Origin of the sequence: Corticimicrobacter populi, assembly GCF_003123725.1 — a bacterium.
Classification (GTDB): Bacteria; Pseudomonadota; Gammaproteobacteria; order Burkholderiales; family Burkholderiaceae_B; genus Corticimicrobacter; species Corticimicrobacter populi.
Genome location: NZ_QETA01000004.1, coordinates 114,827 through 228,373 on the forward strand (window position 1 = coordinate 114,827; position 113,547 = coordinate 228,373).

Annotated in this window: 99 protein-coding genes and 1 tRNA gene (2 of these 100 only partly in view); 51 read left to right on the forward strand and 49 right to left on the reverse strand. The window is 62.5% G+C overall.

From position 1 onward, the window contains the following. The 7 genes in view from DD235_RS10590 to DD235_RS10620 are tightly spaced (at most 25 nt apart) and all read left to right on the forward strand, a layout consistent with a single transcriptional unit that may run on beyond the window. Window positions 1-90, forward strand: partial view of an ABC transporter substrate-binding protein gene (locus tag DD235_RS10590; RefSeq protein WP_338028415.1) — the 3' end only. The gene continues 1,209 nt to the left of window position 1, outside the view; the window shows 90 of its 1,299 coding nt (coding positions 1,210-1,299); its start codon lies beyond the left edge, outside the window; it ends in the stop codon at window positions 88-90. 16 nt (window positions 91-106) lie between these two features. After that, window positions 107-1,012: a branched-chain amino acid ABC transporter permease gene (locus DD235_RS10595; protein WP_109062054.1), complete on the forward strand. Its 906-nt coding sequence runs from the start codon at window positions 107-109 to the stop codon at window positions 1,010-1,012. Beyond that, a complete protein-coding gene (locus DD235_RS10600) occupies window positions 1,012-1,956 on the forward strand; it encodes a branched-chain amino acid ABC transporter permease (RefSeq protein ID WP_109062055.1) in 945 nt (314 codons plus the stop codon). The genes DD235_RS10595 and DD235_RS10600 overlap by 1 nt, the downstream gene beginning before the upstream one ends. A gap of 13 nt (window positions 1,957-1,969) precedes the next feature. Beyond that, window positions 1,970-2,713: an ABC transporter ATP-binding protein gene (locus DD235_RS10605; protein WP_109062056.1), complete on the forward strand. Its 744-nt coding sequence runs from the start codon at window positions 1,970-1,972 to the stop codon at window positions 2,711-2,713. Next, window positions 2,713-3,375: an ABC transporter ATP-binding protein gene (locus DD235_RS10610; RefSeq protein WP_109062057.1), complete on the forward strand. Its 663-nt coding sequence runs from the start codon at window positions 2,713-2,715 to the stop codon at window positions 3,373-3,375. Before DD235_RS10605 ends, DD235_RS10610 begins: the two co-directional genes overlap by 1 nt. Window positions 3,376-3,400: 25 nt before the next feature. Next, window positions 3,401-4,837, forward strand: coding sequence for an aldehyde dehydrogenase family protein (locus DD235_RS10615; RefSeq protein ID WP_109062058.1), 1,437 nt, complete (start codon window positions 3,401-3,403; stop codon window positions 4,835-4,837). A gap of 4 nt (window positions 4,838-4,841) precedes the next feature. Continuing rightward, a complete protein-coding gene (locus DD235_RS10620; protein ID WP_109062059.1) occupies window positions 4,842-5,597 on the forward strand; it encodes an SDR family oxidoreductase in 756 nt (251 codons plus the stop codon). Between the two features lie 47 nt (window positions 5,598-5,644). Here DD235_RS10620 and DD235_RS10625 read toward each other — a convergent pair whose 3' ends face one another. Together DD235_RS10625 and DD235_RS10630 are read right to left on the reverse strand one after the other, a co-directional pair. Continuing rightward, window positions 5,645-6,769 carry a zinc-dependent alcohol dehydrogenase family protein gene (locus DD235_RS10625; protein WP_109062060.1) on the reverse strand — a complete coding sequence of 375 codons (1,125 nt, stop codon included), beginning with the start codon at window positions 6,767-6,769 and terminating at the stop codon, window positions 5,645-5,647. A 91-nt stretch (window positions 6,770-6,860) separates the two neighbouring features. Then, complete coding sequence (locus DD235_RS10630; protein ID WP_109062061.1) at window positions 6,861-8,297, reverse strand: aminotransferase-like domain-containing protein; 1,437 nt, start codon at window positions 8,295-8,297, stop codon at window positions 6,861-6,863. Between the two features lie 132 nt (window positions 8,298-8,429). On the opposite strand from DD235_RS10630, the gene pdxS reads away from it, so the two are divergent. Together pdxS and pdxT are read left to right on the forward strand one after the other, a co-directional pair. Continuing rightward, window positions 8,430-9,347 carry a pyridoxal 5'-phosphate synthase lyase subunit PdxS gene (pdxS, locus tag DD235_RS10635; protein ID WP_204524231.1) on the forward strand — a complete coding sequence of 306 codons (918 nt, stop codon included), beginning with the start codon at window positions 8,430-8,432 and terminating at the stop codon, window positions 9,345-9,347. A gap of 2 nt (window positions 9,348-9,349) precedes the next feature. After that, window positions 9,350-9,988 (forward strand): pyridoxal 5'-phosphate synthase glutaminase subunit PdxT, encoded by a 639-nt coding sequence (pdxT, locus tag DD235_RS10640; protein ID WP_204524232.1) that lies wholly within the window; start codon window positions 9,350-9,352, stop codon window positions 9,986-9,988. 48 nt (window positions 9,989-10,036) lie between these two features. On the opposite strand, the gene DD235_RS10645 is transcribed toward pdxT, so the two are convergent. After that, window positions 10,037-11,251 carry a D-amino acid dehydrogenase gene (locus tag DD235_RS10645; RefSeq protein WP_109062063.1) on the reverse strand — a complete coding sequence of 405 codons (1,215 nt, stop codon included), beginning with the start codon at window positions 11,249-11,251 and terminating at the stop codon, window positions 10,037-10,039. A 213-nt stretch (window positions 11,252-11,464) separates the two neighbouring features. Here DD235_RS10645 and DD235_RS10650 point away from each other — a divergent pair, with 213 nt between their 5' ends. After that, a complete protein-coding gene (locus tag DD235_RS10650) occupies window positions 11,465-12,352 on the forward strand; it encodes an amino acid ABC transporter substrate-binding protein (protein WP_109062064.1) in 888 nt (295 codons plus the stop codon). Between the two features lie 63 nt (window positions 12,353-12,415). Here DD235_RS10650 and DD235_RS10655 read toward each other — a convergent pair whose 3' ends face one another. After that, window positions 12,416-12,904, reverse strand: a complete 489-nt coding sequence (locus tag DD235_RS10655) for an Lrp/AsnC family transcriptional regulator (RefSeq protein ID WP_109062065.1) — start codon at window positions 12,902-12,904, stop codon at window positions 12,416-12,418. A 134-nt stretch (window positions 12,905-13,038) separates the two neighbouring features. Here DD235_RS10655 and DD235_RS10660 point away from each other — a divergent pair, with 134 nt between their 5' ends. From DD235_RS10660 to DD235_RS10685, 6 genes are all read left to right on the forward strand, one after another. Then, the gene (locus DD235_RS10660; protein WP_109062066.1) at window positions 13,039-14,019 is read left to right on the forward strand and encodes a DMT family transporter; all 981 of its coding nucleotides are present in this window, start codon (window positions 13,039-13,041) and stop codon (window positions 14,017-14,019) included. A 119-nt stretch (window positions 14,020-14,138) separates the two neighbouring features. After that, on the forward strand, window positions 14,139-14,492 hold the full coding sequence (locus DD235_RS10665) for a VOC family protein (RefSeq protein ID WP_109062067.1): 354 nt from the start codon (window positions 14,139-14,141) through the stop codon (window positions 14,490-14,492). 80 nt (window positions 14,493-14,572) lie between these two features. Beyond that, on the forward strand, window positions 14,573-15,325 hold the full coding sequence (locus DD235_RS10670) for a hypothetical protein (protein ID WP_109062068.1): 753 nt from the start codon (window positions 14,573-14,575) through the stop codon (window positions 15,323-15,325). A 264-nt stretch (window positions 15,326-15,589) separates the two neighbouring features. Beyond that, window positions 15,590-16,918, forward strand: a complete 1,329-nt coding sequence (locus tag DD235_RS10675) for a dicarboxylate/amino acid:cation symporter (protein ID WP_109062069.1) — start codon at window positions 15,590-15,592, stop codon at window positions 16,916-16,918. 78 nt (window positions 16,919-16,996) lie between these two features. Further along, entirely contained in the window at window positions 16,997-18,805 is a 1,809-nt protein-coding gene (locus DD235_RS10680; RefSeq protein WP_109062070.1) for a sensor histidine kinase, read from the forward strand. Next, a complete protein-coding gene (locus DD235_RS10685; RefSeq protein WP_109062071.1) occupies window positions 18,790-20,121 on the forward strand; it encodes a sigma-54-dependent transcriptional regulator in 1,332 nt (443 codons plus the stop codon). The genes DD235_RS10680 and DD235_RS10685 overlap by 16 nt, the downstream gene beginning before the upstream one ends. A 6-nt stretch (window positions 20,122-20,127) precedes the next feature. Here DD235_RS10685 and DD235_RS10690 read toward each other — a convergent pair whose 3' ends face one another. Then, window positions 20,128-21,423, reverse strand: coding sequence for a D-amino acid dehydrogenase (locus tag DD235_RS10690; RefSeq protein WP_109062072.1), 1,296 nt, complete (start codon window positions 21,421-21,423; stop codon window positions 20,128-20,130). A gap of 164 nt (window positions 21,424-21,587) precedes the next feature. On the opposite strand from DD235_RS10690, the gene DD235_RS10695 reads away from it, so the two are divergent. Continuing rightward, on the forward strand, window positions 21,588-22,844 hold the full coding sequence (locus DD235_RS10695) for a diguanylate phosphodiesterase (protein ID WP_239990114.1): 1,257 nt from the start codon (window positions 21,588-21,590) through the stop codon (window positions 22,842-22,844). A 59-nt stretch (window positions 22,845-22,903) separates the two neighbouring features. Here the strand turns inward: DD235_RS10695 and aptA are convergent, their stop codons facing one another. Then, window positions 22,904-24,283, reverse strand: a complete 1,380-nt coding sequence (aptA, locus tag DD235_RS10700; RefSeq protein ID WP_109062073.1) for an omega-aminotransferase AptA — start codon at window positions 24,281-24,283, stop codon at window positions 22,904-22,906. Window positions 24,284-24,391: 108 nt separating this feature from the next. Here aptA and DD235_RS10705 point away from each other — a divergent pair, with 108 nt between their 5' ends. From DD235_RS10705 to DD235_RS10730, 6 genes are all read left to right on the forward strand, one after another. Next, window positions 24,392-25,294 (forward strand): LysR family transcriptional regulator, encoded by a 903-nt coding sequence (locus DD235_RS10705; RefSeq protein ID WP_109062074.1) that lies wholly within the window; start codon window positions 24,392-24,394, stop codon window positions 25,292-25,294. A gap of 238 nt (window positions 25,295-25,532) precedes the next feature. Continuing rightward, complete coding sequence (gene fdnG / locus DD235_RS10710; RefSeq protein WP_109062075.1) at window positions 25,533-28,589, forward strand: formate dehydrogenase-N subunit alpha; 3,057 nt, start codon at window positions 25,533-25,535, stop codon at window positions 28,587-28,589. 14 nt (window positions 28,590-28,603) lie between these two features. Further along, window positions 28,604-29,509, forward strand: a complete 906-nt coding sequence (fdxH, locus tag DD235_RS10715; protein WP_109062076.1) for a formate dehydrogenase subunit beta — start codon at window positions 28,604-28,606, stop codon at window positions 29,507-29,509. After that, on the forward strand, window positions 29,506-30,177 hold the full coding sequence (locus DD235_RS10720; RefSeq protein WP_109062077.1) for a formate dehydrogenase subunit gamma: 672 nt from the start codon (window positions 29,506-29,508) through the stop codon (window positions 30,175-30,177). The genes fdxH and DD235_RS10720 overlap by 4 nt, the downstream gene beginning before the upstream one ends. Continuing rightward, window positions 30,174-31,109, forward strand: a complete 936-nt coding sequence (gene fdhE, locus DD235_RS10725; protein ID WP_109062078.1) for a formate dehydrogenase accessory protein FdhE — start codon at window positions 30,174-30,176, stop codon at window positions 31,107-31,109. Before DD235_RS10720 ends, fdhE begins: the two co-directional genes overlap by 4 nt. Window positions 31,110-31,119: 10 nt before the next feature. Next, window positions 31,120-31,737, forward strand: coding sequence for a YitT family protein (locus tag DD235_RS10730; RefSeq protein WP_109062079.1), 618 nt, complete (start codon window positions 31,120-31,122; stop codon window positions 31,735-31,737). A gap of 4 nt (window positions 31,738-31,741) precedes the next feature. Here DD235_RS10730 and DD235_RS10735 read toward each other — a convergent pair whose 3' ends face one another. The 11 genes from DD235_RS10735 to DD235_RS10785 all read right to left on the reverse strand — a co-directional run bounded on the left by DD235_RS10735 (window position 31,742) and on the right by DD235_RS10785 (window position 45,557). After that, window positions 31,742-32,569 carry an HpcH/HpaI aldolase family protein gene (locus tag DD235_RS10735; RefSeq protein WP_109062080.1) on the reverse strand — a complete coding sequence of 276 codons (828 nt, stop codon included), beginning with the start codon at window positions 32,567-32,569 and terminating at the stop codon, window positions 31,742-31,744. Between the two features lie 23 nt (window positions 32,570-32,592). Next, on the reverse strand, window positions 32,593-33,426 hold the full coding sequence (locus tag DD235_RS10740) for a carbon-nitrogen hydrolase family protein (RefSeq protein ID WP_109062081.1): 834 nt from the start codon (window positions 33,424-33,426) through the stop codon (window positions 32,593-32,595). Between the two features lie 4 nt (window positions 33,427-33,430). After that, window positions 33,431-34,432 (reverse strand): TRAP transporter substrate-binding protein, encoded by a 1,002-nt coding sequence (locus DD235_RS10745; protein WP_109062082.1) that lies wholly within the window; start codon window positions 34,430-34,432, stop codon window positions 33,431-33,433. Between the two features lie 44 nt (window positions 34,433-34,476). Then, the gene (locus DD235_RS10750; protein ID WP_109062083.1) at window positions 34,477-35,757 is read right to left on the reverse strand and encodes a TRAP transporter large permease subunit; all 1,281 of its coding nucleotides are present in this window, start codon (window positions 35,755-35,757) and stop codon (window positions 34,477-34,479) included. 18 nt (window positions 35,758-35,775) lie between these two features. Next, window positions 35,776-36,321 (reverse strand): TRAP transporter small permease, encoded by a 546-nt coding sequence (locus DD235_RS10755; protein ID WP_109062084.1) that lies wholly within the window; start codon window positions 36,319-36,321, stop codon window positions 35,776-35,778. A 446-nt stretch (window positions 36,322-36,767) separates the two neighbouring features. Continuing rightward, entirely contained in the window at window positions 36,768-37,895 is a 1,128-nt protein-coding gene (locus DD235_RS10760; RefSeq protein ID WP_109062085.1) for an ABC transporter permease, read from the reverse strand. A gap of 1 nt (window position 37,896) precedes the next feature. Then, the gene (rbbA, locus tag DD235_RS10765; RefSeq protein WP_109062086.1) at window positions 37,897-40,722 is read right to left on the reverse strand and encodes a ribosome-associated ATPase/putative transporter RbbA; all 2,826 of its coding nucleotides are present in this window, start codon (window positions 40,720-40,722) and stop codon (window positions 37,897-37,899) included. A 3-nt stretch (window positions 40,723-40,725) separates the two neighbouring features. After that, on the reverse strand, window positions 40,726-41,805 hold the full coding sequence (locus tag DD235_RS10770) for an HlyD family secretion protein (protein ID WP_109062087.1): 1,080 nt from the start codon (window positions 41,803-41,805) through the stop codon (window positions 40,726-40,728). Between the two features lie 9 nt (window positions 41,806-41,814). Next, entirely contained in the window at window positions 41,815-43,311 is a 1,497-nt protein-coding gene (locus DD235_RS10775; RefSeq protein ID WP_109062088.1) for an efflux transporter outer membrane subunit, read from the reverse strand. Window positions 43,312-43,477: 166 nt separating this feature from the next. Further along, window positions 43,478-44,437 (reverse strand): citrulline utilization hydrolase CtlX, encoded by a 960-nt coding sequence (gene ctlX / locus DD235_RS10780; protein ID WP_204524234.1) that lies wholly within the window; start codon window positions 44,435-44,437, stop codon window positions 43,478-43,480. Between the two features lie 58 nt (window positions 44,438-44,495). Beyond that, window positions 44,496-45,557, reverse strand: coding sequence for an ornithine cyclodeaminase (locus DD235_RS10785; protein WP_109062089.1), 1,062 nt, complete (start codon window positions 45,555-45,557; stop codon window positions 44,496-44,498). Window positions 45,558-45,721: 164 nt separating this feature from the next. Here DD235_RS10785 and DD235_RS10790 point away from each other — a divergent pair, with 164 nt between their 5' ends. From DD235_RS10790 to DD235_RS10800, 3 genes are all read left to right on the forward strand, one after another. After that, window positions 45,722-46,144: an Lrp/AsnC family transcriptional regulator gene (locus DD235_RS10790; RefSeq protein WP_109062090.1), complete on the forward strand. Its 423-nt coding sequence runs from the start codon at window positions 45,722-45,724 to the stop codon at window positions 46,142-46,144. A gap of 179 nt (window positions 46,145-46,323) precedes the next feature. Then, entirely contained in the window at window positions 46,324-47,292 is a 969-nt protein-coding gene (gene rocF / locus DD235_RS10795) for an arginase (protein WP_109062091.1), read from the forward strand. Between the two features lie 90 nt (window positions 47,293-47,382). Beyond that, window positions 47,383-48,948, forward strand: coding sequence for an amino acid permease (locus DD235_RS10800; RefSeq protein ID WP_109062283.1), 1,566 nt, complete (start codon window positions 47,383-47,385; stop codon window positions 48,946-48,948). Here DD235_RS10800 and DD235_RS10805 read toward each other — a convergent pair. Beyond that, window positions 48,908-49,393 (reverse strand): Lrp/AsnC ligand binding domain-containing protein, encoded by a 486-nt coding sequence (locus DD235_RS10805; protein ID WP_109062092.1) that lies wholly within the window; start codon window positions 49,391-49,393, stop codon window positions 48,908-48,910. The genes DD235_RS10800 and DD235_RS10805 overlap by 41 nt on opposite strands. Before the next feature lie 114 nt (window positions 49,394-49,507). Between DD235_RS10805 and putA the strand changes: the two genes are divergently transcribed. Next, a complete protein-coding gene (gene putA, locus DD235_RS10810) occupies window positions 49,508-53,278 on the forward strand; it encodes a trifunctional transcriptional regulator/proline dehydrogenase/L-glutamate gamma-semialdehyde dehydrogenase (RefSeq protein ID WP_204524235.1) in 3,771 nt (1,256 codons plus the stop codon). A 49-nt stretch (window positions 53,279-53,327) separates the two neighbouring features. On the opposite strand, the gene DD235_RS10815 is transcribed toward putA, so the two are convergent. The 5 genes from DD235_RS10815 to DD235_RS10835 form a co-directional block, all read right to left on the reverse strand. Continuing rightward, a complete protein-coding gene (locus DD235_RS10815) occupies window positions 53,328-54,761 on the reverse strand; it encodes a GGDEF domain-containing protein (RefSeq protein WP_109062094.1) in 1,434 nt (477 codons plus the stop codon). Window positions 54,762-54,847: 86 nt separating this feature from the next. Further along, window positions 54,848-57,385, reverse strand: a complete 2,538-nt coding sequence (locus DD235_RS10820; protein WP_109062095.1) for a TonB-dependent siderophore receptor — start codon at window positions 57,383-57,385, stop codon at window positions 54,848-54,850. Window positions 57,386-57,477: 92 nt separating this feature from the next. Then, complete coding sequence (locus tag DD235_RS10825) at window positions 57,478-58,467, reverse strand: FecR domain-containing protein (protein ID WP_109062096.1); 990 nt, start codon at window positions 58,465-58,467, stop codon at window positions 57,478-57,480. Further along, on the reverse strand, window positions 58,464-59,006 hold the full coding sequence (locus DD235_RS10830; RefSeq protein ID WP_109062097.1) for a sigma-70 family RNA polymerase sigma factor: 543 nt from the start codon (window positions 59,004-59,006) through the stop codon (window positions 58,464-58,466). The genes DD235_RS10825 and DD235_RS10830 overlap by 4 nt, the downstream gene beginning before the upstream one ends. Window positions 59,007-59,131: 125 nt before the next feature. Beyond that, complete coding sequence (locus DD235_RS10835; RefSeq protein ID WP_109062098.1) at window positions 59,132-59,791, reverse strand: 7-cyano-7-deazaguanine/7-aminomethyl-7-deazaguanine transporter; 660 nt, start codon at window positions 59,789-59,791, stop codon at window positions 59,132-59,134. A gap of 161 nt (window positions 59,792-59,952) precedes the next feature. Between DD235_RS10835 and DD235_RS10840 the strand changes: the two genes are divergently transcribed. Together DD235_RS10840 and DD235_RS10845 are read left to right on the forward strand one after the other, a co-directional pair. Beyond that, entirely contained in the window at window positions 59,953-60,732 is a 780-nt protein-coding gene (locus DD235_RS10840; RefSeq protein WP_193519598.1) for an AraC family transcriptional regulator, read from the forward strand. 116 nt (window positions 60,733-60,848) lie between these two features. Further along, window positions 60,849-61,499: a LysE family translocator gene (locus DD235_RS10845; protein ID WP_109062099.1), complete on the forward strand. Its 651-nt coding sequence runs from the start codon at window positions 60,849-60,851 to the stop codon at window positions 61,497-61,499. Here DD235_RS10845 and DD235_RS10850 read toward each other — a convergent pair. Continuing rightward, window positions 61,444-62,517 carry a LysR family transcriptional regulator gene (locus DD235_RS10850; RefSeq protein WP_109062100.1) on the reverse strand — a complete coding sequence of 358 codons (1,074 nt, stop codon included), beginning with the start codon at window positions 62,515-62,517 and terminating at the stop codon, window positions 61,444-61,446. The two genes, DD235_RS10845 and DD235_RS10850, sit on opposite strands and share 56 nt — an antisense overlap. Window positions 62,518-62,713: 196 nt before the next feature. Between DD235_RS10850 and DD235_RS10855 the strand changes: the two genes are divergently transcribed. Continuing rightward, window positions 62,714-64,225 (forward strand): CoA-acylating methylmalonate-semialdehyde dehydrogenase, encoded by a 1,512-nt coding sequence (locus tag DD235_RS10855; protein WP_193519590.1) that lies wholly within the window; start codon window positions 62,714-62,716, stop codon window positions 64,223-64,225. A gap of 15 nt (window positions 64,226-64,240) precedes the next feature. Here the strand turns inward: DD235_RS10855 and DD235_RS10860 are convergent, their stop codons facing one another. Both DD235_RS10860 and DD235_RS10865 read right to left on the reverse strand, forming a co-directional pair. Continuing rightward, on the reverse strand, window positions 64,241-64,501 hold the full coding sequence (locus tag DD235_RS10860; protein ID WP_109062102.1) for a DUF2789 domain-containing protein: 261 nt from the start codon (window positions 64,499-64,501) through the stop codon (window positions 64,241-64,243). Continuing rightward, on the reverse strand, window positions 64,440-65,690 hold the full coding sequence (locus DD235_RS10865) for a magnesium transporter CorA family protein (RefSeq protein WP_109062103.1): 1,251 nt from the start codon (window positions 65,688-65,690) through the stop codon (window positions 64,440-64,442). Before DD235_RS10865 ends, DD235_RS10860 begins: the two co-directional genes overlap by 62 nt. Before the next feature lie 153 nt (window positions 65,691-65,843). On the opposite strand from DD235_RS10865, the gene DD235_RS10870 reads away from it, so the two are divergent. From DD235_RS10870 to DD235_RS10880, 3 genes are all read left to right on the forward strand, one after another. Beyond that, window positions 65,844-66,164, forward strand: coding sequence for a hypothetical protein (locus tag DD235_RS10870; protein WP_146193495.1), 321 nt, complete (start codon window positions 65,844-65,846; stop codon window positions 66,162-66,164). Next, window positions 66,164-66,499: a hypothetical protein gene (locus tag DD235_RS10875; protein ID WP_109062105.1), complete on the forward strand. Its 336-nt coding sequence runs from the start codon at window positions 66,164-66,166 to the stop codon at window positions 66,497-66,499. Before DD235_RS10870 ends, DD235_RS10875 begins: the two co-directional genes overlap by 1 nt. A 64-nt stretch (window positions 66,500-66,563) precedes the next feature. Beyond that, window positions 66,564-67,511, forward strand: a complete 948-nt coding sequence (locus DD235_RS10880; RefSeq protein ID WP_109062106.1) for a 2-hydroxyacid dehydrogenase — start codon at window positions 66,564-66,566, stop codon at window positions 67,509-67,511. A gap of 76 nt (window positions 67,512-67,587) precedes the next feature. On the opposite strand, the gene DD235_RS10885 is transcribed toward DD235_RS10880, so the two are convergent. The 11 genes from DD235_RS10885 to DD235_RS10935 all read right to left on the reverse strand — a co-directional run bounded on the left by DD235_RS10885 (window position 67,588) and on the right by DD235_RS10935 (window position 81,233). Then, window positions 67,588-68,763 carry a porin gene (locus DD235_RS10885; RefSeq protein WP_109062107.1) on the reverse strand — a complete coding sequence of 392 codons (1,176 nt, stop codon included), beginning with the start codon at window positions 68,761-68,763 and terminating at the stop codon, window positions 67,588-67,590. Window positions 68,764-68,839: 76 nt separating this feature from the next. Further along, on the reverse strand, window positions 68,840-69,673 hold the full coding sequence (gene efeO / locus DD235_RS10890) for an iron uptake system protein EfeO (RefSeq protein WP_109062108.1): 834 nt from the start codon (window positions 69,671-69,673) through the stop codon (window positions 68,840-68,842). A 98-nt stretch (window positions 69,674-69,771) separates the two neighbouring features. Continuing rightward, the gene (efeB, locus tag DD235_RS10895) at window positions 69,772-71,076 is read right to left on the reverse strand and encodes an iron uptake transporter deferrochelatase/peroxidase subunit (protein ID WP_109062109.1); all 1,305 of its coding nucleotides are present in this window, start codon (window positions 71,074-71,076) and stop codon (window positions 69,772-69,774) included. Window positions 71,077-71,104: 28 nt separating this feature from the next. Continuing rightward, entirely contained in the window at window positions 71,105-72,256 is a 1,152-nt protein-coding gene (locus tag DD235_RS10900) for a cupredoxin domain-containing protein (protein ID WP_109062110.1), read from the reverse strand. A 36-nt stretch (window positions 72,257-72,292) separates the two neighbouring features. Then, complete coding sequence (gene efeU / locus DD235_RS10905; RefSeq protein ID WP_109062111.1) at window positions 72,293-73,186, reverse strand: iron uptake transporter permease EfeU; 894 nt, start codon at window positions 73,184-73,186, stop codon at window positions 72,293-72,295. A gap of 106 nt (window positions 73,187-73,292) precedes the next feature. Next, on the reverse strand, window positions 73,293-73,943 hold the full coding sequence (locus DD235_RS10910; protein ID WP_109062112.1) for a response regulator transcription factor: 651 nt from the start codon (window positions 73,941-73,943) through the stop codon (window positions 73,293-73,295). Next, complete coding sequence (locus DD235_RS10915; protein WP_109062113.1) at window positions 73,936-74,973, reverse strand: sensor histidine kinase; 1,038 nt, start codon at window positions 74,971-74,973, stop codon at window positions 73,936-73,938. The genes DD235_RS10910 and DD235_RS10915 overlap by 8 nt, the downstream gene beginning before the upstream one ends. Window positions 74,974-75,008: 35 nt before the next feature. Next, the gene (locus DD235_RS10920; RefSeq protein WP_109062114.1) at window positions 75,009-75,737 is read right to left on the reverse strand and encodes an MgtC/SapB family protein; all 729 of its coding nucleotides are present in this window, start codon (window positions 75,735-75,737) and stop codon (window positions 75,009-75,011) included. Window positions 75,738-75,749: 12 nt separating this feature from the next. Next, window positions 75,750-77,141 carry a magnesium transporter gene (gene mgtE / locus DD235_RS10925; protein ID WP_109062115.1) on the reverse strand — a complete coding sequence of 464 codons (1,392 nt, stop codon included), beginning with the start codon at window positions 77,139-77,141 and terminating at the stop codon, window positions 75,750-75,752. A 334-nt stretch (window positions 77,142-77,475) separates the two neighbouring features. After that, a complete protein-coding gene (locus DD235_RS10930) occupies window positions 77,476-78,834 on the reverse strand; it encodes an MBL fold metallo-hydrolase RNA specificity domain-containing protein (RefSeq protein ID WP_109062116.1) in 1,359 nt (452 codons plus the stop codon). Next, window positions 78,828-81,233, reverse strand: a complete 2,406-nt coding sequence (locus DD235_RS10935) for a phosphoketolase family protein (protein ID WP_109062117.1) — start codon at window positions 81,231-81,233, stop codon at window positions 78,828-78,830. The genes DD235_RS10930 and DD235_RS10935 overlap by 7 nt, the downstream gene beginning before the upstream one ends. A 179-nt stretch (window positions 81,234-81,412) precedes the next feature. Here DD235_RS10935 and DD235_RS10940 point away from each other — a divergent pair, with 179 nt between their 5' ends. Beyond that, a complete protein-coding gene (locus tag DD235_RS10940; protein ID WP_109062118.1) occupies window positions 81,413-81,847 on the forward strand; it encodes a cytochrome b562 in 435 nt (144 codons plus the stop codon). Between the two features lie 70 nt (window positions 81,848-81,917). Continuing rightward, the gene (locus DD235_RS10945) at window positions 81,918-82,580 is read left to right on the forward strand and encodes a hypothetical protein (protein ID WP_162300470.1); all 663 of its coding nucleotides are present in this window, start codon (window positions 81,918-81,920) and stop codon (window positions 82,578-82,580) included. A 9-nt stretch (window positions 82,581-82,589) separates the two neighbouring features. On the opposite strand, the gene DD235_RS10950 is transcribed toward DD235_RS10945, so the two are convergent. The 5 genes from DD235_RS10950 to DD235_RS10970 all read right to left on the reverse strand — a co-directional run bounded on the left by DD235_RS10950 (window position 82,590) and on the right by DD235_RS10970 (window position 86,796). Further along, the gene (locus DD235_RS10950) at window positions 82,590-83,576 is read right to left on the reverse strand and encodes an ABC transporter ATP-binding protein (RefSeq protein ID WP_109062120.1); all 987 of its coding nucleotides are present in this window, start codon (window positions 83,574-83,576) and stop codon (window positions 82,590-82,592) included. Beyond that, entirely contained in the window at window positions 83,573-84,433 is an 861-nt protein-coding gene (locus DD235_RS10955; RefSeq protein WP_109062121.1) for an ABC transporter permease, read from the reverse strand. The genes DD235_RS10950 and DD235_RS10955 overlap by 4 nt, the downstream gene beginning before the upstream one ends. Continuing rightward, window positions 84,420-85,220 carry an ABC transporter permease gene (locus tag DD235_RS10960; RefSeq protein WP_239990116.1) on the reverse strand — a complete coding sequence of 267 codons (801 nt, stop codon included), beginning with the start codon at window positions 85,218-85,220 and terminating at the stop codon, window positions 84,420-84,422. The genes DD235_RS10955 and DD235_RS10960 overlap by 14 nt, the downstream gene beginning before the upstream one ends. Before the next feature lie 41 nt (window positions 85,221-85,261). Continuing rightward, the gene (locus DD235_RS10965) at window positions 85,262-86,314 is read right to left on the reverse strand and encodes an ABC transporter substrate-binding protein (protein WP_109062123.1); all 1,053 of its coding nucleotides are present in this window, start codon (window positions 86,312-86,314) and stop codon (window positions 85,262-85,264) included. A 134-nt stretch (window positions 86,315-86,448) separates the two neighbouring features. Beyond that, the gene (locus DD235_RS10970; RefSeq protein WP_109062124.1) at window positions 86,449-86,796 is read right to left on the reverse strand and encodes a hypothetical protein; all 348 of its coding nucleotides are present in this window, start codon (window positions 86,794-86,796) and stop codon (window positions 86,449-86,451) included. Between the two features lie 273 nt (window positions 86,797-87,069). Between DD235_RS10970 and DD235_RS10975 the strand changes: the two genes are divergently transcribed. The 3 genes from DD235_RS10975 to DD235_RS10985 all read left to right on the forward strand — a co-directional run bounded on the left by DD235_RS10975 (window position 87,070) and on the right by DD235_RS10985 (window position 87,878). After that, on the forward strand, window positions 87,070-87,318 hold the full coding sequence (locus DD235_RS10975) for a hypothetical protein (protein WP_109062285.1): 249 nt from the start codon (window positions 87,070-87,072) through the stop codon (window positions 87,316-87,318). After that, a complete protein-coding gene (gene infA, locus DD235_RS10980; RefSeq protein WP_109062125.1) occupies window positions 87,315-87,575 on the forward strand; it encodes a translation initiation factor IF-1 in 261 nt (86 codons plus the stop codon). Before DD235_RS10975 ends, infA begins: the two co-directional genes overlap by 4 nt. A 93-nt stretch (window positions 87,576-87,668) precedes the next feature. After that, on the forward strand, window positions 87,669-87,878 hold the full coding sequence (locus tag DD235_RS10985; RefSeq protein WP_109062126.1) for a cold-shock protein: 210 nt from the start codon (window positions 87,669-87,671) through the stop codon (window positions 87,876-87,878). Window positions 87,879-87,969: 91 nt separating this feature from the next. Here the strand turns inward: DD235_RS10985 and pgaD are convergent, their stop codons facing one another. The 4 genes from pgaD to pgaA are packed head-to-tail and all read right to left on the reverse strand — an operon-like array spanning window position 87,970 to window position 94,274. Continuing rightward, on the reverse strand, window positions 87,970-88,428 hold the full coding sequence (gene pgaD, locus DD235_RS10990; RefSeq protein WP_109062127.1) for a poly-beta-1,6-N-acetyl-D-glucosamine biosynthesis protein PgaD: 459 nt from the start codon (window positions 88,426-88,428) through the stop codon (window positions 87,970-87,972). Continuing rightward, window positions 88,425-89,762, reverse strand: coding sequence for a poly-beta-1,6-N-acetyl-D-glucosamine synthase (pgaC, locus tag DD235_RS10995; RefSeq protein WP_109062286.1), 1,338 nt, complete (start codon window positions 89,760-89,762; stop codon window positions 88,425-88,427). The genes pgaD and pgaC overlap by 4 nt, the downstream gene beginning before the upstream one ends. Next, complete coding sequence (gene pgaB, locus DD235_RS11000; protein WP_109062128.1) at window positions 89,759-91,783, reverse strand: poly-beta-1,6-N-acetyl-D-glucosamine N-deacetylase PgaB; 2,025 nt, start codon at window positions 91,781-91,783, stop codon at window positions 89,759-89,761. The genes pgaC and pgaB overlap by 4 nt, the downstream gene beginning before the upstream one ends. A gap of 28 nt (window positions 91,784-91,811) precedes the next feature. After that, the gene (gene pgaA, locus DD235_RS11005) at window positions 91,812-94,274 is read right to left on the reverse strand and encodes a poly-beta-1,6 N-acetyl-D-glucosamine export porin PgaA (RefSeq protein WP_109062129.1); all 2,463 of its coding nucleotides are present in this window, start codon (window positions 94,272-94,274) and stop codon (window positions 91,812-91,814) included. Between the two features lie 413 nt (window positions 94,275-94,687). Between pgaA and DD235_RS11010 the strand changes: the two genes are divergently transcribed. The 3 genes from DD235_RS11010 to DD235_RS11020 are packed head-to-tail and all read left to right on the forward strand — an operon-like array spanning window position 94,688 to window position 97,816. Continuing rightward, complete coding sequence (locus DD235_RS11010; RefSeq protein ID WP_146193499.1) at window positions 94,688-95,872, forward strand: efflux RND transporter periplasmic adaptor subunit; 1,185 nt, start codon at window positions 94,688-94,690, stop codon at window positions 95,870-95,872. Beyond that, window positions 95,872-97,107 carry an ABC transporter permease gene (locus DD235_RS11015; protein WP_239990117.1) on the forward strand — a complete coding sequence of 412 codons (1,236 nt, stop codon included), beginning with the start codon at window positions 95,872-95,874 and terminating at the stop codon, window positions 97,105-97,107. The genes DD235_RS11010 and DD235_RS11015 overlap by 1 nt, the downstream gene beginning before the upstream one ends. Next, window positions 97,100-97,816, forward strand: coding sequence for an ABC transporter ATP-binding protein (locus tag DD235_RS11020; RefSeq protein ID WP_109062131.1), 717 nt, complete (start codon window positions 97,100-97,102; stop codon window positions 97,814-97,816). The genes DD235_RS11015 and DD235_RS11020 overlap by 8 nt, the downstream gene beginning before the upstream one ends. Window positions 97,817-97,868: 52 nt before the next feature. On the opposite strand, the gene DD235_RS11025 is transcribed toward DD235_RS11020, so the two are convergent. Beyond that, a tRNA-Cys gene (locus tag DD235_RS11025) sits at window positions 97,869-97,942 on the reverse strand. Window positions 97,943-98,206: 264 nt separating this feature from the next. Between DD235_RS11025 and DD235_RS11030 the strand changes: the two genes are divergently transcribed. From DD235_RS11030 to DD235_RS11040, 3 genes are all read left to right on the forward strand, one after another. Continuing rightward, entirely contained in the window at window positions 98,207-100,522 is a 2,316-nt protein-coding gene (locus tag DD235_RS11030; protein WP_109062132.1) for an FdhF/YdeP family oxidoreductase, read from the forward strand. A gap of 178 nt (window positions 100,523-100,700) precedes the next feature. Then, window positions 100,701-101,849, forward strand: coding sequence for an L-threonine dehydrogenase (yiaY, locus tag DD235_RS11035; RefSeq protein ID WP_109062133.1), 1,149 nt, complete (start codon window positions 100,701-100,703; stop codon window positions 101,847-101,849). Between the two features lie 140 nt (window positions 101,850-101,989). Then, a complete protein-coding gene (locus DD235_RS11040; protein ID WP_109062288.1) occupies window positions 101,990-103,537 on the forward strand; it encodes a phospholipase D-like domain-containing protein in 1,548 nt (515 codons plus the stop codon). Here the strand turns inward: DD235_RS11040 and DD235_RS11045 are convergent. After that, on the reverse strand, window positions 103,527-106,571 hold the full coding sequence (locus DD235_RS11045) for an efflux RND transporter permease subunit (protein WP_109062134.1): 3,045 nt from the start codon (window positions 106,569-106,571) through the stop codon (window positions 103,527-103,529). The genes DD235_RS11040 and DD235_RS11045 overlap by 11 nt on opposite strands. After that, a complete protein-coding gene (locus DD235_RS11050) occupies window positions 106,568-107,677 on the reverse strand; it encodes an efflux RND transporter periplasmic adaptor subunit (RefSeq protein ID WP_109062135.1) in 1,110 nt (369 codons plus the stop codon). Before DD235_RS11050 ends, DD235_RS11045 begins: the two co-directional genes overlap by 4 nt. A 166-nt stretch (window positions 107,678-107,843) precedes the next feature. Between DD235_RS11050 and rarD the strand changes: the two genes are divergently transcribed. The 7 genes from rarD to DD235_RS11085 form a co-directional block, all read left to right on the forward strand. After that, the gene (gene rarD, locus DD235_RS11055) at window positions 107,844-108,743 is read left to right on the forward strand and encodes an EamA family transporter RarD (RefSeq protein ID WP_109062136.1); all 900 of its coding nucleotides are present in this window, start codon (window positions 107,844-107,846) and stop codon (window positions 108,741-108,743) included. Window positions 108,744-108,753: 10 nt separating this feature from the next. Further along, entirely contained in the window at window positions 108,754-109,512 is a 759-nt protein-coding gene (locus DD235_RS11060; protein ID WP_109062137.1) for a 4'-phosphopantetheinyl transferase family protein, read from the forward strand. 10 nt (window positions 109,513-109,522) lie between these two features. Next, entirely contained in the window at window positions 109,523-109,966 is a 444-nt protein-coding gene (locus tag DD235_RS11065) for a DUF6386 family protein (RefSeq protein ID WP_109062138.1), read from the forward strand. Between the two features lie 457 nt (window positions 109,967-110,423). Beyond that, window positions 110,424-111,227 (forward strand): IclR family transcriptional regulator, encoded by an 804-nt coding sequence (locus tag DD235_RS11070; protein WP_109062139.1) that lies wholly within the window; start codon window positions 110,424-110,426, stop codon window positions 111,225-111,227. A 52-nt stretch (window positions 111,228-111,279) separates the two neighbouring features. Next, window positions 111,280-112,218, forward strand: coding sequence for a dihydrodipicolinate synthase family protein (locus DD235_RS11075; RefSeq protein WP_109062140.1), 939 nt, complete (start codon window positions 111,280-111,282; stop codon window positions 112,216-112,218). Window positions 112,219-112,308: 90 nt separating this feature from the next. Next, entirely contained in the window at window positions 112,309-113,133 is an 825-nt protein-coding gene (locus tag DD235_RS11080; protein ID WP_109062141.1) for an ABC transporter ATP-binding protein, read from the forward strand. Next, window positions 113,130-113,547, forward strand: partial view of an ABC transporter permease gene (locus DD235_RS11085; protein WP_109062142.1) — the 5' portion only. It continues 413 nt past the right edge of the window; 418 of the gene's 831 nt are visible here — the first part of the coding sequence; it begins with the start codon at window positions 113,130-113,132; its stop codon lies off the right edge, out of view. The genes DD235_RS11080 and DD235_RS11085 overlap by 4 nt, the downstream gene beginning before the upstream one ends.

Consider the following 113,547-nt stretch of genomic DNA (forward strand, 5'->3'; position numbering starts at 1 on the left):
ACGCCGGTGGGCGAAGTGTCTGCCGAATGGATCAAGACACTGACGCCGGACATTCTGGAAAGCGAACGACTGACTTTCATCAGCCAATGACATCAAGAGGGCGACGATGAATCTGGACCTGTTGTTGCTGGCAGCTGCGGATGGTTTTTCATACGCAGGCCTGCTGTTTCTCGTGGCCCTCGGCTTGACGCTGATCTTCGGCGTGCAGGGCATCCTGAATGTGGCGCATGGCAGTCTGTATGCGTTCGGCGGGTATACCGCCGTGTCCCTGACCCTGTGGCTGATGGCGCATACCCAGGCTTCCACCCCGTTGCTGTTTGCCGCCCTGATCGTGGCGGCCATCGTGGCGGGTACGGTGCTGGGCGGGGTGCTGGAACTGTTGTTGCGTCAGGTGCAGGGCAAGGATCCCGTCCTGCAATTGCTGGTGACGTTCGGGGCTTTCCTGATTTTTGAGGATGTCCAGAAAATGCTGTGGGGCGTATCGCCGATGTCCGCTGGTGAACTGGTCGGAAGGCTGGGTACCGTGGATCTGTTCGGCGTGACCTACATGGCGTACCAGTTGCTGCTGGTGCCAGGCATCGCGCTGGTCCTCTTCCTGGGTGTGCACTATGTGCTGCGCTTTACCCGGCTGGGCAAGCAGGTCGTGGCGGTGGCACATAACCGGGAGGTGGCCACGGCGCTGGGGATCGACGCCCGCAAGGTCGGCCTGCTGACGTTCGTCGGGGCCGCGATACTGGGTGCCTTCGGCGGTGCGCTGGCGGCACCGACCACGACGCTGGTGCCGGGCATCGGGGCCGACATGATCGTGCTCTCGTTTGCCGTGGTGGCGACTGCGGGCCTGGGGCAGATCACCGGAGCCTTCATCGCGGCGCTGATGATCGGGCTGGCCCGTTCGGTGGCGGTCTACATGGCTCCCGAGTTCGATGTGGCCGTGCCCTACCTGATCATGGTGGCCGTGCTGCTGATCCGTCCGAATGGCTTGTTCGTGGTCGCCCAGGCAAGGAGAATCTGATGTTTGTCCGCAATTTGACGATTGCCGGCGCGCTTGCGTGCCTGGCACTGGGACTGTTTTTCCCCTGGAGCAAGACGCCGATCATCGTGGCCCTGTCGTTCGGGGTGGCTGCCCTGGGCGTGGGCGTCATGGTGCGGGCCGGCCAGGTCTCGTTCGGCCACGCCCTCTATGCCATGATCGGCGGTTATGCCGTGGCCATGCTGGCGCGCTCCTTTCCGGGGCTCGATGGCGTCGTGCTGGTGCTGGGCGGCGTGCTCGCCAGCACGCTGGTGGGGGCAGTGGTGGGGCTCTTCGTGGTGCGTTATCGCGGCATCTTCTTCGGCATGCTGAATCTGGCAATCAGCATGGTGCTGTTTTCGGTTGCCGGCAAGATGTACCAGTTCACGGGGGGGACCGACGGCTTGCGCGTGGCGCGGCCTACCATGCTGGGGATCAGCATGGATCGCACGGTGTTCGAGACGGTGTTGCTGGTTGGCATGATCGTGGCTGCCGTCGTACTGGGATGGCTGGTGCAGCGATATTTCCGCTCGGCTGCCGGCGAGGCGCTGGCAGGCATCAAGAGCAACGAAACCCGGCTGGAGTATCTCGGCCTGTCGGCCCGCCGCATTCTCTGGAATGGCTACCTGATATCGGCAGCGCTGGTCGGGTTTTCCGGGGCTATGTTCGGCCTGATCCAGGGGCTGGTGACGCCTGACATGGGGTATTGGATCCGCTCCGGGGAGTTCGTGTTCATCACGATCCTGGGCGGTACCGGGCATGCCATCGGGGCATTCCTGGGCGCAGCGGTGTTCGAGGTGGTCAAGCTGTTTGCCGGTGCCTATATCCCCCATGCCTGGCACATGCTGCTGGGCGGCACGCTGATCCTGGTGATCGTGGTCCTGCCGGGCGGGATCGTGGGGCTGTTGCCCAAACCACGGACACAGGCCCGCCGGGTGGCGGACTGAAAGAGAGGAAATCATGGAACCGATTGTCCAGACCCGGGACTTGTGCCTGTCTTTCGGGGCAGTTGTGGTGGCTGACCACATCGATTTTGAATTGCACACCGGCGAACGACTGGCCGTGATCGGCCAGAATGGTGCCGGCAAGACCACGTTCATCAATATTTGTACCGGGTTCCTGCGTCCGGCCAGTGGCAAGGTGTTTTTCGATGGCACCGATGTCACCGGCATGACGCCCCGGCGCATCGTGCGGCTGGGCCTGGGACGTTCGTTCCAGTTGCCGCAACTGTTCCTGGAGCATACGGTACGGCAGTGCCTGGAGATCGCGGCCGCCGGTCGCAGCGGCAAGCTGTCTTTTTTCACGCCGTTGGCCGATGCCGTGTCGGCGCACGAAATCGAGCACACGCTGGAGCTGGTCGGGCTGCGGGACCGTGCCCATGAGCCGGCTTCTTCCTTGCCTGAAGGACAGCGCAAGCTGCTGGATGTGGCGATGGCCCTGATGCTCGATCCCAAGCTGCTGATCATGGACGAGCCGACCAGCGGTGTGGCGAGCGAAGACAAGCATGGGCTGATGGAGACGTTGATGCGGGCGCTCGACGAGCGCAAGGTGACCAGCTGGTTTGTCGAGCACGATGTCGATATCGTCACGCGCTACGCCACCCGGGTGGCGGCCTGGATCGCCGGCAAGGTGGCAGCGGATGGCACGCCGGCCGAGGTGCTGGCCAATCCGCAGGTCAAGCGCGAAGTGCTGGGGGAATTCTGATGCTGACACTCGATAACGTGAGCGTGAGGCTGGCCGGTGCCAGCGTGTTGCGTGGCGTGACCGGCACCTTGCTGGCGGGCACGGCCGTGGCCGTGGTCGGCCATAACGGGGCCGGCAAGACGACGTTGCTGCGGACCATCATGGGCCTGGCCAGGGCGCATGAGGGGCGGATATTGCTTGGCAATGACGATCTGATGCGCTGGCCTGCCCATCGCCGGGCCGGCCTGGGGATCGGTTATGCGCCGGAGGAGCGTGTGATCTTCCCGACCATGACGGTGTTGGAGAACCTGCGACTGCCTTGCGAGGTGGATCGATTGCCGGATACCGACATCCAGGCGCGCCTGGAGATGGTGCTGGATGTCGTGCCGCAGCTCGGGGACATGCTGCCGCGCTCCGGGGCGGCACTCTCCGGTGGGCAGGGCAAGATGGTGGCGTTGGGTCGGGCGCTGATGATCGGTACCCGCATGGTGCTTCTGGATGAGCCGTTCCAGGGGCTGGCACCTGTGCTGGCTTTGCAGTATGCCGAGGCTCTGGGGCGATTGCGCCAGATATGCCCCGAGCTGTGCATCGTGATTACCGAGTCCAACGCCAGCCTGCTGCAGGATATTCCGGATCAGACGCTGGTGCTGGCCCGGGGGGCGCTGGTCGAGGGTGCGCATTGAACAACATAACGAGAGGAGCAAAGTGATGTATCAGATGTTCATTGATGGACAGTGGTGCGATGCAGCCGGAGGCGGCACCATTGATGTCCTGGCACCGGCCGATGGCCGTGTATATGCGCAGGTGCCACGCGGGCGGGCGCAGGATGTGGACCGGGCCGTGCGTGCTGCACAGTCTGCCCTGGACGGGGAGTGGGGGCGCTTGAGCGCAACCGAGCGCGGCCGTGTGCTGCATCGGATCGGGCAGAAGATTCTGGCGCATGCCGACGAACTGACGGAGATCGAGGCGCGTGATACCGGCAAGCCACTGGCCACGGCCCGCAATGATATCCAGGTGCTGGCCCGCTATTTCGAGTTCTACGGTGCGGCAGCGGACAAGGTGCATGGTGAGGTGATTCCGTTCTTCAACGGCTATACCGTCAACCTGCTGCGCGAGCGGCTGGGCGTGACGGCGCACATCATCCCCTGGAACTATCCTGCGCAGATGCTGGGCCGTTCGGTGGCCCCGGCCCTGGCGATGGGCAATGCGACCGTGCTCAAACCGGCCGAAGATACGCCGCTGTCGGCATTGCGGGTGGCCCAACTGGCGACAGAGGCCGGCTTGCCGGCCGGGGCGCTCAATATCGTGACCGGCCTGGGCGAAGAGGCCGGTGCCGCGCTGGCATCGCATCCGGGCATCGATTTCGTCAGCTTTACGGGATCGAACGAGGTCGGTTCGCTGATCCAGCAGGCCTGCTCGCAGACGCCGGTCAAGTGCGTGCTGGAACTGGGGGGCAAGTCCCCGCAGATTGTGTTCGATGACGTGGACATCGAGCGTGCCGCACCGATCATCGTCAAGGCCATTGTCCAGAATGCAGGGCAGACCTGCACGGCAGGCAGTCGCCTGCTGGTGCAGAAAGGGATCTACGAGCGGTTCGTGTCGCGGGTGGTCGCGCTGTTTGCCCAGGTGCGGGTGGGGACGCCGGAAATGGACTTCGACTGCGGCCCGGTCATGAATGCAGCACAGCAGGCCAGGGTGCAGCGTTATGTGGACGAGGCCCGCCAGGCGGGCGTGCCGGTGCTGGCCGAGGGACAACTGGCCGATGATCTGCCAAGGAACGGCTTCTACGTAAAGCCAACCATGTTCGGCCCGGTGGACCCGGCCAGCCGGCTGGCGTGCGAAGAGGTGTTCGGCCCGGTCCTGGCGGTCATTCCCTTCGAGGATGAGGCCGAAGCGATCCGGATTGCCAATGGCACGGAATATGGCCTGCTGGCCGCCATCTGGACCGAGAACGGGGGGCGTCAGCAGCGGGTGGCCAAGGCGGTGCGCGCCGGGCAGGTTTTCATCAATTCATACGGTGCCGGAGGCGGAGTGGAACTGCCTTTTGGCGGAACCAAGCGCAGCGGCCATGGCCGGGAGAAGGGGTTCCTGGCACTGGAAGAGGTCAGCACGACCAAGACTGTGGTGCATTTTCATGGGGAGTAGTCGGATGGACAAGAGATTGCAGGACAAGGTCGCCATCGTGACCGGCGCTGCGTCGGGTTTCGGCGCAGCCATTGCACGGACGTACGTGGCCCAGGGGGCCAGGGTTGCGATTGCCGATATCAACGAGGAAGGTGCCCGCGCACTGGCGCAGGAACTCGGCGCGCAGGCATTGCCCGTGGCCTGCGACGTGACGCGTCGCAGCGACATCGAAAACCTGGTGCAGCAGACGGTGCAGACCTTCGGGACGCTGGATATCGTGGTCAACAATGCCGGCACGACGCATCGCAATCAGCCCCTGCTGGATGTGGACGAAGCAACCTTTGATCGCGTGTATGCCGTCAATGTGAAATCGATCTACTACATGACGTTTGCCGTGTTGCCGATCCTGCGGGGCAAGGGTGATGGCGTGATCCTCAACATCGGCTCGGTGGCCGGCATCCGGCCGCGCCCGGGCCTGACCTGGTACAACTCGTCCAAGGGTGCGGTCAATATGCTGTCCAAGTCGATGGCAGTCGAATTGGGCCCCGACGGCATTCGCGTCAATGCCATTTGCCCGGTACTGGGGGTGACCGGTTTGCTGGAGGCCTTCATGGGCATGCCCGATACGCCGGACAACCGCAAGAAATTCCTGTCGACGATTCCGCTGGGGCGGTTTGCCGAGCCGGCGGATGTGGCCAATGCGGCCTTGTACCTGGCTTCTGACGAGGCACGGTTCATTACCGGCGTCGAGTTTCCGGTCGATGGTGGGCGTATCGTCTGACGGAAGTGGCCACGCCATTCAGGGGAATGGCGTGGCCAGGTACAGGTCTACAGGATGATGATGTCGCGCATGGCCACGCCATCGGCCATGCGGTCGAAACCTTCGTTGATCCGATCCAGGCCCAGGCGCTCGCCCATCAGGCGGTCAACCGGCAGTTTGCCCTGTTCGTACAGGCGGATGTAGCGCGGGATATCGCGTGCCGGAATGGCTGATCCGATGTAGCTGCCCTGCAGGGTACGTTCTTCGGCCACCAGGCGTACGGGCGACAGTTGCAGTCGCTTGGCAGGATGCGGCAGGCCCGCCGTGACGGTCATGCCGCCGCGCCGGGTGATGTCCCAGGCCAGTTCAAGCGCCGGGATCGCGCCGGCCATCTCCAGCGCATAGTCCACACCGCCGGCCGTCAGTGCCCGGATCTGTTCCGGCAGCGAGGGATCACCGGCATTGAAGGTGGCGGTGGCTCCCAGCGTGCGTGCCAGTGCGAGCTTGTCGTCGTTGAGGTCGATGGCGATGATTTCACTGGCACCACTGGCGACGGCGGCCAGCAGTGCAGAGAAACCGACGCCGCCCAGGCCCAGTACGGCAACACGGCTGCCGGCCTGTACCCTGGCGGTGTTGATGGCGGCACCCACGCCCGTCAGGACGGCACAACCGAACAGCGCCAGTTCGGCAAAATCGAGGTCCGTCTCGACCTTGACGCAGGAGCGGCGCGACACCACCGCATATTCGGCAAAGCAGGATACCCCGACATGATGGTTGACCGGCTGCTCACCGAGGTGGAGCCGGCGGTTGCCGCCCAGCAGCGTGCCTGCCGTATTGCTGGCGGCACCTGGTTCGCAGAGTGCGGGTCGGCCTTCCATGCAGGGCAGGCAGCAGCCGCAGCTGGGCATGAATGTCAGCACGACCCGGTCGCCGGCCTGCAGGTCAGTCACGCCAGCGCCGCACTCGACGACCTCGCCGGCCGACTCGTGGCCGAGCACCATGGGCAGGGGGCGCGGGCGGTCGCCGGAGATGACCGACAGGTCGGAATGGCAGAGTCCGGCAGCCCGGATGCGTACCAGCACCTCTCCCGGCCCTGGCGGGTCGAGTGACACTTCGGATATGCGCAAGGGCTGGCTCTGGTGATAGGGGCGCGGCAGGCCTTCTTCGGCGAGCAGGGCAGCGCGGATTTTCATGACAGGTCTCCGGTTTTTTTGTGAAAACCAGTATAAGGAGACGGGTCGGAGTTGGGTATTCGCTGTATCGAAAGAGGGTTTTTGATACTGCTTAAGCCTGCCTTCGCGCGCAGGCTTCCATGCTCTGCTCGAGTGCGACATAGATGGCCGGGTCCAGGCTTTGCGCCGCATTGACCCGCATGAAGCCGGCCGCGCTTTGCGACAGACTGAATGCGTTGCCCGGTGCCAGCACCATGCGGTGGCGCTCCAGCGCATGGTGGGCCAGTGTGGCGGCATCCAGGCCGTGCGGCAGGGTACACCACAGGAACATGCCGCTGTCGGGGCGGTGCCAGGGATGGATGCCGAGTGCCTGCAGCCGTTCCAGCGCGATGCCCATGGCATCGGCCAGCCGCGCGCGCAGCCCGTTCATGTGGCGCAGGTAACTGCCGCTGCCCAGCAGGGTATGCAGCAGTTCGGCCGAAAAATGTCCGGACTCGAAGGCCGTGGCCAGCTTGAGATCGACCAGTTGGCGTATCCAGTCCGGGCGGGTGGCGATGTGACCTACGCGCACCGAGGCCGACAGGGTCTTGGAAAAACTGCCGACGTAGATCACCCGTTGCAGGCCATCGAGCGCCGCCAGGCGCGGGGCGGGGCGGTGCTCGAAGTCGGCAAAGACATCGTCTTCGATGATGGTCAGGTCGTATTGTGCTGCCAGCAGCAGTACCTTGTGCGCGATGTCCGGCCTCAGGCTGGCACCGGTCGGGTTGTGCAGGGCTGCATTGGTGATGTAGAGGCGTGGCCGGTGGCGCAGCAGGCAGTTCTGCAGGGCGGGCAGGTCGGGGCCGTGTGGCGTGTAGGGCACGCTGACGACATCGGCGCGGTGTGCGCGCAGCATGGCCTGGAAGCTGAAGTAGCAGGGATCATCCACCAGGACGGTATCGCCCGGTTGCAGCAGGAAGCGGCACAGCAGGTCCACGGCCTGCGTGCCGGATTCCGTCAGCATGATCTGCGCGGGGGCGGCGGGAATACCGCGCTCGCCGAGCCGGTGGGACAGCAGTTGTCGCAGTTCGGGCAGTCCCTGTGGTGTGCCGTAGCCGGTCAGCGGGGCCAGCGGGCGGCGTGACAGTGTGCGCAGGGCGCGGCGGATATCCTGCTCGGGCATCCATGCCGCCGGCAGCCAGCCGCAGCCGGGCTTGAGGCTGGCCTCGTCGGCCAGCAGCGACTGGCGCGTGACCCAGACCGGATCGCTGTCCGGCGGCAGCCCTGGTTGGGTCTCTGCGAGGCTGAACGGGGTGAGCTGGTGGCCGACATAGAATCCCGAGCCCGGCCGCGATTCGATCAGTCCTTCCGCTGTCAGGCGGCCATAGGCCTCGACGACGGTGGAACGCGAGACACCCAGTGATTCTGCCTGGCTGCGGATGGACGGCAGGCGCTTGCCAGCACATAGACTGCGGTTTTCGATGCGTTGTCGGATGTCGCGCATGACGGCCTCGACCCGCGTGGTGGCGGGGCCGGTGGTGGTGTCGGCAGGCAAGGGAGCAGTCAGCATGATGACTCGATTGTATTGAAGAAAGACCAGTACGGTTTGTTTGAATCGTACTGTTTTTGTGGCTGTCTCGCGGCGGCACCGGTTTCTACAATCTGCGCATCTTTTTTCATTCCTGATATGCGAGGTATCGATATGCATGCTGTTGCCAGCGCGGAAGTGATTCGCCTGAAGACCGGATTGGCCGAAATGCTCAAGGGGGGCGTCATCATGGACGTCTGCACCGTCGAACAGGCCCATATTGCCGAAGCGGCAGGGGCCTGCGCCGTGATGGCGCTGGAGCGCGTGCCCGCACAGATCCGGGCCGAGGGTGGGGTGGCACGGATGGCCAACCCGACACTGATCCGGGGCATCATGGCGGAAGTATCGATCCCCGTGATGGCCAAGGCACGCATCGGGCATTTTGCCGAGGCCCAGGTGCTGGCGCACCTGGAGGTGGATTTCATCGACGAGAGCGAGGTGCTGACCCCCGCCGATGAGGTGCACCATATCGACAAGCATGCCTTTGACGTGCCGTTCGTGTGTGGTGCCCGCAATCTGGGCGAGGCGCTGCGGCGCATCAACGAAGGTGCGGCCATGATCCGCACCAAGGGCGAGGCCGGCACTGGCGATGTGGTGCATGCCGTCAAGCACATGCGTCAGATCATGGCGGATATCCGTGCACTGGCGGCCCTGCGCGAGGATGAGCTGTACGTGGCGGCGCGAGACTTGCGCGTGCCATTCGGCCTGGTGCAGGAAGTGGCGGCCAGCGGCGCGCTGCCGGTCCCGAATTTTTCGGCCGGCGGAATCGCCACGCCGGCCGATGCAGCCCTGTTGCGCCAGTTGGGCGCACAGGCTGTTTTTGTCGGCTCGGGCATCTTCATGGACAGCGGTCGCGCCTATGCTGCGCCGGAAGAGGCTGAGCGGCGTGCCCGCGCCATCGTGCAGGCCTGCACGTATTTCGATGATCCTGCCGTCGTGGCCGAGTGCAGTGCGCTGTGTCAGGGGGCCATGCATGGTCTGGCCGTGGGCGCGATTGCCCGCGAAGATCTGTTGCAGTCGCGCGGGGATTAGGCATGTTTACCCCGTGCAGGCCGTCTGTCGATATCGGCAAGTCCGATATGCGTATCGGGGTCCTGGCATTGCAGGGAGCCAGCGAAGCGCATCAGCGCATGTTGCTGGGGATGGGGGTCGCCGCCCCGGCCGTACGCCGGGCGGAAGATCTCGAGGGACTGGATGGGCTGGTTCTGCCGGGGGGCGAGTCCAGTACGCTGCTGCATTTCCTGGCGCAGGATGACTTCCTGCCGGCCGTGGCTGGCTTTGTGGCACGACGGCCCTGCCTGGGCACTTGTGCCGGATTGATCCTGCTGGCGCGCCAAGTCCTGCCGGCGCAGGCCAGCCTGGGGCTGCTGGATGTGACGGTGCGGCGCAATGCCTATGGCCGGCAACGCGAGTCGCATATCTGCCACGACAACGGTTCGTCCTGGGGCGATGCGGCGCTGGAGATGGTGTTTATCCGGGCCCCCCGGATCGAGCGCTGCGGCCCGGCTGTCGAGATCCTGGCGCGGCGCGGGCAAGAGCCGGTGCTGGTGCGCCAGGGGCACCTGTTGGGCTGCGCCTTTCATCCGGAACTGGGTCGGGATACTCGGGTTCACCAGTTGCTGGTCGATGCGTGCCGGGATGGGGCCGTCCAGGGCCTGGACGAGGCTTCCTGAGGGTGAGCAGAGCCCTGGCGGCAGCCGCTGCCGTGACGTTTTGCTGGCTTACTCCAGGGACTGGACAATCCTGAGCGCCGAACCAAAGGCCAGGGTGAAGCCGAGGGCTCCGTGTCCGCTGTTGATCCAGAGGTTGGGATGGCCTGCTGCCCGTTCGGTGATGGGCAGACCGGTCGGTGTGGCTGGCCGCATGCCGGTCCAGGGCTGCAGGTCATCGCCATCGGCGAAGGCCAGACCGGGGAAGACGGCACGCGTAGAATGGCGCAGGCTGTCGATCCGGGAGGGATCGAGACGGGTATCGTTGCCGACCAGCTCCACCATGCCGGCCACGCGCACCCGATCGCCCAGGCGGGCAAAGACCACCTTGCGCTTGCTGTCGGTCACGCTGACCAAAGGTGCGGTGCTGCCGGCGGCAACCGGTACGGTAATGCTGTAGCCCTTGAGCGGATAGATCGGCAGGCGGATGCCCAGCGGCGCAACCAGTGCCGGTGTCTGCCAGCCGAGTGCGCTGACGAACAGATCGGCCTCGATGTCGCCCTGGCTGGTGCGAACGGCCTTGATGCGACCCCCTTCGGCCAGTAGCGCGCGCACCTGTGTGGCAGGCAGCCACTGGGCACCGCCTGCCTGCAGATGCGTGACCAGTCCCTGGCAGACCGACAGGCAATCCGCGACGCACTCGCTGGCGGTGTATACGGCACCCGCAAACTGATGCCGATAACCGGCCAGTGCCGACTCATGAGCGATGGCGGCATCTGCATCAAGGAGCGACTGGGCGGGTGCGCCCAGACTGGCCTGCAGGTCGATCTGCCGCTGTGCGGATTGCATGGCAGTGGTATCGGGCAACAGGACCAGTTTGCCTGCCTGGGCAAAGTCGCAGGCGATGCCTGTGTTGGCCAGCATGCTGTCGTAGCCAGCCCGGCTGCTGGCCGCCAGTGTCAGCAATTCGGCGGTGGTGCGGTGCGATCGCTGTGCATTGCAGGCGGCCAGGAATGACAGCCCCCATTGCCACTGGTGCGGATCCAGCTTGAGGCGGAACTTGAGCGGAGAGTCCGTCGCGCAGAACAGCTTGGGCAGTTGCCCGTAGATGGCCGGGTCGGCCAGGGGCTGGACATAGGCATAGCTCAGTTGTGCACCGTTGCCGGCGCTGGCCCCCATGCCTGCTTGGGTCTGGGCATCGATCAGGGTGATGCGCCAGCCTTTGCGCTGCAGTTCATAGGCGGTGGCCAGGCCGACGATGCCGGCACCCAGTATGCATGCATGCATGATCCGCGTTTCCAGAGGAGTTCAGAAGTTTTTATTGTGCGCGACATATGGGCTCGACGCCAGCGGTGCAAGCGATGATGTTGCGTTGCATCAGGGATAACACTGGATCGCGGGTTTTTCCTGATTCTTCGTAAGGGAATTTTCAATACGATAAAAAACGTACGGGGAGTGAACCACTCCCTTTCCTGTTGTGCCAGACAATGGAGGTGTTGCATGAAGAAGATTCTGATGAGTGCCATCGTGGCGGGGTCCGCCTTGGCCAGCCTGTCGGCAGCGCATGCGGATACGCTGGGCAAGATTGCGGATTCCGGGCAGATCACGCTGGCGTATCGCGAGTCTTCGGTGCCGTTCAGCTACCTGGTTGGCCCCAGCGAACCGGTCGGCTTTTCAGTCGAGATCGCCAAGGCGGTGGCCGAAGAGGTCAAGAAGCAGCTCGGCAAGCCTGACCTGAAGGTCAATTGGCAACCCGTCACCTCGCAGAACCGGATTCCGCTGCTGGCCAATGGCACCATTGACCTGGAGTGCGGCTCCACGACCAATAACAGCACCCGTGCCCAGGACGTGGCTTTTGCCACCAACCATTTCTATACCGGTACGCGCCTGCTGACCAAAAAATCGTCAGGCATCCAGAACTACGAAGACCTCAAGGGGAAAAACATCGCGACAACGACCGGCACCACCAATTTCCAGGTGTTGCGGCGCTATGATCGCGAACATAATCTGGGCATGAACATCCTGCCGGGCAAGGATCATGCCGATTCGTTCCTGCTGGTGGAAACCGGGCGGGCACTGGCATTCGGCATGGATGACATCCTGCTGTTCGGGCTGATTGCCAATTCCAAGGATCCGTCCGCCTACGAGGTGGTGGGCGAGGCACTGCAGGTCGAGCCGTATGCCTGCATGCTGCGCAAGGATGATCCCAAGTTCAAGGAACTGGTCGATGGCGTGATCAATGGCATGATGGATTCGGGTCAGTTCGCCACACTCTACGATACCTGGTTCATGCAGCCGATTCCGCCGAGCAACGTGCCGCTGGGCTTGCCCATGAGCGAGGAGCTCAAGAAAAACATCACCGAGCACAGCGACAAGCCGGCCACCTGATCCAGCCTGTATCGACTTGTGTTCCTGGGGGGAGGCTGCGTGCCTCCCTCTGTGTTTTCGGGGTCAGGCGCGCAGATGCCGCGTCGGCAGGGCTGTGGTGTACTTGACCTGATCCAGAGCAAAACTGGAGCGGATGCTGGAGACAACGGGAATCTGCGTGAGGCATTCCAGCATCAGCGCCTGGTACTTGATCAGGTCTTCCACCACGACCCGCAGCAGGAAGTCGGCTTCACCCGTCATCAGGTAGCACTCCATCACTTCAGGGCGCTGGCTGACTGCCTGCGTGAAAGTCTCGAGCGAGCCTTTGTCCTGCTGGTGCAGCGTCACATGCACGAACACATTGACGGCCAGGCCCAGCTTGAGTGGATCGACCAGCGCGACCGAGCCCCGGATGATGCCCCGCTCACGCATTTCCGCGACCCGTCGCCAGCAGGGCGAGGCCGACAGGCCGACCTGTTCTGCAAGATCCGCGTTGCTGATTTCGGCGTTTTTTTGCAGCGCATCCAAGATGCGCAGACTGGCTTCATCCAGCAAAACGGGTGGGTTGGGCATAAAATTCCTTTTTTGGTTTGATTGTAGGTATGAATATCCTGTTTTCTGATTTTATGTGAAAAATCAGGAGAGATATTTCTCGCCCTCATCTCTATACTTTTCGCTTTGGATTCAGGTGGTTGGGAGCGGCGGAAATGGGGACGGCGACAGCAGCGGCAGGACTGGCTCGCACGGGGGGCAGTGCGCAGGCGGGCGTGGCGGGTGTCAGTTCGCTGGCCTGGCTGTCGGCCATGGTGTTGCTCTGGGGGCTGAGCTGGCCCGCTACCAAGCTGGCGCTGGGGACGGTACCGCCGCTCTGGCTGGCTGCGTTGCGTTTCGGCAGCGCCGGTCTGTGCCTGTTCGTATTCGTGGCACTGCGTGGGCAGTTGCGCTGGCCGCCTCGTGGCGACTGGCCCATCGTGCTCAGTGTGGGGGGGCTGCAGATGATGACATTCACCGGGCTGGGCATGGTGGCAATGCAGTACACGGATACCAGCCGTGCAGTCTTGCTGGCCTATACCACGCCGCTGTGGGGCGTTCTGGGGGCCTGGCTGTTGCTGCGTCAGGTGCCGAGCCGACTGCAGTTGCTGGCGCTGGTGGTCGGGATGTCGGGCATTGCACTGATCTGCTCGCCGCTTGAGATGGACTGGCAGGCACCCGGCGTGCTGATGGGCAGTGCGTTCCTGATCATCGGGGCGATGGCCTGGTCACTGGTTATCCTGCATGTGCGCCGTCATCGCTGGGTGGCATCGCCGCTGGCGCTGGCACCCTGGCAGATGCTGCTGGCGACCGTGCCGCTGGCGGTGCTGGCGGCGCTGATCGATGGCGTACCGCAGCCACAGTCCGTGACCATGGATACGAACCTGCTGGCGCTGCTGTTTTTCATCGGCCCGGTGGCGACGTCGGCGTGTTTCGTGATCTCGTCCGAGCATGGCCGGCGCATCAGCACGTTTGCCATGTCCAACTTTACGCTGGGTGTGCCCATGATCGGTGTGCTCGGTTCCACGCTGTGGCTGGGCAGCCGACTGTCCAACCTGTTCATGATCGGCCTTGCGCTGATCATGGCCGGCGTGATGCTGGCGGCACTGGCTTCGGGGCGGGCGCAGCGACGCGCGGCGGCGGCCGTGGCTGCCTGAACTGGGGGGGGCATCGCTCACCGGTACCGCCTGTTTCGTCATGGATTTCCACATGTGTGGTGTGGGGCCCGCCTACAATCAGCACATGCTTTTTGTGATCATAGAAAGGAGCCGTGCCGATGACCACCATTCAGTCCATTCCCCAGATCGACAACATCGAATTCAACGTCACTGACATCGCCCGCAGCAAGGCGTTTTACGGTGCGGCATTCGGCTGGTCTTTCGTGGACTACGGGCCGACCTATACCGAGTTCAGTGATGGTCGCCTCAAGGGGGGCTTCACCACCGGGGAAGCGGTGCGTCCGGGTGGACCGCTGGTGATCCTGTATACCGATGATCTGGCGCAGACTCAGCAGCGTGTCGAAGCCGCCGGAGCACGGATCAGCCGGGCTGTATTCGAGTTTCCGGGTGGGCGGCGTTTCCACTTTATCGATCCGGATGGTTACGAGCTGGCTGTCTGGTCGGATGGTTGATACGCACAGGCTAGTCGCTCGGCGGGCGGGGCAGGGCAGGCGCTAGAATTCCCCCTTTTCTGTTTCAAGGGTAAGTCGTCATGCCGTTCCTTGCCGCCGGTCTGCATCTGGCCGTGGTCATTTTCTTTGCGGTACATGCAGTGCGCCGTGGGCACTCGCTGTACTGGATCGTATTGATGTTGTCGTTTCCGCTGGTCGGCTGCCTTGTATATTTTCTGGCTGTTTATTTGCCGGACTCCCGGTTGCCACGACATGCTGGCAAGTTGGCCGGGGCTGTCGTAAAGGGATTGGACCCGACCCGCGAGCTGCGTGCGGCGCAGGCTGACTACGACTATGCGCCGACCGCACAAAGCCAGATGCGATTGGCGCAGTCTCTGCTGGCGTGCAACCAGCCCCAGGCTGCTCTTGGTCACTTTGAGGCCTGCTTGCAGGGCGTATTTTCTGATGACATGGAAATTCGCTGGGGGGCCGCACAGGCAGCCAGGGCGGCAGGAGAGGCCGCAACCTGCATCGGACATCTGCAGGTCATCAGTGATGCGGCTCCACGTTTCCGGCCGGCTGAGGTCCGTCTGCTGCTGGCACTGGCTTATGCCGATCTGGGAGATGCTGCCCGGGCACGCGCTGCCTTTGAAGAGTCGATCGCCCGCGATGGCAGCTTTGAGAGTCGGGCCGAATATGCAATATGGGCTATGGAAAATGGCGATCTTGAAACGGCACGGCGTCTACGTATGGAGTTGGAGCAATCCATGCAGCGTTGGTCGCGTGAGCAACGTCGTATGCGGCGTGAACTGCTGGGACGGTTGACTGCCGTGTTTGACGGAATATCGAGTTGAAACGCGTGGGATTTTATTTCTCTCAAAAATTCGGATTTCCGAACGTTTTTTTGTGATTTCGTTCGGAAATCCGAACAAAATGGCGGGTATGACACTTCATATCTGCCGGCCTTCTGCATAAATCTCTTCCGTATCATCGGTTTGGTGTTCTGTCTTTCTGCCTGGCATGAATTTTGCTTGCTGTCCCTCGGGCCTGTCGATTCGCAAGCGTATCGATCTGGCGTGGAGAGACAACACTCGATGTAGAAAAGGAAGGGCGAGACAATGGCGCAATCCAAATTCAAGATCAATCGGCAGACAGGCTGGATCCTGTTCGCCATGGTGCTGGGCATCGTGGTGGGCTATGTCTGTAACAAGCTGGCTGGCAGCCATGAAGAGGCCGTGGCGATCTCCGGCTATTTCGCCATGCTGACTGACATCTTCCTGCGCATGATCAAGATGATCATTGCGCCGCTGATTTTCGCAACCCTGGTCAGCGGCATGTCCGGCATGGGCGATGGCGGTGCCGTGGGTCGGATCGGCGGCAAGGCCGTGGGCTGGTTCCTGATGGCGTCCTTTGTGTCGCTGCTGGTGGGACTGCTGTTGGCGAATGTGCTGCAGCCGGGTGCCAACGTAGGGGTGCCTTTGCCGGAGGTGGGCTCTTCGGCAGGCGTGAATGCCACTTCGCTGAACCTGCGCGAATTCATTACCCATGTGTTCCCGAAGAACTTCTTCGAAGCCATGTCCAAGAATGAGGTGCTGCAGATTCTGGTGTTTGCCGTGTTCTTCGGGCTGGCGCTGGGCAAGATGCGCAACAGTCATGCGCGGACTCTGGCCGACTCGATCGACGGCACGGTGCCGGTCATGCTGATCGTGACCAACTACGTAATGTTCTTCGCGCCGTTCGGTGTGTTTGGCGCAGTCGCCAATGTCATCACGACCGAAGGCCTGGGCATCCTGATGGTGTATGGCAAGTTCATCGGCAGTTTCGTGCTGGCGCTGGTGGTCCTGTGGATGCTGCTGGTAGGTGCCGGTTTCATGGTGCTGGGCAAGGATGTGTTCCGGCTGATCCGCGAAATCCGCCAGCCCATGCTGCTGGGCTTTTCGACAGCCTCCAGCGAGGCAGCCTATCCGCGTGTCATGGAGGCGCTTGAGAAGTTTGGTGTGCGCAAGCGCGTGGTCGGTTTCGTGCTGCCGCTGGGCTATTCGTTCAATCTCGATGGCTCGATGATTTACACGACGTTCGTGGCCTTGTTCATCTCGCAGGCCTATGGCATTCCGTTGAGCATGGAGCAGCAGTTCCTGATGCTGCTGGTGCTGATGGTGTCGAGCAAGGGGATTGCCGGTGTGCCGCGTGCCTCCCTGGTAGTGGTGGCGGCCGTGCTGCCGATGTTCGGCTTGCCCGAGGCCGGGCTGCTGCTGATCATGGGGGTCGATCACTTTCTCGACATGGGGCGTACCGCGACCAACGTGCTGGGCAACGCGATTGCCACGGCCGTGGTCGCCAAGTGGGAGGGTGCCCTGGATGCCGACGGTGGCGAGGATATGCAGGAAATCGAGGAAGTCGATGCTGCCCTGGCCTCGACCCAGCCGTCGCCAGGTGCTGCGGCCTGAACGGTATGGTGATGTGCAGGGCGGCCCTGTTGCGCGCTCTGCTATCATGCGGCATCCGTTTTTCTGGTCTGCCGCTGCATGTCCGTGATCCGCTTCTTCCGCCAGAATGGCTGGCTGCTGGTCGGCATGGCCCTGTTGGTGGCCTGCACGGCGCTGGCCGTCTGGCAGGTCGCCAGCCAGCGTGGCCTGGATGCGTTGCGCCAGGCCGGGCAGCACCGCCTTGAACTCTACGCTGCCAGCCTTGACCGGGCCATCGGGCAATACGCCTACCTGCCCGCTACACTTGAGCTTGAGCGCGATGTGCTCGACCTTGTGGCGCAAGAGCAGCCGCTGGGGGCCGGTGTCAGCCGTCGCCTTGAACGACTCAACCTGCGGGCCGGTACGCGCTCAATCTATCTGCTTGACCGGCATGGTCGTGTCGTGGCTACCAGCAACTGGAACCGTCCCGATAGCTATATGGGCGAGGATCTGTCCTACCGACCCTATTTTCTGGCGGCACGCCAGCGCAAGCCCGGTCGTTTTTTCGGCATTGGTTCGACCCGAGGAGAAAGCGGCTATTACCTGTCGTCGCCCATCATGTCGGACGGAGAACTGGCGGGTGTGGCCGTGGTCAAGGTCGGGCTGGATCGGCTCGAGCAGTCGTGGGCGACTGTTGAGGTGCCGGTCATGGTGACTGATCGCAATGGCGTGGTCATTCTTTCCTCCGTGCCAGGCTGGAAGTTTGGTACGCGATTGCCTCTGGATGCAGCCCAGTACAACGCGCTGCGGGACAGCCAGCAGTATGGAGCCGAAACCTTGCGGCCATTGCGGATGCCGGTGCAGAGCGCCCTTGATGACGCTGCTGCCTTGCTGCAGGTGTCCATGCCGCAGGAGGGGGCGGGCGACATCCGTTCTGCCGATGGCGTATTTCTTGCCCAGGATGCGGCCTTCGGCGATACCGGCTGGACGCTGACCGTGCTTTCACCAGCTGCACCGGTACTGTTCCTGGCACGTGTCCAGGCAGCACTGGCGGCACTGGCCGTTGCGTGTCTGTGCATTTTGCTGGTGATCTGGCGCATGCGGCGTCGGCAGTTGCAGGATCGCCTGGAGGCGCGCGAAGCATTGCAGCGGGCGCATGATGAACTGGAGCGCAAGGTCGAGGAGCGTACCCGCACGCTCAAGGAGGCTCAGGATGAATTGGTCCATGCCGGCAAGCTGGCCATGATCGGCCAATTGTCTACCGGACTGGCCCACGAACTGAACCAGCCCTTGACGGCGCTGCGAACCCTGGCCGGCAATACGGTCAAGTTCATGGCGCGCGGCGAGCTGGGCACGGCGCAGGATAATCTGGAGCGGATCGGTACACTGGTCGATGGCATGGGGGCACTCACCGGGCAACTCAAGCAGTTTGCCCGCAAGTCGTCGGGCACGCCCGGCGAGGCGTCTGTCGGGCGTGCCATTGAGCATGCATTGCTGCTGCTGGATCAGCGCCTGCGCCAGGCCGGAGCCCAGGTGCGCGTGACACTCGAGGATGATGCCCTCGCGGTGCGTTGTGATCCCAATCGGCTGGAACAGGTTCTGATCAATCTGGTGGCCAATGCTCTGGATGCTGCAGCCGCAGCGCCTGCGCCCATGGTTGCGCTGAATGCGTGTCGCCGTGGCAGGCAGTGCATCATTGCCGTGCGCGACAACGGTCTGGGATTGCCCGAGCCGGTGCGGGAGCGTCTGTTCGAACCGTTTTTCACGACCAAGGATGCGGGAGCCGGGCTGGGACTTGGGCTGGCCATTTCCATGGGCATCATCCGTGATTCGGGCGGCACCCTTGAGGGGGCCAACCATACTGACGGCGGTGCCGTCTTTACCATTCACCTTCCTGTTGCCGGAGCAGAAACATGTATCGAGGCCTGAAAGTCCTGATCGTCGAGGACGATGCCAATGTGCGCCTGGGGTGTCAGCAGAGCCTGCAGCTCGAGGGGCTGGAGACGGAAGCCGTCGAAAGCGCAGAACTGGCCCTGCAACAGGTCGGCGAGGCGTTTCCCGGCATTGTGGTGACCGACATACGCCTGCCAGGGGCCGATGGCATGACATTGCTGCAGGATCTGCTGGCGCTGGATCCGGATTTGCCGGTGGTGCTGATGACCGGGCATGGCGATGTATCGATGGCGGTCCAGGCGATGAAGCTGGGGGCGCACGATTTTATCGAAAAGCCTTTTGCGCCCGACTATCTGGTCGAGGTGGTACGTCGTGCGCTGGAGCGGCGCAAGCTGACCCTGGAAGTCCGTGAACTGCGCAATCGGCTACAGGATCGACAGGCGATAGAGACGCGCATACTGGGCGATTCTGCAGCCATGCAGACCGTGCGTCGGCTGATCCTCGAATTGGGCGACAGTGCTGCGGATGTGCTGGTATTCGGGGAAACCGGAACGGGCAAGGAGCTGGCGGCGCGTTGCCTGCATGAGGCCAGTGATCGGCGCGACGGCAATTTCGTGGCGATCAACTGCGGTGGCTTGCCTGATAACCTGTTCGACAGCGAGATGTTCGGGCACGAAGCCGGTGCCTTTACGGGGGCGGGCAAGCGTCGCATCGGCAAGATCGAGCATGCCCATGGCGGTACGCTGTTTCTCGACGAGGTCGAAAGCATGCCGATGGCCATGCAGGTCAAGCTGTTGCGTGTCTTGCAGGAGCGTACACTGGAGCGCCTGGGATCGAACGAGTCGATTCCGGTCGATTGCCGGGTGGTGGCGGCTACCAAAGTCGATCTGCAGGAGCTGGCGGAACGCGGCCAGTTCCGGGCCGACCTCTACTACCGGCTCAGCGTGGTCACGCTGCCGCTGCCGCCCTTGCGCGAGCGGCGCGAGGATATCGGCCTGCTGTTCGAGCATTTTACCTTGCAGGCGGCGGCACGCCATGGCCGTCCGGTCCTGACTTCGGATCCGGAACGGTTGCGTCGCATGGTGGCCTGGCACTGGCCCGGCAATGTGCGGGAATTGCGCAACGTGGCGGACCGCTGCGTGCTGGGCATGGAGGCGGGTTCACCAGGTCAGGCCGCCGCCGGAGAAAGCGGCAGCAAGCCGCTGGCTCAGGCTGTCGAGGCTTTCGAACGTGCGCTGATTGCCGAGGCGCTGCGTCGCAACGAGGGCAGCCTGACCCGCGCCAGCGCGGAACTTGGGATGCCCAAGACCACGCTGCACGACAAGATTCGCAAATACGGCCTGGCTGGCTGACGTTGCTTAGGCCGCGCTGGGAGCCGTCGAGCGGGCAGCAGCGCCGGTCTGCCCTGCATAGCGGACAATGGCCAGTCCTTCGGTGCTGATTTCCGGGCGTCGGCCGCTGACCAGGTCTGCAATCAGGCGGCCCGAACCGCAGGCCATGGTCCAGCCCAGCGTGCCGTGACCTGTGTTCAGGTATAGATTCGGATAGCGGGTGGTCCCGATGACCGGGGTGCTGTCGGGTGTCATGGGTCGCAGGCCGGTCCAGAATTCGGCGCGTGGCAAGTCGCCACCGGGGAACAGGTCAGCCGTCACCATTTCGAGCGTGGCACGGCGCTGCGGCTTGAGACGCAGGTCGTAGCCGCCGAGTTCGGCCATGCCGCCGACCCGGATACGTTTGTCGAAGCGGGTGACGGCGATCTTGTAGGTTTCGTCGAGCACCGTCGATTGCGGGGCGAGCGCCTCGTCGACCAGGGGGACGGTCAGTGAATAGCCCTTTACCGGGTAGACAGGCAGGTCCAGCCCAAGCGGTGCCAGCGCTGCCCGCGAGTAACTGCCGAAGGCCATGACATAGCGGTCGGCGACCAGGGTCTGTCCGCCGACGCGCACACCGGCGATCCGGCCACCTTCGACCAGGATGCCGTCGATTTCCTGGCCGAAACGGAAGTCCACGCCCTCGGCCTGGGCCCGTGCCGCCAGCCCCTGGGTAAAACGGTGGCAGTCGCCGGTTTCATCATTGGGTAGGCGCAGGCCGCCGGTCAGGCGGTCGCGAGCCTGGGCCAGGGCGGGTTCGACGCGAGCCAACTGGTCGCGATCCAGCAACTCATAGGGCACACCGCATTGCCGCAGCACGTCAATGTCACGCCCGACGGCATCGATCTGGGCCTGGGTGCGGAACAGTTGCAGCGTGCCGCCGGTGCGCTGCTCGTACTGGATGCCGGTTTCGGCACGCAGTTGCTGCAGGCAGGTGCGGCTGTATTCGGCCACACGCATCATGCGTTCCTTGTTGACGGCATAGCGCTCGGCCGAACAGTTGCGCAGCATCTGTGCCATCCAGCGCAACTGGAACAGGCTGCCATCGAGCCGGATGGCCAGCGGGGCATGCTTCTGGAACATCCACTTGAGTGCCTTGAGCGGGATGCCCGGTGCGGCCCACGGCGTGGAATAGCCTGGGGATACCTGGCCGGCGTTGGCATAGCTGGTTTCGAGCGCGGCACCATCCTGGCGATCGATCACCGTGACCTGCATGCCGGCGCGGGACAGATACCAGGCACTGGTGACGCCGATCACGCCGCTGCCGAGAACCAAGACTTTCATTGAAAACCCCTGAGTTTGTTTTGTATTTTTCTATTCTATTGAGAGATAGCCAGGGTTTTTCACTAAAAACATCGGTTTGCCTCGATCTTTTCCGGATTTTTTGTGAGGTCTTGATCATGCAGAAGTGGAATGTCGTGTCACAATGCGCGGCAGGAGCGGAAAGAATGTTTTCGCTGTTTCCGGAGGGTGTCTCGCCGATGCTGTCGAACCTTGTTTATCGAAGCCGCGCACGGGTCGATCTGACCCATGATGACCTCGTCCATATCGAACGCAGTGCCCGCGAGCGCAATGAGGATCTCGGGGTAACTGGCGTGCTGCTGTTTGACGGCTCGTATTTCTGTCAGTTCCTGGAGGGGCCGGAGGCCGTGGTCCGGGACGTATATGCCCTGGTTCGCAATAGCCGGCTGCATCATCGCGTTGTCACGCTGCTTGAAGACTATGCTCCCAGACGTCGTTTTGCCGACTGGGGCATGCGGTTGCTCAATGTCCGGGCCTCTCCCCAGGAACAGATCGTATCGGCCCTGCATGGTGCATTGAAACCAGGCGTGGACCTGCCGCGCGATGATCGCGCCTTCAGGCTGATCCGGGCCTTTGCCGCAGGTCGCTGGCGCGATCATGCCATGGATGGCGATGATCCGGCCCGCTGGACTTTTCGTGCCGATCCGGCTTCTGTCATCCATGCGCCTCCCCCCCTGGCGTCGGATACCTGTCAGTTCGCGTTGCAGCCTATCGTGGATACGACTGCAGGCCGGATCTCTTCACTGGAGGCGTTGATGCGCGGCCCCACGGGAGGATCGCCCCAGTCCTGTTTCGAGGCGCTCTCTCCAGAGCAGTATCACCGGTTCGACCTGGAGGCCAAATGCCATGCGTTCGAACTGGTTGCCCGCATGGGTGGAATTGGCAAGAGCAAGCTGTCCATCAACCTGCTGCCGATGTCCCTGGTGCGCGTGCCGGATGCGGTGGATTATCTGCTTGATCAGATTGCCCGGCATGGCCTGACACCCGAACGGGTGATTCTCGAAATCACGGAAGAAGAGGCCATCTCGCATTTCGACCTCTTTCAGACTGCCCTGAAGCGGCTGCGTGCGCATGGCGTCAGCCTGGCCATCGATGATTTTGGCGCGGGTTTTGCGGGGCTGTCACTCCTGTCGCGCTTTCAGCCCGACAAGCTGAAGATCGATCGGCAGATCGTCCAGGGGATCCATGCCGATGGCCCGCGCCAGGCCATTGTCAGGGCGATTATCAGTTGCTGCAGTGCGCTGGGTATCACCATCGTGGCCGAAGGCGTCGAGACGCCGGAGGAATGGTCCTGGCTGCAGGCTGCCGGCATCGACCTGTTCCAGGGCTTTTTGTTTGCGCGGCCGATGCTCAACGGGATTCCGGCCGTGAATTGGCCGGTGCCGGTTGCCGAAACACACTGACACAAGCCAGGTCTGCGTCAGCGTGCGGACCTGGCTGAGCGTGATCAGGTCATATCGGCTCAGTCGAGTCGGGCCAGCACCTCGCCCACGGCATCGAAGAGTCGATCCAGCTCGACGGGCGTGCTGGTGAAGGTGGGGCCGAACTGCAGCGTATCGCCGCCGAAACGGACATAAAAGCCTTTTTCCCACAGTGCCAGGCCTGCCTCGAAGGGCCGGATGGCAGCGTTGCCGTCGCGAGGTGCAAGCTGGATGGCTCCGGCCAGACCGCAGTTGCGGATATCGACGATGTGTTGCGAGGCACCGCGCAGGCCGTGCAGCGTCTGCTCGAAATGTGGTGCCAGGGCGGCGGAGCGCTCGATCAGGTGATCGCGCTGCAGCAGATCCAGCGTCGCCAGGCCGGCCGCGCAGGCCACGGGGTGGGCAGAGTATGTGTAGCCGTGACCGAACTCGACCATGTAGTCGGGCGTGTCCTGCGCCATGAAGGTGCGGTAGATTTCGCGGGAAGCGATGACCGCGCCCATCGGAATCGCGCCGTTGGTGACCTGCTTGGCCACGTTCATGATGTCCGGCGTTACGCCGGACCATTCGGCGGCACTGGCCTTGCCCAGCCGGCCAAAAGCGGTAATGACTTCGTCGAAGATCAGCAGGATGCCATGTGTGTCGCAGATCTCGCGCAGGCGTTGCAGATAGCCTTGTGGCGGCACGATTACACCAGCCGAGCCGGACATCGGTTCGACGATGACGGCGGCGATGTTGGAGGCATCGTGCAGCTCGATCAGCTTGAGCAGTTCATCGGCCAGCGCCACGCCGCCGGTCGCCGCCTGGCCCCGCGTAAAGGCGCAGTCTGCCTGCAGGGTATGCGGCAAGTGATCTACGTCCATCAGGGTGCCGAACATCTTGCGGTTGCCGCCGATGCCACCCAGGCTGGTGCCGGCCACGTTGACGCCGTGATAGCCGCGGGCACGACCGATCAGGCGGGTCTTGGCAGGCAGGCCTTTCAGTCGCCAGTAGGCGCGGGCCATCTTGATGGCGGTGTCGGCGCACTCCGAACCCGAGTTGGTATAGAACACATGGTCGAGCGTGCCCGGCATCATGGCAGCGATGCGGTCGGCCAATTGAAACGACAGCGGGTGGCCGAACTGGAAGGCGGGCGAATAGTCGAGCGTACCGAGCTGGCGTGCCACAGCCTCCTGTATCTCGCTGCGACAGTGGCCGGCACCGCAGGTCCAGAGGCCGGACAGGCCATCGAATACCCGGCGACCCCGGTCGTCGATCAGCCAGTTGCCTTCGGCCCCGACGATCAGGCGAGGATCCCGGTGGAAGTTGCGGTTGGCGCTGAAGGGCATCCAGTGCGCTTCGAGATTGAGCGAGGGGGCAGACGCAGGCTGGTTGGCCGCCCGCGACGGGGCGACAGAGGGCGTGGACAGCGATTGCAGCATGACCGGGTTCCTTGGGAGTGAGAGGCTGTTGGTATGTGCCATTATGGGTCGGCATTAACGAAAGTAGAATATCAATATTCTTATTGTTGATTATTGAAAGACTCACGTATGAAAAAAGCGACCCTGGCCCAGATGACGGATTTCGATCTTCGCCTGTTGCGTGTCTTCAAGACCGTGGCGGAGGCCGGCAGCTTCACGGCAGCGGAAAGCATGCTCGGGATCACCCGTTCGGCCATCAGCCTGCACATGGGGGACCTGGAGACGCGTTTGGGCATGCGCCTGTGCCAGCGAGGTCGGGCCGGTTTTGCATTGACCGACCAGGGGCGGGAGGTGCTGCGCGCCAGCGAGACCGTACTGGCTGCGATCGAGGGTTTCCGGAGCGAGGTCAACCAGTTGCACCAGGCCTTGCGTGGGGATCTCAACATCGGCCTGATGAACAATCTGGTCACGCTGCCCAAGGTGCGCATCACGACGGCGTTGACGCAGATCCATCGCCAGAGCCAGGGGGGCGTGCGCATCAATATCAGCATGAGCACCCCTGGCGAAATCGAGCGTGGCGTGCTGGATGGGCGGCTGCACGTGGGGGCACTGCCGTTGATCAATTCTTTGTCCGGGCTGGAATACACCCCGCTGTACGACGAGCGTTCCTTCCTGTACTGCAGCCGTCAGCATCCTCTGTTTGCCCAGGCAGAGACGGTGGATGTCGAGACGCTGCGTCAGGCCAGCGCGGTGGCACCCAGCTATCGGATGAGTGCAGAGGCGGCAGCCTTGCACAGGGACCTCGACTGTGCGGCCACGGCGACCGATCGAGAAGCCATTGCTTTCCTGATTCTGACCGGGGAGTACATCGGTTTTCTGCCTGATCACGTGGCGGCCGCCTGGGTCGGGCAGGGGCAGATGGTGGCACTGGCACCGGACCGCATGCAGTTCAGCGTGACACTGGGCGTGGCGACGCGCAAGGGACGCAGGCAAAGCCTGATTGTGGATCGTTTCCTTGAGGCGCTGTCCTGACATGGTCAGGGAACTATCCATTAACCCTGCTGTCTATAGGATAATTCTAGTGGTTGCCCGGAACACAGCATAAACTAGCAGGTTTTCGGTCGCCGACGTGCGGCCGATCCACACAGGAAGCCCTTGGGCTTCCTGTTGTTTTTTGTTCGCCTGGAAGGTGGAGTGAGAATCCTTCCAATTGCGCCTGTTAATCCAACGCCTCTGCAGTGGTGAGAGAGGCGGTTTGACAATATAGATGATGAAAACGAATCACGGCAGGAGACGTTTCTTCAGGCTGTGTGGTGTCGGCGTGGCCGGCGCCACGGCAGCATCCCTGGGGTTTGCCCCTTCGGTCGCACATGCGACCCAGCCGCGCCAGTACAAGCTGTTGCGCGCCAAGGAGACGCGCAACAACTGTACATACTGTTCGGTGGGCTGTGGCCTGCTGATGTACAGCCTCGGCGATGGTGCCAAGAATGCCAAGGAAAGCATTTTCCACATCGAAGGCGACCCGGATCATCCGGTCAGCCGTGGCTCGCTCTGTCCGAAGGGTGCCGGCCTGCTTGATTATGTACACAGCAAGCAGCGCCTGAAGCGCCCGCAATACCGCGCACCCGGCGGCACCGAGTGGCAGGACATGAGCTGGGAAGAGGCCATCGAGCGCATCGCGCGCCTGGTCAAGGATGACCGCGACGCGAACTTCATCGAGCAAAATGCCGATGGCACGACGGTCAACCGCCTGCTGTCTACCGGCATGCTCTGTTCGTCGGCTGCCAGCAACGAGACGGGCGTGCTGGATTTCTATTTTGCGCGCGCCCTGGGTATCCTGGGCATGGATTGCCAGGCACGGCTGTGCCATGCACCTACGGTGGCAGCGCTGGCACCCTCCTTCGGGCGCGGTGCCATGACCAACCACTGGGTCGATATCAAGAATGCCAACGTGGTGATGATCATGGGCGGCAACCCCGCCGAGGCCCATCCGGTGGGTTTCAAGTGGGTGATCGAGGCCAAGATCAAGAACGGTGCCAAGGTGATCGTGGTCGATCCGCGCTTCAACCGCAGCGCCGCCGTGGCCGATCTGTATGCGCCGATCCGTGCAGGCTCCGACATCGCGTTCCTGATGGGCGTGGTGCGCTACCTGCTCGAGAACGACAAGATCCAGCACGACTATGTGCGTGAGTACACCAGTGCCGCACTCATTGTGCGCGAGGATTTCCAGTTCGAGGAAGGCCTTTTCAGCGGCTACGACGAGGCAGGCAAGACCTACGACAAGGCATCGTGGATGTATGAACTGGACGAGCAGGGCAACGCCCGCCGCGATCCGTCCATGCAGCATCCGCGCTGCGTCCTGAGCTTGCTGAAGCAGCACGTTTCCCGCTATACGCCCGAGATTGTCGAAGAAATCTGCGGTACGTCCAAGGAAGACTTCCTGGAAATCTGTGGCATCCTGGCCGAAACCTCGGCGCGCGATCGCACGACCACCTTCCTGTATGCGCTGGGCTGGACCCAGCACACCAGCGGTGCGCAGATGATCCGCGGCTCCGCCATGATTCAGCTGCTGCTGGGCAATATCGGTATGTCCGGTGGTGGCGTGAACGCCCTGCGCGGCCATTCCAACATCCAGGGTTATACCGATCTGGGGTTGCTGTCGCTGCGCCTGCCGGGCTACATGAACCTGCCGACCGAGCGCCAGACGTCACTGCAGCAGTATCTGGCCGAGACGACGCCCAGGGCGACGCAGGATGGCCAGGTCAATTACTGGAAAAATACCCCGAAGTTCTTCGTCAGCCTGATGAAGGACCTGTGGGGCGAGCACGCGACGGCCGAGAACGACTGGGGTTTCGACTGGCTGCCCAAGTCGGATCGCAGCTATGACCTGATGGCCTTCCTGGAAATGATGTACGAAGGCAAGGTCAACGGCTATATCGTGCAGGGCTTCAACCCGCTGGCAGCCGTGCCCGACAAGAACAAGACGCAGGCCGCGCTGTCGAAGCTGAAGTTCATGGTCACCATCGATCCGCTGGCGACCGAAACGGCCAGCTTCTGGCAGAACCATGGCGAAGAGCACGATGTGGATCCGACGCAGATCCAGACCGAGGTGTTCCGCCTGCCATCTTCCTGTTTTGCCGAGGAAAACGGTTCCATCGTCAACTCCGGCCGCTGGCTGCAGTGGCACTGGGCCGGCCAGGCACCTCCGCACGATGCCTGGCACGATGGCAAGATCCTGGGCCATCTGTTCATGAAGATCCGGGAACTGTACGAAAAGGAAGGGGGGGCCAATCCCGAACCCATCCTGAACATGAACTGGAACTTTACCGACAACTACGACCCTGCACCCGAAGAAGTGGCACGCCGCGCCAATGGCTATGCGCTGGCTGACATCAAGGATGCCCAGGGCAACGTGGTGCGCCGCAAGGGACAGCTGCTGGATGATTTCAGCCAGTTGACCGACGACGGCAGCACGTCCAGTTTCTGCTGGGTCTTCGCCGGTTCGTGGACCGAGCAGGGCAACCAGATGGCGCGTCGCGACAACACCGATACCGGATTGGGCAACACGCCCGGCTGGGCCTGGGCCTGGCCGCAGAACCGACGCATCCTGTACAACCGCGCCTCTGCCGACCTTGACGGCACGCCCTGGGATCCGCGTCGCCAGATCCTCTGGTGGAAAGAAGGGCGCTGGACCGGCGTGGATGTCCCCGACTTCGCAGCAGGTGCCGCGCCCGGCACGCCTGCGCGTCCTTTCATCATGCTGCCCGAAGGGGTGGGACGCCTCTTCAGCCTGGGGGCGATGGTAGACGGGCCGTTCCCCGAGCACTACGAGCCGCTGGAGTCTCCCATCGAGAGCAATCCGCTGCATCCGGCCGTCACCATCAATCCGACGGCGCGCGTGTACGCGACCGACCGTGAGCGCATGGGGCACCGGCAGAACTTCCCGTATGTCGCGACGACCTATTCGATCACCGAGCTGTTCCGTCACTGGACCAAGCACTCGCTCCTGAATGCACTGGTGCAGCCCGAACAGTTCATCGAGATCGGCGAGGAACTGGCGGCGCGCAAGGGCATTGTCCACGGCGATGTGGTCCGGGTCAGTACCGAGCGTGGCTACATCAAGGGCAAGGCCGTGGTGACCAAGCGCGTGCGTACGCTCACGATCGCCGGCCAGCAGGTCGACAGCGTGGGCATTCCCGTGCACTGGGGCTTCAAGGGGTCAACGCGCAAGGGCTTCCTGGCCAATACGCTGCCGCCGGCCGTGGGTGATGCCAATTCGCAGACGCCCGAGTACAAGTCGTTCCTGGTCAACATCGAGAAAGCCTGAGAGAGATACGCACCATGACTATGCAATCCCAGGACATTACCCGGCGTTCGGCCACCAACAGCCTGACGCCTGCCCCGCGTGTGCGGGACCACAAGGCCGAGGTGGCCAAGCTGATCGACGTCAGCATCTGTATCGGCTGCAAGGCCTGTCAGGTGGCCTGTAACGAGTGGAACGATCTGCGTGACGAGGTGGGCCACAACGCCGGCGTGTACGACAACCCGGCCGACCTGTCACCCAAGACCTGGACGCTGATGCGCTTTGCCGAGCACGTCAATGAGCAGGGCAAGCTGGAGTGGCTGATCCGCAAGGATGGCTGCATGCACTGCGAGGATCCGGGCTGCCTGAAGTCCTGCCCCCAGCCTGGTGCCATCGTGCAATATGCCAACGGTATCGTGGACTTCCAGTCCGAGCACTGCATTGGCTGCGGCTACTGCGTGGCCGGCTGTCCGTTCGATGTGCCGCGCATCAGCAAGGAAGACAACAAGGCCTACAAGTGCACACTGTGTTCCGACCGCGTGCAGGTGGGGCAGGAGCCTTCCTGCGTCAAGACCTGCCCGACCGGCGCGATTTCGTTCGGCACCAAGGAAGACATGCTGCACAAGGCGGCCGGCCGCGTCGAGGAAATGAAGACGCGTGGCCTGGAAAATGCCGGCATCTACGATCCCCAGGGCGTGGGTGGCACGCATGTGATGTATGTGTTGCAGCATGCCGACCAGCCTGAGCTGTATCATGGCTTGCCCAAGGATCCGCATATCAGTGGCGTGGTCGAGGGCTGGAAGGGCTGGTTCAAGCCGCTGGCGGCATTGGGCTTCGTCACGGCCCTGGCCGGTGCGGCAGCGCACTACATGAGTGCCGGCCCCAACGAGGTGGATGAAGACGAAGAAGAGCACGACGATCAGCACAAGGGAGACAAGCCATGAACAAGAAGCAGATGATCCTGCGCACGCCGCTGCCAGACCGGATGTGTCACTGGGCCATGGTGGTGTGCTTTGCGCTGGTGTCGCTGTCAGGCCTGTCGTGGGTGTTTCCCAGCCTGAACTGGCTCAACGGCGTCTTCGGCACGCCGCAGATGGCACGGCTGCTGCATCCGTTCTTCGGGGTGGCGGTATTCGTGGCGCTGGTCTATCTGTTCGTGCGCTTCGTGAAGTACAACCTGTTCGTCAAGGAAGACCTGATCTGGGTGCGTAACGTCAAGTCAGTGATGGAGGGCGATCACAGCACGCCGTTGCGCATCGGCAAATACAATGCCGGTCAGAAATTCCTGTTCTGGGGCATCATGACCCTGATCACGCTGCTGCTGGTGACGGGCCTGATGATCTGGCGTGCCTATTTTGCCCATCTGGTGCCGATCCCGTTGCTGCGCATTGCGATGTTCCTGCATTCCTTCGCAGGTGTCAGCCTGATGCTGCTGATCATCGGCCACGTTTACCTGGCATTCTGGGTCAAGGGTTCGATTCGCGGCATGGTGACGGGTTATGTCACCCGCAAGTGGGCCCGTACCCACCATGATCGCTGGTATCAGGAAATCTCGGCGACCAAGCCGTCGTCGCCGGAAGCCGCGCAGCAGCAGCCGGAGAATGCGCGATGAGCATTCGCATCGTGCCCGAGTCCGAGCGTACGCCTGGCGTCGATCACATCGAGCCGGTCCTGCTGCCGCAGGCCGCAACGCCCTATGGTCGTCGCGCAGCACGCCTGCGCACGCTGGCCGAAGGACACCCGATGGCCGATTATCTGTCATGGGCAGCCGACCTTGCCGACGCCCAGCAGGCCGTTTCCCAGGCAGCTTCATTGCCCGAGGCCGAGGTCACGACCCTCGCCGACCGGGTTCGCGGGCAGGCCTACGCACCGCTGCACAGCGAGCACTGGCAGCGTTCTGCGCATTGGCAGGCGCAACTGGACAGCCTGCTGGAAAAAGTGGCACCGTTGCCCACCATGCAGTCCGCGCCGGTGCGCCAGGCGCTGGAGAGCCTGCGCACGGCAGACAGTGCGCAGCGCGACGCCTGGGCCGATGCGCTGTTGGCCGGGTTGCGCGGCGACGAGCCCGGCTCCGCAGTTCCCGAGGCGGGTGCGGCGCAGTTGCTGTGGGGCGCGCTGTCGGTCTACTGGCGGCAACTGGCGAGCAGCCTGCCTGGCGCAGGAGTGGCCGAGTTGGGTGAGCATCGTCATCTGTGCCCGGTCTGCGGGCATGCGCCGGTCGGCAGTCTGATCCTTGACGGCAGCCGCGCCGGATTGCGCTATTTGCAATGCAGTCTGTGTGAAAGCCAGTGGCATGTGGTACGGACCAAATGCACCAATTGTGACGGCACTGGCGCGCTTGATTACTGGTGCCTGGACGATGCCCAGGCATCCGTGCGTGCCGAAAGCTGCGGCGACTGTGACAGCTATCTGAAGGGCTTTTACCTGCAGGCAGACCGTGCCCTGGACCCGGTGGCGGATGACCTGGCCACGCTGGCGCTGGATGCCGAAATGGACGCCAAGGGGCTGGCGCGCAGCGGCGTCAATCCGCTCATGCTGCCCTGACGACCACACTATGGCGCAACCGGTCATCTCCGACGCAAAGGCCCCCCATACCCTGGTCGAGGATGCGCTGGCCATTCTGACCGGTGCGTTCGTGATCTCTTTCGGGGTGATGCTGTTGCGCCAGGCCGGCACGCTGACTGGTGGGACGGCCGGGCTGGCCTTTTTGCTGCACTACGCCTGGGATGTCCGTTTCGGCACGGCGTTTTTTCTGCTGAATGCGCCGTTTTTCGTGCTGGCGCTGCGGCGCATGGGGCCGGCCTTTACGGTGAAGACCATCTGCGCCATCGGCCTGGTGTCGCTGTTCACTGAGTTGCATCCGCACTTCATCGAGATTGCTCGCATCGAACCCCTGTATGCCACTGCGATTGGCAGTATTGCGATGGGATTGGGTCTGCTGGTGCTGTTCCGGCATCGCGCCAGCCTGGGTGGCTTCAACATTCTGGCGCTTTATCTGCAGGAGCGTCATGGCATCCGGGCCGGCAAGGTGCAGATGGGGCTGGATTTCGCGATCCTGGCAGCGTCGCTGTTCGTGGTGTCGCTGCCGCTGGTGGCGATTTCCATCGTGGGGGCCTTCATGCTGAACCTGATCATCGCGATGAACCACCGCCCCAATCGCTATCTGGCCTGAGTGGCTACCTGGCGTCACCGGGCCGTGATCGGGCCAGCGTGGCGCGGACCTGTGCAGCATGCTGCGCAGCCTGGTTGAGCCAGTACAGGTCACTGCCCATAATCAGCATGTCGCAACCCAGCGCCACCAATTCCCGTGCCTGCTCCAGATCGGCAGGGGCGCAGGGCACCATGACCTTGATGCTGCGCGCATGGCATTTTTCCAGAAGTTCTTCCAGGCGTGTGCGGACTTCGGGATGGCGCATGCGGTAGTCCACCGGTAAATTTCGCGACAGCGAATAGTCGGCCGGGCCGAAGTGCACGGCATCAATGCCGGGTACGTCCAGGATGGCATCGATGTCATCGAAGAATTCATAGCTCTCGGCCATGGGAACGATCACCGTGCGTGCGTTTTCCGATTCGGTGTAGGTCTGCCAGTCGAAGCCGGCGGCGGCAAAACGGGCCGAACGTACCGAACTGTCACCGCCTCGACGACCCATGCCGGGAAATTTGCTCATGCGGATAATGGCGCGCATCTGCTCGGCGTTATGTACCTGAGGAATGATGACGCCTGTCGCACCCAGTTCCAGCGAGGTGCGAATTTCTGATTCAATTGTGCCGCTGACGCGCACCAGTGCATCGATACCTGCCGCACGGGCGGCCAGGAGCATCTTTTCGAGCTGTCCGTCGACACCCAGTGCCGTATGCTCGGTGTCGATGAAAACAAAGTCCAGACCGTGATGGCCGGCGGTTTCCACAGGCATGCAGGAGCCACCGTAGATATTCATGCCGTACGTGACCAGCCGCTCATGGCGCAGCTTGTCCTTGAGCGTGAGAAGAGAGGGGGCGGACATAGGGTTTCCTGGATAAATGGAGATCAGAGTCGGTAGGTGGCGGGCAGGCGGTCACGAAACGGGTGGACCTCGAACACGCCCGGTTCCCGGATCAGGGACTTGTTGCGCGCGCGCGCGATGTCGATCTCGGCAGTGAAGATGCCGTCCTCAGCACCGGCCCGCACCAGGGTATTGCCCAGTGGATCAATAATGTGGCTGTTGCCGATGAAAGGCATGCCGCATGCCGCGTCGTTGCGGTTGGGGGCCATGAAGTACACGAGATTCTCGTTGGCCCGTACGGTGCTGAACAGATCGGGCAGAATGCGGGCCTGTTCTGGCCAGGCGGCTGGCAACACGATGATGTCCGCCCCTTCCAGCGCCAGGGTGCGAGTGACTTCGGGGAAGCGGATTTCGTAGCAGATGGCCAGGCCGATGCGGCCTATATCGGTATCGAATATCGGCACGGATGTGTCTTCCGGAATATCGACGAAGCAGTCTCCCGGCATCAGTGGCAAATGACGCTTGTGGTGCAGGCCGATAAGGCCCTGCGGGCCAATCAATGCTGCCGTGTTATAGGTCTGGTTGCCATCGCGCTCGAAGAATCCGACCACGATATGGATGCCGGTCTCGGCGCTGACCTGCAGCAGCGGATCGAGATCGCCGCGTTCGACGACCAGTGCTGCTTCGCGCAGTGTTTCGAGTGTCTCGTACGTATCGGGTGTCAGATACATCTCAGGGAAGGCGATCAGGCGCGAGCCTTCGGCAGCGGCTTTTCGTGCGGCTGAAACGACGATGCGCAGCGTGGCAGGCAGGTCGTGGGGAACGGGCTGCATCTGAGCCACGGAAACTTTGAGGGGGGCGGGAATAGGAGGGGTCATGACATCAGTCCTGTACATCGAAGCCGACGATCTCGAACGCTTTCTGCGTCAGTTCGGGGTTGATTTTGTTGGCGTGCTCGAGAATGACGGGGCGCAGTTGCTCGCGAAAGCGGCTCAGTGCTTCCTCATCCAGATGGTTGACTTGCATGCCGGCCTGCTCCAGTTCCGCAATGACTTTGGCATCGTTCTCGCGTGAAAGCTGGCGTTGTTCAAGGCGGACTTCCATGGCGACATCCCTGAGCAACTGCTGCTCGTCGGTGTTCAACCTGTCCCAGAACGGTTTGCCGACCAGCACCATGTGAGCGTTATAAGAGTGACGGGTGAGCGAAAGATACTTTTGCACTTCATTGAATTTGGCCGACAGGATGACCGTGGCCGGATTTTCCTGTCCATCTACCGTGCCGGTCTCGAGCGCGGTATGTACCTCGGTAAACGGCAGCGGTGTCGGGTTCGCGCCCAGGGCCCGCCAGGTATCGACACTGATCGGAGACTCCTGCAGTCGGATTTTGATGCCGGAGGCGTCTGCCGGCAGGGCGACGGGGTGTACGTTGTTGGTCAGGTGGCGCATGCCCAGCTCCCAGAAGGCCAGTCCGACCAACTGGCGCTGGGGCAGTTGTGCAATCAGGCGATCACCGACCTCGCCGTCGAGGAGCACATCGACCTTTTGGGGATCGGTATACAGAAAAGGCAGATCAAGCAGGCCGAAGTCGGGCACCTGGGTGACCAGGTTGCCGGCGCTCCACATCATCATTTCGATCACGCCGCCCTGCAGCGAGGACAGCACCTGGGCGTCGCCACCCAGCACGCCATTGGGAAAGAGGCGGACTTTGATCTTGCCGCCGCTGCGCTCGGCCACTTTCTCGGCGAACAGTTCCATGCCTTGTACCGGTGGCGTGCCCTTGGGGGTGGTGACGGCAAACTTGATCGTGTGGGAGCGGTACTCTGCTGCCGCTGCAGTGGTGCAGAAGCAGGTGGCGGTAGCCAGGGCGATGAGTATTTTGTGCATGTTGCGATCCGTTGGGAGGGAAAGTGAGAGTCAAATGCCGTCTGTCAGCGGGATAGCCAGGCAGCCGGTACCATGATGAGATCGGGAAAGGCGACCAGCAGGGCCAGCACCAGCAACTCTGCGATCAGGAAGGGGGCCACACCCTGCAGCAGATGTTCGAGTTTGAGCTTGCCGATGCCGCATACCACGTTCAGTACGGTGCCTACCGGCGGCGTGATCAGACCGATCGAGCAATTGATCATGAACAGGACTGCGAAGTAGATCGGGTCGATGCCGGCTGCCTCGACCACCGGAATCAGAATGGGGGCCAGCAGCAGGACGGTCGGGGTCAGATCCATGACCATGGATATCAGGGTGATGAGCACCATCAGCACGACGACCAGCAGTTTGGGCTGATCCATGATGGGTTCGATCAGGTCGATGATCTGGCCTGGAATGTCGGCCAGGGTGATGAGCCAGGCGGGTACGGCTGCGGCTGCCACCAGGAACATCACGGCGGCCGTGGTCTTGCCGGCCTGTAGCAGCAACCCGACCAGACTGTACAGACTGAGCTCACGGTAGATGACGATCGAGACGAACAGAGCATATACGGCGGCGACAGCGCCTGCCTCGGTGGGGGTGACGATGCCAAAGCGCAGGCCAACGACAATGATGACTGGCAGCATCATGGCCCAGAAGCTTTCGCCAAGCGCCTTGAGCCGTACCTTGGCCGAGGCGCGCGGGGCGAGCTCGGCGGTACTGTTGCGCGAGAGCAGCCACCACGCCACACTCAGCGCCACCGCCAGGAGGAGTCCGGGGGCAATGCCGGCCAGGAACAGCTTGGTAATCGACAGGCCGGAGGCCACGCCCAGTACCACGAAGCCGATGCTGGGCGGAATGATCGAGCCCAGAATGGAGACGGAAGCAATCAAGCCGCCAGAGCGATTCTTGTCATAGCCTGCCATGACCATCATGGGTAGCAGCAGTGCGGTCAGTGAGGCGGCATCAGCCAGCGCCGATCCTGACAGACTGGACAGCAGTACGCCGGCAAAAATGGTGACGTAGCCCAGGCCCCCGCGCAGGTGTCCGACCATGGCGACGGCCAGTGCAATGATGCGGCGCGACAGGCCGCCATTGTTCATGATCTCCCCGGCGATGATGAACAGCGGAATGGCCAGCAAGGGGAAGTTGCTTGCGGCGCTCAGGATATTCTGGGCCAGGATCTGGCCGTCGAACAGGCCGATTTGCCACATCAGGGCAACACCGCAGGCCAGCAGTGCGTAGGCGATAGGCATGCCGATGGCGATGCCGGCGATCAGCGTGCAGACAAAGAGGGCGAGAGTCATGATAGATGGGGTGCTGCTTTAGTGCGCGGAGATATCCTGTCCGGCATGGAGGGAGGCGGCCGGGGCAGGCTGGCGGGCGTATTCGATCAGGTCGTGCAGGATGACCAGCGCACTCAGAATCGAAAAAGTCACGCCGGCACCGTAGAACAGGGTCATGGGGATACCGGTGGCAGGGGCCCCCACGCCTCGGTTGATCAGCATTTGCGACCAGCTGCCTGTCAGCAGCAGCAAGGTGATGCCCAGCATGATCAGGTGTGACAGCAGGCGCAGGGCTTTTTGCCAGCCAAAAGGCAGCCGGCTGGTCAGCATGTCGACGTGGATGTGAGCGCGCTCATGCAATACCAGCAGCGCGCCCATGAAGACCAGCCAGACAAACATCAGGCGCGAGACTTCTTCGGTGAAAAACAGGCTCGAATTGAACCCGTAGCGCAGGACCACATTGGCGAAAATCAGTGCCGTGATGGTGAGCATGCCGAGCACCACAATGTACTTGAGCGTCAGGAAGTAGTAACGTCTGGCCCGCGCGAGCGGTGTGCGCGGAGGATGGGAAGGGGAGCGGCTCATGGTTTGCATGCATCAGTTCAAAATGGTGTTCGGCCGATCCGCGCGGATGGCGATGGATGGCGGATCGCACGGTCGGTGATCATTTCCTGGAAATACGATTTATACATACGTTATCGTATAAGTTGTGCATCTTCAATGCGTAGCAGAATGTGAAGGCGTGGGTGCTGCTGCGCCAAAGTTCGTCGAATTGGGTAGATTTTGTTGTTGGGGGTGAATAAAAGTACTTTTTTATTCAGTGTGTTATTTGTTTTTCCGCGGTATGTGCCCAGTTTTTCCAGGGAATTTGTAGGCGCAAGGGATGCCTGAGTGCTTAGGGAAAGTCCTAATAAATTTCAGGATTTGTTGTCGCACATCGTATCTCTTGGTTGAGCGAAAGCGCTTATCGATAAGCACCTTTCGGTTGCCACAAGAGATTGTGTTTTTAAACGATGTCGGGTGACCCGCAATCAGGCCATCTGGCTGATCGTCCGGCGAAAGCGTCGTAGTGACAGGCTGAACAGCACGGTCCCGATTACCGCCAGCGCCAGGAATTGTGGCCAGACTACGGACAGGCCGGCACCCCGGTACAGGATGGCCTGGCCCAGGCTGACAAAGTGGGTGGTGGGGGCCAGCAGCATGATGTCCTGTACCAGTTGCGGCATGCTTTCGCGGGGGGTACTGCCGCCCGAGAGCATCTGCAGCGGCAGCAGCGTCAGTACCATCAGCAACGCGAACTGGGGCATGCTGCGTGCCAGGGTGGCCAGGTAGATGCCCATCGATGTGGTGGCAAACAAAGACAGGGCTGCCCCTGCCAGGAACAGCAGTTGCGAGCCCTCGATGGGCACCTGCAGCAGGCCTCTTACCACCAGAAAGAGCGAAAGGGCTGTCGCCAGCAGTACCACCAGCCCCATCGACCAGATCTTGGCCAGCATGATTTCGGTAGGCGTGACCGGCATGACCAGCAGATGCTCCACGGTACCGTGTTCGCGTTCGCGGATCAGGGCGGCCCCCGTGAGGATGATGGCCAGCATGGTCACGGCGTTGATGATTTGCATGACGCTGCCGAACCAGGCTTTTTCCAGATTGGGATTGAAGCGCGCGCGCAGCGCCAGCTCGACAGGCTGTGCGGTAGCGCCCCGGTAGCGCTGGATGAAACCGGCGATCTCGCCCTGCACGATTTCCTGTACATAACCATTGCCGGTAAAGGCCTGGCTCATGCGCGTGGCATCGACATTGAGCTGGATCTCGGCAGTCCGGCCGGCCAGGATATCGCGCTGAAAGTTGGGCGGAATGTTCAGCACAAAGGTGTAGCGCCCGGCATCCAGTGCGGCATCGGCCTCACCAGGTTGCAGCATGGCGGGTGGATTGAACTGGGGCGGATAGAAGGCGGCGGCGATGCGCGACGACAGGGCGGAGTGATCCTCGTCGACGATGGCGATGGGCGCATGGTGCAGCGACTCGGGCAGCGCAGTGGCGGCCGAATAGACGGAGACCGTGAACAGGTACAGGATCAGCAGCAGCATGGCCGGATCACGCCACAGGCTCCAAAGCTCCTTGACGCCCAGCCGGTGGATGTTTTTCAGGTGGCGCAGCATGTCAGGCATCCTGTTTCTTCAGGAACAGCACGGCCAGCCCCATGATGACGGGTATCGACACGAGCAGGGGCCAGAAGGTCGGCATCAGGTCGCCCAGCCCGAGCGCCTTGCTGAAGACGCCCCGACTGATGGTGAACATATGGGTGGCAGGGTAGATTTCGCCGATTAGGCGACCGGCTCCCGACAGCGAGGGCACCGGGTCGATCAGGCCGGCGAACTGGGTGGCCGGGATGATGGTGCCGATCATGGCGATGAATACGGCAGCCACCTGGCTGCGGGTGATGGCCGATGCCAGCAGGCCCATGCCGGTCGTGCAGATGCAGAAGACCAGGGCCGCCAGTGTCAGCGTGGCGAAACTGCCCTTGATAGGCACGCCAAAGACAGTCACGGCCAGCAGGGTCATCGAGAAGAAATTGACCATGGCCAGTGCCAGGTAGGGCAGTTGCTTGCCCAGCAGGAATTCGGTGCGCGTGACCGGCGTGACGTACAGGTTGACGATGGAACCCAGCTCTTTTTCGCGCACGACGCCGAGTGCGGCCAGCATGGCCGGCAGCATGAGCAGCAGCATCGGGATCACTGCCGGTACCATGGCCGGCAGGCTGCGCACGTCCGGGTTGTAACGGTAGCGTGTTTCGATAGAGGCGAGCGTGGTGACGGGGATACCGGACTGGCGGGCCTGGTCGGCCAGCCACAGCCGGTGCATGCCTTGTACATAGCCTTTGACGGTCTCGGCGCGTTGCGGCATGGCACCATCGACCCAGGCACCAACCTGTACCGACTCGCCGCGCTTGATGTCGCGCGCGAAGCCGGGCGGGATCTCTATGGCCAGTGTCAGCTCGCCGCTGCGCATGCGCCGGTCCAGATCGTCGTAGTCGCGGATCGGGGGCCGTTCGACGAAGTAGCGGGAGCCAGAGATGTTCAGCGTGTAGTTCTGGCTGAGCGTGGTCTGGTCGCGATCAAGCACGGCATAGCTGAGGTCTTCCACATCCAGGGTGATGCCGAAGCCGATCACGAACATCAGGATGATGGAACCGGCCAGTGCCAGTGTGGCGCGTACCGGGTCACGCCGCAGTTCCAGCGCTTCGCGCCAGCTGTAGGCCAGCAGGCGTTGCAGGCTGAAGCGGGGCGGCCGGTGCGTGGCCTCGGGTGTGAGGCCCGGCGTTGCGGACGTGGTGCAGGCTGGCGAAGTGAGGCTATCGGCAGTCGGTTGCGCGGTGGGTACGGCAAGTGCAGCGCTTGTCTGCGCAGGCTGGCGGTTGGGTGTGTTCTCTGTGTTGCCCTGGCTTTCACCGCTGGCTTCGAGCAGATAGCCGATGAAGGCCTCTTCCAGAGAGGCCGCACCGCGTTTCTCCACCAGCCGCGCCGGCGTGTCGCTGTCGAGCACCTTGCCGGCGTGCATCATCGACATGCGGTCGCAGCGCGCTGCCTCGTTCATGAAGTGGGTGGAAATGAAGATCGTGACCTTGTCACGGCGCGACAGTTCGACAAGCAGTCGCCAGAAGTTGTCGCGTGCCACCGGGTCGACACCCGAAGTCGGCTCGTCCAGAATCAGCAGTTCGGGGCGGTGCACCATGGCCACGGCCAGCGACAGGCGCTGGCGCATGCCCAACGGCAGGCTTTCCGGCAGGCTGTGGCGTACCTCGTCCAGGTCGAAGCGGCGGATCATGTCTTCGACGCGCGTCTCGATATCGGCCTCGGCAACATGGAACAGCCGGGCATGCAGGACCAGATTCTGCAGCACCGTCAGTTCGCCGTACAGCGAGAACGCCTGCGACATGTAGCCGACGCGACGACGCGTATCGAGATCGTGCGGGTCGACCTCGTGCCCGAACAGCCAGGCGCGGCCTTCGCTGGCGGGCAGCAGGCCGGTCAGCATTTTCATGGTGGTGGACTTGCCGCAGCCGTTGGACCCCAGGAAACCGAAAATCTCGCCGCGCCGGATACGGAAGCTGACGTGATCCACGGCCACGAACTTGCCGAACCGCATGGTCAGGTCCTGGGCCTCGATGGCGATATCTTCGTCATCAGCCGCCAGCGGGGGAATCTCGACGGGTCGGTAATCGCGGGTCTTGCTTTCGGGCAGCAGGCGGATGAACGCGCTCTCAAGCGACTGGCTGTCGGTTCGCGCAAGCAGCTCGGCGGGCGTGCCGGTCGCCAGCACTCGTCCTTCGTCCATGGCGACCAGCCAGTCGAAACGCTGTGCCTCGTCCATATAGGCAGTCGCCACGATCACACTCATGACCGGGCGCTGGCTCCGGATGCGGGCGATCAGATCCCAGAACTGGGCCCGTGCCAGTGGATCGACGCCGGTGGTGGGTTCATCGAGAATCAGCAGGTCAGGGTCGTGGATCAGTGCGCAGCACAGGCCGAGCTTTTGCTTCATGCCGCCCGACAATTTGCCGGCTGGCCTGTCCAGAAAAGGATGCAGGCCGGTGGCGCGGGTCAGGTCCTCGATGCGGCGTGTCTGCTCGGCAGCATCGTGACCGAACAGGCGTGCGAAAAAACGCAGGTTTTCTTCTACCGACAGCGTGGGATAGAGGTTCTTGCCCAGGCCCTGCGGCATGTAGGCGATGCGCGGGCAGACCGCTTCGCGATGGGCCCGGTCGGCCATGTCGCCGTCCAGTGCATGCACCGAGCCGGACTGTATGGCACGGGCACCGGCCACCAATGACAGCAGGCTGGACTTGCCTACGCCGTCCGGACCGATGATGCCGGTCATTCCGCCTGCCGGGATATCGAGATCAAGTCGGTCGAGCGCCAGCGTGTCACCGTAGCGCAGGCTGACGCCCTGCAGCCGGGCCACGCAGCGGTCGGGGGCGGCGCTCATGCCTTACTCCGGCACCCGCACGGCCAGTGAGTCGGGCCACTGGGCATCGGCATCCAGTTTGAGCCAGGCGACGCCGGGCAAGCCAGTCTTGACTTGGGCCAGGTGGCGACGCAGCAGGTCGGGATCGATCTGTGCCTTGACGCGGAACATCAGCTTCTGCCGTTCGCTGGCAGTTTCTACCGTTTTGGGTGTGAACTGCGCGGTACTGGAGACGAATGAAATTTTTGCCGGAATGACCAGGTGCGGCGCGGCGTCCAGCACCAGGCGTACGTCGGCACCCAGCGCAACCCTGCCGGCTGCCGTTTCGGGCAGGAAGAACGTCATGTAGACGTCGGACAGGTCAACCATGTTCAGCAATTTGCCTCCCGCACCCAGCACTTCGCCGGGCTGGGCCACACGGAATTGCACGCGGCCATCGCGGGGTGCCGTGAGTGTGCTGTCGGACAGGTCGGCATCGATGCGGGCCACGGTCGCCTGGGTGGCCTCGACCCTTGCCTGTGTGCCAGTCAATTGGGCGCGCGCCGCTTCGACGGCGGCCTGGGCGGCCACGACCTGGGCACGTGCTGCTGTGAGGGCGGCTTCGGCACCCCGTACGCGGGCGCGGTCATCATCCAGCTCCTGTTGCGAGGCGGCACCTTCGACGGCCAGCGTCTCGGATCGCGCCAGACGGCGGCGGGCGGCCTCGTGTTCGGCCTGACGCTGCGCGACTACGGCCTGCGCTGCCGCGACGTCGCTTTCACGCAGGGCAATCTGGGCCTGGGCGGCGGCCACGGATTGCAGGGCTTCCTGCTGGCCGGCCACGGCCTCGTTGCGCTGTGCCTGCAGGGTGTCGATCTGCATCTGCGCCAGTGTCTGGCCCGCCTGCACGAAATCCCCCTCGTTGACCGTGATGTCCGAGACCCGTCCGGGCAGCTTGGTGGCAATGTCGATCTCGGTCGCTTCGATGCGGCCGTTGCCGCTCACAAAGCCTGAGCCGGGGCCGTCGTCGGCCAGGTATTGCCAGCCAAGTACGGCGGCCAGCGCCACCGCGACGATGGCAGCGCCGATGATGAGGTTCTTTTTCTGGGAGGCGGAAATGGCCATGGCAAGATCTCAGGGCGTAACGGTGGAGGTCGGGGTGGTATCAGGGGTGACGCTGGCCGGCTGTGCAGTGGCGGCATCGCCGCCGAGTGCGGCGTAGAGTGTGACATGGCTGTCGAGCAGGCTGCTGCGGACCTGTGCCAATTGCTGCTGGGCGGTCAGCAGATCGCGTTGGGCGTCCAGTACTTCAAGATAGGATGCTGCTCCGCGGTCATAGCGCAACTGCGCCAGATGCGCGCGCCGGGTCTGGACTTCCAGGGCCTCACGCTGGATGGCCAGGCGTTCTGCCAGCCACTGATGGGCCGACAGGGCATCGGCCACTTCCCTGAACGCGGTTTGAATGGTCTTCTCGTACTGGGCGACGGCAATATCGCTGCGGACTTCGGCCAGATCGAGATTGGCCCGCAGGCGGCCGCCGTCGAAGATTGGCAGCGAAATGGTCGGCAGGAATGACCAGGCCCGGCTGCCGGCATCGAAGAGGCCATCGAGTTCTGCGCTGGCGGTGCCCCAGTTGCCGGTCAGCGAGATGCGTGGCAGGAAGGCCGCGCGCGCTGCGCCGATATTGGCTTGCGCGGCCGACAGGCGCTGCTCGGCGGCCATGATGTCGGGACGTCGCAGCAGCAGGTCGGCCGGCAGGCCGGCACGGATCGGTGGGAATACCAGGGCATCGTCCCAGCGTACCGGCGCGGTCAGGGCCGGATCGGCCGGCGCGCCCAGCAACAATGTCAGCGCGTGTGCCTGGGCGGCGCGGGCCTGCTCCAACTCGGCACTCAGGGCGCGGGCCTGGATCAGCAGGGTCTCGACCTGTGTCAGATCGAGGGCAGAGGCAGCCCCGACATCGTTGCGGCGCTTGAAAATGCGGTAGGACTGTTCGCGGCTGGTTGCCGTCTCGTGCGCCAGTGCGGCGCGTTCATCAAGATCACGCAATCCCAGCCAGGCGTGGGCAATCTCGGTGATCAGGCTCAACTGCACGGCGCGCTGGGTGGTTTCGGTGGCGAGGTATTCGGCCAGGGCCGCATCGCTCAGACTGCGCACCCGGCCCCACAGATCGATTTCCCAACTGTTCAGGCCGACATAGGCTTCGTAGTTGCCTCCCACGACCGACTGACCGCTCGGGTTCAGATCGCCTGGCGTACGGGCGCGGCCGCCCTGTCCTCCGACTGAAACACCGGGATAGAGGTCGGCGCGCTGAATTCCGTAGGCTGCGCGTGCCTCTTCGATACGCAACACGGCAATGCGCAGATCACGGTTGCTGTCGAGTGCAATATCGATCAGTTGCCGCAGGGTAGGATCGGTGAAGTAATCCTGCCAGGCCGGCAGGGCAGTGCCCTGTCCGGCAGCCGCTGTTATGGCTGCCTGGCCAGTATCTGCGGGCCAGGTGTTCGATACCGGCAATGGCGGCCGGGGGGTATCGGGTACCAGTGGCGTGCAGCCTGCCAGAAGCAGAGCCAGCAGAGCCGGCATCAGCCTTCCTGATGCGGTCGGGTGCGGCAGCGGATCATCCGTCATGTGGCGTATCCCAGGGCAGAAAACGAAGCCCGGGCACCATCGAGGCGCGGGGCAGCCTGCCGGTTGTCATGTCGGCGGGCAGAGACCGCAGGCATGGCGACTGGCCTGATACCATTGTACACATTTGGGCTGCCTCGCCCTGCTGGGACGGGCCGCTCGGGGGGGCTCAGGCCTGGGGGCCCTGATGCCGTGCCGACAGATGAATGCCGGCAATCATGCAACGAACTGATCCCCCTGCCATTTCGATGGTGGAGACATCCAGCGGCAAGAGGCGTGCCGATCGCTCGATGCGCCGAAACTGATCCGGCGTGAGGCTGTCGTAGGCACGCTGCGACAGCGCCAGCACGCGCCCGTCGCGGCCCGACAGTTCGATGGCATTGCCGGCGAACTCCTTGATCTGTGCAGTGTCGAGCGCAATCACATCACGCCCTGACTCGGTCAGCCGGTCACGTACCTCTCCAGCTCTGGCCGGATCGGTGAACGTGTCGAAGCCCACCAGGGCAAACTCGGTCGCCACGCACATCAGGACGTTGGTGTGGTAAATGGGGCGACCCGCTTCGTCGGCCGTATCGAATGCCATGGGTTCGAAATTGAAATGGGTGCTGAAGCGTTCCAGCGTGATCGGGTCCGCCCGGTTGGAACGGGCCGTATAGGCCACGCGGGCCAGATGGTCGAAGACCATGGCACCCGTGCCTTCAAGAAACAACCCGTCGGCCTCCAGGCCCGAATAGTCGATCACATCCTGGACACGGTATTCGCGCTTGAGCATTTCAATGATGTCGGCGCGCCGTTCCCGGCGGCGGCTTGGCGAGTACATGGGGTAAATGGCGATATGCCCGCCCGGATGGGTGGAAAACCAGTTGTTTGGGAATACGGAGTCGGGCGTGTCGTTTTCTCCGGTGTCCTCGAACAGGTGAACGCGGATGCCTTCGGCCTGCAGGCGTTGTGCCGCCGCGGTGACTTCCTCCCAGGCGGCGCGGGCCACTGCCTGTGCTGCCCGCTGTGCGGCGCTGCTCTGGAATGTATTGTCCGCTGCGGTTTCCGGATTGGGTGTGAAGGCATGCGGACGGATCATCACCACGGCCGATGGGGCCTGTATGGAACGCGTATGAGTCGATGTGTTCATGTGGGCATCAAAAAGGCCGCCCGGCAGGCGGCATGAAGTCAGGTGCTGAGCAGGCCGGTCATGCGGCGTGGCGCAGTCGCTGGCGGTTGCGCGCGCTGCGGGTGAAGCGGAAGAGATCCTTGGGATCGTGGTCGTGGTCGCCGCCCCAGGGCACCAGTTCGACGGACTGCCCCATGTTGCGGGCCTCGGCCTGTTCGTTGACGTAGCGCAGCACGGCGTAGTCTTCCAGGGCGAAGCCGACCGAATCGAAGATGGTGATTTCGCCTGCCTCGCGGCGTCCGGGTGCGGAGCCTGCCAGGACCTGCCAGAGGTGTTCGACGGGGAAGTCGGCCGGCAGTTGCTGGATATCGCCTTCGATGCGGGTCTGCGGCTCGTACTCGACGAAGACGCGTCCGGCGCGCAGCACGTCGGCATGCAGCTCGGTCTTGCCGGGACAGTCGCCGCCGACGCCATTGATGTGCATGCCGGGTTCGATCATGTCGGGGGTGAGGATGGTGGCATAGGCCTTGTCGGCGGTGACGGTGGTGACGATGTCGGCACCGCGCACGGCCTCGGCGGTGGAACTGGCGCGGATGATGTTGAGGTCGGAGTACTCGGCCAGGTTGCGGATCAGTTTGTCGGTGGCGGCAGGGTCGATGTCATAGGCGACGATCTCGCGGATGCCGAGATGCCTGTGGAAGGCCAGCGCTTGGAACTCGCTCTGTGCGCCATTGCCGATGAGTGCCATGCGGCGGGAGTCGGGGCGTGCCAGTGCGCGGGCGGCCATCAGCGAGGTGGCGGCAGTGCGCAGGGCGGTGGCGACGGTGAGTTCGGAGAGCAGGACGGGGTAGCCGGTCTGGACGTCGGCGAGGACGCCGAAGGCCATGACGGTATGCAGGCCGCGAGCGGTATTGCTGGGGTGGCCATTGACGTACTTGAAAGCGTAGCGGCTGGCGTTGGAGACGGGCATGAGTTCGATGACGCCGATCTCGGAGTGGTTGGCGACGCGGGCGGACTTGTCGAATTCGGGCCATCGGATGAAGTCGGCCTGTACGGTGTCGGCGAGTTCGCCGAGGAATGTGTCCACGCCGATGGTTTCGACCAGTTCGGACATGGTGGGTACGTCTATGAAGCGCGTCATGGGTGTCTCCTGATGGATGTTGTCTGTAGCCAATGAAATGCCTGGACAGAGTCATTATCGAAGTCCTTGTCGCCATAATGAAGATCTCAATCTGTCATAAATATCGATGGTATTGGCAGATTGTTTTGTATGATTGCCATTTTGTTTTGTCTGTTGGGAAAATCATGGACGATACCGACCGCGAACTGATTTCGATCCTGCGGGATAACGCCCGTACACCGGTAGTGGCGCTGGCCAAGCGCCTGAGAGTGGCCAGGGCGACGGTACAGAACCGGATCGCCCGGCTGGAACGGGAAGGCGTGATCGTGGGCTATACCGTCCGGCTGCGGCCGGATGCGATGGAGCATGGCATCCGGGCCATGACTAGCATCGAGATCAGCGGACACCATGCCGACGAGGTCATGCGGGCATTGCGTGGTCATCCCAACGTGACGGCCATCCACTCTACCAATGGCCGCTGGGACATGATGGCGGAGCTGCGCACGGATACGCTGGAAAGCTTCGACAAGGTGCTGAACTCGATACGCTCGATTCCGCATATCGCCAATACGGAAACCAGCATCCTGCTGTCGACTTACAAGGTCTGATCCGGACGCATGCCAACCTTCTTTTTGCGGTGGGCGTGCGCCCCTGTTTTGGACAGATTGTTTTTGATGATCGGCGATATGCAAGCATATCTTGTTAAAAAGTCATATTGTTCCGTTCAAATTGGCAGGCTATTGGGAAAAAATAGCCTCTCCATTCCGTTCAAGAAAAGGAACACGGCATGACTTCCCTGCTTTTCCATCCTCCCGCCACCCTGATCGGGGTGCCGACCGATGTCGGCGCCGGCCGGCTGGGTGCGGCCATGGGGCCGGATGCCCTGCGCGTGGCCCAGCTTGGGCCGGCATTGCAGCGCCTGGGCATGGATGTCCTGGATATCGGCAACCTGTCGGGGCCACCCAATCCGCGTAGCGAACGCGATCCTGCAGCCGAGGGGCTGCGCAATCTGCCGGAGTGCATTGCCTGGAACCAACTGGCGCACGATGCCGTCCTGGCCCAGCTCGGGCTGGGGCGCATTCCGATCATGCTGGGGGGCGACCATACGCTGGCCACCGGCTCGATCAGTGCGGTAGCACGTCATTGCCGTGCCGTGGGCAAGCGGCTGCGCGTGCTTTGGCTCGATGCACATTCGGATTGCAATATCCCGGAGATCTCGCCCAGCGGCAATGTACACGGTATTCCTGTCGCCAGCCTGTGCGGGCTGGGGCCAGTCGAGCTGGCAAGTATGTCGGGCAGTGTGCCGGCGCTGGAGGCCGCCGATATCCGCCAGGTCGGACAACGTAGCGTCGATGATGGTGAGAAGCGCATGGTGCGCCAGCTCGGGCTGGAGGTCTATGACATGCGCAGCATCGACGAACTCGGCATGAAGGAGGTCATGCATCGGGTGCTGTCGGGCATCGAGGGTGAGGAGAACCGCGATGTGCACCTGCACGTGAGTTTCGATGTCGATTTTCTCGACCCGGAAATCGCCCCTGGCACGGGCACGACCGTGCGCGGCGGGCCCAGTTATCGCGAAGCACAGCTGTGCATGGAGATGATTGCGGATTCCGGGCGGTTGTCCTCGCTGGACATTGTCGAGCTGAATCCTGCTCTCGATATCCGCAACCAGACTGCCGAACTGGTGGTGGATCTGGTCGAGAGCCTTTTCGGCAAGAGCACGCTGGTCAGGACACGGGATCGGGGCGGTCGATGACTTCCTTGCGCTAACGCCATAACGGGGCCGTCCTTCCGGAGACAAAAGGCACGGACCTCTTAAAATATGCAGGCGATGATGAAAAACAAGATGCAAACAGAATGCAGGACGGCCGCTGCCCGGCCGACGACAAACCCAGGTGTGGTGGATGACCCGGCCGAGGCCCCACACCTGCAACGCAACCTCAAGGCGCGCCACCTGACAATGATCGCGATCGGTGGTGCCATCGGCACCGGGCTGTTCGTGGCGTCGGGCGCGGCGATCGCGCAGGTCGGGCCGGGTGGGGCGCTGCTGTCCTACCTGGTGATTGGTGTGATGGTTTATTTCATCATGACCAGCCTGGGAGAGCTGGCTGCCATCATGCCGGTATCCGGCTCGTTCGCGACCTATGGTGCGCGTTATGTGGAGGAAGGTTTCGGCTTCGCCCTGGGCTGGAATTTCTGGTACTCGTGGGCGATCACGGTGGCAGTCGATCTGGTGGCGGCGCAACTGGTCATGGCCTACTGGCTGCCGGAGGTGCCGGGGATCGTCTGGAGCGCCCTGTTCCTGGGGCTGATGTTCGGCCTCAATGCAATCTCGGTCAAAGGGTTTGGAGAAAGCGAGTTCTGGTTCTCCATGATCAAGGTGGTGGCGGTGATCGTGTTCATCATCACGGGCGTGGCCATGCTGGCCGGTATCGTGCGTGGCGGCGAAGGCGGTGGCATCGGCCTGTGGAGCGTAGGGGAGGCACCCTTCGTCGGCAATTTTGCGACACTGCTCGGCGTCGCCATGATCGTCGCCTTTTCTTTTCAGGGCACGGAACTGATCGGCATCGCAGCCGGTGAATCAGAAAATCCCCGGGTCAATGTACCCAAGGCGGCCAAGCAGGTGTTCTGGCGCATCCTGCTGTTCTATGTCCTGGCCATCCTGGTGATCAGCCTGCTGATTCCCTACACCGATCCACAACTGTTGCGCAACGATGTCGCCGATATCAGCGTCAGCCCATTCACGCTGGTGTTCGAACGGGCTGGCTTGCTGTCGGCGGCGGCGGTCATGAATGCCGTGATCCTGACTTCGGTGCTGTCAGCGGGCAACTCGGGCATGTACGCAGCCACGCGCATGCTGTTCAACCTGGCCGTGGAGGGCAAGGCCCCCAGGCTGCTGGCACGCCTGACCCGCAATGGCGTGCCGCTGCATGCCCTGCTGGCGACCACGGCACTGGCGGCACTGTGTTTCGTCAGTTCCATCTTCAGCCCCAAGGAAGTCTATATCTGGCTGCTGAACATGGCAGGCATGACGGAGTTCATCGCCTGGCTCAGCATTTCACTCAGCCATTACCGCTTCCGCAAGGGTTATGTCATGCATGGCTATGACGTCAACGACTTGCCCTACCGGGCCGGGCTGTTTCCATTCGGCCCGATCTTTGCCTTCGTGCTGTGCCTGATCATTACGCTGGGGCAGAACTACCAGGCCTTTCTGCAGGACCGCATCGACTGGGGTGGGGCGATTGCGACCTATGTCGGCATTCCCCTGTTCCTGCTGATCTGGTTCGGCTATCGGCTGAAACGCAAGAGCCGCTTCGTGCGGTATGCCGACATGACCTTTCCCGAGGCAGAGGCCGATCTGCGCCAGCGTCTCAGCGCGCCTGCCTCAGGTCCAGGGCCATCGAGTTCTTGACTTCCTCCATCACGGCGAAAGTTCGTGTTTCGCGCACGCCGGGCAACTGCCACAGCACCCGCCCGGCAAAGTCGCGATAGGCGTCCATGTCGTCATGGCGGGTCTTGAGCAGATAGTCGAAACCGCCGGCCACCATGTGGCACTCCATGATCTCGCGGCGATCCTGCACTGCCAGCTTGAACTGGTCGAACACATTCGGCGTGGTGCGATCGAGCAGCACTTCGACGAACACCAGCAGGCCGGCCTTGAGCTTGCGCGGGTTGAGCCGTGCCTCGTAGCCGAGGATGTAGTCCTCGCGCGTCAGGCGCTGCACGCGGGCCAGTACGGCGGTGGGTGAAAGCGCTACGGCTTCGGCCAGCTTGGTGTTGGGAATGCGCCCGTCTTTCTGCAGCAGCTCGAGGATGCGCAGGTCGATCTTGTCCAGGGTGTATACGTCGTCCGCCATGATGAATTTCTCACTATTTTTGTATGAAAATATAGTGAGAAATATAAAACACTTTGCTCGATAATTCGCGATCATGAGGCAGACGTTGCCTTTTTATTGACGATGGATCAATTCATGCTCAACCCGACTCCTCTTTCTCCCGCACAGCAGCAGCCGGCTGGTGCAGGCGTTTTCGATGATGTGACTCCCCTGGTGCCGCAGTCGGCGCTGCGTGCCGCGATCACGCGTGCCTGGCGCCGTCCCGAGACGGAGGCCGTGCCCTGGTTGCTGGAGCAGGCACGGCTGCCGGCCGATGTGGCCGAACGGGCCCAGGCATTGGCCCTGCGCGTGGCGCAGGCGCTGCGCCAGCGCAAGACGGCCTCGGGCAAGGCAGGGCTGGTGCAGGGGTTGTTGCAGGAATTCGCCCTGTCGTCGCAGGAGGGGATCGCCCTGATGTGCCTGGCCGAAGCGCTGCTGCGCATTCCCGACCGGGCCACACGCGATGCATTGATCCGCGACAAGATCAGCCATGGCAACTGGAAAGAGCACGTCGGCCAGAGTCCGTCGATGTTCGTCAACGCGGCGGCCTGGGGGTTGATGCTGACCGGCAAGCTGGTCGCCACCCACAGCGAGCAGGGGCTGAGTGCCTCGCTGGGTCGTCTGATCGCCCGTGGTGGCGAACCGCTGATCCGCAAGGGCGTGGACATGGCCATGCGCATGATGGGTGAACAGTTCGTGACCGGCGAGAACATGCCCGAGGCATTGCGCCACGCGCAGTCGCTGGAGGCGCAGGGTTTCCGCTATTCGTATGACATGCTGGGCGAGGCCGCCCTGACCGCTGCCGATGCGCAGCGCTACTACAACGACTACGAGCAGGCCATCCATGCCATCGGCAAGGCCTCCAATGGCCGGGGGGTCTATGAAGGCCCCGGCATTTCGATCAAGTTGTCGGCGCTGCATCCACGCTACAGCCGTGCCCAGGTCGAGCGCGTGCAGAATGAACTGTATCCGGTGGTTCTGAAGCTGGCGCGGCTGTCCAAGCAATACGATATCGGCCTGAACATCGATGCCGAGGAAGCCGATCGCCTCGAAATCTCGCTCGATCTGCTTGAGCGCCTGTGCTTCGAACCCGATCTCAAGGGCTGGAAAGGCATCGGTTTCGTGATCCAGGCCTACCAGAAGCGCTGCCCGTTCGTGATCGATTATGTGATCGACCTGGCCCGCCGCAGCGGCCAACGGCTGATGATTCGCCTGGTCAAGGGAGCCTACTGGGACAGCGAGATCAAGCGTGCCCAGCTCGACGGCATGGACGGTTATCCGGTCTACACCCGCAAGCCCTATACGGATCTGTCCTATGTGGCCTGCGCCCGCAAGCTGCTGGCCGTGCCGGAGCTGATCTATCCGCAGTTTGCCACCCACAACGCCCAGACACTGGCCACGATTTACGAACTGGCGGGCCCGTCGAGCTACTACAGTGGGCAATTCGAGTTCCAGTGCCTGCATGGCATGGGCGAGCCGCTGTACGAGCAGGTAGTCGGCCCGGTAGCCGAAGGCAAGCTGGGACGACCCTGCCGCATCTACGCACCGGTCGGCACGCACGAAACGCTGCTGGCCTACCTGGTGCGTCGCCTGCTGGAAAACGGTGCAAACACCTCCTTCGTCAACCGCATTGCCGATCAGGACATTGCTCTGGAAGATCTGGTGCAGGACCCCGTGTCACTGATCGAGGCCATGGGCCGCGAAGAAGGCCGGATCGGTCTGCCGCACAAGGGCATCCCGCTGCCGGTCGATCTGTACGGTACGGCACGTGTCAATTCCGGCGGCCTGGACCTGGCCAATGACCAACAATTGGAAGCCCTGATCGGTACGCTGCGCCAGGCGGCCACGGCGACGCTGGCCATCGGTCCGATGATCGCGGTTGAAGAGGTGCCGGGCGAGCAGCAGCCCGAACCGGTGCTGAACCCGGCAGACCATGCCGATCAGGTCGGGACGGCACGCAAGACCAGTCCGCAGGAAGCCGATGCGGCCTTGCAGGCCGCCGCCGACTTTTTCCCGCAATGGGCGGCCGTGTCGCCGTCCGAGCGTGCCGCCATGCTGGAGCGTGCCGCCGACCAGATGGAAGCCGAACTGCAGCCGCTGATGGGTATCCTGGTGCGCGAAGCGGGCAAGACCTACGCCAACGCGATTGCCGAGGTGCGTGAGGCGGTCGATTTCCTGCGTTATTACGCTGCACAGGCGCGCAGCCAGTTCGACAATGAATCGCACCGGCCATTGGGCCCGGTGGTCTGCATCAGCCCGTGGAACTTCCCGCTGGCGATTTTCACGGGTCAGGTGGCGGCGGCCCTGGTGGCCGGCAATACCGTGCTGGCCAAGCCGTCCGAACAGACGCCGCTGATTGCTGCGCAGGCCGTGCGTATCCTTTGGCAGGCGGGTGTTCCCAAGGCGGCCGTGCAGTTGCTGCCGGGGCGTGGCCGCGTGCTGGGTGCGCAATTGATTGGCGATGCTCGCGTGCAGGGTGTGATGTTTACCGGTTCGACCGAAGTGGCGCGTGGCCTGCAGCAGACGCTGGCGCAGCGCCTGGGCGCACATGGTCAGCCGGTGCCGCTGATTGCCGAAACCGGTGGCCAGAACGCCATGATCGTGGACTCGTCGGCGCTGACCGAGCAGGTCGTTCAGGATGTACTGGTTTCGGCCTTTGACAGCGCCGGCCAGCGTTGCTCGGCATTGCGTGTGCTGTGCGTCCAGGAAGATGCCGCCGACCGTGTACTGACCATGCTCAAGGGAGCCATGGAAGAGTTGCGCCTGGGTAATCCGGTGCAGCTTGCCAATGATATCGGTCCGGTCATCGATGCACGCGCACAGCGGACCATCGACGAGCACGTCGCGCAACTGCGCGCCAAGGGCCGCAAGGTGCACCAGTTGTCGCTGGGCGGCGAGGTTGCCCGCAAGCCGGTGATGGCGGGTGGTACCTATGTGCCGCCGACCCTGATCGAACTGCCCGACCTGTCCGACCTGACGCGGGAAGTATTTGGGCCGGTGCTGCACTTCGTGCGCTATCGCCGCGACCAGCTCGACAGCATCCTGAAGCAGATTCGCGAGACCGGCTATGGCCTGACCATGGGCCTGCATACCCGTATCGATGAAACCATCGAGCATGTGGTGGGGGCAGCCCACGTGGGTAACCTGTATGTCAATCGCAATACGGTGGGGGCCGTGGTGGGCGTGCAGCCCTTCGGTGGCGAAGGACTGTCGGGCACGGGTCCCAAGGCGGGCGGTCCGCTGTATCTGTACCGTCTGCTGGCGCAGCGTCCCGATGCCGTGCTGTCCAGGCCGTTCAACACCGGTGCGTCCGAGACCACGCTGGCGACCGATGGGGCCGCACAGGCACTGGCGCAGTGGCTGCACCAGCATCCTGAGCTGACACCTGCCCAGGTGCCCATGCCGTTCTTCAGCGGTGGCAGCTATGTGCTGACCGGCCCGACCGGCGAGCGCAACGTCTATACGGTGTTGCCGCGTACGGCCGTGTTCGGCGTGGCGACCGATGACCATGACCGGATCGCGCAACTGGCCGCCGTATTGGCGGTGGGCAGCCGCATGGTGTGGGACAGCCGTGATGTGGCGGCACGTGCCCTGTTGCAGCGTCTGCCGGAAGGGGTTCGCGCCCGCGTGACGCTGACCGACGACCCGTCGCGTGCCGAGTTCGATGCCGTCCTGCATCATGGTGATACCGAGTCGCTGCAGCGCTTGCAGGCAGAGATTGCACAACGCGAAGGCGTCATCGTCGGGATCGTTCATCTGCAGCCGGGTGATGCGGCTGTGCCGCTCGAGCGCCTGGTGATCGAGCGTGCCCTCAGCGTCAACACAGCGGCAGCCGGTGGCAATGCCAGCCTGATGACGATGGCGTGATGGTTGTGATGTAGCGAGTCCGGGCTGCCCTGTGCGGTGGCTCGGACCGCTATGACGATGGTGCTGCCGGACTGGCAGAAAGCTCGGGCAGATAGTTCATCTCGACAATGGCCTTGTTCTTGCCGGTCTGCTTGGCCTGATAAAGCAGGCCATCGGCAAAGACGATGGCCTGTTCGAAATGGCCGGCCTCGAATTTGGAAATGAAAACACTGCCCATGCTGACCGTGAAGGGTATCGGGTCGTCGTTTTCCATCAAAGGCTGTTCCCGGATGGCTTTGATGATCCGCTGGCAGGTTTCAGGAAATGAGGCTGGTGGAATATCTGGAAAAATCACCACAAACTCCTCGCCGCCCCAGCGCGCCGGCAGGTCCTGGCTGCGCACCCTGTGTCGCAGGATCTCTGAAAGTTTCATGAGTACCCGATCGCCGACATCGTGTCCGTAACGGTCGTTGATGGCTTTGAAATTGTCGACATCCAGGATGGCAATGCCGAGATTCTGCCTGCCGGAATGGCGGCTGATGGCCTGCAGGAGTGCCCGCCGGTTACAGAGCCGTGTCAGCGGATCGGTGTTGGCCTTTGCCTTGATATGCGCCATCAGTTGCCGGTTGCGATTCATCAGTTCCGCCATGACGATGATCAGGATGGCGGTCATGGCAAAGTCGAACCGGTTGGAAAAGATCTCGTGGAACAGGGCGTTGCCCTGGCGATAGTCGTAGACAGTGATATAGAAGTGAATCCGGCTTGCTGCTGCCAGCAGCATGAAGCCACCGGTAATGAGGATGGTCCATGTAAAGCCCAGGTGGATCAGCGCAATGAGACTGGGCAGGACCAGGATGGTGACCAGGCTGAGCCAGTCCGAAAACACCATGAGCACCTGCGCGCAGACCAGCACAACAATCAGCAGCAGCATGGGTATGCGGGGTGGATGGGCACGGATGCTGCGCTTGTGTGACAGTATCCCGTACAGGAGCATCGAGATGATGAGACCGGAGAAAATCTGCTCGCTGGTCCAGTCGATGGTGACAAAACCGGGAGTGCCCAGGGGAATCAGTCCGGTCAGGAATGTGCCGGCAATAATGCCCTGGGTGATGGCAGTCAGCGTGATGGGCATGACCAGCAGGATGCTGCGCATGTAGGTTCTGTAATGGCGGCGATGCCGGAGTACAAGTTGTGTATATAGAGCGTAGAGCGGGATACTCAGCGTGTCGACCAGACAGGCATAGAGTTGTTGCAGTGCCGTCATGTGCTGTTGTACCAGCAGCGATGCCGTGTAGTGTCCGCTGAAGTACAACAGCATGAAGAGGCCCAGCCGCGATGTACGGTCATGCATGCATCGGCTGCGCCAGTGCATGGCGAGCATGGCGGCCAGGGCGTTGCCCGGCCAGAAAAATATCAGTCCTGCCGAGGACTGTCCAAGTTGCGCAGCGTAATTGACCAGTGCGCAGATAAGGGTATAGGCAACCAGTCGCGGAATGATATGCACGGGGCAATTCCTGTTCGAGGTCCGGCCTGTGGGCCCGTCAGGTAATCGTACACGTCATCCACGCGCAAGAGTTCTTTATCCTGGTGTCAGAATTTGTACCTGACATTCAGCGTGGCGTTTCTCGGCGTACCGTAGATCCCGGTGTAGAACGTCGTGTCTATAGAGCTGATGTATTTCCTGTCGAACAGGTTGTTGATGTTGAGCGTGGCCGACAGATTCTCGTTGAAGTCGTAATGTGCCATCAGGCTGGCGACGGGATATGCACCCTGGCGGGCTGTCAGCTCGCGGCCTGCCCACCAGGGCGTGCCGGTGCGGTAGGTTGCGCTTTGCCAGGTCATGCCGCCGCCCAGGGTCAGCCGGTGCCAGTCGCCAGACAGGCGCAAGGTCGTCCAGAGCTTGACCAGGTGTTCGGGAAGGGTCGTCGCGATGCGTGCGCCGTTCGCGTCCTTGGTCTGACCATAGGTGTAGCCGGCCATGATATTCCAGCCACGCGCCAGTTCGCCGTTGATTTCGATGTCGATCCCCTGGGTCCTGGCCCCTTTGACGGCAATGTAGGCAGCCGTGTTGTCGGTGCCGGGTACGGTGTAGCCATCGTCGGCCTGTGCCAGGTTGTCCTGCCGGATCTGGTAAATCGCCACGGCGCTGGTCAGTCGTCCGTCCAGCCAGTCACTCTTCACGCCCAGCTCGTAGTTGATGCCTTCACGTGGCTTGAGGATGGCACCGGAGCGGTCGCGCAGCATTTGTGGCGCGTAGATGGTGGTGTAGCTGGCGTAGAGCGTATGTTGTTCGTCCAGGTCGTAGGTCAGGCCGACATAGGGCGCAAAGAAACCGTTGGACTTGTATTCTTCGCTGAAGGCATAGGCCGTGTTTCTGTTCAGGAAACGGTAGGTGTTGGTGTATTCGCCATAGCGTCCGCCGACGATAAGGGCAAGGGGGGCGGAAAGGCTGAAGCGGGCGGCTGCGTAGATGCCTTTTTGCCGGATCGTGGTGTCGCTGTCGGTGTTGTAGCGCAGATGGTCGGCTGGTACACCCTGATGATTCCACGCAGGCAACTGAAAGCCATTGGTCGTGTTCTGCGACACATAATCAGCAAGGTCGGAGAATTCGTTGTGGCTGGCACCAACGACGAATGCATGCTGGCGGCCCAGCAGGGTGAATGGTCCGCCCAGCCTGATGTCGATGCCGGTCTGTTCCTGGTCGGTCTGGCCGATTGCCTGGTTGAGCCGCAGCAGTCCGGTAGATGCACCGATCAGCGAATTTGCCGTATAGCCGCCGACTACGCTGTAGCGCCGGTCACTCTTGATATGGGACAGCCCGATATCCAGTGCCCAGTCATTGACGAATACATGATTCAGTTTGCCGAAGAGTGTGGTGGTGCGTGTCCGGTTGGTGTTGTAGCGGCTGGCGAAGTTGGTCGAGCGCGTGAACTCGGTCTGGGTGCCGTTGTTGTCGAACAGCGGGAAACCGGTACCCAGCATCAGGCCACGAGGATCGTCTTCCTGATAGTCGATGCCGGCCCTCAGGGTCGTGGCTGCTCCAACATCGGCTTCCAGCACACCGTAGAGCACGGTTTTTTCCTGCCGGAAGTAATCGATATGCGTCCGGTTGCGCTGGTGGGCTGCCACGACGCGGCCGCGCAGGGTGCCGGTATCGTTGAGGGGGCCGGACAGGTCGGCTTCGATCCTGCGCTTGTCCCAGGATCCGATGCCAGCACTGACATGGCCCTGGAAGTCACGGGTCGGCCGCTTGCGGATGAGGTTGAGCGTACCAGCTGGATCGCCGACACCAATGGACAGGCTGGAAGCGCCGCGCAGGACTTCGACCCGGTCGTAGATGGCTAGGTCGGCCAGGCTCTGGCCGACAGTCTGGGTCGTCATGTCCAGCGTGGTCAGCACGCCGTCCAGCTGGTAGGCATTGATCGCATAGCCACGCGACATGATGGTGTAGCGTTCGGAACCCATGTCCGAGACCGAGATGCCTGGCGTTTGCACCAGGGCTTCGCGCACGCTGCCCAGTGCCTGGTCATCCAGGCGCTGGCGTGTCAGTACGCTGATGCTCTGTGGCGTGTCCTTGAGTGACAGGCCAAGTGGGGTAGCAGTAGAACTGGTGAGGTGGGCGGCGGTATAGCTGCCGGTTCCTTCGGTCCGATCGCTGCCGCCAGCCGTGACCAATACTTCTGCCAGAGCCGTGACCCCTGGGCCGCTCGCAGAAGGTTCCCATGCTTCACGCAGCAGATAACTGTTGTCCGGCTGGCGGATGGCCTCCAGCCCTGTGCCTTGCAGCAAGGCCGCGAGGCCTGCTTCTACGGTGTGGTTGCCAGACAGGCCTGGGCTGTGCCGGCCCTGGGTCAGCCGTGTATCGCCGCCCAGCAAGGCACTGTTCTGCGCCAGGAATCGCGCCAGCACGCTGTCGAGCGCACCGGCCGGGATTCGATAGCTACGTGTGTCGATGTCTGCTGCGATCCGGTTGTCTGGGGCTTGTGCCCTGACTTCCTGGGCATTTATGCCAACCATCGCCAGCACGATGCCTGTCAGGGCCAGTCGGGCGGTCAGGCCCAGCGCGAAGGTACGCAGGGTCGGGGAGAAGTACGTGCTGTTGTGGTGCCTGGAGTGCGGCAGGAACATTGGAAATGCCTCGTTCGTTGAGTGTGCTTGTCATATGTACGAACGAAGCGATGGAATGCGGAACTGCAGTGGACAAAAAATGTCGCCAGACCTTAGCGTGGTCCGATGCTGACCCACCATGGCAGTGGCTGCCGTACCCGGATAGGCAGTACGCGCTCAAGCATGCGCAGGGCCTGTTCGGTATCGGACAGCGGATAGCTGCCCAGGACCGGCAGGTCGGCAATGTCGGGATCCAGACCGATATGTCCGGCATGGTAGCGCCGCAGAGCAGCGATCAGCTCATGTAGCGGCGTGCGTTCCGCAATGAAAATGTTGCGCGCCCAGGCTTCGCGGTTGGGGTCGGCTGGTTGTGGTGGCGCGATGCCCTGTGTATCGAAAAAGGCTTGCTCGCCGGCTGGTACGATGACGCTTGCCGTATCGCTGCAGGGGGTGATCCGTACTGCGCCTTCGTATACCGCCAGCAGGCTGCGTGCATCGCCCAGTTGCACGCTGAATCGGGTGCCCAGAGCCTGCAATACACCATGCGTCGTCTGCACGATGAAAGGCCGATCGGCAGAGTCGCGTCCTGGCGCGGGATCTTGTGCGGTTTGTATCAAGACCTCGCCATGCAGCAATTCGATGCGGCGCTGTACCGGGTCGAAGTCCAGGTCGATGGCGCTGGCGCTGCCCAGCCAGAGTTCGCTGCCGTCGGCCAGTATGATACGGCGAATTTCTCCCGTGGCGTTGCTGTGGTCGGCTCCCCAGGCGAGCAGGGTGTTGCGCACGCTGCCATATTGCCATGCAGCGCTGCCAATGGCTCCACTGCCGGCCAGTATCAGCATGCCGCCAAGCAACTGGCGACGACGCTGGTGGCGGGTGTGGACGGCATGATGGGTGTCCGCTGCCAGTCGGGCACTGGCACCCTGCAGCGCAGAGAATTGCTGGCCGACGCGCTGTGCATAGCCCCAGGCGGCCTGGTGCTGTTCGGATGCATTCAGCCAGTCTTGCCAGTGTTGTCGATCCGCCTCGGTGACGCTGCCGGATTCCAGCAGCGTATACCAGTGGGCCGCCTGTTCGAGTACCTGGTGGCTGGGTGGGGTCATGGCGTGAGACCCATGTCGCAGCCCAGTTCGTGTTTCATGCAGTGCAACATGGCCTGGGTATAGAGCTTGCGGACCATGCGGGTACTGATACCGATTTCTGCTGCAATTTCAGGTTCGGTCATTTCGCAGGCCATCTTGAGCATGAAGACCCGGCTGGCCTTGGGGGGCAGGTTGCGCAACATGGCATCCAGCGCACCGAGTGCCTCGATGATGCCCGCGAGGTGTTCGGCCGAAGGGGCGTATTCTTCGGGGCGGGCAGTCAGGGTCTCCAGCCAGGCCTGCTCGAGTTCACGCCGGCGCCACAGGTCGGTGGCCAGATTGCGCGCCATGACCTTCAGGTAGGCGCGCGCCTTCGGGGCATTGTCCAGCGTGGGGACCGGCTTGACCAGCAGGCGTATGAAAACATCCTGCGCGATATCGGCGGCATCGGCATTGTGGTTTAGACGTGCGAGCAGCCATGACTTCAGCCAGGGCTGGTGCGCCTGGTACAGGGCCTCGACGTGCAGGTTGTTGGCAGTGCGGGCAGGTAGGGGGTTCATCCGACGGCGAGTAGACAGAATTGGCAAAGGCAAATTTCATGTGAATGATAATTGCTATTGTCAACGATGTGAACGGAAACCGTGGACTGACCGAGCGATGCGTTGCTGCATCGCCCATCCGGACCTCATGCCGGAACCGGTTCTGCCTTGCGTTGCAGGTGGCGTACGATCATGTTGAGGAGGATGCCGTACATTGGTACGAACATCAGCAGGCTGACCGCGAGCTTGATGACGTAGTCGACCAGGGCAATCTCGACCCAGTGCTCGGCCATGAACGGGTTGCTGCTGCGCCAGAAGGCCACGCCGAAGAACACCAGTGTATCGACTGCCTGCCCCACCACGCTGGAGGCGGCGGGGGCAATCCACCAGGCACGATGCTGGCGGCGCAGTCGGTCAAACACCTGGATATCCATCAACTGGCCCAGTACATAGGCCGTGAAACTGGCCAGGGCGATGCGAAATACGAAGCTGTTGAATTCGCCCAGCGCAGCCAGTCCGCTGAACACGCCGTCGTGGAACAGCACCGAAACGATATAGGAGGCCACCAGGGCGGGTAACATGACGCGGGCGATCACACGCCGTGCCGGCGATTTTCCCAACAGTCGTACCGTGAGGTCGGTGGTCAGGAAAATGAAGGGAAAACTGAAGGCACCCCAGGTACTGTGGAAGCCGAACAGCGTGATCGGCAACTGCACCAAGTAGTTGCTGGCGATGATGATCAGGATGTGAAACGAAACAAGCAGCGCCAGCAGCCAAGGCTGGCGTTGTGTGGACAGCGTAGTCATTGGAGACCTTTTTGATGAATGGGGTAAGGGAACCCATGAACCGGATAGAATTGCAGGCGCAATTGTAGCCTGATTCTGCAGGAGAAAAGGTGTTGGACTCTATCCAGGACGTCCTGGATGCGGGCGATGATCGCGGCCCACGCTTCTGGCGCGACCCAGCCATGCCCCATGTTGAAAGCCGCCGCGCCTGTGACAGCCGTGCCTGCTACCGGCCCCACAGCCATCCGACCTGGTCGATCGGGGCGGTCGATGCCGGCCGCAGCCGGTTCAGTGCGGAGCGTGTCGGTACCGTACCGATCGGGCCGGGTACGCTGGTCTTCGTTCCGGCTGGGCATGTACATGCCTGCAATCCCGAGCCGGGGGTTACCTGGAGCTATCAGATGCTGCATTTGGACGATCACTGGGTGCGCCGCCTGCTGGGGATGTCGGGGGCACTGAAGGGGGATATGCAGGTGCTGTCTGCGACCCGGGTCGGACTGTCGAACGATCCGGCGCGCTATGCCCGCTTCTGTGTACTCAATGACCTGCTGTTTTCCGCAGCGCCGGTTGTGGACAAGGAAGCGGCGTTGCGTGCCTTTCTGGTGGAGGGACTGGTGGGCACGGCGGCCATTGAGCCACTGGCGCAGGCCATGCAGTCAGTGCCCGATATCCTGGTACCTGTGATGCAGAGGCTGGAGGTTGCGCAGGAGCCCGTTTCTTTGGCTGATCTGGCGGTGGTGGCAGGGATGAGCCGCTACCGGCTGATCCGTGTCTTTCGTGCTGCTACCGGGATGACGCCGCATGCCTGGTGGCTCAATGAGCGGGTCAATCAGGGCAGGGCGCATCTGCGGGCGGGTCGGTCGATTGCCGAGGTCGCCCATGAACTGGGCTTTTCCGATCAGAGCCACTTCCAGCGGATGTTCAAGGCGCATGCCGGCGTGACACCGGGCAGCTATCGCTGAATGGGGCCGGTGCGGGGGCCGGTCAGTGCGACAGGTCCGGGCTGCAATTTCATTCAATACGGGCAGGCGTGCCTTGCGCCAGACTGTCATCCGTTGCAATTTCGGGTGGCGAGGCGATGGAGCAGTTTCTGATGGTGGCAGTGGCGCACTTCCTGGCGTTGCTGTCGCCGGGGCCGGATTTTTTCCTGATCGCGCGGACCTCCGCGGTGCAGGGCTGGCGTCTGGCGGCAGGGGTGTGTGCCGGCGTGGCAGTCGCCAATGCCGTGTTCATCGTGCTTGCCTTCAGCGGTGTATCGGTGTTTCGGCCGGGTAGCCTGTTGTTTGAAGTCGTACAGTGGGCGGGATGCCTGTATCTGCTGTATCTGGGCGGGCTGTTTTTGCGTCATGCCGGCCGTACGCCGCTGATGCTGCCGGATACGGTGGCGCAGGTCTCTCGGGACCGGCAGTCCACGGCAAGGGGACTGCCGGGGCAGGTAGGCTGGTGGCGCAATTTCATGATGGGTTTCATGTCCGGGGGACTCAACCCCAAGAATGCGCTGTTCTATGTGAGTCTGGCCGCCATGCTGGGGCAGCAGCCGGATCTGTTGCTGGCAGGCTATGGCCTGTGGATGTTCGGTGTGGTGCTGGGCTGGGATGTGCTGGTGGCGCTGGCGATCGGCAACCGGGCGATACTGAGTCGGTTTGCCCGTATCCTGCCCGCAGTGGAACGCATTACCGGGGTATGTCTGATTGGCCTGGCCGTGGCCGTCCTGGCCAGTCGCGGCTGACATCGGCGAAGCCGGCCCGCAGGAATTCCACCAGGCACTGCACGGCACGCGGTACCTGGGGAGTCCAGGGGCGGATGGCGTAGATGCGGGCACCGAAAAAGCCCTGAGGCTCCCAATCCGGCAGGATGGTGACCAGGGTCGATGTACGGGCCGGGTGTCCATCCGGCTCAGCCTGCACAACCGCCTGCAGCGCAGGCATGGCGCTGAAGTCCGGCAGCAGGGCAACGCCCAGCCCGGCCAGTGCTGCGTCGCGCAGGGTTTCGCTGTTGTTGGCCTTGATGGGCCCCCAGACCGGGATGCTGACCTGTTCGGTGGGCTGGCGACGGCGGGTTCGTGTCAGGGTCCAGCTTGATGCGGCCAGCCCCGCCCGCAGGTAGACCAGACAGGCGTGGCGGGTCAGGTCTTCGGGGCAGGCAGGCGTGCCGCAGCGTGCCAGGTAGTCGGGGCTGGCAACCAGCAGCGAGCGGGTGTCGCACAGGGGCCAGGCGACGCTGCTGTCCGGGGGGGTATGCGTGTGGCGGATGGCCAAATCGAAACCCTCCTGTCCGAGATGGACCAGTCTGTCGTTCAGGTCCAGTTCGACGCGAATCTCTGGATGCCTGGACAGGAAATCGGCCAGCATCGGCATGACGTACTGACGCCCCAATGCCACAGGTGCCGTCAGTCGTACCAGGCCACGTGGCTGGCTGGCAAGGTCACGAACGGCTGCAAAGCTCTGCTCTATCCGGGCAAAGGCCGGGCGGGTGTCCTCCACCAGTTGCACGCCAGCCGCCGTGAGTGTCACGGCACGTGTCGTGCGCCTGACCAGGGGGACGCCGGTCGCTCGCTCCAGGGCGGAGATGCGCTGGCTGACCGTTGCCTTGGACAGTCCGAGGCGGCGTGCGGTCTGGGTATAGCTGCGCGTTTCGCCGATCAGAGTCAGCAGATGCAGGTCAGAAAAGACCGGGTGGGCGCACAGCGCCGGATCGAGTGATGCCGGGGGCGTAGGTCCGGTGTGTGCGGAGGTGGGCTTGGACATGAGGCAGCGTCGATAACGATCAAGGTCGGGTATTGCGATGGTCGAGGGAGTTGATTGTTTGTTTTTTCAAACAATGTAGTCGATTTTTCGGACTTCTCAAAAATCAGGTGGCTTCCTAAACTGAAGCGCATTTTCCGGGGACTGTATCGCTCGGGCTGACACAGTCCTGTGGCCATTTTTTCTGCGAGGTTCGATCATGACAGCACTTATTTCCAACTGGATCGCAGGTCATCACGCCGCCGCTTCCAGCGGCCGGCAACAGCCGGTGTTCAATCCCGCCAGCGGTGTCGTGGCAGGACAGGTACAACTGTCGTCTGCGACAGATGTCGATGCTGCCGTGGCGGCTGCCCGCACGGCTTTTCCTGCCTGGAGCGCATTGCCGCCGCTGCGTCGCGCTCGCATCCTGTTCCGTTTTCTGGAACTGCTCAATGCGCATCGTGACGATCTGGCGCACATGATCACGGCCGAGCATGGCAAGGTGTTTACCGACGCCCAGGGCGAAGTCACGCGAGGCATCGAGATCGTCGAGTTCGCCTGCGGCATTCCGCAACTGCTCAAGACGGATTTCAGCGAGCAGGTCAGCACCGGCATCGACAACTGGACGCTGCGCCAGCCGCTGGGTGTCGTGGCGGGCATCACGCCATTCAACTTTCCGGTCATGGTACCGATGTGGATGTTTCCGGTAGCGCTGGCGACCGGCAATACCTTTGTGCTTAAGCCCAGTCCGATCGATCCCAGCCCCAGTCTTTTCATGGCTGAGCTGCTGCGTCAGGCAGGATTGCCGGATGGCGTTTTCAATGTGGTGCAGGGAGACAAGGAGGCGGTCGATGCACTGCTGGTGCATCCCGACGTGCAGGCGGTCTCGTTCGTTGGCTCCACACCGATCGCCAACCATATCTATGAGACAGGAGCGCGTCACGGCAAGCGTGTGCAGGCCCTTGGCGGTGCCAAGAACCACCTGGTGGTCATGCCCGATGCCGACATGGATCAGGTGGTGGATGCCCTGATCGGTGCTGCCTATGGTTCGGCTGGCGAGCGCTGTATGGCGATCAGCGTGGCGGTTTTCGTAGGAGAAGGCACCGCCGAGCAAGTGCTGCCCAGGCTCATCGAGCGCACCCGTGCGCTCAGGATTTGCGATGGCCGAAACTTGGAGGCGGAAATGGGTCCCATCGTGACCCAGGCCGCACGCGAGCGGATTACCGGCTACATCGAGCAGGGCATCGCCGAAGGGGCACAATTGCTGGTCGATGGTCGCACGTTCGAGGGGGCTTCTGCCGGGCCGGGATGCGAAGCAGGCTTCTGGCTGGGGGGAACGCTGTTCGACCACGTGACACCGCAGATGCGCATCTACCGCGAGGAAATATTCGGCCCGGTGCTGGCCTGCATGCGCGTGGCCGATTTCGGTGAGGCGCTGCAATTGATCAACGCGCATGAGTTCGGCAATGGGGTGAGCTGCTATACCCGCGATGGGCATATCGCCCGCGAGTTCAGCCGTCGCATCCAGGTCGGCATGGTGGGCATCAATGTGCCGATCCCGGTGCCGATGGCCTGGCAGGGCTTTGGCGGCTGGAAGCGCAGCCTGTTCGGCGATATGCATGCCTACGGAGAAGAGGGGGTGCGTTTCTACACCCGCCAGAAATCCGTCATGCAACGCTGGCCGCAGGCCACAGCCAAGGGGGCGGAATTTGCCATGCCGACCAGTCAGTAGGCCGCCAAGCCTGGCTCAATCCAGCCCGGTGCTGCGCTTGGTCGCATCCTCGTGCATGGATTCGTTGAGCTGGTCGACGATCAGTGCCCAGGGCGCATCAGCCTTGAGCTGCTCGGACAGGAACTGGCGCTGTGCCGGACTCCAGCAGGGGGCATCCAGAATGCTGACATTGGTGGGCAACTGGTTGTTCCGGATAAAGGCAGCGATGGCAGCATCACTGGCGTCCAGTCCGAGTTGCAGGAACAGATTGCTCATGCGGGGCGTGGTTTCGTCCATGGGGCACTCCTTTGGTGGGGTGGGAAAGTGAGGGCACCGGCCTGTCGCGCAAGCGCGGCGGCGGGGCGTCACTGGCCGACAGATAGCGCTTGTGTGAAAAATAGACGACCAGTGCAATGGAAATCAGGCACATCACGGCCAGTGTCCACCAGAAACCATGTTCGTGTCGCAGCCAGGGCAGGAACTCCAGCCCCATGCCGAACAGGTCGGCAATCAGGCCCAGCGGCAGGAAGATGGCCGTGATGGCCGTCAGCGTGCGCATCACATCGTTGGTGCGGTTGCCCTGGATGGTGAAATGAATCTGCACGGCCGTTTCGGCGCTTTGCTCGAGCAGGCGCACGTGGCGGGCGACTCGACCGATGTGCTCGGCCACGTCGCGGCTGCGTACCAGCAGGATTTCGTGCGTGCGGCGACTGGCGTCGGACGACGGCGGCAGATCTTCCAGCGTTTCGATCCAGCCGCTGACGGCACTGAGTTGGTCTTCGCACAGACTTTCGAGATGATGCAGTGTCTGGCGTGCCTGCAGCAGGCCCTCCCAATTGCCGAAGCGGGCATTCGGGCGCAACAGGTGTTGTTGCCAGTGGTCCAGGCGTGTGGTCATGGCTTTGCGCAGGACCAGGAAATCATCGACCATCAGGCCCAGCATGCGCAGCATCAGTTCGGCCGCAGAGGTCGGCAGACGTCCGCCGCCTGTCTGTGTTGCATGCGGGCCGGTTTCGCTCTGTGCCTGTAGCGACAGACGTTCGATGGCGACGCCCAGGGTCGAGCAGGCGCTGTCCGGATGCACGCTCAGCAGCACCCGCTCGAAGATGGCGAAGCCGACCGGCTCAGTCTGGATGTCCGAGGCCGGCAGCAACTGGGGTTCCTGCTGGGGCCGGGTGCCGGTGGCCGGCCGTGCAGGCAGGTCGTCGAGCATGGCATCCGCCAGGCGTCTGAATACCAGAATATCGTAATCAGCCGTGCAGTCGTAATGCGACGGTTGCTGGTGATTTTCGAGATCGGCCAGGTGCAGATCAAGCAGTGTGCGACCTGCCGTGCGCTGCATATCGTCCTGCAGGGCATGGCGCCGCCGTTCGAGATCGGCACGGGCGACTGCCAGCCACAGGAAACCATCGGCAGGCGGCGCAGCCGGCAGGCTGGTCAGCTCTTGGAAGGCCTGGCCCGGCCGGATCTGGAAAATGCGCAGCATGCCTGTCGATGCTCCATGAAAGAAAGCGACAGCCCCATCATACCCAAGTGCGTGGGCAGCATCGAATGACTATGGAAAATTACCCATTTTCAGTGATTGCAGGTGACTGTGCGCGCTTGCACAATCACATCGTCAATATCCGACAGACTGAACATGAAAAATTTATTGATAGCCGGCATGCTGCTTGGCATGTCTTGTGCGAATGCCTATGCGGCATTGCCTCCGTGGGCCCAGCGTAGCGTCGAATTCAAGGCCACCCTGGATGATCAGGGGGTGATGAAGGCTTTGCCTCACGGGAGTCTCATCCAGAGTCTTGAATATATCGGGCCTGATCTGTACCGGGTCAGTGCAGGGCACTGCACACTGGAGGTTCGGGTCAAGGATAGACCGATGCCTGAACATCAAGGCGTGCCGATGGTGGGACCGCGCCATTTCGAACTGGAAGTCGGCATGTCGGTATGCACGGAGGACTGATGAAATTTTCCATTCCAAAGATCACATGGGTAGCGAGTGCTGTCTTGCTGGGATTGCCCACCCTGGCCTGGGGGGACTCAAGGCCTGACGCAAAACTCATGCAGGATTACAACGACTCGCAATTCTGTGCAGCGCTGTTGCAGCAGTTGGGTGGTGCAGACAATGAACGGAAAGCCGCGTTGGCGCTGGCCCATGCCAAGAATCTGGCACCCGCTGCCGGCGACACCACTGCCGAGGCGTTCAATGCAGCGTATCACGATACCACCCTCATTCTGGGGATGGTAGATGAGAAAGAGATGAAGCAGTTCACTCAATTTTGCCTGAATAGGTGGTAACCCCTTTTGAGTACCGGGGTGTGGGCGGGCTATGATGACCAGACGAGCAGACTCAGGAGGTTGCATGTCTTACCCGCCCATTCCTTTCCTGTCCCAGTCGGGCCCGGCCGAGCAGGCCGTCTGGATCCAGGCATTGTCGCAGGCCATGCCGCAGGAGCGGATCGTGTCGTTTTCGGCGCTGTCGGAGCAGGAGCGCAATGCCTGCACGGTGGCCATCGTGGCCAATCCCGACCCTGCCCAGGTGCATGCCTTGCCGTCGCTGCAATGGGTGCACAGTGTCTGGGCCGGTGTCGAGCGGCTGGTGGCTTCGCTGGGAGACAGTCCGCTGCATATCGTGCGGCTGGTCGATCCACAACTGGCGGCGAACATGGCCGAGGCCGTCCTGGCCTGGACGCTGTACCTGCATCGCTACATGCCTGAATATGCCCGTCAGCAGCAACAGCGGATCTGGGCCGAACTGCCCTATGTCATGCCGCAGCATCGTACGATCGGAATACTGGGCATGGGCGAACTGGGGACGGAAGCAGCCCGTCGCCTGCGTGCGGCGGATTTCCGCGTCTGCGGCTGGAGCCGTCGCCCCAGGTCGATCGAGGGCGTGGAGAGCTTTGCCGGTGACGACGGTTTGCGGGAGATGCTGGCGCAGACCGATATTCTGGTCTGTCTGTTGCCTTTGACGCCGCAGACCCGTCATCTGCTTGATGCCGAGCGGCTGGGCTGGCTGCCACGAGGTGCCCGGCTGATCAACTTTGCCCGGGGGGGCATCATCGACGATACGGCACTGCATGCTGCGCTTGATGCCGGGCATCTGACACATGCGGTTCTGGATGTCTTCGAGGTAGAACCACCGCCAGTCGATGGCTGGCATTGGGCGCATCCCGGCGTGACGGTCTTGCCGCATTGCTCCGGGCCGACCAGCCGCGAAACGGCTTCCGCCATCGTGGCCCGGCATGTGCAGGCCTTTCGCGAGCGTGGGGAATTGCCGGCAGGCGTGGATCGGGCGGCTGGGTATTAGCGCAGAGACGGCACACAAGGTGAGGGCCGAGTGTTGCCGGTCGCAACAAGCTCGGCCCAGATCAGGATGATCCTGCTCAGAACGCGTGTGTCAGGCCCACGGCTACCCGTGTCGTGGTCGGGTTGTCCGGTGTGAGCAGGGCTTCGGTCGAGGCGTTCTTCATCCGCCCGGCGAAGGCGTAGACGCTGGTGCGCGGCGACAGGCTGTACGAATAGCCGATCGTGTAGACCTGTATGTTCTTGGCCTTGTCACCACTGCCCTGCCAGTCCCAGTCAGGCGAGGCGAGCGACCATTGCAGCGTCAGGTCACCGCCACCCAGCGGAATGGTGGCACCGGCATACCAGCTTTGCAGGCGACCGCCGTCGACAAATTCGTTGGGACCGAGACCGCCCAGTCCGGGCCGGTCGGGATTGGCGTTGGCGTATTCATCGCCGTTCAGGCCGACGAAGCCGTTTTTCTGGCGCGACCAGCCGCCGGCCAGCTTGACGGGACCAAAGTCATAGCTGGCCCCCAGTTGCCATGCGTCGGGCTGGTTCAGGCCGACCGAGCCGCTGTCTTTCGGTTGCAGGCGGTCGTAGGTGAGCGCTACATACAGCGGGCCATCTTCGTAGCTCAGGGCCGCGCTCAGTTCGCGTGCCTGGCGGGCACTGTCGAAGTCGCTGCTTTCGTCCGCGTTGAAGCTGTAGCCCAGGCCCAGTTTCAGGCCTCCGAAATCAGGCGAGAAGTAATTGACGGTGTTCGACAACTGGTAGTTGTCGGCCGCCTTGAACGTCGCGCCCAGGCCGAAATCTTTCCAGCCGGCCAGTTCCACCCCGGAAGCAGCCTGCTGCGCCACTGTGTTCTGGCGGCCGAAACGCAGTTCGCCGTAGTCGGCGTGGTTCAGACCGAGCCAGGCGGCATAGTTGAACAGGCGGCCTTCTTCTTCCGCATTGCCGCTGTTGGCGTCGAAGCCGCTTTCCAGCGTGAAGGTTGCGCTCAGGCCGTCGCCCAGATCCTCGGCACCGCGCAGACCCCACAGCGAGTCGGCCTGACCGCCGCTGATCAGGCCGCTCTTGCGGGCGCGGCCCTGGCCTTCGAAGTTGGAAATCCGGGTGTAGGCCAGTCCGGTATCGATCACGCCATAAAGGGTGACGCTGCTGGTGGGAGCCTCGGCATGGGCAGCGCCCAGGGGCAGCAGGGCAGCGCACAGTGCCGTCAGGGGAAGAAGGCGGACGCACGCGGGTACGGCAGTCGTGGCAAACGAATGCTTCATGATGGTTCCTTGCGGAGAGGGAGGTCCCATCGGACGGTGGGTGCAAGGTCCGATGGGTCAGTGGTTAAGCCGGGTGTCAGTCCAGTCCGAGCATGCCGCGCAGTTGCGACAGGTCTTCTGCCAGCGTGTTGACCTTGCCGGCCAGCAGCTTGCGGTCGCGTTCGCTCAACTTGTCGTAACTCTCGAAGCCGCCATCCGCCGTGCGGTATTTGGCCAGCGTATCGAAGACGGTCTTGAAGTTGGCATCGGTCTTGGCCGCAAAGGCGGGGTCTTCGGCCACGATCAGCGGATGCAGCAGCTCGACGATCTTGTAGGCCCCTTCGAAGTTGGCCTGGAAGTCCCAGAGGTCGGTATGGCTGTAGCGGTTTTCCTCGCCGGAGATCTTGGTGGCCGCGACTTCCTCCATCAGCACGGCAGCCCCGCCCACCACCTTTTCGGGCGGGAAGGTCAGGTCGGCCAGCCGGCCGTTCAGCTCGCGCACGTCAGTCAGCAACTGGTCGGCGAAGGGGGCCAGACCCTGGGTCGAATTCTGTTCCCACAGCACGTACTCGATGCGATGGAAACCACCGAAGCCGGGATCCTTTTCGGCCTGCTCATGGTCATCGGCACGCGAGTCGATGGCTCCGTCGAGATCGCTGAACAGTTCCGCGACCGGCTCGATCTTTTCGTAGCTGGTGCGGGTGGGGGCGTACAGTGCCTTGGCCTTGTTCAGGTCGCCGGCCTTGATGGCAGCCACGAATGCCTCGGTGTCGGTGACCAGTTGGCCGGCATTCTCGGAAACGTAGATCTTGTATTCGGCCACGGGCTCGACCAGTTGCAACGGATCCACGGCAGCCTGGGCCTGCAGGACGGAGAGAGCGGCGCAGCTGCCGATGAGGGTGGCCAGTGTACGGGCGCGGAAGGGATTCATGGGCGTTCCTTTTTATCGATTGAATGTCATACAGGAAAACAGGCGGATGGTCGTGTCGGGCAACGCGGTGCCTGGGCGCAGGCAGAGGTGGGTGAACATCATGCGCTGGCCTCCATCAGGGAGCGGCCCAGCCAGTCATCGGCCGTGCGCATGCCGGGCAGCGTGAAGAAGAAGCCGCCGCCGACGGGTTTGAGGTATTCCTCCAGAGGCTCGCCGTCGAGTCGTTTCTGTACGGTGATGAAGCCTTTTTCCAGATCGGCCTGGTAGCAGATGAACAGCAGCCCCATGTCGAGTTGGCCCGAGCGGGTGACGCCATTCGAATAGTTGAACGGCCGGCGCAGCATCAGATTGGCCTCGGAACCCGGCGTGCGCGGGTTGGCCAGCCGGATGTGCGAGTCCATTGGGGTGCGCAGACCTTCGGGATCGGCGTGGTAATCCGGCACATCGTGTTCGGTGGCACCGCCATCGAGCGGCGCGCCGCTGTCGCGCTGGCGGCCGAAGATGGCTTCCTGCTCCTGCAGTGGTGTGCGGTCCCAGCGCTCGACGAAATTACGGATGATGCGTACCGCCTGGTAGGTGCCGCCCACGGCCCAGGCGGGTTCGCCCTGGCCGGGCTGAACCCAGACCACACGATCCATCAGGGCTGCATCCCCGGCATCGGGATTGGCTGAACCGTCGCGAAAACCCAGGAAATTGCGGGCGCTTTCGGCGGGCTGGCCGGGGCGCTCGGCGATGGGCGGCACGCTGCCTTCCTGCTTCCAGTGCAGCAGCAGCAGGTCGGGCGTGTTCTTGATGATGTCGCGCAGGGCGTGGATGATGGTGTCGGGCGTATTCGCGCAGAGCTGGATGGACAGGTCGCCGTGGCAAAGCGCAGCATCGAGCGCATCGTTGGGATGGCGCTGCATCTGGTGCAACTCACGCGGTTTGACGGCGGCCAGGCCAAAGCGAGGGTCGAACAGCGAGGTACCGACCGACACGGTCACGGTCAGGTTGTCGGGGGGCACATCGGGGCCGAGGATGCCCGAGCCGGGTGGCGGCAGCTTGGGATCTCGCTGGGGCTGGATGCCCCCCTGGGTCAGAAAGGCGATGCGTGCGCTCAGGATGCGGAACAGCCGCTCCAGCCCGTCGCGGTCTTCTGCGAGCACGAAGAACGAAGCCATCATGCCGGCGCTGGGTCGAGGTGTGGTGACGCCCGCCTGGTGCACGCCCAGGTAGGGAACGCGCTCCTGGAACTGGTCGCTGTAGGGCGCGTCGGTGACCTGCCCGCCGGAGCGGGCCAGCGGCGCGCAGCCACCGATCAGCAGGCTGCCTGCGCCGAGGGTCGCCAGCAGGTGGCGCCGTTGCGGGGAGGTGGGCGATGAGTCATGGCTGTGATCCGACAACGGGACGGAACGTATTTTCATGCAGGCTCCTGATCGTGGTGGTCTCGGCTCACTCGAGTCCGAGCGCCGGGTTGATCTGGTCGAAATCGTCGGCCAGTGCGTTCAGTGCTGTCGCAACGGTGGCCGGCACGACGGGCGAGGCTTCCAGTGACTGATCCAGCGTGCCGAGGTCGCGGCTGATACGGGCCTGCAGGTCCGGATTGGCCTTGGCCAGCAGGGGTTCCAGCAGGGCGGCGATCTTGCGGGTGCCGTCGCAGGTTCCCTTGACCAGATCCAGGTCGCTCCAGGCTTGCTGCGAGGCGCTGCCGGTACTGTCACCCAGATGGCCGGCGGCGCGACGCAGGCTGCGGGCACCTGCTTGCGCCAGTCGCTCGGGGCTGATCTGCAGGGTGCGCACGCGGGCGCGCAGGCTGTCGACGTCTGCCTGCAGTGCGGGCAGTTCGGCCTGTAGTGCAGGCATATCGCCACGTTCGGCCAGCAGGTGGCGTGTCTTGTAGAACCCGGCAAAATCCGGGTCGTTTTCTCGCTGGTCAAAATAATCGGCCCGGGCATTGAGGCGGGTGTCCAGATCGGCAAACAGCTCTGCCACAGGTTCCAGTCGCTTGTAGGTGCGATGTGCGTCCTGTGTCGCATGGCGGGCACCGTCTAGGCTGCCGTTCGCCACGGCCTGCTGCAATTGTTGTACGGCCTTCTGGACAGCGCCTGCCGTGAGTACCATGTAGACCTTGTATTCGGCCAGCGGGCCGATGTACTCGGTCAGGGGCGGGCGTGCCGCGTCGGCCTCGGACTGGGCCGACGGCGTGACGGTCAGCGTGCCGCGCGGGTTGCTCAGCAGGCCGCAGGTAATGGCAAATGTACCGGGCCGCAGCTTGACGGTGAGTGTCTGAGAGAAGCCGGGCGCGATATTCTCACGCTCATCCACGACCATCACTCCATCGAGAATTTCCCATTCGAGTGCGCGTGGCGTCTGGTTGACGATGGTAAAGGTAGTGCGGCCGGCCGGCACGGTGATGTCTCCGGGATCGCACAGGTTGTCGCGGATTGTGACCGTGACCTGCTGCGCATCGGCATGCGGAGTACGCTCGCGTGCCTTGCCCGAGGCATACCAGAAAGCGATCAGGCCGGCGATGCAGAGCAGCGCCGAAGCGGCCAGGGCGACCTTGGTCAGGGTCGGCATGGAGGGCTTGCGAGAAGAGGACATGGGCGTGGTCCAGTCGGGAAAGGAGAGCTGGCGGCGTCAGGCGTTGGAGGCTGGCGATGACGCAGCAGGGGACGTGACTGCTGGCATTGCCGTGCCTGTGGGGGCTCCGGCGCTTGTGTCGGGCGTGGATGCGCGCAGGAAGCAGGCCAGTGAAATGGTCAGGAACAGCACGTAGGCAATGACTTCACCCAGCACCGGTGCCGCCTGGTAGCCGAACAGGCCGGACAGCACCGTGCCGAGCGGACTGTCCATGGGCAGTGTGTCGTTGAGGTCGAAGACCACCTGTTGCAGGTGGTTCCAGACACCGGCTTCATGGAACTTGCGCAGCACGCCGGCGAGCAGGCCGGCCGCCACCAGCAGGATGAACATGCCGGTCAGGCGGAAAAAGCGGCGCAGGTCGAGGCGGACGCCGCCCGAGTACAGGCCATAGCCGATCAGGATGGATACGAGGATGCCGGCCAGCGCACCCAGCGGTGCAGCCCAGTCCCGGCTTTGCTGGAAGATGGCCAGCAGGAAGAAGATCGATTCCAGCCCCTCGCGTGCCACAGCCAGGAAGACCATGCCGATCAGCGCCCAGCCCTGGCCGCTGCCTGGGTGGTCGTGTACTGCGTGTTCGACCGAGTCCTGCAGCCTGCGCTTGAGTGTACGCGCGCTCTTTTTCATCCAGAACACCATGGAGGTGAGCATGGCCACGGCGACCAGTCCGACCACGCCTTCGAAGAACTCCTGCTGCTTCTGGGGAAACTCGGCAGATAGCCACTGTAGCGCGGCACCGGCGAAAAGCGAGAGGGCGGCCGCTAGCAACACACCGATCCAGATGGCCGGAATCAGGTGGCGTCGTCCGCTCTGGACGAGATAGCTGGCAATGATGCCGACGATGAGCGCGGCCTCGATACCTTCGCGCAGCATGATGAGAAAAGGGATCAACATGGCTTCGATTCCTGGACAGGCAGGCGGCCTTCAGGGGGCGTCGAAATCGGCGCGCGACATGAGGAGGTCGTCGATGCTGAAGTATAAATGGAAATGCAATTTGTTTTTATGTGTTCTGCAAATCTGTTGATCCATCGCAACTATTCTGCAGGGCGTCTATCCTGTCCATGATCCTGACGAATTCGGCCAGATTCTGTGCCCCGAGCTTGTCCATGGCATGTCGGCGACGTACCTTGACGGTGATCTCGCTGACGTGGAGCCGATCGGCGATCTGCTTGTTGAGCAGTCCCTGCACGACCAGTCGCGCCACGGCCAGTTCACCCTGCGTCAGGGTGGCAGCCAGATGCTGCAGGGCATGCTGCCCGGCAGCTTCGGTGCGTTGTCGGCGGTCCAGGTCGAGGGCGCGCTGGATGGCATCGAGCAGATCCTGTTCGCGAAAAGGCTTGGTCAGGAATTCGACGGCACCATTTTTCATGGCCTCGACGCTCATGGCGATATCGCCGTGACCGGTGATGAAAATGACGGGCAAGGTCCAGCCCTGGCGCACCATGTTGCGGTGGAAGTCCATGCCGCTCTGGCCTGGCATGCGGATATCCAGTATCAGGCAGGTCGGTCGTTCGCTGCGGGGACGGGCCATGAATGCAGCGACCGACGCATCGGTCTGCGCTTCGATGCCGACCGAGGCCAGCAGGTCTTCCAGCGCAGCACGCACCGAAGGGTCGTCATCGATGATGTGAACGACAGGCAGGTCAGTCATGGGAAGCCTCTTTGCTTACCGGCAGCCGGAAGGCCAGCTGGGCCCCCCGGCCCGGAGCCGGGTGTGCGGCGATCTCGCCGCCGTGTGCCGTGACGATGGAGCGGGCGATGGCCAGCCCCAGTCCGGCACCGCTGTCCTTGGTGGTCCAGAAAGGGTCGAACAACTGGGGAGTTTCATCGGGGCCAATGCCTGCACCGCTATCTTCCACTGTGAATTCGGCAAAGCCGTTGCCGCCGGCATGTACGGCGATGCGCAGCGTGCGTTCGGAGGGCGGCACCAGGCGCAGCGCGTCGAGGGCGTTGCCAACCAGATTGCCCAGTACCTGTTGCAGCAGTATGGGGTCGGCGTGTACGGCAGGCAGATTGTCGGGAAGGTCGAGCAGCAAGCGTACCTGTTCGTGTTCGAGTTCATGTGCGTGCAGCGCCAGGGTCTCGTGTATGGCATGTGCCGGAGCGACGGCCTGGGGTGCAGTCTTGTGGGCCTGGGTGACGGCACGGATGCGGGCAATCACTTCACTGGCGCGATGGGCGTCGTCTTCCATGCGCCGGGCCGCCTGGCGTGCCCGATCGGTATTGGGCGGCATCTGGTCGAGCCAGCGCTGGCATGCGCTGGCGCTGGTGGCGATGGCGGCCAGCGGCTGGTTGACCTCATGGGCGATGGACGCAGCCATTTCGCCCAGGCTGGTGGCGCGGGCGATGTGGAACAGTCTGTTCTGCGTCCGTTCGGCAGCCGCACGTGCTGCCACGGCTTTGAGGGCCAGGTGAGCGGTGATGCCGATGGCCAGCAGGCTGATGGCCAGATTGACCAGGCCGGTATCGTAGGTACCGGAACGGGTCAGTGCAAAGCTGGTCAGGGTGAGTAGCACGGCCAGGGCGGTCAGCAGGCGCGTGGTCCGGGCCGGCAGCAGCGCGGATGCGGCGAGAATGGCCAAAATGTAGAACACCGCGACCGCGATTTCATACCGGGTCAGGGTATCGGCCACGAAGATGGCAGCCATCAGGGCAAGCAGCGCGACGGTTTTCAGGATCATCGGCAAGGTTCCTCATGTCGTTCGGAGTGCAGACGCTATTCCGTGGTGCTGGCGCTCCAGAATGCCTGGCGGATGCCGCTGTTGCGGCGCAGTTTCGCCAGCAGGGGATCCAGTTCGTTGCCGCCGATCGAGGTTGGCAGCAGCGCGGCCTCGATCTCGATTTCCTGTTCGCCGAAGGCCCGGACCTCGATGTCGCGCAGCGGGATGCCGGCAGTATCGAAGGTCGATTCGATCAGGTGCAGGGCTTCCTTGCGGCGCTCGCGTTCGGCGATGGCATAGATGATGTAGGTTGCCTCCATGTCCTGGGTGTCGATCGGTTGTCGGTTGATGCGGTTGACGGCAGGGCGCAGCAGCGTGTTGGCAGCCAGCACGAACAGGGCACCGACGATGGCTTCCAGCAGCAGGTCGGCTCCCGCCGCGCAGCCGACGGCGGCCGAACCCCAGAGCGTGGCGGCGGTATTGATGCCGCGCACGCTGCCCCCCTCGCGCATGATGACGCCGGCCCCCAGGAACCCCACACCCGAGACAACATAGGCAATCACGTGCACCGGGCTGGTATTGCCTCCGTGCAGTGTGTAGTAGCTGACGCCGACGTCCACGAAGAGCGCTGCGCCGGTGCAGACCAGCACGTTGGTGCGCAGTCCGGCCGTGCGCTGGCGGATCTGTCGTTCGATGCCGATCAGGCCACCCAGGACAAAGGCAGCAGTCAGGCTGACGAGCGTGTCGGTCAGGGAGATCAGGTTGATGTATTCGAGGCTTTTCATGTGTTCCAGTGTCTACTGGCCCAGGGGTGCGGGGGCCAGCATGTCTCCAAGAAAGGCGTAGGCCAGGCCGAAATAGATGATTACACCGACCAGATCCATGATGGAGGTGATCAGTGGCGCGCTCAGTGTGGCCGGATCGGTACCCATTTTACGTGCAGCAAATGGCAGCAGTGCACCGATGAGGCTGCCCAGCACAGTGCACAGCAGCATGGCCAGACCCACCACCAGCAGGACTTCGCCCTGGACGCCCTTGCTGAAGTAGGCCAGTATGCTCTCGAGTACGGCAATGGCAAGGCCCAGCGCCAGTGCCACCGGCAGTTCGCGACGGATCACGAACCACATGTCGCGCCAGCGCAGCCGAAAATCGCCCAGCGCCATCGAGCGGATGACCAGGGTGGCAGCCTGGCTGCCGGTGTTGCCGCCGGTATCGATGATGGGCGCAATGAAGGCAGCCAGGATGATGACTTGTTCCAGCATCTCGGTCTGTGCGGCGATATAGGTGCTGGTCAGGATGCCGAAGCAGGTCAGGATCACCAGCCAGAAAGCGCGAACCTGAAACAGCTGGTGAAACGGCGAGGTACGCAAGTCCAGGTCATCGCCCTGCATCGCGGCGACACCGCCGAAGCGGGTCAATTGGGTGGCGTCTTCTTCCTTTTCGAGCGTCATGGCGTCATCGACGGTCACGATGCCAATCATGCGTTCGCCACCATTGATGACAGGCAGCGCCAGCAGGCTATGGCGGCGGATCAGTTCGGCGGCCTGGCGGGCCGGCCATTCTGCGCGCACGAAGACAGGATGCGGGCGCATCAGGTCGGCAATGCGGGCCTGGGGCTGGGCCAGCACCAGTTCGCGCAGTGAAAGAGTGCCCTGCAGGTGCCCTTCGGGATCAAGCACATAGATGACATAGATGGTTTCCTTATCGGGTGCGCTACTGCGAAGCGCTGCCAGCGCTTCGGTTGCGGTCATGCCGGCGTTGACGGCGGCGTAGTCGGAGGCGGTCAACGAGCCGGCCGAGCCTTCCGGGTAGGCCGCCAGCCTGAGCAGGCCAGCGCGGTCGTCCTGGGCCAGGGCCGGCAGTAACCGGGACTGGGCTTCGGTATCCAGCCGGTTGTAGAGGTCGGCCTGTTCATCGGATGGCAGCGCCTTGAACATGTCGGCGATGGCCGGGGGATGCAGCACGGGCAACAGCAGGCCCTGCTGAAACTCGGGCAGGTGTTCGAACAGGCGTGCCCGTCGGGCGGGAGCCAGCCAGCACAGCAGCAGGGCCAGTTGTTCAGGCTCCAGATCGGTCAGCGCCTCTGCCAGATCTGCACACTGTACCTGGTCGAAAATGCGTGCGAAGGCTGCGGCATCGCTGTGCTTGAGGGTGGCGCGGACGGCAGCCAGGAGATGTTCGCGGTTCATGGTTTCTTTTCCTGTCGATCTGGGCGCAGTGATCTCCGGATGGGGATTCTGCGGGCGGGTCATGACGCCTTCATGAACGCCTGGGGGACGGCCATGCGCGGCGGCAGGGCACGCGCATCCACCGGCAGCGTGCTAGGCAGTTGCCGCAGGAGCGGGTGAGGGAGTGATGGATTGTCGGCCGGTGTGGGGACAATCCGGGCCGGAGCGGTCCAGCCGGCAAATTATAGGAACCTGAGCCGTTGCGGCACCAGTATCCGGTGGCGTATCCGTGTCATGCGCACGGATGGCACCGATATACCAAGGTATACCGGCGTACAGGCATGGCTGCCGTTGCCTACAGTGTGAAGGCCTGATCCTGGCGCGGTACTACGGCATTCCAGCCGAGTTCGCGGCCGATGCGCATGCGCAGTGCCTCGGCGGCCTCCGGCTCGCCATGGACGATAAAGACACGTTGCGGGGCGCGCCGGAACCCGGACAGCCAGCGCATCAGTTCCGCCGCGTCGGCATGGGCCGACAGCATGGGCAACTCGGAGACCTCGGCCCTGACCGGAATCCATTGGCCGAACATGCGGATCTCGCGGGCACCCTGCAGCATGTCGCGTCCGCGTGTGCCGGCTGCCTGGAAACCCGAGAACAGCACGGTATTGCGATGATCCTGCACGAAGGCTACCAGATGATGCAGCACGCGCCCGCCCGTGGCCATGCCGCTGGCAGAGATAATGACCTTGGGATAGGTATTGGCCGACAATGCCTTGGACTCATCCACGGTGCGGACATAGGTTGCCACGTTGCAGGCCTGGGCGCAGGTGCCGGCCGACAGCCGGTGATCCTCGTGGTGGCGGCACAGCAGTTCGCTGGCACTGGTGGCCATGGGGCTGTCGAGGTAGACAGGAATGTTGCGCAGACGACCGTTCTGTTTGAGCTGCCACAGGTAGTACAGCAGCGCCTGTGCTCGCCCCACGGCGAAGGCCGGGATCACGGTAGTGCCGCCGCGACTCGCGGTGCGCTCGATGATGTCGCCCAGAGCCGCTGCAGGATCGGCATGGTCATGCAGGCGATTGCCGTAGGTGGATTCGATGACGATGTAGTCGGCCTCGGGCACGGGTTCGGGATCGACCATCACCGGGTCGCCATACCGGCCCAGGTCGCCGGAGAAGACGATGGTGCGGCCAGCCCAGCGGATTTCGGCCGAGGCTGCGCCGAGGATGTGGCCGGTCCGCCGCAACTGCAGCGTGGCACCCCCAGGCAGGGATACGTTCTGGTGCAGTGGCGCGGTACGAAAGAACGACATCGCATGTTCGGCATCATGCACACCGTAGAGCGGCAGTGCCGGGCTGTGTCTGGAAAAGCCCTTGCGGTTGGCGTATTCGGCATCCTTTTCCTGCAGGTGGCCGCTATCCTTGAGGATCAGTTCGGCTACGTCACGTGTGGCTTCGGTCGAGACGATAGGTCCCCTGAAACCGTCGCGGACCAGGCGCGGCAGATAGCCGGAATGGTCCAGATGGGCATGGGTCAGTACCACTGCATCGATATTGTCAGCCTGGATCGGCAACGGAGCCCAGTTCTGTTCGCGCAGGTTCTTCAGTCCCTGGAACAGGCCGCAGTCGACCAGCAGGCGGTGATCGCCGCTGGACAGGAGGTGTTTGGAGCCGGTGACGGTACCGGCCCCGCCGAGTGAGCGTAATGTCAGCATGATGCGAGCTCCTGTTCGGGGGCGTCGAGATCGGAGGGATGGCCCTTGCCGTCAAGCGCGGCGCGTTCGCGGGGTGTCAGCAACCTGTCTCGCGACAGTCCTGCGAGTGTGGCGGCAGCATCGACGGCATGTGCCCAACTGCAGCGGTTGGCGAACAGCAGGCCCGCTGTATCGAGCGTGCCGCCCCGGCTGATGTAACCCAGTGCAGTGGTGCCTGCCGGGCCGTTGTCGATGCGGCGCAGCACGCCCAGCATGGGTTCGGGCCGGGTGTGGCAGAGCAGTACGCGCGCCAGTCTGGCAGGGAAGAGGGTCGCCAGCGTTGCGTCGTCGAGCGCGAACTCCGCTTCGATGGCATCGCGTGGAGTACGCAGGCGGCCCGGTTCGAGAATGACCGTGACGCAGGCGGAGATTCCCTGACGCGACAGCCGCCCGTGGGCCTTGATGGCCTCATCAAGCTGGTAGGCACCGATGGCCACCAGTTGTACCTGTGCCTGGTCGGGGGTGCCCACGACATGCGCAGCCCCCTCTCGAACCAGGGCCTGTGCGGCGTTGGCATCGAGCCGCTGGGGCAGGTTGCGCTTGGAGACGATCAGGCAGGCAATCTGGCCGCGTCCGGCATAGATATCGCGCAGGGCGGCCATGGCGCTGTTGGAGTCCACGGGAAACATGACGCGGGACGTGTCGGACATTTCACCGAGCAGCGCCTCGCCAATGCTCGGATCCTGGTGGGACTGCTCGTTCTTGGCGTTTTCCCAGGTATGCGAGGTGACGATCAGCGGTACGCCAATCCAGCCTGGTGCCTGACCGAGATCCCGCTGGTGGCGGGCAAAGATGATGTCCTGGCGCAGCTCGCCCAGCATTTTCATGGCAAAGGCTTCGTAGCTGACGATGAGGTTCAGCCCCGCCTTGTTACCCAATGCTGCGGCGGCCACGGCTTCCTCGTTCAGTGCCGTGATGATGGCCCCCTGCACAGATTCGGCGATGCCGGGCTCGGGCTCGTTGACCCGGTGCTTCAGGTGCGCCAGCGTTTGGCCCATCTGGTTGCTGGCCAGTTCGTCCGGGTTGCCGACTCGGGGCCGCAGGCCCGGATTGGACTCGACCAGTTGCACGAACCAGCGATCCAGATCCTGCATGGCGCAGCCGGGCGTGCCATCGGCTGTCACCCATGCCGGTTCGGGCAGGGATGGGGCCTGGGGATGACGGTTTGCCAGCGGATGGCGGCTTTCCGGTGCGCGTTGCTGGGACGCCTGTACGGACAGTGCCTGGATTGCATCATCCAGTATGTCGGTCGGCACGAACAGCTTGCGTGCGGCGTCGTTGAATGTGTCGCGGGCCTGGGCGCTGGCATGGGGGTTGCCGCCCAGCGGCAGGTTGTGCGCGGCGTTGGTGTCCGCCCCTGGAAAACCGTAGCCTTTGATCGTATCGGCGATGACATAGGGCAATCTGGCCGGGTAGCGCCGGTCGGGATCGGCTGCAAAGTCCTGCAGCCCGTCTTCGGCCTGGAGAATGGCCCAGGCGAATGCGGCTGGATCACGGCCATCGATGATGACGGGGTCGAATCCATGACTGTGCATCTGTGCCGCCAGCCAGGGGGCACCGCCTTCCTGGGCGATCTGCGTGCGTTCCTCAATGCGTCGGCCATTCAGAATCATGACCGGCACCGACAGGCCGCTGTCTTCGGCACGCCACCAGCGCGTGGCCCAGTCAGAGCCGCGCTGTTCCTCAAAGGCACCGTCGCTCAGGAAGGCCACCAGGCTTTCGCCGGGGAGCGGCATATGGATGTATTGCAGCGAGGCAAAGCCCAGGTAGCCGCCTTCCGATATCGCGCCTGCCGTATTCGGGCCGGCATGGCTGCCCAGTGGCACGGCAGGGCGGCCATGGGCATCGATGGCATAGGAGTAGAAATCCGCTGCCAATTGCGACAGGCCGCGCTCGGTGCGATCGTAGCGACCACGCTGTGCGTCGGAAACATCGCCGGTCAGCGCATTGACGGCTTCGATGGCTGCCACGCAATGGCCCTGGCCCATCAGCCAGCCACGCGTCGTGCCGCTCAGAGCGTTGGCCAGCAGATAGCCGACGAAAGCCGGCACCATGTTGAGTGCGCCGCCGGTATGCCCCTCGGGCGTGGGCTTGAAGTCTTCTGCCTGCAACGGTGCGCCTGACAGCCTGACCCGCTGTGCATAGGTCATGTGCACCACGGTCCACATGGCGGCACTGGTCAGTCGGTCGGCGGCAGCCAGCATGCGCCAGGCGGTGTCGGCGCTGGTGAACCGGCCGTTTTCCACGCCACGGGCGATCAGGCCGGTCACGCGCTCGATGGTCTCGGGCGTGTGCTGGATCAGGCCATAGCCTTGCTGCCAGTGATTCAGGGAGGGCGGGTTGTCGTCGAAAGGCTGCATAGGTCTCCTGGCTGCTTTGTGGCAGTACGGCTGCGCGGAATTGTTATGGTCTTGTGTTGGATGGTAACAACTTTACCGAATCGACGGTGATCTGTCGTCATGGTGCATGGATTGCCGCAATACCCCTGCGAATCACGTTACTATCGACTGTTTCTGATTGCTGCATCCGGTATTCCGACATGAACAAGTACACCGTTTCTGCCCTGATCGCGATTGTGGCCGTGGTGGCCGGCCTGATGGCGCTGGGCCACTACGGGTTGGGCAATGATTCGCAGGCGCGCAGCCTGCAGACCAATATGAAGCAGATCCAGCGCAGCTACAAGGCTGCTCTCAAGGCAGAGGACCTGCAGACGCTGCTGGGCAGCCTCAACGAGATGAAGGCCGCCGCCGCCGAGGCCCGCACGCAGACGCCACGTTCCATCTATGGCGAAGCCGCTGATAGCGCAGACATGCAGGACTACACGGCAGGGATGGACCGGCTGTTGAAGCAGATCGATGAAGCGGTGGATCTGGCCAGCCAGGGGCGTCTGTCGGAGTTGCCGGCACTCTTCGACAATATGGATGCTGTCAAGGAAGAGTTCCACGAACGTTTCGAGTCGATGATTCAGTCCTGATCCGTTCTGAAGATCGATACGCACGGGGCTATCCACATACAGCCTGGTCGTTCTGGGCAAAGACATTTCCATGCATACGTACCGGACACGCCAATATGACGTCTGTCTTTTGCTGGCAGCACCCGATGCACCCAGAATCTGGGAATATGCCGTCTGGCAGCGTCTCGTGCCAGCACTGACCCCCTTACTGTCATCCGAACGGGGGCGTACCTCGGTTCGCATGACGCAATTCGACCAGACGCAAACCGGCTCGCCGAACCAGACCTATGTCCGGTTTGGGCAAATCGGCTGGAACGAAAAATCCCATCGCCGCTGGACGCACGCCTCTCCCGATACCGAGGTATTGTCCCGCTCATGGGAGTTTTGTGGTGCAGCTGGATGGGCGCCTGGGCCGAGCAAATGCAGCGATTGCCCACCGGATGGTTTCCTGGCCGTGCGCAATGCACTGGATGGCGGGCAAGCTTCGGATGATTGCCGGTTTGCCTATTCAGTGCTGCTGGCGGTGGCCATTGATCGGCCCGACGCCACACAGTCGCTGAACGGAGCCATTGCGGCACTTGATATCACGATTCCCCACGTCTTGCTGGTCGGTACCCGGCGGACCTGGTCGGAAGAGGGGATGTCTCTGACCGACTGCGATACCTTTGGCGCCCCCTTCAAGCCAGGGCCGCAACACACAGCAGCGCCGAGCCTCGATATGCTTAAAGGCAACTGGCAGGTCCTGACGGTTTGACGGCGCGGCTCAATCCAGTTCCAGCACAGCGGCAGGATCGATCTGCAACAGCACGCTCGAACCTGCAGGCAGCAGGTCGGCACTGCTGCGGTTGAGCGCATCGACCTGCAGCGTTACGCCCCGCGCCTCGACCTGGTAGCGCACCACGTTGCCCAGCAGGCTGCGCTGGCGCACCATGCCCTCGATGCCAGTATCGGCAAAGCGGATGGTTTCGGGCCGGATGGCGGCCGCGCGGGTACGGATTTCGCCCAGTAGCCGGCTGGCGGCATCCGGATCCAGCAAGTTGTAGTGACCGATGAAACCGGCGGCAAAGGTATTGACCGGTGCGGTATACAGTGTTTCGGCATCGGCGTTCTGCACGATGCTGCCCTTGTCCATCAGCAGGATGCGGTCCGACAGGGCCAGGGCCTCTTCCTGGTCGTGTGTGACGAAGATTGTGGTCAGTTGCAGCTCGTGCTGGATGCGTCGGATCTGCTCGCGCAGATGGCGTCGGATGCGGGCATCCAGCGCCGACAGGGGCTCATCCAGCAGCAAGAGGCGCGGCCGGGTGACCAGCGAACGTGCCAGTGCCACGCGCTGGCATTGTCCACCCGATAACTGACGGGGATAGCGGTCGGCATAGCTTTGCAGCTCGACCAGTTCCAGCATTTCTCCTACGCGCCGGGTGGTTTCGTGCTCGGGTGTCTGTTGCATGCGCAGCCCGAACGCGACGTTCTGCGCGACTGTCATGTTCGGAAACAGCGCATAGTGCTGGAAGACCATGCCGATGTGCCGTTGCTGTGGCGGCAGGTGTGTGATGTTTTCGCCGTCCAGCATGATCCGGCCCCGATCCACTTCGGCCAGGCCGGCGATGCAGCGCAGCAGCGTGGACTTGCCGCAGCCGGAGGGGCCCAGCAGGGTGATGAATTCTCCCTGTGCGATGCGGCATTCGATTTGGCTGAATACCGGGGTGGCACCGTAGCGCTTGTCCAGATCCTGCAGCAGCAGATAACTCATACCGTGTCCTTGTTCAGTCGGCGGGCAGCCCAGGTGACCAGCACCACGAAAGCGAAGTATGAAATCACCAGTGCGCTGGTGAAGTGACCGCTGTCGTTGCGCATGTTGTAAAGGTAGACCTGCAGGGTTTCGTAGCGGCTGCCTGCCAGCAGATTGGCGAAGACGAACTCACCGAACAGGAAACTGAACGACAGAAAGACAGAAATCATCAGTCCGGTGCGAAGGTTGGGCAGTACCACCAGCCAGGCGGCGCGCCAGGTGCTGGCACCCAGCAGGTGCGCGGCATCGAGCAGATCCTGCAACTGGATGGCCTGCAGGCTGTTGCTCAGTGTGCGGTAGATGAAAGGCAGGGCAATGGTAAAAAAACAGCCGATCAGTATCCAGGGCGTGCCGGCCAGCGGCAGTGGCCCACCCGAAAAAAGCTGCATCAACCCGACCGATGACACCACGGGTGGAATGGCAAAGGGCAGCAGGATCAGGATGTTCATCCAGCGGTCCATGCGTGGAAAGCGGCTGTGGATCGCCAGCATCAACGGCAGGATCAGGCACAGCGACACCACCAGTGCGCCCAGGCAGACCAGCAGCGACCGGCCGAACGCAGCCAGGAACCGGGTGTCGGACCACAGGGCGATATACCACTTGAAGGTCAGCCCGCTGGGCAGGATGGTAGCGGACCAGGAGGTCGAGAGCGAATACAGCAGGGTGCCCAGCACTGGCAGCATCAGCATGGCCAGCAGCATCAGCACGATGATGCGGTGCAGCCAGGGGACGGGCGGGCGCAGCGGGCGGTTGCTGGACAGGTCCGGACGGGCTGGAGGCGCAGATGCCCCTGCGGACGGATGTTCAATGGATGGCATGGTGGCTCCTGCGCAGCAGCCACTGGTGCACCAGCGTGATCAGCGCCATCAGGCCGACCAGGCACAGCGCCAGCGCACTAGCCATGTTGGGATCAAGAAACAGGTCGCCGGCCACCAGTGAGGCGATGCGGATCGGCAGAATATTGAAATTGCCTGTGGTCAGCGCATACACCGTGGCGTAGGCCCCCAGCGCGTTGGCCAGCAGGATCACGAAGGTTCCCAGCAGTGCCGGTGCCAGCACAGGCAGCCCGATGTGGCGCCAGTATTGCCAGGGGCCGGCCCCCAACAGGGCGGCCGATTCACGCCAGTCCTCGCGCAGGGCGTCGAAGGCCGGGTACAGCAGCAGGATGCCCAGCGGGATCTGGAAATAGGTATAGAGCACGATCAGGCCGGTCTTGGAGTAGAGGTTGAAATCCTCTATCCAGCCCCACTGCTTGAGCAGCAGCGTCAGCGCACCATTGAAACCCAACAGGATGATGAAGGCGAAGGCCAGCGGCACGCCGGTGAAATTGCTGGCCATGTTCGACAGAGACAGCACGGCATCGCGCAGGCGGCCCCCCGAGCGGCGCAGTGAATGGCAGCCCTGCAGGGCAATCAGCAGCCCGATCAGGCTGGACCAGAAGGCGATTTCCAGGCTGTGCCGGATCGCCTGCCGGTAAAAGGCCGAGGCCAGTATCTCGCGAAAATTGTCCAGCCCCCAGCCCTGTGGGCCGGCAAAGCCGTGCAGCACGACCCAGGCCAGCGGCGCGAGCTGGAACACGGCAAAGAAAAGAACAAAGGGCAGCATGCAGAGAACTGCCCAGCCTTTGCCGGAAAGTGCCGGTTTCTTCATTTCATGTGCAGGATGACCTGTTCCTGCCACAGTCGCGGCAGGGCCTTGGATGTGGCTTCCCAGGCGGCGGCATCACGGATCGGCTGGGCCTTGGCGTACTGTTCCTGCGGCAGCAGCTTGGCCTGCACATCGGCGGGCAGGTTCAGGTGTTCGGCCCGGATCGGACGGGCATGCCCCTTGGCCAGGTTGATCTGGCCCGCATCGGACAGGATGTACTCGCGCGTCAGCTTGGCGGCATTGGGGTGTTTGGCCCACTTGTTGATGATCGTGGTATAGCCGGAGGTGATGGAGCCATCCGATGGAATCACCACTTCGAAGCGTTCGCGGTCGATCTGGTCACGGTAGTTCAGACCATTGAAATCCCAGACCACGCCCACTTCGATTTCGCCTTTCTCCAGCGTTTGGATCGTCGGGTTGGCCAGTGACAGGCGGCCCTGGCGCGCGAGATCAGCATACAGGTCCAGTGCGGGCTTGACGTCGGATTCATTGCCGCCCAATGCGACAGCGGCTGCCAGTACGCCGTTGACGGCCTGCGCGGCCTTGCTGACGTCGCCGGCCGATACCTTGTAGCTGCCGGTGCGCAGGTCAGCCCAACTGCGGGGCGCATTCTGGACCAGCTGTTTGTTGACAATGAAGGCGATGGTGCCGGTATAGGCCAGCATCCAGTGACCATCGGCATCCTTGGCCCAGTCCGGGATCTGCGCCCAGGTCGAGGGCTTGAAGGGCTGCGTCACGCCCTGCTGTACCGCGATAGGGCCGAAGGAGGCTCCGACGTCGCCGATGTCGGCGGTGGCGTCATCTTTTTCGGCGGCGAACTTGGCGATTTCCTGTGCCGAACTCATGTCGGTATCGGTGTGCGCCAGACCGTAGAGCCTGTTCAGATCAGCCCAGGTGTCCTTCCAGTTGGCCCAACTGTCGGGCATGCCCACGCTGTTGACCGTGCCTTCGGCACGGGCGGCCTGCTCCAGAGCCTGGAGATCGTCGGCCTGGGCCGTGCAGCTCAGCGCCAGCAGGCCGGCAGTCAGGGTAAAACGCATTCCTTGGTTCATCGCAGGTCCTTGTTCGGGAAAGGGGAGAGGGGCGCGCGATGCGCAAAGGATGCAGTCTATGGGGGGGATATGACAGTTTTGTGATCGGGGGGGGGGGCGGTCCGGGCTGGCCGGACGATTGTGTATGTCTGGTGTCAGACGTGCGCGGTTTCGTAGGCCAGGATGATGGTCAGGAGATGCCCCATGAATGCGCGTTGATCACGGATTGCTTCGTCGAAGACCAGCGCCAGGCTTGCGAACAGGTCGCCAAAATCACAGTCCGGTTGTTCAAGATAATCATCGATGATGGCGATGAAATTCTGGCGTTCCCGGTCGGAAAAGGCCAGGTATTCTGCCTGCAGGAACATGTCGCATGCTGTTGACAGATCTTGCCGGTTGTTGGGATTCAGTCCCTTGAGCCGGGGTGTTAGGGCATGGTCGAAGTAGTTGGCATCGAAGACCTTGAGCAGACTAACCAGCGTGTCGATGTGGTGTATTTGCATAGGGGTTGCGATTTTAATGTGATGTGGTACTATTGTAGGATGTTGCACGGGTGTGCACATATGATTCATTAGAAACGCAACGCCCGTAAACGTGTTCTCATTCCTTGCCGGATTGCCGTCATTCGGCTCCAGTCTCCCGGTAGCCCCTCGCCTGCAGCGAATATCCCTGCAAGCCAGCCGCAGATAGAGTTCAGTCGCATGCGCTTGAGCGCAATCGTTTAGTTACCCAGTTTTGTCTGATGCATGGTGATTGATCCGGCATCGAAGGTTTTTATGTATCCATCCATACAGGTCGGCAAGTACCTGGTGTCTCCTCTGGTTCGTCGTGACCATGCCGGGCGTTATGTCGCCTCGGTATCGATTCGCAGCGGTCACGCCAGTATGACCCAGGATCGCCTGATGCGGTTTACGCCGCTTTTCGACTCGGCCGAGGCCGCAGTCCGTTTCGCCAAGACCGAAGCGTTCAGTTATATCCGTACCCGTTCGCAGCCCGCTGCGCGCAAGGGAATGTTGTCGGCATGAGCAAAGAAGAATTGATTGCCATGTCTGGCGTCGTTGACGAAGTTTTGCCCGATTCACGTTTTCGGGTTACGCTCGAAAATGGTCACAAAGTTATTGCCTATACCGGTGGCAAGATGCGCAAGCACCATATTCGCATTTTGGCCGGAGATAATGTTTCTCTGGAAATGTCGCCTTATGACTTGACCAAGGGACGCATCACTTTCAGGCATCTCAATAAAGATCGCGCCGCACCCGAAAAACGGGCGTACAGGCGATAGTCGGCAGCGGACAACGCATGCCATTCGCCCGCAGCGGGCACAAGGAAGTTTCCTCTCCGGGAATTTCTTATTTTTTTACCAAGGAAGTATATTTTGAAAACAGAAATCGGTATTGTGAAATGGTTCAACAACGAAAAGGGCTTTGGTTTCATCATGCCCGAATCCGGTGGCAAGGACCTCTTCGCACATTATTCCGAGATTCAGGGCTCCGGCCACAAGACGCTTGAAGAAAACCAGCGCGTGTCCTTCGTGGCAGCCGTTGGACAGAAAGGCCCTCAAGCCACGAAGATCGAGATTCTTTGATATGACTGAGCTGTCGCCTGCCTGATGAGGCAGGGGACTGGCGTCAAGACGTCATGCAGCCGGTTCCCGAGGTTCGGGAGCCGGCTTTTTTTCAAGAGGAATACACATTTTCGTGGTCGCCAGATCGCGTCATATCTTGGATATCCATATCCACGATCCGTCCCCGGTCATCGTGTACAAATACAACCTTGCGTGCTGCATGCAGTTTTTTGTATTGACGCTCGGTCAGGATGAATTTGCGGCATAGCTCTTCCGGGCGCACAGGTTTGAATGCGCCGCGTCGGGCGGCGCGCTCGAAGCGACGTTGGTTGTAGCGTGCCCAACTGAACAGCAGCAGCGCATTGAGCAATCCCGTCGCCAGATAGCCGCCCAGAGTACCGGCGGCTGACCAGTCGGTCAGGTAGAGGCGTGGCAGCGCGCTATCCAGGCCGGTGGACGATACCTTGATCAACCCATGCAGCAACAGGTACAGCAACACCCACCAGGCTGCCAGCGTCAGAACGAAGTCAATGGCATGTGCCAGTCGATTGCGTTGTGAGGCAATAATCATTTTCGGTCCACGGTATCGATGCCACGATCCGGGCTCACCCAGCGCGCACGCGTGCGTCGGAGCCGGAGCATGACCTTGGGGAAGCTGACCAGCGTGGTCAGGAGCGTGATCATCCAGTAGGCCAGCGGATACCAGATGATCCAGAACAGCGAGCGCCCGAGACGCGGCTCGTAGCGGCGGTCAATCAGCAAGCTGATGCCACACTGGATCAGGCAGGCCATGGCCAGCACCAGCCCGGTGAAGGCTGGTGGTGCCAGGCTTTCAACGCGTACGTGTGGCGGCAGTTCGACGACCATCCCCAGCAGCCAGAGCAGGATCGACAGTGCCAGGGAAAAGGCCCAGAGGACCGACAGGCAATACTCCGCCATCAGCGGCCACATGCGGCGCCAGCGCCAGCGCCAGATGCCGCGCATATTCTTGATGAAAACCTCGGCACCGCCCTGGGCCCAGCGCAGGCGCTGTTTCCAGAGCCCCCGCACTGTTTCAGGCATGAGGATCCAGCACAGGGCGCGGGGTTCATAGAAAATGGCACCGTGATCCAGTTGCAGTTTCCAACTGATGTCGATGTCTTCGGTGACCATGTCGGTACTCCAGTAGCCAACCCGCTGCAGGGCGCGCCGATGGAAGGCCGCGACCACGCCGGAGACGGTGAATACCTGGCCGTAGACACGCTGCGTACGCTTGATCAGGCCGATGATCGACGAGAATTCCCCCACCTGGATGCGGCCGATCAGCGTGGAGCGGGTGCGTACGCGCGGGTTGCCGGTGACTGCTGCGACCCTTGAGTTTTCGAGCATGGGGGCGACCAGATAGGCGGCTGCATCGGGATCCAGCATGGCGTCGCCGTCAATGCAGACCAGATAGTCGCTGCGGGCCGCCAGCGCGCCCATGCGCAACGCCATGGCCTTGCCCTGGTTCTCGGCCAGGTGGATGACCCGAAGCCGCTCATCCTGCTCCAGCAGGGTATCCAGGATGGCACCGGTCTCGTCGCTGGAACCATCGTTGATGGCGATAACCTCGATGTGCGGGTAGCGCTGGGCGAGGGCAGCGGAAAGCGTTTCGATGACATGCCGGCCTTCGTTGTAGCAAGGCACCAAGATCGAAATCAGCGGATTGCCGGGCAGTTCTGGTGGCGGAGCCTGGGGGCCGACAGTCCAGTGGCGTTCACGGACCAGCCAGAAGTACAGGCCACCCGATATCCAGATGCCGGACATGAACAGTGGATAGAGAAAGACGAAGGCCAGCAACAGATCCCCGGTCAGGCTCAGTGCCGCGCCAAAGGGCGCACCCAGCATCAGGACCAGGATCAGCAGGGCAAGGAGGCGATCTATCATGGCAGCGGATACCATTCTCGGGACAGGGCCGGCCGTATCGTGTCCAGATGCGGCTGGTTGGTTGCGAAATCATCGGGGTAATAACCGAAATTGAGTGCGCCGCGCATCTGCAGTCGCTCCATCCAGCGTGCCAGTTGCGCGCTGTCGAGCGCCCGTGAGTCGACCGGCGCACGCCAGTCCACCGCCTGCAACTCGAATACTGTGCGCGCCAGCGCGCCCGGACGCTTCGCCACTTCATCCACCAGCCGATCCAGCCAGGCATCGGTCTGTGCCGGTGGTATCTTTTCCATTAGCGGCATGGCCATGGGCGCGACCCAGTCGTAGGCCGCCAGGAAGTCGTCGAGGTTCTGCGCGAACCAGGTTTCGCTGGCCGGATCGAGGATCGGCAGGGCGAACAGGTTGCGCGCTGTCTGTATGTGGGGCCCGCGTATCTTGCGGACCCGCTCGGTCAGTTCCTGCGTCAGGCCGATCAGGGCCTGGCTCTTGAATCGCGACCAGCGTTGCTGCATATCGGGATCGGCACGCAAGGCATCCAGATCGTCCGGCAGCCCTGCATTGAGGTAGGCTGCCCGTGCCGCCGGACTGGCGTCCTCGACATCGCCGAGCAGCGCATCGTCGTGGAACAGAATGCCGGTAAACGGTGCCTGCCAGGCCAGGTCTTCGTAAATGTCCCCGATACGGCGGCGTACTTCCGCATCGAAGGGTGAGAGCCGTATGTATTGATCCGGATCGATACGTGTCGCGCCGGTTGCGGGATCCCAGGCCTGGACGCGTGGCAGTGTCGGGCCGAAGTCGAAGCCGAGCACCGGCATCCAGGCGAAGACTTTCACGTCGGCCCGGTTGAAGATCTGCCAGGCGGCCCGGTTGAACAGGTCAGCCCGCATCGGCAGCCAGCGGTTCGGAAAATACAGCGATTTGACCAAACCGTCACCGGCAGGATCGGCGAACGCCTGCAGGAAGACGTGGGTGACGCCCATATCCTTGATGCGCTGTACCAGTACACCGAGGTTCTCATTGGTCTGCTCGGGATCAGGGTCGTAGACATAATCCAGGTCCACATGCATGACCCGCATGATTTCCTGCGCTTCCATGGCATGTACCGAATGGGCGAATTCGCGTGTGGAAGGATCGTTCGACACCAGGAAGCGGGGCGAAGACATCAGTGAGCCAAGTTGGGCGGGGCCATCCTGGAGTGTCAGGGTCATGCGATAGCCTTGCTGGCCCAGGATTTCGATGGCAGCGCCGGTAGAGGCACCATAGGGCCAGACCCAGACGCGCGGGGCCCGCCCCGTGGCTGCCGCGATCCGTGCCGATATGTTGCGGGCATCCTGCGTCAGGCGGTCCCGGTATTGCGACCGATCTTCGTAGGTGCCGGTCCGGGCATCGAACGCCAGCGTGGTGGCGGCCGGTTGCTGGTTGCCCTGCGGATTGGCCTGGATGCCGAAATGCAGGTTATTGGTATGGGAAGCGATTTCAACCAGCCCGGAATCTGACATCTCGGCAATCTGTGCCCAGGTCGTGAAGTGCGTTCGCGCGACGGGCAGGCCACCGAAATCCACCGGTTCTCCGGCCGGCGTATCCAGCCAGCGCCCGACTAGTGCGAAGATCGCTGGCCAGCGATAGGCCTTGAGCAAGGGGAATACCCGCGTGTAGAAACTGCTGTAGCCATCGTCGAAGCTCAGCAGGACAGCCTTGTCGGGCAATGTCGGGCCGCCTTGGCGGGCAGCCAGTACCTGGTCGACCGAGACGGCCTGATAGCCGTTTTCGCGCAGCCAGGCCAATTGCGTCAGCAACCGGTCTGTGCGTACGCCCACAAAGCGCTGGTCGGCATCCAGGTCATCGACGTCGTGATAGGCCAGGGACAGGAATTGGTTGGCGGGCCAGGGCTGTTCGGTAGGGGCCAGCGGCCGTTCTGCCGGTGGCGTGAAGACCGGCAGGTCCTTGGCGCATGCGGCCAGCATCAGCAGCAACAGGGTGGTTGCACACCCTGTGCGCCATGCCCGTATTGTTCGTGCATTCATATTGTGGGCTCCGTATGCCGGGACTGGATCAGAATCGGTAGTTCAGGTCGAACTGGATGCGGGTCTCGCGTTCGCGCACGCCGTCGTAGGGGCGGCTGGTGGCCGTGACCATCAGACCGGCCTCGAAAACGTCATGCATACGCAATCGTTGCCCGTAACCGATCAGGCCGGTCGCGGCAGTGCCGTAGTCGCGCTGTACATAGGCACCTGCGCCAGCCTGGAATACCTGTTCCCAGACGGTTTCGTAGCGGCGATACAGGATGTGGCTGATCTGAAGTGCCGGGGCGATGTCCAGGTCTGCCCGTGGGCTGTAGTACGGCGTATCGGATTGGCTGTTGCGCGAGGCTTCAAGTGCCCAGAGGGCATCGAGGCTGACGTGTGGCCGGGTGTAAAGGCGTGTCTGCCCCGTCAGCGTCCAGCGATAGCGCTGGTTGCCGTCGCTGAAGCGGTTGGTGCCGACCTCCATGCGCCACTGCTGGCGCTCGCTGCCAAGCCAGCGCGCGAACAGGGTGAGCCCATTGCTGCGGATGCCATTGCGCAGGGCGCGTAGCGGTGTATCGCGTGCCAGGAGGGCCGCTTCACCGCCCAGTTGCCAGTGGTCGTCCAGGTCGTAGGCCGCAGCCAGACGCAGGCCGGTGCGGTGGCCCTGTCCGTAGCTGTTGCGGGAAATTTCCCCCTCCAGCCACAGGTCACGACTGCGCCGCTCCAGACCGGCCCGCTGCCAGTTGTAGCCGATATTGCCTTCCTCGAATTGGCCATAGGCGCGTCCGAGGCCTGCGAAGGCGCGCCAGTCGTAGTCGATGGGGGGGGTATAGATGACGGCATCGACGCTGTAGTCGCCATTGCCGCTGACAGGACTGTCGTTGGACAGGCCTCGGTGGCCGCTGATACGCAGCTCGGCCTTGCGATAGACATCGAACAGCCGGTTCAGGCGCTTGACCGGCCAGGATTCGGGATCGCGCCGAAGCGTCTCGGCTGCCAGCATGTCGGTCTGGCGCCATTCACGCAGTTCGAGCGCGGTCAGACCCTGGCCCGTCATCAGTGGAATGTCGCGTGGGGCCAGTGCTTCGGCAATCTTCAGGCGGCGTTCGGCATGGCGCGGCCACATGCGGGCGCGATGGCTTTCGGCCAGGGCGATGTGCAGGTGCTGGTTGCCGGGGGCCCGCCGCAGCAGCGCCTCGAGTTTTTCAACGGCCCGGTCGGTGGCATTGGCATAGAGGTCGGCCATGTCGGTCGCGAGTTGTGTGTCGAGGCGTCGCGCATTGGGCTGGGGTTCGGGCTGGCCGGCGATACTGAGCCGCGCGTCGCGCCGATTGGCTTCGGCCACGACCGCGTATGCCCGTTCAAAATCTTCGGTTTCCACCAGCGCATAGAAGAGGCCCAGTTCAGCCAGCATGCGCTCCTCGTCGTCCTGTGTCAGGCGCGTCAGCGCCTGCTCGAAACACGGAATGGCGTGTTCGGGCTGGCGCAGTTCCAGGTAGGCCGAACCGGCCAGGCGCAGCACATAGGGCGAGTCGATGGCGGCATCGGCGGCCAGCGCTTCGTACTCCTGTGCCACGGCACGCCATTGCTGCCTGCTGGCCAGGGCATCCAGTCTGTCCAGACGTGCCCGGCGCATGGCATCCTGCGTTTCCGGCAACTGCCGTGCCCAGTCGGCAAGCAGTGTGTCGTAGCGCTGCAGAGCCCGGTCTGCAATGTCGAAGCGTTCCGCTTCAGAGCGTGCCGGCAGGCTGGACAGGCGTACCGATCCGGCCACGGCGTCCAGTTCGAGATCCCGGTGCGCCGTAGCATCCAGGAGACCGGGGTGGCTAGCGGCCAGTGCCAGGGCCGGGGCTGCCAGCCCGATGGTTTGCATGGCATTGATCAGTGCGGTGATGATCTGCCGATCATCTGGCCAGCGTGCATGAGCGAGATCCAGCGTATGCCAGGCATCGTAGTCCTGGCCTGCCTGGGATTGAACATAGGCCAGGACAAGATGGGGGAGCGGTGCATCGGGAGACTGGGCCAGCCAGGTCCGGGCCAGTGGCATGGCCTGTGCTAATTTGCCGGCGTCGGCCTGGGTCAGTATGTGCCCGGCGCGCAGTTGCGGATCCTGCGGTGCTGCCTGCATGGCGCGGGCATACAGGATTTCCGCCTGTGACCAGTTATGCCTGAAGCGCAAGGCCCGTGCTGCTGCACCCAACATGTCAGGCGTCCAGTGCTGGTCCTGGGCATAGCGTTGATAGAGATCGATGACTTCGTCATCAAGGCCGGCCCAACTGGCAATCAGGACATGGTCCCGAAGTCGGTTCGCCTGTCCGTCACTGCGATGTGCGCCATGATCCAGTGTGCGCAGGTAGCCAAGCGCAGCGTCGTGCTCGCCGGTGCGAGCCTGATGGATGAGTTGTTCGTAGTGTTGCTGTGTGACGGGAGCTGCCGGGATGGACATCGGCAATGCCGATGCGATGGTCGCAGCAAAAAGTGCGGCCCAGTGCGGGGATGGAAGATTCATGCACGATCGAACTTTCACCCGATGGCAGGACGGAGCTGCATGCTTCTGGCATGCATTCTTTAAGCATGATCCTGCGCCTCATCTTTCGGAAGAATGATGTCGGATGCTTTTTAGAATATGGTATCGAATGTGTTGAAAATGCTTCTTTTGCCTTTTAATTGATACTGAATTTGGCTAATTTTTAGAGGCTAGGTTTCAGATATGACAAGCAAGAAGCTGTATCTGGCAAGGCGAAGACGATCAGAGCGTCATCAATAGTTGCATTTCATCTGTTCTCCGCCTTGGGCGAGTGGGTGGAGGCCAGAATTGCACAGGAATTGGTGTCGCCATGGTCGCGTGGTGTGAGTCTGTTGTGGTTCAATCACGGCACCATGGGAATCGGGTGGTACGAAAAAAACAGATAGGGGGCTGTCTTGGCTTTACATGTATCGTTGCGGCGACGCTGGACATGGCTGCTGATGCTGATGGTCGCGTTGGCGTTGCTGCTGTGGCGTCCGTGGCAGGGTAGCCCGGTGCCAGTCTATCGTCTCGACAACCGTCCTCTGGTGCAGGATGTCGTGGCCAGTGGCCGCATTGTTGCGCGTGAGCGCACACGGCTGGGGAGCGAGGCGGCTGGCGTGGTCGTGGAGCGTTTCGTGCGCGAAGGCGACACTGTGACGGCAGGGCAATTGCTGGTTCGCTTGCGCAATGACGAGGCGCTGGCACGCCTGGCCGAGGCCGAGGCAGTCCTGGATCAGCTTCAGGATGTGCGCCGCCAGCAGGTGGCAGCCGAGCTGCGCGAGGCGGAGGTCGCTCTGGTACAGGCCGAGCGCGAGGCACGCCGGCGGCATGATCTGGCTGCCCGTAACGCCATGCCAAGGGAAACCGCAGAGCAGGCACAGCAGGTGCTGGATACCGCCCGGTTACGGCGTGATCGCGCCCGGCTGGCGCAGCGTGACCTGGCGGGTGATGGCCCCGAGGAGCGCACGCTGCGCGAGCGGGCGGCCGTTGCTGCTGCCGTGCTGGCTCGGACCGAGGTACGTTCGCCGTTCGATGGCGTGGTTGCCGCGCGCCTGGTCGAGGTGGGCGATGCTGTCCAGGCAGGGCAACAACTGTTTGATATCGTGCGCCTTCCGGCCGTCAACGAGGCGGTGATTCCGGTCGATGAAAAATTTCTCGACCGGTTGGCGGTTGGGCAGAGCGCGGTGGTGATTGCCGATGCTTTCCTGGACCGGCCATTCCAGGCCGTGGTGGATCGTATTTCCCCACAGGTCGATCCGCAACGCGGTACGGTGGATGTGCATCTGTTGCCTCAGTCCGTGCCGGATTATCTGCGTGAGGATATGACGGTGTCCGCAACGATTCGGACCGCCAGCAAGGACGATGCGCTGGTCGTGCCCAATGACGCGCTGGCGTCGCGGCGTGGTGATCGCGCCACGGTGCAGGTGTTGCGCGGTGATCGGGCCGTGGTGGTGCCGGTACGCCTGGGATTGCGGGGGCTCTTTGCCAGCGAGGTACTGGAAGGCCTGGTCGCAGGAGATCTGGTGCTGGCGAATGCGGCACCGGTGGGCGACAGGCGTCTGTCGCCGCAGGAACAAGCCTTTCCGGATGACCTGTGATGAAAGGCCGACTGATGGGCTGGTGCGATAACACCTGGTTCGCCAGTCGGGTGGCGCTGCGGTTTCTGGGCCAGAGCCGGGTGCAGACGTCGATCATTCTGGTCGGCATTGTCGTGGGTGTGTCGATTATCGTGTTCCTGCGCGTGCTGATTGGCGGCCTGCAGGCCAACGCCATCGATCGCATGCTGGGTACCCAGTCGCATATTGCGATCGAGGCGGCAGATCGTGTCAACATGCCGGCTGCCGGGCCAGAGGGGCGTTGGCGCCTGATGCTGGAAGACAGGCGCGCGCAGGGCCTGCATTCGATAGACGATTGGCAGCGCCTGGTGCCGGCGCTGGAATCCCTGGAGGGCATCCGTGCCGTCTCGCCGATGGTGTCGGGCGCAGCCATCGGCAGACGCGGCGGCGCGCGCGAAGCGGTGACCGTGCTGGGGGTGGATGCCGACCGCTACCAGCGCATCGTGCCGGTTGGCAACAACCTGCGCGAGGGGGCGTTCACCCTGTCGCCCGGCAATGTGGCGATCGGCAGCCGTCTGGCCGAGACGCTGGGGCTGCAGGCGGGTGGCAAGCTGCGCATTGAGGCGGATGAGGGGGCCAGCGCCGTGATGACAGTCGCCGGCATTTTCGAGATGGGCGTGCGCGAACTGGATTCGCGCTACGTCTACATGGATATGAAGCAGGCCCAGTCCTTGCTGGATCTGCCGGGGGGCGTGACGCGTATTGATGCTACCGTGGACGATATTTTCGCGGCCCGCACCATCGCCGATCGGATTGCCCGATTGCTTGGGCTGAAGGCAGAAAGCTGGATGCAGACCAATGCCCAGTTGCTCAATGCCTTGCGTTCGCAATCCATGGCGACGACTTTGATCAGCGTATTCGTGGCCCTGGCGGTGGCGATTGGCATCGCTGCCGTATTGGCCGTGAGCGTCACCCAGCGGACGCGTGAAATCGGCATTCTGCGGGCCATGGGGACGACGCGGTGGCAGATGCTGGCTGTGTTTCTGCTGCAAGGGGCAATACTTGGCCTGGCGGGTTCGCTGGCGGGTAGCCTGGCGGGATGGGGTATGGTGGCTGCGTTTCATGCCTTCGGTCCGGGCCTGTTCGAGACGCCGTTTCCACCCCAGACGATTCCCATGGCCATTGCGATTGCCACCTTGAGCGGTGTGCTGGCCGCTGCCATTCCTGCATGGCGCGCGGCGCGCATGGACCCGGCGGAGGCGATACGCTATGTCTGATGATAGATCCAGGCAGTCCGCTCCGGTGCTGGCCGTGCGTGAGGTGCGAAAGTCCTACCATGTCGGTCTGCCGACAGAATCCGAGGTGTTGCATGGCGTCAGCTTCGAATTGGCTGCGGACGATTTCTGCGCGCTGGTCGGACCTTCCGGATCAGGCAAGACGTCCTTGCTGAATCTGGTGGCGCAACTGGATACGCCTACACAGGGTGAAATCGAGCTGCTGGGCCATCCCACCCGTGGCATGCAGGATCAGGCGCGTACCTTGCTGCGCCGCCGTGCCCTGGGTTTCGTGTTCCAGTTCCACCACCTGATACCGGCGTTCACGGCCCTGGAAAACGTCCTGATGCCGTGCATGATCGATCATGGCAAACCTCGCATGGCCGATCGCGAGCGCGCATTGGCGTTGCTGCAAGACGTTGGGCTGGGGGATTTTGCGCACAAGCTACCGACGGAGCTCTCCGGTGGCCAGCAGCAGCGCGTGGCCATTGCCCGCGCACTGGTCACGCATCCCCCCTTGCTGGTGGCGGATGAACCCACGGGCAATCTCGATACCCAGACCGCCGAGAGCATCTTTGCCCTGTTCCGGCGCTTTCATGAGCAATTGGGATGCGCGGTATTGATCGTGACCCACGACCAGCGGCTGTCGTCGCAGGCTGACCGACTGATTACGCTGGTGGATGGGCGGATTGCAGGGGATTGCGTGCGTTGACACCAAAACGAAAAAAGGACCTACGCCATAAACGTAAGTCCTTGATTTCATTTGGAGGCGCAAGCCGGAATCGAACCGACGTACACGGATTTGCAATCCGCTGCATAACCACTCTGCCATTGCGCCATCAGCAAAGGCGAAATTCTACACGAAGCTGGATTTTTTTGCAGGGAAGCCGACAGGAAGCATTCAGGCTGCCTCAACAGCGCAAGTCCTTGTTAACAGTAGTTGCATTTTCTAAATACAAAACCTGTGTTACTTCTGCTTCTTCATAGGCTCAGTCAATAGGGCCAACTGTTTCTCATGTTCCATCCGGGTATCCCGGGCATCTGCGCTGCCCGGAGACAAAATGCCCCGGTGCTGCTCCCCCACTGCATACATGGAGATGTCATGAAGCCTTACATTCCCTATACCCATCCTGCCGGCGGCTGGGATGCCCTCAAGGCCATGGAAGCCTTGCTGCTCAAGCAGGATATCCCGGTCAACGGGCTATCCATCCTGTCGAAGATGAACCAGCATGGCGGTTTCGACTGTCCCGGCTGTGGCTGGGCCGATCCGCTTGATACCTCGCGTTTCGAATACTGTGAGAACGGGGGCAAGGCGATTGCCTGGGAGGCGACGCCCAAGCGCTGTACGCCCGAATTCTTTGCCCAGCATACCGTGACGGAGCTGGAAAAATGGGATGACTACGAGTTGGAAATGGTCGGACGGCTGACGCATCCCATGCGCTATGACGCCGCCAGCGACAAGTACCTGCCGGTGAGCTGGGAGGATGCCTATGCCCTGGTCGGCCAGCACCTGAATGCACTGGACGATCCGAACCAGGTCGATTTCTATACGTCAGGGCGTGCCTCCAACGAGGCGGCCTATCTGTTTCAGCTGTTTGCGCGCGAGTACGGTACCAACAACTTCCCGGACTGTTCCAACATGTGCCATGAGCCGACCAGTGTCGGCCTGCCCAGATCCATTGGCGTAGGCAAGGGCACGGTCGTACTCGACGATTTCGACCAATCAGACTGTATTTTCATTTTCGGGCAGAATCCGGGCACCAACAGCCCGCGCATGATGACCTATCTGCGCAATGCCGCCAAGCGCGGGGCGGTGATCATGTCGTTCAATCCGTTTCGCGAGCGTGCGCTGGAGCGTTTCCAGGCTCCGCAGGATGTGGCGCAGATGGCCACCTTTGGCTCGACCGAGATTTCTTCGCGCATTTTCCAGGTGCGGGTCGGTGGTGATGTGGCGGCCATCAAGGGCATCATGAAGCTGCTGGTCGAGGCCGACGAACAGGCTCGGGCCAACAACGATGTCGAAATTCTCGACTGGGAATTCATCCGTGCGCACACTGTCGGCATCGAGGCGCTGATTGCCGACCTGAAGGCGACTGAGTGGGCAGATATCGAGCGCAAGTCCGGGCTGACGCGCGAGGATCTGTCTGTGGCGGCCGGGGCCTATGCCAAGGCCGAACGCGCTATCCTGGCCTACGGTATGGGCATCACGCAGCATCGTCATGGCACCCACAATGTGCAGCAGATCGCCAATCTGGCATTGTTGCGCGGCAACGTGGGCAAGGCCGGTGCCGGTATCTGCCCGGTGCGGGGGCACTCCAACGTGCAGGGTGATCGCACGGTGGGCATTACCGAGATTCCCTCCAAGGTATTCCTGGATCGCTTGCAGGCGCGCTATGGCTTCGAGCCGCCGCGCAAGCCGGGTCGCAATGTGCTGACGGCACTGGAGGCGATGGTCGGCGGAGCCAGCAAAGTGTTCATCGGTCTGGGTGGCAACTTTGCCGTGGCCGTGCCGGACTGGGCCAGGACACAGACCGCCATGCGTGCGTTGAACCTGACCGTGCAGATATCCACCAAGCTCAATCGCAGCCATTTGATACACGGGCGCGATGCCCTGATTCTGCCCTGTCTGGGGCGTACTGAACTGGATGTGCAGGCAACCGGCCCGCAATCGATGAGCGTCGAAGACACCATGTCGATGGTGCATGCCAGCACCGGCAGCAATCCTCCGGCATCCGAGCATCTGCGCAGCGAAGTGGCCATCATCGGGGGCATGGCACGGGCCACGCTGGGTGCAGACTCGAAAGTGGACTGGGAAAGCCGGGTCGGTAACTACGCCCTGATCCGCGACGATATCGAGGCCGTGTTTCCCGATATTTTCCCCGGCTACAACAAGCGTCTCGAGATTCCGGGCGGTTTTCACCTGACCTCGCTGGCCCGGGAGCGGGTCTGGGGGACGCCGTCGGGCAAGGCCAACTTCCTGGTCCACGCCGGGCTGTGCGAGGACGAAGAGGCCGATCAGGACGGCGTGCTGTGGCTGTCCAGCATGCGCAGCCATGACCAGTACAACACCACGCTGTATTCCTATTCGGATCGCTATCGCGGCATCCACAATGCTCGCGACGTGCTCTTTATCAATGCGGCGGAATTGCGCAGGCTGGGATTGGCCGATGGGGATCGTGTCGATATCATTTCGCAGGCCAATGACGGTGTCGAGCGGATCCTGACCGGTTTTCAGGCCATTGAGTACGACTTCCCGGATCGCAGTTGTGCCGCCTATTTCCCGGAGGCCAATCCGCTGGTACCGCTGTATGCCTATGACCCGGACTGCTTCACGCCGGCTTCCAAGGGTATTCCGGTGAGGGTAGTCCGGGCTGGACAGGTGAAGGCAGCCCTGGAGGAAGAGGTTCAGACTGCGTGATGCCGGATGCAGTCTGTGAGCACCCGGCTGTCTGCCGGGCACGAACAGGCGGCAGCGTCTGGACCTGCTGTCATGGCGATATCTCTGTCTGGTGTCACCGGATTTGATCCTGCACAAGTTGGTTTTCTTGCTGGAGGATTACTCTGAAGGAGCACTACTACACACGGAGAACCGTTTCATGAGCAGCACTTTTTTCATTCCCGCAGTGAACATGATGGGCGCCGGCAGCCTGGAGGAGGCCGCCGTCGCCATTCGCAACCATGGCTTCAAAAAAGCCCTGATCGTGACCGATGCCGGCCTGGCCAGCGTTGGCGTGCCGGCCCAGGTGGCCGAACTGCTGTTGCAACAGGGTGTAGAGGCCGTCGTTTTCGACGGTGCTCAACCCAACCCTACGGTCAAGAACGTGGAGGATGGCTTGGCACTGCTGCATGCCAATGCCTGTGATTGCGTGGTGTCGCTGGGTGGTGGTTCACCTCACGACTGTGCCAAGGGTATTGCCCTGTGCGCCTCCAACGGGGGCCACATCAGCGAGTACGAAGGCCTGGACAAGTCAGCCAAGCCGCAACTGCCTCTGATCGCCATCAACACGACCGCCGGTACCGCCAGCGAGATGACCCGTTTCTGCATCATCACCGACGAAACGCGTCACGTCAAAATGGCCATCGTTGACCGCAATGTCACGCCCATCCTGTCCGTCAACGACCCGGCTCTGATGGTCGGCATGCCCAAGGGGCTGACGGCAGCAACCGGTATGGATGCCCTGACCCATGCGGTCGAAGCCTATGTGTCGACGGCCGCCACGCCGATTACCGACGCCTGTGCCATCAAGGCTATCGAACTGATCGCCGCCAACCTGCGCACTGCCGTGCATCAGGGCAAGGACATGGCGGCGCGCGAGAGCATGGCCTATGCCCAGTTCCTGGCCGGCATGGCCTTCAACAACGCATCGCTGGGCTACGTGCATGCCATGGCACACCAGCTGGGCGGCTTCTACAACCTGCCGCACGGGGTTTGCAATGCCGTGCTGCTGCCGCACGTCGAGGCCTTCAATGCCAGCGCCTGCGAAAGCCGGCTGCGTGACGTTGCGGGTGCGCTGGGTGTCAACATCCTTGATCTGGATGCCAAGGCGGGCGCACAGGCTGCCATTGATGCGATCCGCACACTGTCGGTTGATGTCGGCATCCCGGCAGGTCTGGCCGAGCTGGGTGCCAAGGAAGAGGATATCCCGACTCTGGCCACCAATGCGCTCAAGGATGTCTGCGGTCTGACTAACCCGCGCCAGGCATCGCAGGCCGAGATCGAAGGTATTTTCCGCGCTGCCTTCTGATCCTTCCGATCGAAGAAACCGGGTCCGGCATTTGCCGGCCATGGTGAAAAATGCCGGCCTTTGGGTCGGCATTTTTCATGTGGCTGCATGCTACATTCTCTGGATGCCGCATGGTCATGTAGAGAGTGCCAAACATGGAGATGAGTACGCTGATCCCGGACGCAGTTCCTCGCAACCCGGATCTTCCTGTGAGCGCTGGCGCAAACCCCGGCCCTATTCTTGAGCCGGGACGCAACTGCTGGCTTATCGAGGCGTGTGACCGGGCCAGCGTGCTCGTGGATGCGGCCGAGTATTACCACCTGGCGGGCGAGGCCATGCAGTCAGCCAGGCAGCGTATCCTGATCATCGGCTGGGAGTTCGATACGCGCATCCGGCTGGAACCTGGGCGGGCAGGGGGCGGGCAGACACTGGGGGAATTCATTCTGGCGCTGGCCAGGGCGATGCCGGCCCGACGCATCAGCATACTCAAATGGGGTTTCGGAGCCTTGAAGCAGTTGCTGCGACCGTCCGCGTTGTGGATGTTGTGGCGCTGGCATTGCACCCGGGCCATTGCCTTCCGGTTCGACCGGGCACACCCACCGGGTTGCAGCCATCACCAAAAAATCCTCGTGGTCGATGATTGCCTGGCGGTATGCGGTGGGATCGACATGTCGACGGCACGCTGGGATACGTCCGAACATCTGGATGACGATCCACGCCGGATCGGTCCGGAAGGTCGGCCCTATCCGCCCTGGCATGATGTCACCATGATGCTGGCCGGCCCTGTGGCAGCGGCGCTGGGCGAACTGGGAGCCGAGCGCTGGCAGCGGGCCACGTCTGAGCCGCTTGATCCCTTGCCTGACTGCAGTGAGGTGCTGTGGCCGGACGACCTGCCGGTCCAGTTCGAGAACGTGCGGGTCGGCATTGCCCGCACGCGCTCGGTTTATGATGGTTGCGCCGAGATCCGGGAAATCGAGGCGCTGTATCTCGATATGGTGGCCGCCGCGCAGGATGTCATCTATATCGAAAACCAGTATTTCACCTCTGCCAGAGTGGCGGTGGCCATTGCTGCTCGCCTGAAGGAACCCCATCCGCCCGAGGTTGTCATGGTGATGCCGCGCAAAGCCGATGGCTGGCTTGAGCAGGTGGCCATGGATGCGGCCAGGATCCGCTTGGCCCGCAAGATCGCCGAGGCCGACCCGGGCAACCGTTTTCGTATCTATGTGCCGGTCACGGCCGGACGGCAGGATATCTACGTGCATGCCAAGGTCATGATTGTCGATCATCGCCTGCTGCGCATCGGCTCGTCCAATCTCAACAACCGCTCTCTGGGACTGGACAGCGAGTGCGATGTAGTGATCGATGCCGCCCTGCCGGGAAATCAGCATGTGGCACCAACGATTGCTCAGTTGCGTACCCGCCTGCTGTCGGAGCATCTGAGCGTGGAACCGGCTGTTTTCGAGGCCGAGTTTGCTCGCAGCGGTTCTCTCACAGCGACGATCGAGGCGCTGCGCTGTGATGGCAGGAGCCTGGATCTGCTGGACCTGACGCGCCCGGGTCCCCTGGACAAGTTTGTGGCGGATAACGAACTGCTCGATCCCGAGAGCGCCGATGGTTTCTTCGAGCCGATGGGCCGGCGCGGCCTGCGCCGTCGCTGGCGGGAAGGATTGCAGCGCCTGAGGCGACTGCGTCCGTCCATCATGTCTTGACCCGGAACCAGGCCGCGTACAGTGCCGGCACGAAAATCAGTGTCAGGACCGTGCCGACCGCCAGGCCCCCCATGATGGAAACCGCCATCGGCCCCCACAGGTCGGAAACGGTCAGCGGGATCATGGCCAAAATAGCGGCCAGCGCAGTCAGCACGACCGGTCGCGTACGCCGTACTGTGGCATGCACGATGGCGTCGCGCGGCGCATCGCCCTGGGCAATGTCGCGGTCGATCTGTTCGACCAGGATGACCGAGTTGCGCATGACCATGCCGGCCAGGGCGATCACGCCCAGTGTGGCCACGAAGCCGAATGGCCGTTGTGTGACCAGCAGTGCCAGTGTGACACCCACCATGCCCAGCGGGGCCGTCAGGATCACCATGAACATGCGGCTGAAACTCTGCAGCTGGAGCATCAGGAAGACTGCCCACAGCAGCAGCATGAGCGGGATCACGACGGCAATTGCGGCATTGGCCTTGGCGCTTTCCTCGACGACACCCCCTTCCTCGATGTCGTAGCCGACCGGCAGGCGGGCCTTGATGTCGTGAAGCGTGGCACGGATCTCGGCGGAAACGTCCGGTGCCTGGGCACCAGCGACATCGGCGCGCACACTCAGGCTGGGCAGGCGGTTACGGGTCCACAGTCCGCCTTCCTCGAGCACAGGTTCGATCTCGGCCACCTGGCTCAGCGGAATGGCGCGTCCGTTGGCGGCATGCACGGTCAGGCTGCCCAGCCGTTCGGCGTCCAGCCTGGCGTCGGGACGCGCCCGGGCGATGATATCAATCAGTTCGTTGCCGTCGCGTACCTGGGTAACAGTCTGGCCGCTGAGCAGGGTCTGCAGTGTCAGTGCCACGTCCTGGCTGTTGACGCCCAGGGCGCGGGCTCGATCCTGGTCGATGCGAAAGCGGATGGCCTTGGTGCGTTCATGCCACTGCAGGTTGACGTCGCGCACGTTGGGATGCTCGCGCATCCGGTCGCGGACTTCGGCCGCGATGGCGCGCACGGTATCGGGATCGGCACCATTGACGCGGAACTGCACCGGATAGCCGACCGGCGGGCCGAGCTCGAGCCGATAGACCCGTGTGCGAATGTGCGGGAATTCTGTCGTCAGATAGTCATGCAGATCGGCTGCCAGAGTTTTGCCCTGCTGAAGGTCGTGAGGATAGACGATCACCTGGGCATAGTTGAGCTTGGGCAACTCGGGGTCGAGCGCCAGGTAGAAGCGCGGGGAACCGCTGCCGACGTAGGCCGTGACGGCACGTACGCGCTCATCACGGGACAGCCATTGTTCGAGTTTCTCGGTTTCGGCCAGAGTGGCGGCGTAGCTGGCCCCTTCCTCCAGGTGCAGATCGACCAGGATTTCTTCGCGTGGTGAGTCGGGGAAAAACTGCTGCGGTACCAGACGGAAGGCCGCCAGCGACAGGACAAAGGCCAGCAGCGCCGAGATCAGCACGGCCTTGCGATGCCGCACGCTCCACTCGATACGGCCGGTGAGCCAGTCCATCAGGCGACGCTTGCGCCGGCTCCAGGGGGTATCGCGCTCGTGGTGGCCTGTCATGTCCGGCAGCAGCAGCGTGCCCAGGTAGGGCGTGAAGAGGACGGCCACGACCCAGGATACCAGTAGCGAAATGGTGACCACCCAGAAAATCGACTGGGTGAATTCGCTGGTGGATGAGCGCGCAAAGCCGACGGGCACGAAGCCGGCGGCGGTGATCAGGGTGCCGGTCAGCATTGGAAAGGCGGTGGAGGTCCAGGCGAACGAGGCGGCCTTGAAGCGGCTCCAGCCTTCTTCCATCTTCACCTGCATCATTTCCACCGCAATGATGGCGTCGTCCACCAGCAGGCCCAGCGCGATGATGAGCGCGCCCAGCGACACACGATGCAGGTTGATGCCCAGCCGCCACATGATGAAGAAAGTGATGCCGAGCACCAGCGGCACCGACAGCGCCACCACGATGCCGGTGCGCCAGCCCAGTGCCAGCAGGCTGACCGCCAGCACGATGCCCAGCGCCAGCAGGAAATGCATCAGGAATTCGTTGATCGAGTGATCTACCAGCGTGGGCTGATCCACGACTTTTTCGATAGTGATGCCGGCGGGCAGTGCCGCCTGGACTTCGTTCATGACGGCATCGAGATTGCGTCCCAGGGTCAGGATGTCGCCGCCTTCGGTCATGGAGACGGCCAGTGCGGTGACGGGTTCGCCATTGCGCCGCATCGACATCTGGGGCGGGTCGACGTAGCCGCGCGTGACCTCGGCGATATCACCCAGACGGAACGTGCGCTCGCCGGCCTTGACGGGGACGTTTTCGATGTCTTGGAGGCTGCGCACGGCACCGTCCACACGCATCGGGATGCGGCTGCGCGGCCCTTCGATGACGCCGGCAGGCAGGACGACGTTCTGCTGTTGCAGGCTGGCCAGCAACTGCGAGGGTGAAATGCCGAGACGGGCCAGCCGGTCGGGGCTGAATTCGACATGGTAGGCCTGATCCTGCACACCCAGCATCAAGACCTTGGAGACATCCGGGACGCGCAGCAGGCGTTCGCGTGCCGACAGCAATACCTGCTTCATCTGGGCCTGGTCGAACCCATCGGCGTGGAATACATAGATGGATCCGAAGGTATCGCCGAAATCGTCATTGAAATACGGTCCCAGTACGCCTTCGGGCAGCGTATGGCGCATGTCGCCCACGCGCTTGCGTGCCTGGTACCAGCTTTCCTGGATCTGGTCCTTCTTGGCCCAGCTCTGCAACGTCAGGAACATCGTGGCGCGGCCGGGGCGCACATAGCTGCGCACATTGTCGTAGAGCGGGACTTCCTGTAGGGTGCGCTGGAGCTTTTCAACGACCTGCTGTTCCATTTCGCGGGTGGTGGCACCGGGCCAGGCGACGTCCAGCGTCATGACCATAATGGTCATTTCCGGGTCTTCCGAGCGGCCCAGGTCGATATAGGCCAGTACGCCCAGGATGACGGACAGGATCATGCCGAAGAGAACCAGCGGGGCATGCCGCAGCCCCCAGGCGGACAGATTGAATTTCATGGCAGGCGATGGTCCCAGGGCTGGACAGGCATGCCCGCATCGAGCCGGTGTACGCCCGCCGTCACGACCCGTTCACCGGATTGCAGGCCTGCCGTGACCATAATGTGATCAGTTCCCATCGAGCCCAGGGTGACGGGGCGCAGCTCCAGGTGATTGGTCCCGTCGGGCAGGACCCAGACGGCAGGGCCTTCGCCCTGCTGGTAAAGCGCGGCGAGCGGCAGGCGGAATATTTGCGCGGGAGCTGTACTTGTGTGATTCAGCTGCACGCTGGCCGTCATGCCCAGCCTGGCGCTATCCGGCATGGCATCAAGGGCGACGCGGACTCGATAGGTACGCGAGGCCGGGTCGGCTACGGGCGAGATTTCACGCACGCGGCCCTGCAACACGGTGTCCGGTGCGCTCAACAAGCGTGCCTGTACTGTCGAGCCAGGCTGGATTTGGGCTATGTCGTTTTCCGGTACATCGACTTCCAGTTCGCGCTGGCCGTCATAGGCCATCGAGATGATCGGTGTGCCGGCGGCTACGACCTGACCGACTTCGGCATGGACCTGGGTGATGATACCGGGCTGCGGCGCGCTCAGGTCGGCATAAGCCAGATTGTTGCGTGCCTGTGCCAGCCTGCTGCGCGCGGCGTCATGCTGGGCCTGGGCATTGTTCAGACCGGTTTCCAGGGCATCGAAATCGGCACGAGCCAGCGCTCCCTTTTCCACCAGTGTGCGGTTGCGGGCCACATCGCGCCGGCTACGTTCGAGCACACCCTGGGTCTGCGCTACCTGGGCCGCCGCCTCGTCGCGTGCCAGGCGCAGGGGTTCCGGGTCGAGCTGGGCCAGTCGCGTGCCCTGGCCGACTTGGGCACCGACATCGACGGGCCGGGCCAGTAGCCGGCCGGGCACGCGAAACGACAGGGTGCTGTCGACACGGGCCACGACGGTGCCGGGAAGGTTAAACCCGGCCTGCTGGGTCGTATCGGGCTGCACGACTTGGAGCCTGACCCGTGTGGCGGTTGTCGATGGCGCGGCATCCTGCCCGCATGCGGTCAGCAATAGCGGCCACAGGGATAGGCAGAGCAGGGCGCGGAAGCGCTGGAACGGGCGTGCAGCAGGCATGGCGGAGCCTCGAAATCAGTCGATCCATTGTAATGTGCAGCAGAATACGGCGTTTATGGGACTGTGACTGTTTTCGTATGCGAACGCTGCTTTCAGCCTGTCTCAAGTGGGAGACAGTTACACTTATGTCTTTCCCGTCCCTTCTTTCCTGACTCGATCAATCGCCATGTCTGTCATCGACCCACGCCGTGGGTATCTGCTCGGCCTGACCGCCTATGTACTGTGGGGCCTGTTTCCGCTGTATTTCAAGCTGCTGCAGACGATTCCCGCCATTGAAATCGTTGCCCAGCGGGTACTGTGGTCGGCTTTGCTGGGACTGGTTCTGTTGCAGTTCTGGAAGCATCCCTGTTGGTGGCGGGAGTTGCTGGCGCAGCCCCGCATGCTGGTTGCGCTGGCGTTGTGTGGTACGTTGTTGGCCGCCAACTGGTTGATCTATGTCTGGGCGGTCAATGATGGCCGCATGGTCGAGGCCAGCCTGGGCTATTACATCAGTCCGCTCATCAATGTCCTGCTGGGGCTGGTTGTGTTGCGCGAACGACTGCGGCGGCTGCAATGGCTGGCCGTGGCGCTGGCGGCATTGGGGGTGCTGCAGCAGATCTGGCAGGTAGATGGCGTGCCCTGGGTTGCCCTGTCGCTGGCCGGTTGTTTTGGTGTGTACGGACTGATTCACAAGCAGACCTCGGTTGCGGTGTTGCCGGGGCTGGTCGTGGAAACCTGGTTGCTGTTGCCGGTGGCGCTGGGCTGGCTGTGGCTGCATCCTTCGGCCGCTACGCTGGTGCCGGACTTCTGGCAGACCGGCACGGCCTGGCTGCTGGCGGCATCGGGGGCCGTGACACTGGTGCCGCTGATGTGTTTCAACATGGCCGCTCGGCACCTGCCTTACGCCACGCTGGGTTTTCTGCAGTACATTGCGCCCACCCTGGTGCTGCTGCTGGCGGTGTGGTTCTATGACGAACCCTTCGATCCGGCGCAACTGGCGGCATTTTCCTGCATCTGGGCAGGTCTCTTGGTCTATAGCGTCGATACCTGGCTGAACCTGCGGCGTACACACCAGCGGTCGGGCTGAGACGGTTGGCATGGCGATGCGCATCACCTTGTTGCGTTGTCTAGAGTTGCGGGTCCAGGTGGGATTGCTGGCCTGGGCTGACCTGGACGAGGCGATCATCGATATGGCATGGCGACATCTGCCTGCGGAAGATGTCGCCGTCATCCGGCGCTACAGGCATGAGGCAGATCGTTTGCGCAGTCTGGGGGCCAGAGTCGCGCTGGCCTGGATGTGGGCGCAACAGGGCGGCCTAGAGGGTCCGTCGGTGAGGGTTGCGCACGCCCGAGCGGGGGGGCGTTCGGTCACTGACGGCAATCCTGCCTGGCCAATGCTGTCGCGATTGCGCAAGGACCCGCATGGCCGGCCATGGCTGGATGCACAGGGTAGCAATGGCATGCCTTCAATCGGTTTCAGCCACGCCGGGGCCTGGTCAGTTTGTGCGGTGTCCCTCACTGGGGGACGTATCGGCGTCGATATCGAACAGCAGCCGGCAGATCCGGCTGGAATGGACAGCATCTTTTCGGCCGATGAGCATGGACGCTTGCGTACGGCTGCCTCTGCCGGTGTGGCTGCAAACAGGGCGCTGCTGAAGGGGTGGACCATCAAGGAAGCAGCGCTCAAGGCCGTGGGAAGGGGATTTCTTGCGGCCCCGCAGGCATGGCAGATCGGCCCGGAATGGCCTGCGATGGAGGAGGGGATGGGTACGATTCAGGGGCCACAGGATTCGGCCCGCTGGTGCCATCTGGAAAGCCCCTCAGGCTATGTATTGACGGTTGCCCGTTTGGATTGAGACAGGCGTCATGGATATTTCCTTCAATATTTTCACGGATACCGCGACACTGGTCGTGTTTGATCTGGCCTCGCTGCGGCATCGTCTGTCCGATACGCCTGACTGGTGGAGCCTGCCCGAGGATGAACTGGATGAGATCAACCAGGGAAATGCTGTCTTCCTGAATCTGGGTCAGGATGGCGTGTATGTCGTTGAAATTGTCGATAACCTGCTTGATTATTCGGGATCTGTCTATGTTCGGGTGCCTTCCGGCCGAATTTTTGTGGGCGCAGGCGAGGATGTCACAGGTGGGGATCTGGAGCCGGATAACACGGCTGCCGTGTCCGGCCGTCTGATCGAGATGGCTCCTGGGTCGTATGCCGTGCGTTTCAGGCGGGACGGTGATGTCATTTCATTGTCTTTCGTGGTGTCTGGCGAATTCAGAAATCATCTCGAGGGGCCTGTCAGGCTGTAGAACGGGTTGATTTCGGGCCCTTAAGCCGCCGGCCCCTGACATCGAAAAATGTGGTTTTGGGCAGAAGGCGGTGCCAGTCATCTATCTCATTTGGCGGGCCTTGCAATCCAGAAAAGTGCAGCCAGGGCAGGCGCATGGCAGTGGGGACACATTGGGGTGCGCCGCATCAGTCGCAAATGGGCGGGGGCCGTCAGCGGGATGTGTCTGAACGGAGCGCAGCGCAGTGAGTTCATCCCGCTGCCCGCCTGTTTGCGACTGATGCGGGCAGTCCGGTGCCGTTCAGGCATCCGGACCGCGTCCCAGGTGTCCCCACTGCCATGCGCCTGCCCTGGCGTATTTCTGAAATTGACACCCCCTATCGCAAACCCTGATAGACACGAAAAAGTCCGTTGTCGTTCAATAAGCTCATGATTTTAAAAATAAAAGTTCGCAATCCGAATTTTCAGGGTGGACGGCAATGGCAGATATTTCAAACAGCAAAAACACCATACAGTCCCTGGCCAAGGGATTCAGGGTGCTGGAGTCCTTCTCGGCGCAGGAGCCGCAGCTCACCATGGCCCAGGTGGCCCGGGCTGCGGGTGTCGACAACGCCACGGCTTTTCGTTTTCTCAATACCCTGGTCGATCTGGGCTATGTGCAGCGCGTACCGAATACCCGCTTGTTCGAGCTTTCGACCAAGGTCCTGAACCTGGGTTTCAACGCCATCGCGCATGCCGACCTGCGCACGCTGGCCCGCCCCGTGTTGCGGAAACTGGTAGGGCAGACCAATGAGGCCGCCTCGATCGGCGTGCTGGAAAATGCCGAGATTATCTATGCCGAACGGATCCAGGCCGGACTGACCCGGCTGGGCGTGGATATCCGGATCGGCAGCCGGGTGCCGGTTCATTCGACCGCCATTGGCCACGCCATCCTGTCCAGCCTGCCCGAGAGCGAGCAGCGTGCCATTCTCGATGCCCGGCCACGTCAGAAACTGACCGAGAAAACGCTGGTCGACATCGAGGCCTTGCTGGCACGGCTGCAGCAGGTACGGCAGCGTGGCTATGCACTGTCCGATCAGGAAACCGTGTCGGGCCTCTATGTGATCGCTGCACCGATTCTCGATGCCGATGGCATTCCGCTGGCGGCCCTGAGTGTGGCGGCACCTGCGCTGAACACCACCTTGCCCCAATTCGAACAATTGGCTGCGCCTTCTGTCATGGAAGCAGCACAGTCCCTGTCACACGCCCTGCAGGCCACGGGCGGCGTGATTTCACCCAGGTAGGTTTCGTGCCGGCGTGCCGGCATATTTTTCATAAAAACATCAGGAGACAGACATGCAGGACATCAATTTCCACAGTGTGATCCCGGCCATTGCCGTGCCGTTCGATGACAATCTGGCCATCGACCGTGATGAGCTGGCCCGCTTTTCGCGCTGGCTGGCCGGCCAGCCGGGGATCGGCGCACTGATGACCAACGGGCATACCGGCGAAGTGTTTTCCTTGACGCCGCTGGAGCGCGCCGAAGTGACGCGCATCACGGCCGAGGCAGTGCGAGGTATCTGCCCGGTGATTTCTTCGATTGTCTGCGAGGGCATACGCGAAGCGGTCGAGCAGGCCCGCATGGCCAAGGAGGCCGGGGCCGATGCACTCGACATCATGCCGCCACACCACTGGTTGCGTTTCGGTTTCAAACCCGAGCACTGCCTGGAGTATTTCACGGCCATCGGTGATGCCACTGGCCTGCCGCTGATCGTGCATGTCTATCCGGCCTGGACGCGGGCTTCGTTCTCCAGCGAACTGCTGGCCGAGCTGGCGCGCCTGCCTGCGGTGCGCGCCTTCAAGATCGGCACCCGGGAAATGAACAAATATGCCCGCGACCTGGCGGCGATCCGCGCTGCCGATCCTTCAAAGGCGTTGCTGACCTGCCATGATGAATATCTGCTGGCATCGATGGTGCAGGACATTGACGGGGCGCTGGTCGGTTTTGCCTCGCTGGTGCCGGGCCTGATTCATGACCTGCTGCAGGCTGTTCGTGCCGGTGACCTGGCGCGTGCCATCGAGATCCAGGGGCTGATCACGCCGCTCAAGGATGCGGTCTACGGGGCAGGAGAGCCGACCGGCGAAGCCCATGGCCGCATGAAGGCAGCCATGGCGCGTGCCGGCATCATTCGCAGTGCGGCGGTGCGTCCGCCGACCCAGGGGCCCAGCGATGCCGAGTTGCGTGCCATCGAGGCCGCGCTGGAGCATGCCGGCCTGCTGCCAGTGGCAGCCTGATTCCAAGCTGCCGCCACGTCCCACTGCGCCAGCAAGAGCCAGGGGGCGCAACCGGCGGCCTATCCATGCTTCAGCGACAAGGAGACACACATGCTGATTGCGGAAGAAGATCACGAGGTGCACGCCGGCGCGGCGGTGGCAGACAGGGAATGCCTGATCTCGCTGCGCGGCCTGGGCAAGACATACATTACCCCGACAGGGCAGGTACGGGCACTGGACGGGCTGGACCTGGACATTGCCGATGGCGAGTTCGTCAGCATTGTCGGGCCATCCGGCTGCGGCAAGAGCACGCTGCTGCGGATGTTGGCCGGACTGGACCCGTACGAAGAAGGCGAGATGCGGATGCAGGGGCATCCCATCCAGGGACCTTCGCGGGATGTGGGGGTCGTTTTCCAGGCTGCCAACCTGCTGCCCTGGCTGACGGTTCGGCAGAATGTCGAGTTGCCTCTGAGGGTCGGTGGGCGTCATGCCAACGATGGTCCCAGCGTGGATACTCTGCTCGACATGACCGGGCTGGGGGATTTCGGCCAGCGCTATCCCTATGAACTGTCGGGCGGCATGCAGCAGCGTGCCGGGATATGCCGGGCCCTGGCCCGCAATCCGCGCACCCTGTTGATGGACGAGCCGTTCGGCGCGCTCGACGCTCTGACGCGCGAACGCATGAATCTTGAGTTGCAGCGGATCTGGCAGACCAATGGCAAGACGGTGATCCTGATCACCCACAGCATTGCCGAAGCGATTTTCCTGGCAGACCGGGTCATTGTCATGTCGCCCCGGCCAGGCCGCATCCTGCGCGACCTGCATGTGGACATTCCGCGTCCGCGCACGTTCGACACCATTATCGGGCATCCCGAGTATGCGCGGCTATCGCGTGAGATCCGGGGCCTGCTCAATGCACGGGGAGACATAGAATGAGTACGCATGCAGTGACCATGCCGGCCATGCAGCAGCCGGCGCGCCGTATCCGATCGCGCTATCGGGACACCTGGATCACGCTGGCCGGACTGGTGGTGATCTTGTCGGTCTGGACGCTCAGTGTGCGTCTGTTCGATGTGCCGACCTATATCCTGCCGGCACCCGAAGCGGTCTGGCAGGCCCTGTGGTCCGGGCTGGCCGTGTCACCGACCAGTCCGATCGGCTATTACCTGCCCCTGTGGAGTACCTTCAGCAACGCCGCGCTGGGTTTCATGATCGGCACGGGCCTGGCCCTGGTGCTGGGATCGCTGATGGCCGAGAGCCGAACCATCGAAAAGCTGCTGATGCCCTATGCCTTCGCCTTGCAGAGCCTGCCCAAGGTGGCGATTGCCCCGCTGATCGTGATCTGGCTGG

What these genes read in the sequence shown, in the direction of transcription:
- efeU (WP_109062111.1), bottom strand. Translation starts at nt 73,186, where the DNA reads ATGTTGATCCCTTTTCTCATCATGCTGCGCGAAGGTATCGAGGCCGCG.
- DD235_RS10720 (WP_109062077.1), top strand. Translation starts at nt 29,506, where the DNA reads ATGAACAAGAAGCAGATGATCCTGCGCACGCCGCTGCCAGACCGGATG.
- infA (WP_109062125.1), top strand. Translation starts at nt 87,315, where the DNA reads ATGAGCAAAGAAGAATTGATTGCCATGTCTGGCGTCGTTGACGAAGTT.
- DD235_RS10865 (WP_109062103.1), bottom strand. Translation starts at nt 65,690, where the DNA reads ATGCTGCGCATTTTCCAGATCCGGCCGGGCCAGGCCTTCCAAGAGCTG.
- DD235_RS10655 (WP_109062065.1), bottom strand. Translation starts at nt 12,904, where the DNA reads ATGCCCAACCCACCCGTTTTGCTGGATGAAGCCAGTCTGCGCATCTTG.
- rocF (WP_109062091.1), top strand. Translation starts at nt 46,324, where the DNA reads ATGACTTCCCTGCTTTTCCATCCTCCCGCCACCCTGATCGGGGTGCCG.
- putA (WP_204524235.1), top strand. Translation starts at nt 49,508, where the DNA reads ATGCTCAACCCGACTCCTCTTTCTCCCGCACAGCAGCAGCCGGCTGGT.
- fdnG (WP_109062075.1), top strand. Translation starts at nt 25,533, where the DNA reads ATGAAAACGAATCACGGCAGGAGACGTTTCTTCAGGCTGTGTGGTGTC.
- DD235_RS11060 (WP_109062137.1), top strand. Translation starts at nt 108,754, where the DNA reads ATGGCGATGCGCATCACCTTGTTGCGTTGTCTAGAGTTGCGGGTCCAG.
- DD235_RS10685 (WP_109062071.1), top strand. Translation starts at nt 18,790, where the DNA reads ATGTATCGAGGCCTGAAAGTCCTGATCGTCGAGGACGATGCCAATGTG.
- DD235_RS10830 (WP_109062097.1), bottom strand. Translation starts at nt 59,006, where the DNA reads ATGAACCCCCTACCTGCCCGCACTGCCAACAACCTGCACGTCGAGGCC.
- DD235_RS11050 (WP_109062135.1), bottom strand. Translation starts at nt 107,677, where the DNA reads ATGCCTGCTGCACGCCCGTTCCAGCGCTTCCGCGCCCTGCTCTGCCTA.
- DD235_RS10605 (WP_109062056.1), top strand. Translation starts at nt 1,970, where the DNA reads ATGGAACCGATTGTCCAGACCCGGGACTTGTGCCTGTCTTTCGGGGCA.
- efeB (WP_109062109.1), bottom strand. Translation starts at nt 71,076, where the DNA reads ATGAAAATACGTTCCGTCCCGTTGTCGGATCACAGCCATGACTCATCG.
- DD235_RS10840 (WP_193519598.1), top strand. Translation starts at nt 59,953, where the DNA reads ATGCCCCATGTTGAAAGCCGCCGCGCCTGTGACAGCCGTGCCTGCTAC.
- DD235_RS10955 (WP_109062121.1), bottom strand. Translation starts at nt 84,433, where the DNA reads ATGCCATCCATTGAACATCCGTCCGCAGGGGCATCTGCGCCTCCAGCC.
- ctlX (WP_204524234.1), bottom strand. Translation starts at nt 44,437, where the DNA reads ATGAACACATCGACTCATACGCGTTCCATACAGGCCCCATCGGCCGTG.
- DD235_RS10690 (WP_109062072.1), bottom strand. Translation starts at nt 21,423, where the DNA reads ATGAAAGTCTTGGTTCTCGGCAGCGGCGTGATCGGCGTCACCAGTGCC.
- DD235_RS10805 (WP_109062092.1), bottom strand. Translation starts at nt 49,393, where the DNA reads ATGGCGGACGACGTATACACCCTGGACAAGATCGACCTGCGCATCCTC.
- DD235_RS10820 (WP_109062095.1), bottom strand. Translation starts at nt 57,385, where the DNA reads ATGTTCCTGCCGCACTCCAGGCACCACAACAGCACGTACTTCTCCCCG.
- DD235_RS10910 (WP_109062112.1), bottom strand. Translation starts at nt 73,943, where the DNA reads ATGACTGACCTGCCTGTCGTTCACATCATCGATGACGACCCTTCGGTG.
- DD235_RS10960 (WP_239990116.1), bottom strand. Translation starts at nt 85,220, where the DNA reads ATGCTGCCCTTTGTTCTTTTCTTTGCCGTGTTCCAGCTCGCGCCGCTG.
- DD235_RS10600 (WP_109062055.1), top strand. Translation starts at nt 1,012, where the DNA reads ATGTTTGTCCGCAATTTGACGATTGCCGGCGCGCTTGCGTGCCTGGCA.
- DD235_RS10650 (WP_109062064.1), top strand. Translation starts at nt 11,465, where the DNA reads ATGAAGAAGATTCTGATGAGTGCCATCGTGGCGGGGTCCGCCTTGGCC.
- DD235_RS11070 (WP_109062139.1), top strand. Translation starts at nt 110,424, where the DNA reads ATGGCAGATATTTCAAACAGCAAAAACACCATACAGTCCCTGGCCAAG.
- DD235_RS10920 (WP_109062114.1), bottom strand. Translation starts at nt 75,737, where the DNA reads ATGAAAAGCCTCGAATACATCAACCTGATCTCCCTGACCGACACGCTC.
- pgaD (WP_109062127.1), bottom strand. Translation starts at nt 88,428, where the DNA reads ATGATTATTGCCTCACAACGCAATCGACTGGCACATGCCATTGACTTC.
- DD235_RS10695 (WP_239990114.1), top strand. Translation starts at nt 21,588, where the DNA reads ATGTTTTCGCTGTTTCCGGAGGGTGTCTCGCCGATGCTGTCGAACCTT.
- DD235_RS10935 (WP_109062117.1), bottom strand. Translation starts at nt 81,233, where the DNA reads ATGCAGCCTTTCGACGACAACCCGCCCTCCCTGAATCACTGGCAGCAA.
- DD235_RS10595 (WP_109062054.1), top strand. Translation starts at nt 107, where the DNA reads ATGAATCTGGACCTGTTGTTGCTGGCAGCTGCGGATGGTTTTTCATAC.
- DD235_RS10750 (WP_109062083.1), bottom strand. Translation starts at nt 35,757, where the DNA reads ATGACTCTCGCCCTCTTTGTCTGCACGCTGATCGCCGGCATCGCCATC.
- DD235_RS10930 (WP_109062116.1), bottom strand. Translation starts at nt 78,834, where the DNA reads ATGCTGACATTACGCTCACTCGGCGGGGCCGGTACCGTCACCGGCTCC.
- DD235_RS10950 (WP_109062120.1), bottom strand. Translation starts at nt 83,576, where the DNA reads ATGAGTTATCTGCTGCTGCAGGATCTGGACAAGCGCTACGGTGCCACC.
- DD235_RS10900 (WP_109062110.1), bottom strand. Translation starts at nt 72,256, where the DNA reads ATGTCCTCTTCTCGCAAGCCCTCCATGCCGACCCTGACCAAGGTCGCC.
- DD235_RS10665 (WP_109062067.1), top strand. Translation starts at nt 14,139, where the DNA reads ATGACCACCATTCAGTCCATTCCCCAGATCGACAACATCGAATTCAAC.
- DD235_RS10850 (WP_109062100.1), bottom strand. Translation starts at nt 62,517, where the DNA reads ATGTCCAAGCCCACCTCCGCACACACCGGACCTACGCCCCCGGCATCA.
- DD235_RS10625 (WP_109062060.1), bottom strand. Translation starts at nt 6,769, where the DNA reads ATGAAAATCCGCGCTGCCCTGCTCGCCGAAGAAGGCCTGCCGCGCCCC.
- DD235_RS10760 (WP_109062085.1), bottom strand. Translation starts at nt 37,895, where the DNA reads ATGCTGCGCCACCTGAAAAACATCCACCGGCTGGGCGTCAAGGAGCTT.
- DD235_RS11080 (WP_109062141.1), top strand. Translation starts at nt 112,309, where the DNA reads ATGCTGATTGCGGAAGAAGATCACGAGGTGCACGCCGGCGCGGCGGTG.
- yiaY (WP_109062133.1), top strand. Translation starts at nt 100,701, where the DNA reads ATGAGCAGCACTTTTTTCATTCCCGCAGTGAACATGATGGGCGCCGGC.
- DD235_RS11030 (WP_109062132.1), top strand. Translation starts at nt 98,207, where the DNA reads ATGAAGCCTTACATTCCCTATACCCATCCTGCCGGCGGCTGGGATGCC.
- DD235_RS10855 (WP_193519590.1), top strand. Translation starts at nt 62,714, where the DNA reads ATGACAGCACTTATTTCCAACTGGATCGCAGGTCATCACGCCGCCGCT.
- DD235_RS10755 (WP_109062084.1), bottom strand. Translation starts at nt 36,321, where the DNA reads ATGAGCCGCTCCCCTTCCCATCCTCCGCGCACACCGCTCGCGCGGGCC.
- DD235_RS10975 (WP_109062285.1), top strand. Translation starts at nt 87,070, where the DNA reads ATGTATCCATCCATACAGGTCGGCAAGTACCTGGTGTCTCCTCTGGTT.
- mgtE (WP_109062115.1), bottom strand. Translation starts at nt 77,141, where the DNA reads ATGAACCGCGAACATCTCCTGGCTGCCGTCCGCGCCACCCTCAAGCAC.
- pdxS (WP_204524231.1), top strand. Translation starts at nt 8,430, where the DNA reads ATGCATGCTGTTGCCAGCGCGGAAGTGATTCGCCTGAAGACCGGATTG.
- DD235_RS11015 (WP_239990117.1), top strand. Translation starts at nt 95,872, where the DNA reads ATGAAAGGCCGACTGATGGGCTGGTGCGATAACACCTGGTTCGCCAGT.
- DD235_RS10620 (WP_109062059.1), top strand. Translation starts at nt 4,842, where the DNA reads ATGGACAAGAGATTGCAGGACAAGGTCGCCATCGTGACCGGCGCTGCG.
- DD235_RS10835 (WP_109062098.1), bottom strand. Translation starts at nt 59,791, where the DNA reads ATGACTACGCTGTCCACACAACGCCAGCCTTGGCTGCTGGCGCTGCTT.
- DD235_RS10675 (WP_109062069.1), top strand. Translation starts at nt 15,590, where the DNA reads ATGGCGCAATCCAAATTCAAGATCAATCGGCAGACAGGCTGGATCCTG.
- DD235_RS10875 (WP_109062105.1), top strand. Translation starts at nt 66,164, where the DNA reads ATGAAATTTTCCATTCCAAAGATCACATGGGTAGCGAGTGCTGTCTTG.
- efeO (WP_109062108.1), bottom strand. Translation starts at nt 69,673, where the DNA reads ATGAATCCCTTCCGCGCCCGTACACTGGCCACCCTCATCGGCAGCTGC.
- fdhE (WP_109062078.1), top strand. Translation starts at nt 30,174, where the DNA reads ATGAGCATTCGCATCGTGCCCGAGTCCGAGCGTACGCCTGGCGTCGAT.
- DD235_RS10800 (WP_109062283.1), top strand. Translation starts at nt 47,383, where the DNA reads ATGCAAACAGAATGCAGGACGGCCGCTGCCCGGCCGACGACAAACCCA.
- pgaC (WP_109062286.1), bottom strand. Translation starts at nt 89,762, where the DNA reads ATGATAGATCGCCTCCTTGCCCTGCTGATCCTGGTCCTGATGCTGGGT.
- DD235_RS10880 (WP_109062106.1), top strand. Translation starts at nt 66,564, where the DNA reads ATGTCTTACCCGCCCATTCCTTTCCTGTCCCAGTCGGGCCCGGCCGAG.
- DD235_RS10965 (WP_109062123.1), bottom strand. Translation starts at nt 86,314, where the DNA reads ATGAACCAAGGAATGCGTTTTACCCTGACTGCCGGCCTGCTGGCGCTG.
- pgaA (WP_109062129.1), bottom strand. Translation starts at nt 94,274, where the DNA reads ATGAATCTTCCATCCCCGCACTGGGCCGCACTTTTTGCTGCGACCATC.
- DD235_RS11040 (WP_109062288.1), top strand. Translation starts at nt 101,990, where the DNA reads ATGAGTACGCTGATCCCGGACGCAGTTCCTCGCAACCCGGATCTTCCT.
- DD235_RS10885 (WP_109062107.1), bottom strand. Translation starts at nt 68,763, where the DNA reads ATGAAGCATTCGTTTGCCACGACTGCCGTACCCGCGTGCGTCCGCCTT.
- DD235_RS10945 (WP_162300470.1), top strand. Translation starts at nt 81,918, where the DNA reads ATGCATACGTACCGGACACGCCAATATGACGTCTGTCTTTTGCTGGCA.
- DD235_RS11075 (WP_109062140.1), top strand. Translation starts at nt 111,280, where the DNA reads ATGCAGGACATCAATTTCCACAGTGTGATCCCGGCCATTGCCGTGCCG.
- DD235_RS11065 (WP_109062138.1), top strand. Translation starts at nt 109,523, where the DNA reads ATGGATATTTCCTTCAATATTTTCACGGATACCGCGACACTGGTCGTG.
- DD235_RS10705 (WP_109062074.1), top strand. Translation starts at nt 24,392, where the DNA reads ATGAAAAAAGCGACCCTGGCCCAGATGACGGATTTCGATCTTCGCCTG.
- rarD (WP_109062136.1), top strand. Translation starts at nt 107,844, where the DNA reads ATGTCTGTCATCGACCCACGCCGTGGGTATCTGCTCGGCCTGACCGCC.
- DD235_RS10630 (WP_109062061.1), bottom strand. Translation starts at nt 8,297, where the DNA reads ATGCTGACTGCTCCCTTGCCTGCCGACACCACCACCGGCCCCGCCACC.
- DD235_RS10770 (WP_109062087.1), bottom strand. Translation starts at nt 41,805, where the DNA reads ATGGCCATTTCCGCCTCCCAGAAAAAGAACCTCATCATCGGCGCTGCC.
- DD235_RS11045 (WP_109062134.1), bottom strand. Translation starts at nt 106,571, where the DNA reads ATGAAATTCAATCTGTCCGCCTGGGGGCTGCGGCATGCCCCGCTGGTT.
- DD235_RS10825 (WP_109062096.1), bottom strand. Translation starts at nt 58,467, where the DNA reads ATGACCCCACCCAGCCACCAGGTACTCGAACAGGCGGCCCACTGGTAT.
- DD235_RS10735 (WP_109062080.1), bottom strand. Translation starts at nt 32,569, where the DNA reads ATGTCCGCCCCCTCTCTTCTCACGCTCAAGGACAAGCTGCGCCATGAG.
- DD235_RS10970 (WP_109062124.1), bottom strand. Translation starts at nt 86,796, where the DNA reads ATGCAAATACACCACATCGACACGCTGGTTAGTCTGCTCAAGGTCTTC.
- pdxT (WP_204524232.1), top strand. Translation starts at nt 9,350, where the DNA reads ATGTTTACCCCGTGCAGGCCGTCTGTCGATATCGGCAAGTCCGATATG.
- DD235_RS10730 (WP_109062079.1), top strand. Translation starts at nt 31,120, where the DNA reads ATGGCGCAACCGGTCATCTCCGACGCAAAGGCCCCCCATACCCTGGTC.
- rbbA (WP_109062086.1), bottom strand. Translation starts at nt 40,722, where the DNA reads ATGAGCGCCGCCCCCGACCGCTGCGTGGCCCGGCTGCAGGGCGTCAGC.
- DD235_RS10775 (WP_109062088.1), bottom strand. Translation starts at nt 43,311, where the DNA reads ATGACGGATGATCCGCTGCCGCACCCGACCGCATCAGGAAGGCTGATG.
- DD235_RS10615 (WP_109062058.1), top strand. Translation starts at nt 3,401, where the DNA reads ATGTATCAGATGTTCATTGATGGACAGTGGTGCGATGCAGCCGGAGGC.
- DD235_RS10790 (WP_109062090.1), top strand. Translation starts at nt 45,722, where the DNA reads ATGGACGATACCGACCGCGAACTGATTTCGATCCTGCGGGATAACGCC.
- DD235_RS10915 (WP_109062113.1), bottom strand. Translation starts at nt 74,973, where the DNA reads ATGATCCTGAAAACCGTCGCGCTGCTTGCCCTGATGGCTGCCATCTTC.
- fdxH (WP_109062076.1), top strand. Translation starts at nt 28,604, where the DNA reads ATGACTATGCAATCCCAGGACATTACCCGGCGTTCGGCCACCAACAGC.
- DD235_RS10860 (WP_109062102.1), bottom strand. Translation starts at nt 64,501, where the DNA reads ATGGACGAAACCACGCCCCGCATGAGCAATCTGTTCCTGCAACTCGGA.
- aptA (WP_109062073.1), bottom strand. Translation starts at nt 24,283, where the DNA reads ATGCTGCAATCGCTGTCCACGCCCTCTGTCGCCCCGTCGCGGGCGGCC.
- DD235_RS10610 (WP_109062057.1), top strand. Translation starts at nt 2,713, where the DNA reads ATGCTGACACTCGATAACGTGAGCGTGAGGCTGGCCGGTGCCAGCGTG.
- DD235_RS10670 (WP_109062068.1), top strand. Translation starts at nt 14,573, where the DNA reads ATGCCGTTCCTTGCCGCCGGTCTGCATCTGGCCGTGGTCATTTTCTTT.
- DD235_RS10785 (WP_109062089.1), bottom strand. Translation starts at nt 45,557, where the DNA reads ATGACGCGCTTCATAGACGTACCCACCATGTCCGAACTGGTCGAAACC.
- DD235_RS10940 (WP_109062118.1), top strand. Translation starts at nt 81,413, where the DNA reads ATGAACAAGTACACCGTTTCTGCCCTGATCGCGATTGTGGCCGTGGTG.
- DD235_RS11020 (WP_109062131.1), top strand. Translation starts at nt 97,100, where the DNA reads ATGTCTGATGATAGATCCAGGCAGTCCGCTCCGGTGCTGGCCGTGCGT.
- DD235_RS10660 (WP_109062066.1), top strand. Translation starts at nt 13,039, where the DNA reads ATGGGGACGGCGACAGCAGCGGCAGGACTGGCTCGCACGGGGGGCAGT.
- DD235_RS10740 (WP_109062081.1), bottom strand. Translation starts at nt 33,426, where the DNA reads ATGACCCCTCCTATTCCCGCCCCCCTCAAAGTTTCCGTGGCTCAGATG.
- DD235_RS10870 (WP_146193495.1), top strand. Translation starts at nt 65,844, where the DNA reads ATGAAAAATTTATTGATAGCCGGCATGCTGCTTGGCATGTCTTGTGCG.
- DD235_RS10745 (WP_109062082.1), bottom strand. Translation starts at nt 34,432, where the DNA reads ATGCACAAAATACTCATCGCCCTGGCTACCGCCACCTGCTTCTGCACC.
- DD235_RS10645 (WP_109062063.1), bottom strand. Translation starts at nt 11,251, where the DNA reads ATGCATGCATGCATACTGGGTGCCGGCATCGTCGGCCTGGCCACCGCC.
- DD235_RS10680 (WP_109062070.1), top strand. Translation starts at nt 16,997, where the DNA reads ATGTCCGTGATCCGCTTCTTCCGCCAGAATGGCTGGCTGCTGGTCGGC.
- DD235_RS10845 (WP_109062099.1), top strand. Translation starts at nt 60,849, where the DNA reads ATGGAGCAGTTTCTGATGGTGGCAGTGGCGCACTTCCTGGCGTTGCTG.
- pgaB (WP_109062128.1), bottom strand. Translation starts at nt 91,783, where the DNA reads ATGAATGCACGAACAATACGGGCATGGCGCACAGGGTGTGCAACCACC.